Here is a 115,343-nt window from a genome sequence, read left to right as displayed (position 1 = left end):
CCACCAGCAACTATCGAGTGGGAATAATCTTTTAGAGATTTAACCAGCTTTGATTAAGATCTTAAGCCTCGAACTCAGTTCGGGGCTTTTTTCTTTTTGATTCAGGGTATTAAAGAGCCATATCTAACCTCTAGAAACCAAATGGGTTGGAAATTAGATATCAGCTCAAGAAACCATGAGACGCTTTGTTGTATGAGCTATATATCAAAAATATCACTCGCAATTTTTATAAATTCATACAGCAACGGCTATGGTATTTCGCGTGTGAAGCATACTCTTTGATGGACTTATTAAGGACAGATAAGAGAATCCATCATGTTAAAAATCAAATATTTGGCGACAGTGCTCGGCTGCACATTGGCTGCGCAAAGTCATGCGTCTTTGAATATCCAGCCTGATCCGCAAAACCCGAATGGTTACCTTGTTGAAAAATCGGCATTACAAGCTGCTGAACAAGCGAAAACATCCGATCCTATGTATGCGATCTGGTCACAGGCATTACAAACTCGTCCCAATAGTGTTGTTGAAGCTATAGAGCCGGGCTTAGCCTCTAATCCTGAAAACGTAAAACGAGTCGAACGTGTATTCCCTCAATCTGAATGGAACTTCCTCACTCAGATGGCTGCACCAGAATACACCTACACTCGTTTCTTACGTGCGATTGGTAAATTCCCCGCTTTCTGTGGAGAGTACACCGATGGTCGTGACTCCGACGCTATCTGTAAAAAATCCATTATCACGGCCTTTGCTCATTTCTCACAAGAGACGGGTGGCCACATCGCGATAGACAACACCTCTGATAACCCATTAGCGCTAGAAGAGTGGCAGCAAGCGTTGGTACATGTTCGTGAAATGGGCTGGTCTGAAGGCCAAGAGGGCTACACTACGGGTTGTGGTCAGAACGATTGGCAAAATGCTCGCTGGCCATGTGCCGCGGGGCAGGGTTACTTTGGGCGAGGTGCCAAGCAGCTTTCTTACCATTTTAATTACGGTGCGTTCTCTGAAGTGATGTTCGATGGTGATGCAACGGTGTTACTGAATAATCCGGGCTTAGTCGCTGATTCTTGGCTGAACTTTGCTTCTGCTATCTGGTTCTTCCTTACTCCTCAAGCACCTAAACCAGCAATGTTGCACGTTATCGACCGCACTTGGACGCCATCTCAGCGCGAATTAGATACGGGCATTGGTTATGGGTTTGGTACCACGATCAATGTGATTAATGGTGGTATTGAATGTGGGGAGCAGAACAAAGATAAAGGCCAACCGGTTAACCGTATTCGTTATTGGGAAGGGTTAGCAGCGCACTACGAGATCCCTGTAGAAGCGGATGAAGCCAATACATGTTGGCAGCAAACGCCTTACGGAAGCTTGAACCTTAACGGTGCGACGGATGTGCTGTATACCAACTGGGATGGCAACTGGAAATATTACGCAGACCGCCCAGAAGGCTACTCATTTGAATGTGAGTTGGTTGGATTCCAAACGGCATATTCAGCGCTGGTGGCTGGCGATTACGAGAAGTGTGTGACCAACTTTTATGGTTCTCATGCGAGCTGGCCTGAAGTGAAAGTGGTCGACAAGCTTGATCCGGTAGACCCAGGAACTGATCCCGGAGGTAATGGTTGGAGTGTGACCAAGGTTTACAATGCGGGTGACCAAGTGACTCACAATGGTGCGACTTACGAAGCGAAATGGTGGACACAAGGGGATGACCCTGCCAATGGCGGCCCTTGGAAGTTGCTTACTGGAGATCCGACACCACCCGTCGTCACAGACCCGTCGCCAGTCGATCCAGTTCCGGTAGAACCAACACCGCTTGAGCCGCCTGTCGTCGTTGACCCATCGGTATTTATTACATGGCAAGCAGGTGTCAGCCAGGTGAATAATGGTGACAAGGTGACACATAACGGCAAGTGTTTCGTAGCTAAAAACGGTCCGGGTGTTTGGGAAAGCCCCGTACAGTCGAATTGGTTCTGGGATGAAATTAGTTGTCAGTGATCTGTCATTATTAATCAACCTCTGCTTTAGGTTGGCTTACTAAGCTGACCCGTGTTGTTCAAAAGCCGAAAGTTATGACTTTCGGCTTTTTTATTGCGCCTTCTCACCATGAGAGTTGAGAAGCCACACTATCCACACTATCAAACACTGAGTTGAATAATGACTCCTACTTTCTTTCATTAAGGAAATCGTTTCAGGTAGGTTGCTCTGCACTCTCGTTAATAAGAGGATTATTTAACTAGTTATGAAATAAAGTTCTGTACAAATGACCATTGTGAATTTATATTCATTTTTTAATTATATTTATTCTTTTATTTTAGGGTTAAGGTGTACCTATGGAGCAGACAGATATCACGTCACTCATCCCCATTGTGATTACTTTGGTGTTGTCATTGGCGACAAGGAATGTAGTGATCGGCCTTTTTGCTGGCGTATTGAGTGGTGTAGCAATGCTCACCGGTATGTTTAGTGAACTTAATCCTCTTGATACGTTTGGCACTATGGTGAAAGGCTATCTGGTACCTCAACTGACCGATAGCTATAATGCAGGTGTGATTATGCTTTTGATTTTCATCGGCGGTTTTGTTGCTTTGATGGAAAAGTCCGGTGGTGGTGTCGCATTCGCAAAGCGGGTGACTCAGTGGGTAAGCAATAAATGCCAAGCTCAAGTGTCTGCTTGGTTAGGTGGAATTGTTATATTTTTCTCAGACTTAGGCACTCCTTTAATTGTCGGCCCTGTTTTTCGTCCCCTTTTCGATAAACTGAAACTTTCAAGACAGAAGCTAGCATTCATTATTGACTCAACCTCCTCTCCCGTCGCGATTCTTATCCCTTTTATTGGCTGGGGTGTTTATATCATGGGGTTGATTCAAAAAGAGTTTACCGCTTTGAATGTCAACATGTCGGATTGGGATGCTTTCATCGGCGCGATTCCTTTTCAGTTCTACGCTTTCTTAGCGATCTTTATTGTTCCTTTAGTTTCTTTTAAAGGTTTAGACTTCGGACCAATGGCAAAGGCAGAGCGTGATTGCCAAGCGGGTCTTTGTTCTGGTGCGAATAATGAGTCGTTGAATCCTTTCTCGCATAAAAATGCAAAAGCATCTTTTGTTTGGGCACCGCTACTCGTGATGGTCGTTGTATTGTTCACCATGTTGGTTCCGCAAGGCTTCCCGTTCCAAAAGGTTGCAGGTTCGTCATTCAGAGCGGCTTTATCATCGGCTTATTTTTTTGCTGCGATTACCTTGATCTCGCTAATGGCTTATTACGGTGTAAGAAAATTGTCTGATGGTGTTTCGGTGTATTTAAAGGGCATGGGAAATATGATGCCTGTAGCGATCATTCTTGTATTGGCATGGGCGTTAAGCACCGTCGGTAAAGAGTTAGGCGCCGCGGCTTATATTGCAGAACAAGCACAAAGTGGCTTTCCTTACTGGTTAGTGCCTGCCGTCGCTTTTTTGTTGTCGGCGATTATTTCATTCGCAACGGGATCGTCGTGGGGAACCTTCGCGATTATGATGCCATTGGTTATTCCAACCGCTTTTGCGATTGATGCGCCTTTACTAGTGGCAATCGGTGCTGTGTTGTCGGGAGGTTTGTTTGGGGATCACTGTTCACCGATCTCTGAAACAACCATTCTTTCTTCAACTGGCGCAGGGTGTGATCAATTTGAACACTTTAAGACTCAACTTCCTTATGCGTTGATGAATGGCTCTATCGCATTGGTGAGCTTTGTTGTGGCAGGCTTTACGGGAAGTACATGGGTTGTGCTAGGAGCTCTGATTGCTCAGCTTATCCTTGTGACTCTGTTAGCCAAGTACGATGCGAGTAAAAACACTTCTTCAGAAGTTCAACCTCAAGTGTCTGAATCTAAAACACAACAAGCGTAATTTAAGATTACAGAAGAGGGCGAGATTCCAGATATCTCGTCCCTCGATTCTGGAATGACGATCCAATGAGTAGATACGGGATGCGAGTAAACGAGTAACGAAAAGCTCGCCATCTGTTGCCTACGTTTGCTATTAAGGGTGCGCTTACTCAAATCTAAAGACTCTTTTCGCATCCCCATCTCGTTTATCGTACCTAAAAAAACCTCGTCATTCCCCACAGTAAGTAACGAACGTGACAGAGGGCTTTTGTGTGCCGCAAGTGCTCATATCGAAGAGTAGATTCCAGATATCCCGTCCCTCGATTCTAGAGTGACGTAGCACCAGGCTTTGTCTCATTGCCTCAACACTTACCTCACTCGTCATTCCTTACAGTGAGGAACGAACGTGATAGGGAATCTGTTTATTGATAGTTTCGGTGAATTGAATAGGTTCATTATGAAACCTATTTTCCATAAGATCATTTGTACAATCTTAGTTTTCGATAACTGGATTACCTAGTTGTACGGTTTATAGATTAAAATTTTCTGATAATTTTTATCGTTTTTTTTTAATCAACCACTTTAATAAGGTAAATTCGTAATGTCGACCAAACTAGCTAACCCAGCGCCACTAGGCTTAATGGGTTTCGGTATGACCACCATTCTTCTTAATATCCACAACGCAGGTTTCTTCCCAATCGATTCTATGATTCTTGCAATGGGTATTTTTTACGGTGGTTTGAGCCAAGTTATCGTGGGCACTATGTGTTTCAAACGTGGTGACACGTTCGGTACAACTGCGTTTACTTCTTACGGCCTATTCTGGTTGTCTTTGGTTGGTTTGATTGTAATGCCTTACATGGGCCTTCCAGCAAGCCCTGCTGCATTCATGGGTTGGTACCTATTACTATGGGGTATTTTCACAGGCTTCATGTTCATCGGTTCTCTATGTTACCCAGTTGCGAAGCAAGTAGTATTCGGTTCACTAACTATCTTGTTCTTCCTGCTAGCCGCTCGTGATTTCACTGGCAGCGAACTAATCGGCACTATCGCTGGTTTTGAAGGTATTTTCTGTGGCGCTTCAGCTATCTACTTTGCAATGGCACAAGTAATCAACAACGAATACGGCCGCACAGTACTGCCTATCGGTGAGAAGAAAGCACCTCAAATGGCAACACAAGAAATTGCTGCTTAATGCTCTAACTCGGGAACAGTTAGTTTGTTATAAGCTGTTTATTGGTTATGAACAAAACAAAAGGGGTTAGCCGAAATGGCTAACCCCTTTTTTATGCGTTATTAATAGAGCCAGTTAAAGAGGTCTATTTGTTAAAGCAATCTATTTGTTAAGGCGAGTTTAAGCTGAAGGTTGCTCTACAGGTTTAGTGTCTGCAGTTTCAGCTTCAGGAGATTTTCCTGTTTTACGCTTGTACTTCTCTTCCCAGTAGGTAGCACCTTTAATGCCTAGTTTTACAGGGTTGAACGTGTACTCAGTGACGCCTTGTTTCTGCTGTTCTTCGTAGTCTGCAAGAGCTTTAAGCGCAGGCTTAGACATGAAGAAGATGATCAGAATACCGACAATGTTTAACCACGCCATCAAACCAACACCAACATCACCCATTGCCCATGCAAGGTTCGCTGTTTTAACTGTGCCATAGAAAACGGCAGTAATAAGAACAAGCTTAAGTACGAACATCATGCCAGGAATTTTGATAGTACGACGTAGGTAAGCAATATTCGTTTCTGCGATGTAGTAGTAAGCAAGAATTGTTGTAAATGCGAAGAAGAACAGAGCAAATGCGATGAACGGCTTACCAATGCCTGGTAGTGCACTTTCAATAGCAAGCTGTGTAAATACAGGACCGTTGGCACCAATGTTTGCTGCTAGGTTCTGAACAAGGAACACACCTTCAGCGCCGCCGTGAACGTTGTAAGCACCAGTGATGATGATCATGAACGCTGTAGCTGAACATACTAGAAGTGTATCGATGTAGATAGAGAACGCTTGTACCAAACCTTGCTGAGCTGGGTGATCAACACTTGCAGCCGCAGCCGCGTGAGGACCTGTACCTTGACCCGCTTCGTTTGAGTAAACACCACGCTTAACACCCCAACCAATTGCAGCACCGAAGCCTGCCATAGGTGTGAATGCATCGCCAATGATCATTGCGAAAACCGTTGGCACTTGGCCGATGTTTAGCAGAATGATAACGAACGCGATGATGATGTAAGCCAGTGCCATGAATGGAACAACGATTTGTGTGAAGTTCGCAATACGTTTAACACCACCAAAGATGATGAACGCTAGGATAATAGCAACTACAGTACCAGTGAAAATTTTAGCGAAACTGAATGTACCGATAGCTGTTTCAATCATGTCACCTGAGCCAAATGCAGCTTCTACAGCATTACCAATACTGTTTGACTGAACACCTGGAAGCAAAATACCACATGCAAAAATAGTCGCGATAGCAAAGATCCAAGCGTACCATTTTTGACCCATCGCTTTTTCGATGTAGTAAGCCGGACCACCACGGAACTGGCCTTCATCTTCTTCTTTGTAGATTTGCGCTAGCGTTGATTCTGCGTAAGCTGTTGCAGCGCCAAAGAAAGCCACTACCCACATCCAGAATACTGCACCTGGGCCGCCGAAACCGATAGCGGCAGCAACACCAGCAATGTTACCTGTACCGACACGGCCAGATAGAGAAACGGCCAGAGCTTGGAAAGACGAGATGCCTTTTGACGAGCTTTTACCCGATAGTAGCAAGCGCCACATTTCAAAGAAGTGACGGATTTGAACAAATCGAGTCATGATGGAGTAGAACAAACCTGCACCTAAACATAGGTAGATAAGTACTGGACTCCAGATTATTCCATTCAAAAAATCAACGAATGACTGCATGAGTATTTTCCCTGTTAGTTTTGCTTATGATTGTTTTTCGAACAACACAATACTTCACTTGTAACCCGAGTGTTAAATTATTTAACTGCCTATTAGGATTACTGTGACATAAAGCATGTTACAGGGGGTATTTGTTAACGCTTAGTGCTAATTTGATAATCGTTCCATTAAAATTTATATGCAATTAGTTGTTTTTAGTGTCGGTTTGTAAAGTGAATAAATAGTGATTAATACAAATTTTCGAAACTCACAATATGTGTCAGAAGGGAAAATAGAAGAAAAATGAGAGGAAACGTTGTTCAGTACTAATGACTGTTAACACATTGCGACGGTAAAGACGCAAGAATATATCACCGATATAGTGAAATTAGGCAGGTTTAAGGGGAGGTATTAATTAAAATATCAGTAGTGATTTTTAGAACTTTCCGTAAGGATTACCGCAATCAGAAATCGTGAATCAATCGCCTGTTTTAAACGACTTTAAATCCTTTTCCAACCAAAGCTTGAGCGAACTCAGACTGAGTGTTTGGATCTCCGTGAATCAAATGTACCTCTTTGGGTGGCACGGTTATTTCTTCTATAAATCGATTGAGATCATCTTTATCAGCATGAGCAGAGTAGCCAGACATACTATGGATCTGAGCCTTCACCTCAACGTGTTGGTTATCGATGGAAACCTGTTTTTCTCCTTGTTGTAGCTCTCGCCCGAGCGTTCCGTGAGCTTGATAGCCTGCTAAAATTACATCGGTGCGTTTATCGGGAAGTAAAGCTGATAAGTAGTTCATTATCCTGCCGCCCTGACACATCCCAGAGGCAGCGACTACAATCGCGGGTTCACCTGTCGAACGCAGGCGATTGACGATTTTCTTGTGCATTCTATGCCCATCAACAGTAATGCATTGCTCAAAAGCGAGTGGGTGACGTTTTAGTTCAAGACGTTGCTTTGCTTCTTGTCCCCACAGCTCTTTAAAGCGTCGGTAGGATCGCGTTACTTTCTCTGCCATAGGCGAATCGAGGATAATAGGAATATCGGCGCTGAGTTGATGTTCAAAGATCAGATTTTCGATATCAAACAGCAGTTCTTGTGTTCTTCCGATACTAAATGCCGGGATCAGGATGACACCACCATCGAGTAGTGAACGGTCAATAATTGCTTTGAGACGCTCAGAGCGTGTTGCAATATCGTCGTGCGTGCTGGTGCCATAAGTGGATTCAATAAATAGGTAATCGGCTTGTTGTGGTGGTTTCGGATCCGGCAGCAGTGGCGTGTTACTTGGACCCAAGTCGCCAGAAAAGACCACCACCTCTTGGTTGGGTAACTTAATCTCAATATAGGCGGAGCCTAAGATATGCCCGGCAGGTTGAAAACGGGCATACAGAGTATTTGGCCTATGATGATCCTTTCCGTCGTTTTGCTGTTTAGAGACAATTGGAAACCACTCTCCATAAGGCTTGGGAGCAATCAACGAATGAATCTTTTTGAGTATCAGCTTCGACTGTTTATTGCTGAGTCCTTGCAGCTTTATACCATCTTCAATCATTAAAGGAGCGAGTTCAGCCGTCGCCTGAGTGCAATAAATCGGTTGGTTAAAGCCACTGGCGAGTAACCAAGGTAATCGACCAATATGATCAATGTGAGTATGAGTCAGCAGCAGAGCGTTAAGGTGGGACGTTTCAAATTCAATATCAAGAGGGCGTGCGTCTTCCCCTTGAAGCTTTTTACCTTGAAGCTCTAAACCTTGAAAAAGGCCACAATCGATGAGTACCGCTTGGCCTGAATCTCTTAATTCGTGACAAGATCCTGTGACGGTATGTTTGCCGCCATGGTGAATCACTTCCATCGTTTACTCCCATTGCTCTATAAAGCCATTAACGCCTGTTTTTATTTTGCGGATAAGCGCCGGCATGTAAAACAAGAACAATGAGAGTTGCGATCGTTGAGTGTCTTTTTAAGTCATTGAGCGATGGCTCAGTGTGTTCGTTGTGATTTAGCTCGTAGAAGAACGGTCTGAATCCAGCTCTGGGTGTTGTTGTTCCTCTAAACGAGCCACTTCGGCATCAAGTTCTGCGATTTTCTCTGCCATGAGTGCGTGACAGCGATTGGCTAACTCTCTTGCGTCGCTGAGCTTGTATCCAGACACATCGATAGGTTCCAGCATCTCGGTGATCACAATGCCATTATTAACTCGGTTGAGGTCAATCTTATTGTGCGTAGTGCTGGTACACATTGGGGTAATAGGTACGCCGGCTTCAATCGCCATCCGGAAAGCCCCTGTTTTGAATGGCAATAATCCACGCCCTTTACTGCGTGTTCCTTCTGGGTAAACCCAAACAGACAGATCTCTGTGATGGATCGCTTCTGCCACTTGCTTGATGGTATCGCGTGCTTTGGATTTATCTTCACGATTAATCAGAATGTTACCTGTGATCCAATACAGCAAGCCAAAGAAAGGCACATACAGCAAGTCGCGTTTACCCAGCGAAACAGTACGCGGCCTCAGCATCCCCGGATCGGTGACAAAATCCAATATGCTTTGGTGGTTAGAGATGTAGACGCTTTTTTCTGACGTTGGCGCATTGTCTAGGCCGCGCTGCACCAGTTTTACACCGACGATCTTTTGTAGCTGGTTGAACCAACGACAGAAAACGTACACATGCTTGGGGTTCTTGGGGCTAAACAAGCAGTAAACAAAAGCACAGAGGGTAGTGAAAATAATAAACACCGTAGCCAAAATTATACGAAGAACAGCAAGCACAATTCACTCCTTACTCACCGCAAGATTGCAGTGATTAAATAGTTTTAGATGCTTGAAGTTTTCACTCTATTTAACCGAATTGCAACAATTAACTGTTATAGGGTTCTGTTTTTAGATCTTTATATAAAACAAGGACTAACAATGGGTGTTTGACACGATCATCGAGCTTACACGTGTTCACTAGTAGCGAGGCATGTTCACCAATACTGTTTATTTGGATCCAACTTTTCTACCCATTCTGGATCTTGACGCGATTCCAAGTAGAGTTGTAGGCCGTTATAAGACATGAAAGCTGCAGGGCCACCAAGATGTTCGAAATAGTCAAAATAATCATCTTCGAGTGAACAAAGGTGAGCTAAATCTTTAACGTTATTCATCATTGCCCATTGAATAGCGAACACCGGAGCCGTCGAACCTGAAATGCTGACTTCTTCGACATTTGGGTTGAACAGTGAATTGGCTTGCTCAAGCTGTATCTCTTCTTGCTCAGACTCTTGCTGTAACACCTCTTCGATGATCTCTGAGCGTTTGGTATTAGAGACATTCTTATTCAGCTTGGCGATTCGAAGCGCGTAGCTAAAACGGTCAGTTGAAACGATGTCGACAAGTTGCGATAGCAGCTCTTTGTCTACGCCCGCAGCCTTGGTGAAGTAGTCGATACACGAATTGATTGAAGCATAACGAGTACCGTCGAATTCAAAGCCACTGGTTTCGTCGTAGGCCTCGATTACAATGTCATCAACCGACAAAGGCCAACCTTTATAGTCAATTCGCTGCTTGGCGATTTGATACATCTTCCAAGCACTGCGCCCAAACCCGCCAAGCGTCGAGCCCGAGAAATCTGAATCAATAAGCTCTTGCTCCGTCCAGTTCTCACCAACCCCTAAGTGCTTTGCATATTTATCGATGAGTGCGTGTTTTATCTGATCGCGCACAGCCCAAATTGAGGTCAGATTCTTTGAGTAGTTAATTCTCGCACACTCATTACAAGCCGGCAGTGCTATCGGTGAGTGACCAATCTTGGCAACAGCTTGCGCTGTCTTAGGAAATTCAACAACATCATTGGAAGGTTCACCACAAAACCAACAGGTGTGGCGTAGGTTGAACGGGATGTCTATGTGGGAGTATGTGTTCATTAGTCTAATTCTGCAGGGGGTGAGGTTGGGGTAGCATCAAAATAATTATCCCTGTTCACGTGTCACCTTGTACCTGGTTTGTTTCATTTTCCGTGGAGTTTAATTTTAAGTCGTAGATTACAGGAATCGTCCTATAGATATATATTGATATAAAACAGTGACTAACGATGAATGTTTATGGATGTAGCTGAAGTAACATGTGCCGCTAGTAATCCTGTATGGCCGCCATTACTATGGTGTTAATTTCCTTACTCCAATAGCGCATATGTCCTCATCGATTCCTTTTTACGATAAAAATACCCACACACTTTGTGAGCAGTACAACTCAGTGACGTTCGAGACGGTACATCAAAGTTGGCAAGCTTATTGGCCCTTAGAGGGTGATAAAGTGCTAGATGTCGGTGCTGGTAGTGGACGTGATGCGTTATGGATGCAGAAAGTTGGGGCTGACGTTATCGCAATAGAACCCAGTGACTCATTACGCGAGCAAGGCTCTGAATATACCGGGCCAAGTGTTACATGGATTGATGACTCACTTCCTTCGCTTGGCCGCACTGAAAACCTCGGAATGCGCTTTGACCTGATACTGGTGAGTGCTGTTTGGATGCACTTAGCCCCGTCCTATCGAGAGCGTGCATTTAGAAAGTTGTCTAACTTATTAGCTCCAAACGGCAAGTTGGTGATTACTCTGCGTCATGGGGAGTTTCAGGATAGTCGAGAAGGGTACCAAGTTTCAGTTGAGGAACTTGAGCGGTTATCAAAAAACAGTGCCTTGTTGGTTCGTCATGTCGATGATAGCCAAGATACTTTGAACCGCAGTGAAGTGTGGTGGCAAACCGTGGTGATGACATTACCTGATGATGGTTCCGGTGACTTGAACAAGGTGCGACACATTATTGTGAATGACAATAAGTCAGCGACATACAAGTTGGCCTTGTTAAGAACCTTACTGAGAATAGCTGATGCTCATTCTGGCGCTGTGATTGATCGAACTGATGGGAAAATCTCACTTCCAATGGGCTTGGTCGCTCTTTATTGGGTTAGACAGTTTAAGCGCTTGATTGATATCGATATAGAAGGCACTGGGATTCAGCAAAATAGCAACACAACGAAGGGACTTGGGTTTGTAAAAGAAGATGGCTGGAACAAACTCAAGCACTTAAGTGCCGATGATCTAGCTATTGGAACTATGTTTTTGGGCGAGGAAGCCAAGGCTTTACAAAAGCTATTTTCACAGACGATTAGCACCATTAAATCAGGGCCTGTGACGTTTATTTATCAAGGCTCGAAAGACAACAGACTATTCGATATATACCCTCCTCAAAAACGACGGAAGAGCCGGGAATCATTGGTCATGGATAGTGAGTTCCTAGAAAGTTTTGGCTATTTCACTCTCGATGAAAGCCTGTGGGAGTGCTTTAGAATCTACCACTCTTGGATTGAACCGCTAGTGGTGAATCAATGGGTCATGGAGATGCAGCGTTTCGAGTTAAACCGACAGCGAAATATCTCATTACAGACTTATCACGACTGCTTGGTATGGATCGATCAAAACCACGACACTCGCGATGTGCGTAAACGTGTCGAGCAACTTAGATCTAATCGTGCCGACATTGTTAGCGTCTGGAGTGGAAAGTCATTGAAAAATGAGTATCACGTTGATCACTGTTTGCCTTTTGCTTACTGGCCAAACAACGATAAGTGGAACCTCTTTCCAACTACGAGCAAAGAGAACCTAAGTAAAAGTGATAAAGTTCCCACAGCGGAAAAGCTTCGTTCGTCTAAGTCTCGGATTCTTGAATGGTGGCAATTGGCGTGGAGCGACTCTGATCATTTTGAACAGCAGTTTTTTTCTGAAGCGGCACTTTCTTTACCCAACATACCAGCACTGTGTCGAGACTTTGAAGAGGTGTTTGATGCAATGGGCTTGCAAGTACGTGGAGTAAAAAGTCGACTTCTGATCAGTGAGTGGAACTGAGCAGAAAATAAACGAGTTATTGAGGCGATTTACTATCAAGACAACAATGAAATACATCGGAATTGATGGCTGCAAGGCGGGGTGGATCGCTTGGATTGTCTCTGGCAATGAGCTACCTACGTTCAAAGTGGTAAACACGCTCGATGAGTTAGTCGATGAACTTGCAGGTTCGACGACGTTAATCGATATGCCGATTGGTTTTAGCGATTCACAGACTCCGGATAGATTATGCGACAAAGCAGCAAGGCGTTTTCTTACCAGCAAACGTGGATCTTCGGTGTTTCCGGTACCGTGTCGTGAGGCGGTTTATCAAACCGATTACATTGCGGCGTGCAGTGCAAATGTGGAGCAGCTTGATAAGAAGTTTTCTAAGCAGACTTGGGGAATTGTGCCCAAGATCCGTGAGCTTGATGAACTCATTGAAGCTCATCCAGATCTTTCTATAAGAGAATCACATCCTGAGGTCGTGTTTGCAGCTTTGAAAGGCGAACCGTTGACCTTTTCCAAACGAACACAAGAAGGCAAAGATGAACGGCTTTCTATTATTCAGCAACTAGCCCCTCAATGGTGTGACGGTTTGTTGTTGGTCATTTCAAACACAAAGCGTAAAGACGTTGCAATAGACGATATTTACGATGCGTTCGTACTTATGCTGGTTGCCTGTCACGCTCCGCAATTATCGACCTTGCCTGAGCTTTCTGATGTTGGTGGAGCTCCTGACACAGATCAGAACGGACGAGTTAGAGAGATTGTTTATTGGAATAAACCGCGCTAACAAAGCGTGCGTTTAGCTTTGTTTAATGTGTTATTTTTCAAACCCTGTTTACTTCCACTCTTATTATTTTTGAGTCTTTGATATGAAACGTTTTTTTGTCGGCTGGCTGGCCACTGTGCTTAGTGCTGCGAGTTATGCTCAAGTTGCCCCTATATCTCAATGGCAATGTGACATGATGAAAAAGAACAATGTCTTGAGTAGCGGTGCCCCCGTTGGTTGCGAGCGGTTATCCAAAGTGGATTTCGATTTCATTAACTTTAAAGGGGAAACGCAACAGGGCAATATGATCGTGCTTGATGTTGTTGCGCCGGCTGTTGAACAAATCTTTTCAGAGCTAAAACTGCGTAATTTCCCTCTTCATTCTGCACGTCTTATGCGTGAGTTTAAAGGTGACGATAATGCATCGATGGACGCTAACAACAGCAGTGCGTTTAACGCTCGGCCTATCACTGGCGGAGGTGGTTGGTCGAAGCATGCTTATGGTGTGGCGATAGACATCAACCCAGTTCAAAATCCTTTCTTAGCGTTCGATAGCAACGGAAGAATCACGGTAAAACCATCACAATCTGCGACTCGCTATGTGAACCGTACTCGCTTTCGCGCACGTGATGAAATTGAACGTCGAGGCATGGCAGAAGATGTGGTTGAGCTGTTCGCCCATCATGGCTTTATGATCTGGGGAGGGGATTGGAATAGCCCCATCGATACTCAACATTTTGAGGTTGGATCAAGAAAGTTCGTTACCCAACTGCTCGATAAACCTCTACCTGAAGCAAAGGTGTTATTTGAGCGTTACGTCGAATCTTACCGCCAATGTTTTAATAAGAACAAAAGCGAGAACGCAGAAAAAGCTCGCGCTATCTGTGCAAAGAAAACAGTCGGGACTTTTTAGTGCTATGTTTATCTAGAACCGTTTGTGTTTTAGCAAGTTAAGCCTGCTTAAGGTGTGTTTTGAATCGCTAAGGTCAACGTATGTCGTTGGCCTTTTTTATATTCATTTCTTCAATATAACACCAGGCATTAAAAAGGTTATTGGGTATCCATTAGTCAATAATCGATAAGGTATTGCTCTGCAAAGTCATCGGTTTGTCATTGAAAAACTCATAGCGTTAACGTTATGTGAGAACCTGTGCTAGTAGGGGAACTCTTCGCCGAAACGCCAGTATTATTAGTGAACTGATCACAACGGACCAACTAATGAAAAAGATACCTTTGGCTCTAACTCTTCTAAGTACGCTACTTTTTTCACAATATGCTTTGGCTACAGACACTTCGCACACGACTCAAAACCCAACTTATGAATTGGATGGCAAGGCGGTATTAGGCCGTACTGAGAATGTATACCTCTCTAGCGTTCAAGGGCTAAAAGACGTTCCTTTCATTGGCAAAATCGACACTGGTGCAGAAACTACCTCTATGCATGCGGAAGACATTCATGTGAAGAGCACGAATGCCGATTATAAGAATCTTAAAGACAAAGAGTTGATGGCGGCGTTAACCGAAGACTTGTTGAATAATTCCGATGTTGATTACGATGATTGGAATGGCAGTGCCTTTGCGAAATATGAGGCTGTGGTGTCTTTTAAAGTTCAAAACCCGCGCACGGGAGACATGGTATCAATCGAAGCGCCTTTAGAGCGTGTCAGCATGATACGCAGCCGCACCAGCAGCACGCCTTTACTTCGTCCTACCGTAAAAATGTCGCTCACCATTGCAGACCAAGAGCTAAAAACCGATGTTAACCTGACCGACAGAAGCCATTTCTCTGCGCCAGTGCTGATTGGTAAAACCTTCCTTGCGGATAACGCGCTAGTGTTCGCAGGCTATGACTACTTGCAAGAGCAGGAAAAAGCGACAGTGGTAGGTCGAAAAGAGGTGGTGTCTATTTCAGGAATGGCGATGAATGCGACCTTCTCTTTAAAGAATCGATACAGTATTTTGCATTCAAAAAATATCGATGTAGACAAGAAAAACAATGAAGTCACGTTTGATATGGTCGATAACGACGGTAAGCAAAAAGAAATGACACTGCCATTAGTTCGTATGTTGAGCGTGAGTGGTAAGAAGAGACCTTTGGTGTATGTACCTGTTCAACTCGATGAAAACATCACTAAAGATGTTCTAGTGTACTTACGTGACCGTTCAAGTAGTGAGTCACAGTTGAGGTTTGGAACCAGCACCGCTAGCGAACTTTTCATGATTGATACCAACGCTGAAAATATTCTCTCTGAAGGCTCCGAGAGTTTCAGCGATGTCGCGAAAAAAAGTGAGCCACTGATCATCTCACCGGAAGAAGATATCACTTTAGATGGGTTTCCTATGAAGGCAGTTGCTTCATTCACCGTAAATACCCCTTTACTCAAAGTCGATAGTTTTGAAATGACAGGGAAGGGCAAAGACGCGTCCGTTGAATTCTTCCTTATTGATGCGAATGGTGAGCAACAGAAAGTCATTAAGAAAATAATCAAAAAGCTTCGAGTTGGGGATGACGTTCGCCCAGTTGTAAGTGGTGAATTTTTAGGTGCTGGTAAAGTTCGCCAACAAGAATTTGCTATCGACGTACTTAATAGCAACGAGAAAGAGTCCTACTTCGTGTTAGGCAAAAAGATGGCGAAAGATGGGGTGTATGTGAATACTCGATCTGACTACCTTTTGAAATCGGAGCCTTTGTTTAAAGTGGGGCATATAGAAGTTGTTGAAGTCAACGGCATGAAGTTCCCGGCCAAGTTGGATACTGGCGCAGATGTAAGCTCAATGAATGCAGTCAACATCAAACGATTCAAGAAAGATGGCCAAGACATGGTGAGTTTTACCTACCAAAACAACCAAGGCGATAAGCAAGATTTCACTAAGCCAGTGATTGATGTGATGCGTATTAAAGCCAAGAAAGGCGAGAAGGTGAACATTCGCCCTGTCGTCGAAATGAAGGTTAAGTTAGGTGACTTAGAGAAAGAGGTAAGGGTAAACCTTCAAGATCGCTCTCGCTTTGAATACAGCATGATCCTAGGTAAGAACTTCTTAAAGCACGGCGCAGTAGTGAGCAGTAATGAAGATTACTTGCTGGGCGAGATGGATTAACGCCTGAACTTATCTAAGTTCGTAAGATAACAGTTCTAGATGGCCACACATTTCAGCAACGGGATGTGTGGTTTTTTATTGTTGACGTGCTAAAGGTAAGTCACTGTTAAAAAGAAACTTTCCTTGTTATGGCTAGTAAAATAAAGATAAAAAAAGGGCCAACTCTTTCGAGTTGGCCCTTTCCAAACGTTTGGTGGAGCTGGCGGGAGTTGAACCCGCGTCCAAAAATCATTCATCATTGGTACTACATGCTTAGTCGATCTTTAATTTCACCAGCAACCTGCGAACCGACACGCTAGTTAAAGGCTAACCTGAATTATAATTCGCGCTTTTCCTCTCAGGTGGGAGAATCCGCGCTAGCTAGTTTGGGTTTGATCTCTTATTGGTCCCCGTCTTACGAGCGGAAGCTAGGGTAAGAGAGCTCTGAGCAGGTTATTAAGCTGCTAGTGCGTAGTTTTCGTCGTTTGCGACTATTTTTTTGCGGCTTTTAACGTGGCCAACCGCCCCACGGCATGCACCTCAGACTTCAAAATTCCTGTCGAATCCTAAATCAGCCCCAAGTGTTATTTGCATAGTACCAGAAAAGCTTTGCCTGTCTAGCACTGTGCGTTTAAGTGCTTAAAATTAACGCAAATTACTCTTCATAATTCGTGCTTTATCTCTCGCCCAATCTTTTTCTTTCATATCAGTACGTTTATCGTGCAGCTTTTTACCTTTCGCTACGCCAACTTTAATCTTCGCCCAAGAGCGAGACCAGTAAAGTGCGGTTGCGACAAGTGTCATGCCTTCACGGTTAATACGACCGATAAGGTTGTCGAGCTCTTTTCTCGACATTAATAGTTTACGGATACGTGTTGGGTTCGCCACGATATGAGTACTCGCTTGAGTTAGCGGAGTAATCGTCATACCACTGATGAATGCTTCGCCATCTCGGATGTATACGTAGCTTTCTGCGATATTGGTTTTGCCTTCACGTAGGGATTTTACTTCCCAGCCTTGTAGCTCAAGCCCCGCTTCTATCTCATCATCGATGAAATATTCGTGGCGAGCTTTCTTATTAAGCGCAATGGTATTACTACCGGCTTTTGATTTTGATTTATTCTTTGCCATAATGGCCTCATTATACGGAATGCGCCCTAGATGGGGAATCCTTTTTATTTGCGCTCTGGCCCAATACAATTAAAATTGCAGTTTGTGTTAATGTAACGCTGTCTTTAACAGGAGTCTATATGCCAAAGGTTACTCGTTCAGCATTAGTGTCTTTTAGTGCCGACCAGATGTTCAGCTTGGTCAATGATGTTGCTCGTTATCCTGAGTTTTTGCCAGGATGTTCTGGTTCTCGTGTGATCGAATCTTCAGATTCCGCGATGGTGGCTTCGGTTGATGTCTCTAAAGCTGGTATCAGTAAAACATTCACTACGTCGAATCGAATGGCGGATGGTGCTGAAATTTTAATGGAGCTGGTAGATGGCCCGTTTAAGAAGCTGGAGGGGGGCTGGTATTTCACTCCTCTAGACGACCAAGCATGTAAGGTTGAACTTAAACTAGAGTTTGAATTTTCTAGTCGAATGATTGAAATGGCATTTGGCAAGATTTTCAATGAACTGACAAGCAATATGGTCAGTGCTTTTACTCAACGAGCGAAACAGGTTTACTAAGCCATGACTATTGAATCAGATATGATCCACGTAGAAGTTGTGTTTGCGCTTCCACATGAGCAGCGTGTATTTACCTTAGTGGTAAATAAGAACGCGACCGTTGAAGAGATTATTGCGCAGTCTGGTGTTTTAGAGTTGTATCCAGAAATCGACTTGGCGAAAAATAAAGTTGGCGTATATAGCCGCAACGTTAAGTTAGATGCGACGGTTCGTGATAAAGACCGTATCGAAATCTATCGAGCATTGTTAGCTGATCCCAAAGAGATTCGCCGTAAGCGTGCTGAACAAGCAAAAGCGGCTGCAGCTAAATCGTAATGCTAAACAAATTTGAGTAAGAAGAGAGCTCGCTATATTGGCGAGCTTTTTTGTGTCCGTTAGCCTGAAAATGAAGATTAATTTGTTACAGGATATTAAAAAGCCTGCTCATGTGAGCAGGCTTTTGCGATTCTTACTTTGTCGGCTGAGAGCTTTGTCGACTGATAGCTTTTGACTGGAAAGCTTTGTTGGTTGAAAGCTAGCGAAGGCTTTCGAAGAATTCATCACTGGCTTCAAAATCACCATTGATCGTCACTAAGGTGCCCGTTGCATCAAAGTTAACAACAAGATTTTTTTGAATCGAGTCTTCATGGCCTTTTGTGTGGTGGTAAATGTAGTACCACGTATCTGGGTAGCCATTTTCGATAAGCATAGGTGAGCCCATAACGTAACGAACTTGTGTTTTTGTCATGCCAAACTTCAGCTGATCGACAGCTTCTTGTTCAACATAGTTACCCTGATTGATGTCAATTCGATAAACCAACTTCTCTAGTAGAGAGCAACCGGTCAACATTGTTAGTGCAAGTGGAACTGCAACTAACCACTTTTTAATTCGCATAGTCTGAGATCTTTCTTCGCTAAAATACTGCCTGATAATAAACAAGCTCCAGCAAGAAGTAAAAAGCTCCTTGCGCTTTGAGCTTGTTATGACTGGCAATTTTGAATTAAGTTGCAAAATTGGCAAGATTTTTCGGTAAATTATCAGAAAGTTGCTGAATATGTAACCTAAGCAGCGATTAATAACTCTTTTGCGTTGGCCAGTGTCGATTCGGTAATCTGGCTGCCACCAAGCAGTCGAGCAAGCTCTGAGACGCGTTGTTGCTCATCAAGCGTGTGCATTTGGGTCTCGGTTTTACCTGATTTAGTGTTCTTCGCTACAAACAGTTGTTGGTGACCGCAACCGGCAACTTGAGGTAAGTGCGTCACACACATAACTTGTGTCGATTCACCCAGCTTACGCAGCATTTTTCCGACAACTGCTGCTGTTGGCCCACTGATACCCACATCGACTTCATCGAAAATCAGGCTTGGTGTGTCCACTTTTTGCGCTGTGATCACTTGGATCGCTAATGAAATACGTGAAAGTTCACCACCAGAGGCTACTTTAGCAATGGGCTGCATTGGTTGGCCTGGGTTGGTCGAAACAATGAAGGTCACATTATCCATACCCAATGGAGAAGGGTGTGTGTTGGTGTTGTTCACTTCAATGGCAAACTGTGCTTTTTCCATGCTCAGTTCGTGCATGCTTTGCGTGATCAGCTTGTTGAGCTCTTTTGCGTAACGAGTTCGAGATTTATGAAGCTTCTCTGATTTAGCAACGAACGATTGGTATTGGTTTTCTACCTCGTTTGCCAATTCATCCAATTTTTCATCGGAACAATCAAGCGCTTCAACTTGTTGTAATAAATCTTGGTGATGCTTGTAAAGCTCTTCTGGCAACACGTGATGCTTGCGAGACATCGACATCACTTTTGAGAAGCGTTCTTCAACGTAAACCATACGACCTGGATCGACATCAATGCTGTCTAGGTAGGTTCTTAGTTCACTGTTGGTCTCTTCAATCTGAATGATGGCTTCAGAGAGTAAGTTGGGCAGATCAACTAACCTTTCATCAAGCTCAGCTAATTGAATTAGGGAGTGATTGGCCGATTGCAGAATACTAAGCGCATTAACTTCTTCGCCTTCGTAAATAAGCTCGATAGCCTGCTGGCAGGTTGAGGCCAATTCTCCGCTATTGGAGAGGCGCTTATGCTCTTGTTCGAGGTCTTCATATTCTTCCTCCCCAATAGATAGCTCATTTAACTCTTTGATTTGATATTCTAGAAGCTGTTTTTGAGCTTGGTTTTGCTGGCTATTTTCACGTAACTCTTTTAAGTGGTTATCGGCTTGTCGCCATGCTTGGTAAGCATTACGTGTCGATTTCAATAGGTTTAAGTGGCCTGCGTATTGATCAAGCATGGCCATTTGGTGGTCGCTTTTCATCAGCTGGTGGTGCGCGTGTTGGCCATGAATGTTGATCAACAACTGCCCTAGTGATTTCAATTGTGAAAGAGGGACAGGACTACCGTTGATGAATGCACGAGAGCGACCTTCTTTGGAGATGGTTCTACGTAGGATGCATTCACCGCCATCAAGCAGTTCATTGTCTTCTAACCAGCGTGTAGCGTGCAGATTGTTCTCAAGTAAAAAAGCGGCACTGACTTCGGTTTTATCTTCTCCTTGTCTTACCATTCCTGCATCAGATCTTCCCCCAAGACATAAGCCTAAAGCATCGATAGCGATAGATTTACCCGCACCCGTTTCACCGGTGATTGTTGTCATGCCTTTAGAGAGTTCTAGCTGTAAAGACTTAACAATAGCGAAATTATTAACACTTAAATGAGCCAGCATTTTTATTTACCTGTATAACTGAACAATACTGTATATAAGTTCAGTATATACTGTTTCTTTATACAGTAAAGTCGACAGGTGAAATTTTTTTGTGACAGATCTCAGAATTGAGGTTGCCTGTAGGCTACTGAAACCGCTATAGATTCCCAACTTAGTCTGGGCGTGAAGGGATGAGGTACATTAGGGCTATGAGGACTTATAAGGTTTCGACGGGCAAAAAAAAGGCTGACGAACATCGTCAACCTTTCAAATTCTCGTCTACTGACAGAGTCGCTAATTCAATTAGAACAGCTTACTTGACCAGCCTAGTTTGTTACGTAGGACATGGTAGTAGTTGTAGTCTTTAGGGTGAATCAGCTTGAGTACATTCGGGCTTTGGTAAATGTGGATCTCATCGCCAGGAGAAACAGGCAGTGAAATTTGACCATCGCAGCTTACTTCCTGAGTGCCGCGGTTATCAGGCGATACGATAAGTTTAATACGACGTTTGCCATCAACCACTAATGGACGACTTGAAAGCGTGTGTGGGAACATTGGCACTAGCGAGATTGCATTGAGGCTTGATGACAAGATAGGGCCACCACCAGAAAGCGAGTAAGCCGTTGAACCCGTTGGAGTCGATACGATCAAACCATCAGAACGCTGTGAGAACGCAAAGCTGTCATCGATATACACTTCGAACTCGATCATGTGTGCGACTTGACCTGGGTGAAGTACGGCTTCGTTGAGCGCTGCGTTATGACTTTTTATTTGGCCATGACGATGAATTTCAGTCTCTAGTAGGAAGCGTTCTTCTTCCATGAACTCACCTTTGAGTACATCGATAAGTGCGCTTTGGAAGTTTTCAGGGTTGAGATCGGTTAGGAAGCCAAGGTTTCCTCGGTTCACACCGATGACTGAAATATCGAAACGCGACAATATTCTAGCCGCACCGAGCATATTTCCGTCACCACCCACAACAATTGCGAGATCGGCTCGTTTACCTAACTCAATCAGGCTAGAAAAATGTTCTTGTGGGATATCGTCCAAAATACTGGAGAGCCTATCATCAACAAATACTTGATAACCCTCAGTACTTAACCACTGATAGAGCTCTCTATGAGTCTGAATTGCTTGCTGATCTCGAGGTTTACCAATAATAGCGATGACTTCAAATGGCTTTTTCATAACGTTTCCAAACGAATTAGGCTTGAATCAAAATTCTTCATCCCCATAATAAAGGCAAGTTGAACGTCTATGCGAGTGTTTTATATCAATTTGAGGCGCAAACACGCCTGTCACTGGCATTGAAAACGAATTCTGGAGATATCATGAGCAACGAAGAAAACAAAGTAACCGAAGAAGAACTAGATCAGATCATTGCTGAAGCTGAGAAAGTTGAAGAAGCTGAACTGAATGAAGACGCGGCTGATGAGCAGGAATCAAAAATTGCTCAACTAGAAGCGGCACTGCTTTCTAGCGAATCTAAAGTGAAAGAGCAGCAAGATTCTGTTCTTCGCGCAAAAGCTGAAGTTGAGAACATGCGTCGTCGTAGCGAGCAAGAAATTGATAAAGCGCGTAAATTCGCTTTGAACAAATTTGCTGAAGGTCTACTTCCTGTGATCGACAACCTAGAGCGTGCAATGCAAGCTGCAGATGCAGAAAACGAAGTGGTTAAACCATTGTTTGAAGGTGTTGAGCTAACGCATAAAACATTCGTAGATACTGTTGCTAAATTTGGCCTTAAAGAGATTAATCCTGAAGGTGAAGTGTTCAATCCTGAATTCCACCAAGCGATGTCTATTCAAGAGAGCCCTGACCACGATTCAAACACGGTTATGTTCGTGATGCAAAAAGGCTACGAGCTAAACGGTCGTGTAGTTCGCCCTGCGATGGTAATGGTTGCTAAGTAATTTATCGTTAAGTGACTTTTAGCGGTCGCGAAATAATTCACTAATTAATGTGAAATGAGAAGAGAGGCTTATGCCTCTCTTTTTTTATGCCTATCACTTGAGAATCCACGTAAATAGTCATCATTGGTGCATTAAGAATGTCGTTCCTTTAATTTTACCCAGATTATTAATTTAGAGTTTTATATTATGAAACTAGTTGATATCTGTGAAATGTTTTGATGTCACATTTGTAATGTTTTTGTAAATAAATGCTTTTAATTGTTATCGTTGTATGTAAAATCCACTGCAATATAGCGATTTTGGTCGCATATATAACTATAAAAGTACAAATTTCAAACACAACAAACTGGAGAAGAACGATGGATAAATCGCTCTCAAGTAAGATTTTTGTAGGCTTGTTTGCTGGCCTACTTATTGGTACTGCTATTCAGTACCTATTCAGCGGTATTGCGGTATTCGATACTTACCTGCTTGGTTTAGCAGAAGGTGTCGGTGGGATGTTTGTCTCTTTGATCAAACTATTGGTTGTTCCGCTGGTATACGTTTCTATTGTATGTGGAATCGTTGAATTGAAAGACATCCGTTCTTTCGGTCGCCTAGGTGGTAAAACTTTTGCTCTTTACATTATCAACACCATCATCGCGATTTCTGCAGCTCTCACTGTTGGCCTTATTTTCCAACCAGGTGCAGGCGCAGACTTAGCGGGTACGATTTCAGAGACAGTTCAACTAACAACAACTGAAACTCCAGATATCTTCTCTCTAGTTGTAAATATCGTTCCTAGCAACCCTGTTCAGGCGTTTGCAAGTGGCGACATGCTACAAATTATCTTCATGGCAATTTTGACAGGCCTTGCTATTCAAGCGCTTGACTCACGTGGTGGTCCAGCGATCAAAACGTTCAAGATGGCTAATGAAATCATGATGAAGCTTATCGGCCTAGTAATGAGCCTGGCTCCGTTTGGTGTATTCGCACTGATGATTCAACTAGGTGCAACACTTGATGCAGACACGCTAATGTCGGTAGCTGGTTATGTAGCACTGGTTGTTGCAATGCTAGTGTTCTGGATTTTCTTCTTCTACCCAATGATGGTTGGCATCGCGACAGGTATTACACCTAAGCAATTCCTACGTGCAATCCGTGAGCAAATCCTTTTCTCACTATCAACAGCAAGTTCGAATGCGACAATCCCTGTAACAATGCGCACCCTAACTGAAAAGCTTGGTGTATCTAAATCAGTGGCTGGTTTCGGTGTTCCACTAGGCGCGACAATGAACATGTCTGGTGTATCTATCTACATCGCACTAGCGACAATGTTCGTAGCAAACGCATTCGGTCAACCAATCAACACTGCTGACATCTTTACTCTTGGTCTAACTATCTTGCTACTGTCTATCGGTGCTGGTGGTGTTCCGGGTGGCGGTGTTGTAATGGTCGGTGTTCTTTTGCACCAACTAGGTTTACCACCAGAAGGTCTAGCTATCATTGCTGCAGTAGACCGTATCAACGATATGTTCTGTACTTCTTCTAACGTAGTAGGTGATACAGCGGTTAACACTATCGTTGCTAAGTCTGAAGGCGCAATCGGCGTTGAAAAGAACGAAGAAACTGAACTACAGAAAGCAGAAGCTTAATACCTAATTAAGATTTGATAATTGGAAGCCTCGCTCAATGAGAGCGGGGCTTTTTTGTGTCTGTCATAAAGTGCGTCGGATCTGTTGAATTGGTTAGTCAATCGATAGGGAGTATCTGGTGTAAGTCTCATTTTTTATTTTTTCTGGCACCGTAATAGGCCATCAATTTTCAATATTTAATCTTGATCACATATAATAATACAATATTATTTTATTGTTTTGACAACCTACATTCTGACGACATAAAGGAAACCCAATAATGAAGTTGTCTTACCTTAGCTTACTGACGGCCACTCTTTTAGCTGTTCCAGCTCTCGCTTCAAATATCAATGTTGGTCAACAATTTGATCTTGACCCTGCAAAAGCACCAGCACAAAACTTTGATTTATCTAAATGGAAAATTAACTTACCTGAGTTAACGACCGAAGGATCTAGAAAAGGCAAAACGCTAGAGATCGGTAAGAAAGAACTGTCGAATGTAGACACACCTTACGTTCACCCGAAATGGTTCTACACTGATGCAGAATCTGGGGCGATGGTATTTGTGGCTCCGAATACGGCACCAACGACACCAAACAGTAAGAACACTCGTAGTGAGCTAAGAGCAATGCTGGCGGATAGTTACTCAGCTCCGAGTAACAACTTTGCTATTTCGAGCCATAAGAATGCAGAAGAGTTTGGCTCTATTGGCGGCCAAATGACGGCGACGCTTTCTGTCGATCAGGTGAGTACCAGTGGTAACTACAATAAAACAGGCGCATTTTCAGTCGTCATCGGGCAAATTCACGGCTCGGACAATGAACCTCTTAAAATTGTTTACCGTAAACTACCAGAGCATGAGCATGGTTCATTAACATGGAACTACGAGCTCAACCCGCCGAAAGAATTGAAAAACGCGAAAGATGAAAATGGAAAGAAACTTCGTAAAGACATTCGCCATGATGTATTTGGTCAATACAATTTGAAAAAGGGCAGTTCTGACCCTAGCGATGGCATTAAGTTAGGTGAAGTTTTTTCATATGATGTAAATATTAAAGATAACATCATGCACTTAACGTTTACTAAGAATCCAAACTCGTCGGATCCAATTGTGAAGACATATGATGTTGATCTGGCGAAAGGTAAATATCAAGGACACGACGTTGATCTTGGCTATGGTCAAGATTGGATGTACTTCAAAGCGGGTGCATACAATCAATGTAACACTAAGAAGTCGAGTTCGGCATGTGAGTGGCGTGGTATGGAAGCGGGTGACTACACACAAGCGAGCTTCTACCAGTTAATTCTCAATCAATAATATTGCGAATCCATAACTAACTGAACAAGCGTTATTTGAAAAAGACCTTCCTAGTGAAGGTCTTTTTTTATGTGAAATAGAATAGGGCGACTATTTTATTGCTGAAGGTGAACGCATGAATGTGTCAACTTTGGCGCCTTAAACCGTAAGGGATGAGCTACTTTTTCTTCTTAAGCAGAAAGATAGGGAAAAAATCAGATTTTTTTTACTTTTTCCCTTGAAAACCAGTTTGCAGCCCTTATCTATGGTGCATACGAAAGCAAATTACATTTGCACTTTAATTTTGTGTATTAGGGTTGATTCCCTGATTACCACCCCCACATATGTGGGTATAGCAAAAAACTAAATAATATATATTCGGAGATGGCCTGATGGGTAAAATCATTGGTATTGATTTAGGTACTACTAACTCTTGTGTTGCTGTTCTTGACGGCGACAAACCACGCGTACTAGAGAATGCTGAAGGCGAACGCACAACAGCATCGGTAATCGCATACACTGAAGGCGAGACGCTAGTTGGTCAACCTGCAAAACGTCAAGCTGTTACTAACCCTCAAAACACACTGTTCGCTATTAAGCGTCTAATCGGTCGTCGTTTTGAAGATGAAGAAGTTCAACGCGATATCGAAATCATGCCTTTCAACATTGTTAAGGCTGACAACGGTGATGCATGGGTTGAAGCGCAAGGCCAAAAAATGGCTGCTCCTCAAGTATCTGCTGAAGTTCTTAAGAAAATGAAGAAAACAGCTGAAGACTTCCTAGGTGAAGAAGTAACTGGTGCAGTTGTAACTGTTCCTGCTTACTTCAACGATGCTCAACGTCAAGCAACGAAAGATGCTGGTCGTATCGCTGGTCTAGATGTTAAACGTATTATCAACGAACCTACTGCTGCTGCTCTGGCTTACGGCCTAGACAAGCAAGGTGGTGATCGCACTATCGCTGTATACGACCTTGGTGGTGGTACATTCGATATCTCTATCATCGAAATCGATGAAGTAGAAGGCGAGAAGACTTTCGAAGTTCTTTCAACTAACGGTGATACTCACCTTGGTGGTGAAGATTTCGATAACCGCATGATCAACTACCTAGTAGATGAGTTCAAGAAAGAGCAAGGTATCGACCTTAAAGCTGATCCACTAGCAATGCAGCGTGTTAAAGAAGCAGCAGAAAAAGCGAAAATCGAGCTTTCTTCTACTACTCAAACTGACGTAAACCTACCTTACGTTACTGCTGATGCGACTGGTCCTAAGCACATGAACATCAAAGTGACTCGTGCGAAGCTTGAGTCTCTAGTTGAAGACCTAGTTCAACGTTCTCTAGAGCCACTAAAAGTAGCTCTAGCAGATGCTGACCTATCTGTCGGCGAAATCACTGACGTTATCCTAGTTGGTGGTCAGACTCGTATGCCTATGGTTCAAGCTAAAGTAACTGAATTCTTCGGTAAAGAGCCACGTAAAGACGTGAACCCTGACGAAGCTGTTGCAATGGGTGCTGCTGTTCAAGGTGGTGTACTAGCTGGTGACGTTAAAGACGTTCTACTACTAGACGTTACTCCTCTATCTTTCGGTATCGAAACGATGGGTGGCGTAATGACTAAGCTTATCGAGAAAAACACAACTATCCCTACTAAAGCGGATCAAGTGTTCTCTACAGCTGAAGACAACCAAAACGCAGTAACTATTCACGTTCTTCAAGGTGAGCGTAAACAAGCGACTTACAACAAGTCTCTTGGTCAGTTCAACCTAGAAGGTATCCAACCAGCACCACGTGGCATGCCACAAATCGAAGTAACATTCGACCTAGATGCTGATGGTATCCTGAACGTATCTGCTAAAGATAAAGCAACAGGTAAAGAGCAAAAGATCACTATCCAAGCATCAGGCGGTTTGTCTGAGGAAGAGATCGAAGCGATGGTACAAGAAGCAGAAGCTAACAAAGAAGCGGACAAAAAGTTCGAAGAGTTAGTTACTACACGTAACCAAGCTGACCAAATGATCCACGGCACTAAGAAGCAAGTAGAAGAAGCTGGTGAAGCTCTACCTGCTGACGAGAAAGAGAAGATCGAAGCGGCTATCACGGCACTAGAAGAAGTTAAGTCTGGTAACGACAAAGAAGCTATCGACGCTAAAGTTCAAGAACTTATGCAAGCTGCTCAAAAGCTAATGGAAATTGCTCAACAGAAAGCTCAAGCTGAACAAGCAGGTGCTGACGCTGGTGAACAATCTAAGCAAGACGACGATGTTGTTGACGCGGAGTTTGAAGAAGTTAAAGACGACAAAAAATAATTTTTCGTCGCTATAACACGTGATTTCTGCGTCGAAGGTACTCACTTACACTTACCTTTTGGTTGGTTAAGAAAGTCCGTGCCTTCTCCTTGAACTAACGTGTTTTAGCTTAGAAAAAGTCGTTTTTCGATTTCTAAATATACGGGCGTCAGAGGTAACTCTAACGCCCGTAAATTTGTATTTAGACTTGTCTATCTAGATAATAGCTTTATTCGGTATTTCAGCCGACAGAACTTTTATCTAGATTGATACACAGACTACTGAAGTGATCATTCGGTAGTAGCAATTATTTTGGTGACCTAGAACATGTCAAAACGTGATTTTTACGAAGTATTAGGCGTAAGCCGCGATGCATCAGAGCGCGATATTAAAAAAGCGTACAAACGCTTAGCGATGAAGTTTCACCCGGATCGTAACCAAGGTGACGATACTGCGCCAGAGAAGTTTAAAGAAGTAAAAGTAGCGTACGAGATCCTGACCGATCCACAAAAGAAAGCAGCTTATGACCAATACGGTCATGCCGCTTTTGAACAAGGCGGTATGGGCGGCGGCGGCGGTTTCGGCGGCGGTGGTCAAGGTGATTTCGGCGATATTTTCGGTGACGTATTTGGCGATATCTTCGGCGGTGGTCGTCGTGGTGGTGGTCAAGCGCGTGCACAACGTGGTTCAGATTTACGTTACAACATGGAGCTTTCTCTAGAAGAAGCGGTTCGTGGTGTTTCTAAAGAAATCGAAGTACCAACACTTGTTGAGTGTGATATTTGTGATGGTAGTGGCGCTAAAGCGGGCTCTTCAGCACAAACATGTGGCACTTGTCATGGCCATGGCCAAGTACAAATGCGTCAAGGCTTCTTTGCGGTTCAACAGACTTGTCCTACTTGTAATGGTAAAGGCAAGATCATCAAGGATCCATGTAACTCATGTCATGGCCAAGGTCGCAAACAGAAGACTAAAACGCTTAACGTTAAGATCCCTGCTGGTGTTGATACTGGCGACCGTATTCGTCTATCTGGCGAAGGTGAAGCGGGAGAGCAGGGCGCTCCAGCTGGCGACCTGTACGTACAAGTTCACGTAAAAGAGCACAACATCTTTGAGCGTGACGGCAACAACCTTTACTGCGAAGTACCAGTTAGTTTCACCATGGCAGCATTAGGTGGTGAAGTTGAAGTTCCGACATTGGATGGCCGTGTAAACCTTAAGGTGCCAGAAGAGACACAAACGGGCCGTATGTTCCGTATGCGTGGCAAAGGCGTTAAAGGCGTTCGTGGCGGCGGTGTGGGTGATCTAATCGTTAAGCTAGTGGTTGAAACACCGGTTAAGCTAAGCTCTCGTCAAAAAGAACTACTGCGTGAGTTCGAAGAAACATGCTGTGGCGAAGCAGCAAGCAAACATAAGCCAAAGTCTGAAGGTTTCTTCAGCGGTGTTAAAAACTTCTTCGATGACCTTACTAAGTAATTAGATCGTGGTTTGAAAATTTTAAAGCCTGCCTATGTGCAGGCTTTTTTGATCTTCTCGTTTAGTTAAAAAATGCAGCTATGTATATGCTTAGTCATTCATTACTCATACCAAGGATATTAACGTCTATTAGTTCCAGCAATTTACAGGGGATTCTTCACCTGAAGATTTGAGCGTCATTGTTTTGGGAGTGCCTAGGCAAGAGTCACCACTTTGCCCCTTAGTTGACTGTGCCGTGGCGGTTATTGTATATGCCATGCTACTTGAACTTGCGACAGAAAATACATAGCGGTCACTTGGTGATTCACATATAGCACAAGCCCCTCCTGAAATAATACTGCCCCAGTTATAGACACCGTTGTATGACTGCTCAAGTGTGAGTTGTATTTTTGCCATATCAGCTAATGCTGCTGTTCTATGCGATTTAATGACATGTTCGGTATAGCTTGGGTAGGCGATAGCGGTTAGCACTCCAATAATAGCCACTGCGACCAATAGTTCGATCAATGTCATCCCTTTGCAACTTAAGTTGTTGTTGTTGCATTTATTTTTTCGAATCATCACGAGTAGTTCCTTCTCTATATTCAGCCTATTTTTCTTCGGTGGTAGCATCCTTGCAAGATTAAATACGGTTACGTATCGGTTTACATAGGAATTTGGGAAATGTCTCGCGGGTTTACCTTCTTAGAGCTACTCATAACCATATCAGTGCTCTCTATATTATTGGCTGTTGCCGCTCCAAGTTTTAGTTCTGTCTCGGAAACAGTGAAGATGCAACGGTTAGCTACTGAGTTGAATGGTTTTATGATGCAGGCAAAATCTGAGGCAGTTATGAGAAATACTGATCTTTGGGCTCATTTTTTAATGAATGGTAATTCAAATGACACCGGTGATTGGAAAATTGAATTGACCGAATTCGATATTCCGAATACTGGTACGACAATTCTTACACTGGAAGGTGCCTCATTTCGAAACGTAGATTTCACCGTTAACTACAGTTCTGAACAAATTAAATTTAGTGGAGTAAACGGTAAAGCTAAAGATGGCCATCTCTTATTTGATATGAACTCTAAGCCTTTAAAGTTTATAACATATCGTACTTCAGGAAGAATGAGAATTTGTGGTGTAGAAGGAGACTTTTATGGTTATCAGATCTGCACTTAGGAGGCAGCAGTTCGGTGCAACATTAGTCGAATTTATGATCTCTTCCATTTTGGGAATTGTCGTTATTGGAAGTGTGGGGTCGGTATTTATATCCGGACAAAACATCGCATCCGAGAGAAGTAAAGAATTATTACTATTACAACAAGTTTCAGGAGCTCTTCAATACTTTAAAGAAGATATCCAGCGTGCGGGCTACGATGGAGGGACAGGTGTATCTCTAAAATTATCAGGCTCCACCGATACTTTATATATTTCTCCTGATTCAAAAACGGTTGCATATGCTTACACTCATCAATCAGAGATTCGAAATGTCGCTTTTGTATTTGATTCAGGTTTGGTCAAGGTGTGTGATAGCCCCTCCAGTATCGTAAAAACAGTATCAGCGGCGATTAGTGGGTGCTCTTCTATCTTTGAGCCGAATCAAATTAGAGTCGTTGATTTTCATGCGAATCAGTCAAGTATTGAATCTCAAGGGGTTAGTTCAGGTATTACAACCATTATGATTTCTGCTGAATTAGTAGGAGATACGTCCGTTAATTATTCATCAAGTGTGATTGTAAAAAATAGGAATTGGCGATGAATAAAAATCAACAAGGTGCGGTTGTTTTACTTACAACAAGTGTATTACTAGTTACTGCGTTAATGTTGACTTTTGGTAGTTATCGCTCTGTTTTTTATCAAATAAAAAGATCTCAGAATGAAGTAGAAGCGCGCAAGCAACATTGGGAAGCAGAGGGAGGTCTAGAGTGTGGGTTTACAGAAATCAAAGAAGATAATTCCACTCATCCGTTAGACCATATTTATAACGCATGTACTTTATCCTCCATTTCTATCTCCCCCAGTACTATAGGTGATACAACATATACGTTGACCTCAATGAGTGGCTACAATTCCCTAAAAAAGAATATAACAATAACTTCTCGTTTCATTGGAGCAATTCAAGCTCGTTCTAACCTCAAATTGATTGGTGCAAATGAATTTATTCCTGATGTAGAAGGAGTCGATCAATGCGTATCTGTAAGATATGCGAGTGGATTCATCATGAACGGTTCATTTAAAACTTTGAACCCAGCAGGAGTTACTTGTAACAGCGCATATCAAACAGATACCGCTGAATCCGATTACTCATGCCCTTCAGGCGATAGCAATTGTGTTAAGCATAGTAAATGGGATTATGATCTAACTGTCGCAGGGGATGATAGAACACATAGAGGGCCTGGTAAGCTAGTAGAAAATGATTTTGTTTATGACTCTAGTCTCGATCCATTTGAAAGCTTTTTTGGGGATACAAGAAGTAATATTGACTCAATAAAAGCTGAATATGAGATTGTACAAGGGACTGTAACTTCAGGCTTTTCGGGAAGTGATAGCTGTCAGGACCGGATTAAGAATGCCTACTCTTTGAATGATTTCGTTTGGGTTGAAGGGGACTGTGACCTAGAAAGTGGCAACTTGTTAAATACAACCTTAATTGGTGTTTCATCGAAGGTGTTAGTTGTTCAAGATGGAATTCTTACCGTGAATGGAGCTAATGATTTTCCAGGCATTATATATCACTTATTTACCTCTACGATTTCAAGCAGTGCTGATTTAAGTTCGCGTTGGACAAGTGATGTTTCTACGTATAGCAATCTATCTACAGCTGAGTTAACGACTACCCAAAAACAGAAGCTAACATTCTTTTCACGTGGTGCATTTAAACCTAAAGGAGGTTACGTTTTTGATACTCCTGGCGGCTTAACCGTTTTTGGTGTTTCACTAAGTTTGACCTTTGACTCTGGATCTGTCCCAAATAACAGCTCAAAGGCGAAGTGGCAGAAAGGTTCATGGAATGATTTATAAGCAAAAAGGTTTTAGCCTAATTGAAGTACTCATTTCATTTTTATTGATAGGAGTCGGTTCGCTAGGGCTAATTAAGTTACAAACATATGTTGAGCAAAAGTCTGACTTTGCTATTCATAGTGTAGAAGCTTTGAATTTGGCTGAAAATAAGCTGGAATGGTTTAGAACTCGAGGCGCATCTGCCGCTTTATCGAGTATAACGCCTGCGGATTTTGCTACGGATATTGTTGATGGCATGGATCACTCGCATTTTAAATATCAACTTGATTGGACAGTGACGAACAGTTTATCCGGAGCGCTGAAGACCGTTCAGATAACAAGCTCATGGGAAGACCGGTTTGGTAATAATCAAGAGATCGAATTACATACCATGATTTCTAAATACAGCGAGTTCGATTGATTGGGTTTATAACTTCAATGTCGTGATAGTTTGCTCTTCTCGGACATTCTTTATGTGCCAGTTAAAACTCTGTATATGGAATGGTATGTTTTGTGTTTTTATATTGTTGCTGTTGTATGGTATTTTTGCAAAATATGTCTCCATTTATGGAAAATAAGATGGAATCTTGTGCTTTTTAATGACGACTTTAATAGAATATGTGCTGCACCAATAGGCCATGGTCCAAACTTATATTAGGCCTAAACAAACAACATCACATATGGAGTTACCATGAGTAACCAAGCCGTAAAAAAAGCACCATCGACTGAGAAGATCAGTGGAATGGACCGCTTTCTAAACTTCATTGAACGCGCCGGCAACAAAATTCCAGATCCAGCAATTCTGTTCTTCTGGGCTCTAGTTATTGTATGGGTAGCATCTGCACTTTTGTCGAATCTTTCATTCGATCTAATCAACCCTCAAACGGGTGCTGCTCTAGAAGTTAACAACCTACTCACTGGTGAAGCGCTTGCTAGCTTCCTCGCGAATATGGTTACCACGTTCACAGGTTTCGCACCTCTAGGCATCGTACTTGTTGCTATGCTAGGTGTTGGCGTTGCTGACTCTTCAGGCTTCATTACGACTGGCCTTAAGAAGATGCTTAATTTCACGCCAGCTAAGCTATTAACGCCAATGCTAATCTTGGTTGCTATCGTGTCTCACACAGCAGCAGATGCAGGTTACGTTCTAGTCATTCCTCTTGGCGGCATCATCTTCCACGCAGCGGGTCGTCACCCTCTAGCGGGTATTGCAGCAGCGTTTGCTGGTGTATCAGGTGGTTTCTCAGCGAATTTCATTCCTTCAGGTATTGATCCGCTACTAGCAGGTTTCACTCAAACCGCGGCAAACGTTCTTGACCCTGCATACGTGGTTAACCCTCTAGCGAACATCTTCTTTACTGGCCTATCTTCAGTTCTAATCGTTGGTATCGGTTGGTACGTAACAGAGAAGGTTATTGAGCCTCGTCTTGCTAACACACCTGTTGATGAAGATGCAGAACAGGCACCTGACCTAGGTACATTCACAGCGATTGAATCTAAAGCATTCAAATTTGCTGGTTGGGCAATGGTTGCGGGTATTGGTCTACTTATCGCAGCTTTGGTTCCTGAAAACTCAGCACTTCGTTCGCCTGAAGGTGAACTAACAGCGTTCTCAGCGCCAGTAATGAAGTCTATTGTTCCTCTGATCTTCATCCTGTTTATTATTCCAGGTATCGTCTACGGCCGTGTAGCGGGTACTTTCAAGAATAGTAATGATGTTATCAAAGCAATGTCTGAGACAATGGCAACGATGGGCGCGTACATTGTAATGTCGTTCTTCTGTGCTCAGTTCCTATCTGCATTCGCTCAATCAAACATCGGTACTATGCTGGCACTTTATGGTGCAGAAGGCTTGAAAGCGATGGACCTTCCAGGTGAAGCAACGGTTGTTGGTATGATTCTACTAACGGCTGCAGTTAACCTTCTTGTGGGTTCAGCTTCAGCTAAGTGGGCTCTTATTGGTCCTATCTTAGTTCCTATGCTAATGGTTGTGGGTATCTCTCCAGAGCTATCTCAAGCGGCTTACCGTGTTGGTGATTCAGTGTCTAACATCATCTCTCCATTGATGGTGTTCTTCCCACTGGTTGTTGTTTACTGTCAACGTTACGTTAAGTCGACAGGTATCGGTACTCTAGCTTCTCTAATGATGCCATTCTCGATTGCTATGCTAATCGGTTGGTCAATCTTCTTGCTAGCTTACTGGGCTCTTGGTATCCCACTAGGTATCCAAGCTCCTTACACTTACACAATGTAAGCTAAGTAAGAAAAGCAAAAAGTTAGTAAGATAAAATCATCGAAGCCTGCACCAAAATGTGCGGGCTTTTTTTTTCGCTATTTTTGTCTATTTTTTATATCTAAGACTTTTTATATCCACAACTTTTTATATTCAAAATCAAGACACTCAGCTTATACTCCGGATTACGGCTAATTGTTGGTCGGTAAAATTAGGAAATCCAAGCCACATGAAGATTCTGCTTTTAGTGGGGTTAATTGTTTTAAATGGTCTGTTTGCCATGTCAGAGATTGCACTGGTAGCAGCAAAGAATAGTCGGTTGAAACGCTTAGCCGAAAAACATCGCTCCGCTCAGGTTGCTCTCGAGCTTAAAGAAAATCCCACTCGTTTCCTTTCAACCATTCAGATTGGTATTACAGTGATAGGCCTACTCAGCGGTATTGTGGGTGAGGCGACCCTATCTGCGCCACTGGCCGTTCAACTTGAACTCTGGGAATTCGACCCTGCACAAGCAAATATCCTGTCTACTGCGATCGTCGTTGTTGGTATTACTTATTTCGCGATTGTTGTGGGTGAGTTGGTGCCAAAGCGTTTTGCTCAATCCCAAGCTGAAAACATCGCCGTGTTAGTCGCATTGCCTATCTTCTGGTTATCTAAAATCGCGACACCATTTGTGTTTGCGTTGTCTGCTTCAACCGAAGGTATTCTCAAATTAATGGGACGTGGTGGTGAAGAAGATAGTGTCACTGAAGATGACATTCATGCCCTAGTGAAAGAAGGCTCTGAATCTGGTGTGATAGAACGTGGCGAGCAAGAGATGATTCGTAATATCTTGCAGCTTGATGATCGTCTTGTGAGCTCGTTGATGACCCCACGGCGAGATGTCGATTTTCTGGATATTGACCAACCTGTTGAGCAGTTGCTGAAGAAGCTGCGTTTATCAAAGCACAGCGTATTTCCACTTTGCCAAGACCACCTTAATCAAGTCGTCGGTACGGTGTCAGCCAAAGCTTTGCTGAATCAGGCGGGCAATTTAAGTATTCAAGTTATTATGGGGCTCTCTAAATCCCCAATCTATGTTCCAGAGTCGATGAAGGCGTTGCGCTTACTGAGCTACTTTAAAGGTTCAGGTGCTGAGATGGTCTTTATTGTTGATGAATATGGCGATGTGCAAGGCCTTGTGACGCACTATGACATTCTTGAAGCGATCGCCGGTGAGCTGTCTAATAACCCTCAAGACCTGTGGACTGAGGAAGTCGAAGACGGTTTACTGGTGGATGGATTGATCCCGCTCAGTGAACTAAAGAATCGCTTAGAGCTATCAGAGCTAGAAGTTGAGAAAGAAGGTTTCCAGACGTTGAACGGCTTAATCTCTTGGTTAATTGGTCGCTTACCTGAGGTTGGCGAGGTTGTCGAATATCAGCAATGGCAGTTTGAAATTACCTCGGTTGAAAACAATCGAATTGTCAGCGTCAAAGCGACTCCGATAACCAACGACTTTAGCGACGCTAGTCGTTAGTGACTCAATGAACAGGCCTGCCGTTAATATCTTTAATCTCGCTATTGTTCGTTGTCTCGCTATTGTTCATTATTACTAAGATTAGGTATGCTTCACGGCATACCTATTTTTTGCTTTACCTTTTTGGAGTTCCCTTTGTCAGATCATCAATTTAGCCCTCAAGATGAAATCTTCATGCGACGCGCCATCGAGGTAGCGAAGCAAGCTGAGAAAGAGGGAGAGGTTCCCGTTGGTGCGATACTGGTTAAAGGTGGAGAGATTATCGCTGAAGGGTGGAACCGTTCGATTGGCAGCCACGATGCGACAGCACATGCTGAAATCGAAACCTTACGTAAAGCGGGCCAAGCTTTGGAAAATTATCGCTTACTTGATACTACGTTATACGTCACTTTAGAACCATGCCCTATGTGCGCAGGTGCTTTGTTACACAGCCGCGTAAAACGAATTGTCTTTGGAGCGCCAGACTTAAAGGCGGGAGCTGCAGGTACAGTACTTAATTTGTTTGAAAGCCAAGCCTCATACCACTATGCCGACGTTGAACATGGCTTGCTAGAAGCTGAGTGTCGTGAGCAATTGCAGGCGTTTTTCAAGCGTCGTAGAAAAGAGATCAAAGAGAAAAGAAAGCAAGAGCGCTCAGAGGAAGAATCGAGACAGAAATAAGGCCCATCTAAATAGGCACTCTATCTTTTAGGAGTGCCTAAGTGCCTAAGTGCCTAAGCAAACTTACTTGGTCATCATGGCATTTACTCAGCAATCATCTGCATGAAAGCACGGTTGCGCCAAATGATCTTTTTCTTATTATTTGAAAGCATACGCTTACGACGGTTTGCAGCAACAGTCTTATCAAGGCGTTTCGATTTCAGCTTGTTCTTCATCATTTCAATGACTTCCTATTTGTCGTCTGACTTTTTAATTTGGACTAACGATTTAATTATAGTGTTATTCGTTTATTTGGCCTGTCGTACGCTTGGCTTACTTAGAAGAGCAGTTCTAGTCTAAAGCCAGCATCGAAGTTCAACAGAGCATAATCTTGATTGTGGTGTGCCGTTATAAGGTTCGATTGTTACTGCAATATGACATTCCTAATTTCACAACACAGTTTTATGGTGAGAATCCCCAGTTGCTTAGTTGCTTAGTTGCTTAGTTGCTAGTTACTTAGTTACTCAGTCAGAGATTCTGCTATTTTGCTTCTTATCTTGCAGACAATAAAAAAGAGCAATGCTAATTGGCATTGCTCTTTTGGATTTTACTGCAAGGATTCTGAACTGCTGACTGTCGGCTGAGCTGCGCTGATAGTCGATTCAGCACCTGAGATTTCTAGAGGTGGGATCACCACCAAATCTTCAAGGTTAGCCTCTTGTTCTTTATTTCGCTTATTTACATGACCAATAATGCTTTGGTAATAACGGCGAATGTTCTCTACGTAGTTCCTAGCTTCATCACCACGTGCATACCCGTACCGAGTTTGGCTGTAATATTTCTTTTGTCTTAGCAGAGGTAACCTATCTTTTACATCACCCCAAGCGTCAGGATCGCCACCTTGCGCTTTGGTTAAGCGACGAGCATCCATCATATGTCCGTAACCGACGTTATATGAGGCTAGGGCAAACCAGATTTTTTCGTGTTGGGTGATTGAGTCTGGAACTCGGTTAACGATACGACGCAAGTATTCAACACCACCTTGTACCGACTGTTTAGGGTCAAGACGGTTAGTCACGCCAACGCTTTTCGCTGTGGGTAGCGTCAGCATCATCATGCCACGTACACCGGTTGGTGAGCGAGCAACAGGATTCCAGTGTGACTCTTGGTATGCCAAAGCGGCAATCAAGCGCCAGTCAAACTCTTGAGAGTATTCCTGAAAGAGTGGCGACCATTTTGGCAGTTTGCTATCCAGTGCACGGATAAAGGCGCGAGTATCAACGTAATCAAAGGTACCAATGTGACCTATATACTTCTCTTCGAGTGATGCGAGCTCACCAGATTGTTTTAGGTTGCCGAAGAATTCAATCAGTAAAGCATACAGGCTTTCGTCTTCAGATTTCTGTAAGTACCAAGAGATAGGTTGGTCTTCTGTTAGCTCAAAAGCGAGAGCGACCTCTGGATACAAACGTTGCGCCAATGAAAGCTCAATTGAATCTGCAACGGTAAACAGTCGCTCTCCTGTCGAGACTTCTTTTAGTAGGTCGTTGACGTCCGCATTACCGACCGCATCGTAGGTAAAGTCATCATGTGTGTTCTGTAGCTGTTTTAGTGTTGGCTCGAAGTGTGAGTCTTTTACTACAATTAAAGAGGGGGTCAGTGTTTCGCTTGATGACGCCTCTTCTGATTCAGTTTGTGCTTTTTCAAACTCAGCCTGACGTTCATTTTCAAACTTGATCAGTTGCTCAAGGTTTCTTGGTCGCCACTGGCCTTTTTTGTACACGACTTGTTGGCTTACATAATAATAAGCTGGCGCAGCGCGATAAGCGCGTGTCAGGTTACTATTTTGCGTTAACCCAGTTGCGATAAGATCGATTTCGCCTTTCTGTAACGCTGGGAATAGGCCGGATAAACGGTAAGCGGGTTTAACCTCAAGCTTTACACCAAGCTCTTGCGCAAACTCACGAGCTAATTCGTAATCCAAGCCTGCTGGGCCATCTGGACCGATGTAATAAGAGAGTTGGTTATTCAAGGTGCCGACACGAAGAACGCCACGGTCTCGTATCTGCTCAAGAACACTTTTAGGTTCAGATTCAATCTGGCATCCCGCTAACCCAAACAGAGCGATAGCGATCAGAAGGAATTTAGACGAAAAGATGAGCGTAAATTTAGGCATCAAAATGAAATCTCAAAAAGTAGAAGCTCCTTTATACCAAACCCCGCAAGACTGGCAAAGCTGCTTTAATTAAACAGTTGTAAAAGTGCTGATAAATGCAGCAAAAGTTCCATTTGAGCAGAAAGATAAAAAAAATAACGCAAACGGTTGCTTTTGGTGTTACGTCACAAAAAGAAATGCTTTATAATGCGCTCGCATTGAAGAGGTGGGATCGGCATAGGTTTGGCAACCTTCGGGAATAGCTTCGAAGAAAACAGTTAGGTTGTTCCTATAACCCACTGAATTTATTCCAATACTACCTTAATCAACTGCATAAGAGACCTAAGCACATGAGAATTTTGCGTGGCTCCCCAGCTCTATCTGAGTTTCGTGTTAACAAGCTTTTAGAGCTTTGTCGTGAATTAAGCTTACCTGTAACAGGTATTTACGCTGAGTTTGCCCACTTTGCTGATCTAACGGCAGACCTAGACGAGTCTGAAGTTGAGAAGCTAGAAAAGCTACTGACTTACGGTCCAACGATTGAAGAGCATGAGCCTGAAGGTTTATTGCTGCTTGCAACGCCACGCCCAGGCACTATCTCGCCTTGGTCTTCAAAATCAACAGATATCGCACATAACTGCGGACTGGCTAAAGTGTCACGTCTAGAGCGCGGTACTGCTTTCTACATTGAAACCTCTTCTGAACTTTCTGAGCTTCAACTTGTTGAGCTGAAAGCAATCCTGCACGACCGTATGATGGAAGTGGTTTTCACTGACTTCGAATCAGCGGCTGCACTATTTACAGTTGCTGAGCCTGCTCCATATGCGGAAGTTGACCTATTAACTGGTGGGCGTAAAGCGCTTGAAGAAGCAAACGTTACCCTAGGTCTAGCACTTGCAGAAGATGAGATTGATTACCTTCTTGAAAGCTTTACTGAAAAGCTAGGTCGTAATCCGACTGACATCGAGCTAATGATGTTTGCACAAGCGAACTCAGAGCACTGTCGTCACAAGATCTTTAACGCTGATTGGACTATCGATGGCGTTAAGCAAGAAAAATCATTGTTCAAGATGATTAAGAACACCTTTGAAACGACACCAGAACACGTTCTGTCTGCTTATAAAGATAACGCAGCGGTAATGACCGGTTCTGAAGTGGGTCGTTTCTTCCCAGATCCAGAAACTCGCCAATACAACTACCACCAAGAAAAAACACACATCTTGATGAAAGTTGAAACGCATAACCACCCAACGGCAATCTCTCCATGGCCGGGCGCATCAACAGGTTCAGGTGGCGAAATCCGTGATGAAGGCGCAACCGGTATTGGTGGTAAGCCAAAAGCTGGCCTTGTTGCTTTCTCTGTATCTAACCTTAAGATCCCGAACTTCGTTCAACCTTGGGAAACTGACTTTGGTAAGCCGAGCCGTATCGTTACTGCTTTGGATATCATGCTTGAAGGTCCTCTTGGTGGCGCAGCATTCAACAACGAATTTGGTCGTCCAAACCTATTAGGTTACTTCCGTACATACGAAGAGAAAGTAAATTCTCACGCAGGCGAAGAAGTGCGTGGGTACCATAAACCAATCATGCTTGCTGGTGGTCTAGGCAACATTCGTGATGATCATGTTCAGAAGAAAGAGATCCCAGTAGGTGCAAGCCTAATCGTTCTTGGTGGTCCAGCAATGAACATCGGCCTTGGTGGCGGTGCTGCATCTTCAATGGATTCGGGTTCATCTTCTGAAGACCTAGATTTCGCTTCTGTACAACGTGAAAACCCAGAGATGGAACGTCGTTGTCAGGAAGTTATCGACCGTTGTTGGCAGCTTGGTGATGCGAACCCAATCGCATTCATCCACGATGTGGGCGCGGGCGGTATCTCGAATGCTCTTCCTGAGCTAGTCGACGACGGCGAGCGTGGCGGTATCTTTAATCTACGTGACGTACCAAACGATGAGCCGGGCATGAGCCCACTTGAGATCTGGTGTAACGAATCTCAAGAGCGTTACGTTATGGCGGTTGCTGATAAAGATATGGCAACGTTCGACGCGATTTGTAAACGTGAACGCGCACCATATGCAGTGGTTGGTAAGGCAACAGAAGAGCGTGATCTGAAACTAGAAGATTCACACTTCGACAACACGCCAATCGACATGCCTATGGACATCCTATTAGGTAAAACACCTAAGATGCACCGTGACGCGAAGACGCTAAAAGCAAACAATCCTGCGATTGACCGTTCTGGTATCGAACTAAACGAAGCGGTTGACCGTATTCTTCGCCTACCAACAGTGGCAGAGAAAACATTCCTAATCACTATCGGTGACCGCTCGGTAACGGGTCTTGTAGCTCGTGACCAAATGGTTGGCCCATGGCAGGTTCCAGTTGCTAACTGTGCGGTAACGGCAGCAAGTTACGACTCTTACCACGGTGAGGCGATGTCTCTTGGTGAGCGTACGCCAGTTGCACTACTTGATTTCGGCGCGTCAGCTCGTCTAGCGGTTGGTGAAGCAATCACTAACATTGCAGCGACCAACATCGGCGATATCAAACACATTAAACTGTCGGCTAACTGGATGTCTCCAGCAGGTCACCCTGGTGAAGATGCAGGCCTTTATGAAGCGGTTAAAGCCGTGGGTGAAGAGCTATGTCCGGCACTGGGTCTAACTATCCCTGTGGGTAAAGACTCAATGTCGATGAAGACTAAGTGGGAAGAGAACGGCGAGCAGAAAGAAGTCACGTCTCCGCTATCTCTTGTTATCACTGCGTTTGCACGTGTTGAAGATGTTCGTAAAACGATTACTCCTCAATTACGTACAGACAAAGGTAATACAAGCCTAGTTCTTATCGATTTAGGTAACGGCAAAAACCGCATGGGTGCAACAGCACTTGCTCAGGTTTACAAGCAACTTGGTGATAAGCCAGCAGACGTAGACAACGCGGCACAGCTAAAAGGCTTCTACGAAGGCGTTCAAGCACTTGTAGCGAACGACCAAGTTGTCGCTTACCACGATAAAGGCGATGGCGGTCTATTCGTAACGCTAGCTGAAATGGCGTTCGCAGGTCACTGTGGTGTTAATGCTGATATTGCAGCGCTAGGCGAAGATGCTCTAGCAGCACTATTCAACGAAGAACTGGGTGCGGTAATCCAAGTTCGTAACGACGACCTAGACACAGTACTTTCAACTCTTGCAACAAATGGCCTAGAAGCGTGTTCACACGTAATCGGCTCTGTTGAAGCCTCTGATGAGCTAGTGATTAAGTCTGGCGAGTCTGTAGTGATTGAACGTAACCGCACTGAATTACGTACTATCTGGGCTGAAACCACGCACAAGATGCAAGGTCTACGTGATAACCCAATCTGTGCAGACCAAGAGCACGAAGCGAAGAAAGACAACTCAGATCCAGGTCTGAACGTGAAACTAAGCTTTGACGTAAACGAAGATATTGCAGCGCCATTCATTAACACGGGCGCTAAGCCTAAGATGGCGATTCTACGTGAGCAGGGGGTTAACTCTCACGTTGAAATGGCAGCAGCATTCGACCGTGCAGGCTTCGAAGCGACGGATATTCACATGAGCGACATCCTAACGGGTCAAGCGGTATTAGAAGAGTACAACGGCCTTGTGGCTTGTGGTGGCTTCTCTTACGGTGACGTACTAGGCGCAGGTGAAGGTTGGGCTAAGTCGGTTCTATTTAACGACTCGACTCGTGATCAATTTGAAAACTTCTTCAAGCGTGAGGATACCTTCTCTCTAGGTGTGTGTAACGGTTGTCAGATGTTGTCTAACCTACGTGAGCTTATCCCTGGTGCCGAGTACTGGCCACGTTTCGTTCGTAACGAATCAGAGCGTTTTGAAGCTCGTTTCAGCCTAGTTGAAGTTCAGAAGTCTGATTCTGTATTCTTCAACGGTATGGAAGGTTCTCGTATGCCTATCGCTGTTTCTCACGGTGAAGGCCGCGTAGAAGTGCGTGACAACGACCACCTAAACGCGATTGAAAACTCAGGTACGGTTGCTCTACGCTACGTTGATAACAACGGTAACCAAACGCAGCAATACCCGAACAACCCGAATGGTTCGCCAAACGCTATCACAGGTTTAACGACTACCGATGGCCGCGTAACTATTATGATGCCTCACCCAGAGCGTGTATTCCGTACGGTTGCTAACTCTTGGTCTCCAGAAGGTTGGGGCGAGAATGGCGCTTGGATGCGTATGTTCCAAAACGCACGTAAGAATGTGGGTTAATCTGGTTCACTAAACTGAATCATTTGAAAAGCCAATAAAAGCGCAGACCGAAAGGTCTGCGCTTTTTTGTTGGCAACTCTTTAGGAACCAGAGCGAAACAATTAACGTTTGCAGTTTGCTGTTCTAAAAAACTCCACTACGCTAAATGTTATGGAATCAATTTGTTAGGCTCTGAATTTCTGTACGTGAACAGGAAGACTGCTGTTTGGCTATGCAAAAAACTGAATCAATCATTGTGGCATAAGAGGGAACTATGAAAACAACAATTACAAAAGCCGTTGCAGTAGCAGCGATTGTCATGTCGTTAGCTGGGTGTGTTGGTAGTAATGCGGTTACTGGGAAACTAATGAAGTTTAACGTTGAGGTTGTAGACAACCGTTACGCTCGTGCCGGGGTCAACTTCTTGCTTGCTCCAGTTTACGCTTTAACATTCGCAGCCGATTACATCGTATTCAACTCGATCGAATTCTGGGTAGGCAAAAACCCACTCACTGGCGCGCCTCACATCTTTGATAGCAAAGTCGACACCATGATTGATGTGAACGACAGCCTAGATGATTCGCTGAAAGAAGCCCCACTTGGTTTCAACAATCGTCATATCGAGCAAGGCGAAATGCAACAAATCGATGAAAATACGATACGTATGGACATTACCTATAATGATGGCCAAAAAGCTGTACTGATGGGTGTTCGTGATGGCGACAAGGTCAGTTACTACATGGATGGAACATTGGTTTCAGAAACTTCTATTCAGGCTCTTGAGCAGCTGGCAGCCGAAAAAGCATAATCTAGTTTGTTTATTCTTATAAAAGAAAAGCCGCTGGATTAAACCCCCAGCGGCTTTGTAGTTTTTAGTATCTAGTAATTTAGCGTCTAACGTTTAGATTAGTTGTTGCTGTGTAGCTCGCTGTTTAGTTCAACAGCAGACTTGTTCGCTAGGCACTCAATTTGACCTGTGATCGAGTTGCGACGGAACAGCAGATCAGAAACGCCAGCAAGGTCACGAGCTTTAATGATTTCTACTTCGTTGCCTTCTTTATCTAGCATGCGAACTTTAGTTCCCGCAGTCACGTAAAGACCCGATTCAACCGTACAACGGTCGCCCATTGGGAAGCCAAGACCTGCATTTGCACCTAGTAGACAGTTTTCGCCGATAGAGATAACCATAGTACCGCCACCTGACAGAGTACCCATGATAGAAGCGCCGCCGCCGATATCAGAACCGTTACCCACAACAACACCAGCAGAGATACGACCTTCAACCATGCTCACACCAGTTGTACCTGCATTGAAGTTGATGAAACCTTCGTGCATTACTGTTGTGCCTTCACCTACGTGTGCGCCAAGACGAACACGAGAAGTATCAGCGATACGAATACCCGTTGGTACCACGTAATCCACCATTTTAGGGAATTTGTCTACGCAATCTACAGTCAGAGCACGACCAGCTAGACGAGCTTCAATTTGACGCTCCGCTAGTTCAGGAAGGTCGATAGGGCCTTCGTTTGTCCATGCGATGTTGTGCAGTAAACCGAAGATACCGTCTAGTACCGTACCGTGCGGTTGTACTAAGCGGTTAGAGATAAGTTGTAGCTTTAGGAAGCCTTCAGCAACAGATGCTGGCTTCTCGTCAGTAGCAAGAATAACAAGAACAAGTGGCTGTTCAGACGCTGCAGCTTTTTCTGCGAAAGATGCGTTTGCTGCATCGTCGTTTGCTGCGAATGCTTTCGCTAGTTCTGCGCTTTGTGCAGCAGAGATTTCGATAGCTTGGTTGCCTTCAGAGTAACCTGATACTTCAGCCACTGCGGCCACAAGAGCGTCGCTTGGATTTAGAAGTGGATTAGGGAAGAACGCTTCAATAATTTTATTGTCGCGATTTGTGGTTGCCGTACCGAAGGCTAGTGAAAAGTAAGCCATGTTGAATCTCCATGTGTTGAGTCTTGATTTTGCTATTCAATAACAGAAGCTCGAATAACAAGCGCTGCCGTTAGCAAAGTTAATTTAATTGCGTTCATCATAAAGAGAGCGCCCTCGTTATGAAAGGGCGTATCGGGATAAAGTCTGTAAAATGATATTGCTTGTCTTTTTAGCGATAGTTTTCATTATCCGGATATTATACCTCGCTCTTAAACAGGGGCGTGCTTGCTTAAGTAGCGCTGTGCCATTTCATTTCCACACCTGACACTTATCTTTAGCCCATCCTCTTGTTAGCAGTATCAATAGAGTGAGTCACACTTTCTTTATAAATTCATGTTTATTATCAGAATTATTCGACTTCTGTTGATTAATCGCTTGTGCCTACAGTTAGGGTAAATACCCAATTTTCCAGAAGTGTAATTAAGAGAACGATCACTAAAACCCTGCAAGATGTCAGTATATTGCCTGCCATAACGACATTAAAACGATTAATAAAGGATCTTCTATGAATTTTACTAAGTCTTTACTGGTGCTCTCTATCGGCATAGCGATGGTTGGTTGTGGCTCGGATAGTGACGACATCACGGTAACGTGTGACACAGCTGCTTCTTGTACCAAGTTTACTGTGTTACATACTAACGATAATCACGGTCGTTTTTGGGAGAACAGTAAGGGTGAGTATGGGATGGCGGCTCGTAAGACGCTGATTGATAGTATTCGTGCAGAAGTTACTCAAAATGGTGGTGAGACGATACTATTGTCCGGTGGCGACATTAATACTGGTGTGCCAGAGTCTGATATGCAGGATGCGGTACCAGATTTTGTAGGTATGAATCTTCTTGGTTACGACGCGATGGCGTTAGGTAATCACGAGTTCGACAATAGCTTGGATGTGTTAGATATGCAGGCGGAATTGGCCGACTTCCCGATGCTAGCGGCTAATATTTATATCAAAGATGGAGACACAGTTACTGATGAACGCCTTTTCTCTCCATATAAAGTATTCACTATCAATGGCTTAAAGGTTGCGGTTATTGGCCTGACAACTAAAGATACGGCGAAATTAGTTAACCCTGACAACGTCGCGACGATTCACTTTGCCGACCCGCAAGTCGAAATCAAAAAAGCCATAAAAGAAATTGAGGCCAATGAAACGGTTGATTTGATTTTTGCTACGACTCATATGGGGCACTACGCAGATGGTCAGCATGGTAGTGAAGCGCCTGGCGATGTGTTGCTTGCTCGCTCTCTAGAAGAAGGTCAGTTAGATGCCATTATTGGCGGGCACTCTCAAAATCCTGTTTGTATGGAAGGTAATGAATATGCTGATTTCAATCCGGGAGATGACTGTAAGCCGGATCAGCAAAATGGTACCTACATCATGCAAGCTCACGAATGGGGTAAATATGTAGGTAGAGCTGATTTTGAGTTTTACGATGGAAAGCTGCATTTAGCGAAGTACGACCTGATACCCGTGAACTTAAAAGAGAAGGATGAAAATGGTGATTACCAATTTATCCAATCTGAAATTGAACCTAATTCAACAGTAATTGCTACTCTTTCCGCGTATCAGCAGCAGGGACAAGAGTTGTTAGATGTCATTATCTCTAAAACCGATGCGAAGCTTGAAGGTGACCGTAATGTGGTTCGATCTGAGCAAACTAACCTTGGTCATTTGTTAGGGGAAGCTTATCGCACTTATAAGTTAGTTAATGCTGATTTTGGTGTGATGAACTCTGGTGGTGTTCGTGACTCAATTGCGGCGGGTGATATTGCTTATCGTGATGTGCTGACGGTTCAACCTTTCGGAAACTTCGTGACTAAAGCAACGATGACAGGGGCTGAGGTTAAAGCATATTTAGACGTTGTTGCGACGATGACTGCAGGATCTGGCGCTTATGCCCAGCTCGACAATATTAGCTTAACCGTCGACTGTGATTTGAGTGATGTGACCATTCGAGATATCAATGGCAAAGGCTTTGATTTAGCGGACACCTACACGTTCTCCGTGATCAGCTTTAGTGCCGCTGGCGGTGATGACTACCCAATAATTGATGTTGATTCGACGCAGTTAACGGATGCCGCTGTGTTGCGCGAGTTCTTTGTTAATAACCCTAATGTCACTGCCGCGCAGTACGCACCAGCAGATGGTGATCTAATCTATATGAGTAATGGTTTAGAAGTGAAAGGCTGCCCAGCGAACTAATTCACAAACAAGCCTTAAAAAATAGCCAGCAAATTGCTGGCTATTTTTGTATTGGAATTTTGAGGTATTAACTAGATAAACAGCGCCTTGTAAGCCTGTTCTATCCCTTCAATCAACATCTGCATACCAATAACTGCAAGTATCAAACCCATCATTCGAGTAATTACGTTCAACGCACTTGGTCCGACAGCTTTAACAAAGCGCTCCCCGAATACAAACAGTATGTAGGTTAGGGTACATAGGAGGCCAAACGCCACAATGGTAATGATGGTCTCGTAAATCCCCTCTGTGCTGGCAAAGTTCATCGCAGTTGCAATGGTGCCGGGACCCGCTAGTATTGGCATGGCTAAAGGTGATACCGCGATACTCAATGCTGCATCTTGCTGCGCGTCTGAATTGACCTTCTCTTTTGCTTTGGCATGCGTCGAGTCACCTTGTAGCATGTGAAAACCAATCAGAAATACAAGAATACCGCCGGTTATGCGCAGTGCGTAAAGCGTGATACCAAACAGGTCAAAGATGAGCTTGCCGGAAATAGCAAAGGTACTCACGATGATAAAGGCGATGAACACTGAGCGGAAAGCGATCGACTTAACCATCTCTCTATTGCTATCAGCCGTTAAACCCAAAAATATTGGGGTATTGGCGATGGGATTCATGATGGCAAAAAAGCCCATGAATACGGTGATGGTATGAATGATCAACTCTTTCATATTATTCCTTTAAAAATATAAGGTTAAATACCTAGCGATAGGTGTATTTAATCTTATAGATAAATAACGATTAGGAATAGATAGTAGAGCAAATATGGATGAAAAACAGCCAGCTTCAAACTGGCTGTTTAGATTTAGTGATAGATGTCGAGGTTCATTTGCGCGTTATTGTCGGTTTATCAATTAACGGATTTCTTATGGAGCCTCTAATTAGATTTACTAAGTTCAGTCGTTAGGCGTTTTGAGCTTCACTAACAGCAACCGCGAGAGCGACTGTCGCGCCTACCATTGGGTTGTTACCCATACCGATGAAGCCCATCATTGCCACGTGAGCCGGAACAGAAGAGCTACCAGCGAACTGAGCGTCAGCGTGCATTCTGCCCATGGTATCTGTCATGCCGTAAGACGCAGGGCCTGCTGCCACGTTATCTGGGTGTAATGTTCGACCTGTACCGCCGCCTGAAGCAACTGAGAAGTAAGGTAAACCTTGGCGAGTACGCTCTGCTTTGTAGATACCTGCAACAGGGTGTTGGAAGCGCGTTGGGTTAGTTGAGTTACCTGTAATACTCACATCTACTTCTTCTCTGTGCATGATTGCCACGCCTTCACGTACATCATCAGCGCCGTAACACAAGATCTCTCCGCGAGGGCCTTGTGAGAAGCGGCGACGTTCTGTTTCAACAAGCTCACCCGTTTGGTAATCGTATTGAGTGCGCACGTAGGTAAAACCATTGATGCGAGAAATTAAGTAAGCCGCATCTTTACCTAGACCATTGAGTATTACCTTTAATGGGTTGTGACGTGATTTGTTGACGTTGAGTGCAATTTTAATCGCACCTTCTGCAGCAGCAAAAGATTCATGGCCCGCAAGGAAAGCAAAACAGTGGCTTTCTTCATTTAGAAGACGCGCAGCTAGCGCACCGTGGCCGATCCCCACTTGGCGTTGCTCAGCAACGCTGCCAGGTTTGGTGAATGCTTGAAGGCCTTCACCAATGATATTCGCAGCTTGTTCAGCGTTGCTTGCTTTGCGGAATAGAGCTAGTGCTGAACCAAGGATATAAGCATCGGCAGCGCTTTCAAAAGCAATAGGTTGGGTGTCCATCACCATGGCTTTTGGATCAACGTTGTGGGCTTTACAGTATTGGTTCGCTTGCTCTAAAGAGTCGAAGTTCATTTCTGCCAATACGCGAGTTACTGATTCATTAAATTGAGTGTTCATCATATCTTTCCTCTAAATTGGCAAAAATTATTGTTGGCGTGGATTAATGGTGGTTACAGCTTCATCGAAGCGACCGTAGGTTCCCATAGCAAGGTCTGCTGCTTCATTGGCTGACATACCTTGATTCATCGCCTTCATCATTTTGCCGAGGTTGAGATATTCGTAGCCAATTACTTCGCTATGGTCATCAAGTGCAAGCTTGGTCACGTAACCTTCGGCTAGCTCTAGGTAACGAACGCCTTTCGCTGAAGTTGAATAGCTAGTACCTACTTGGCTACGTTGTGTTTGACCTAGGTCTTCTAATGCCGCGCCAATTTCTAGGCCGCCTTCAGAGAATGCAGATTGAGTTCGACCGTAAACAAATTGCAGAAAGATTTCGCGCATGGCTACGTTAATCGCGTCACACACTAAGTCAGTATTCAGGGCCTCAAGAATGGTTCTTCCTGTGAGGATTTCGGCTGCCATCGCGGCTGATTGAGTCATGCCTGAACAACCAATCGTTTCGATTAGTGCTTCTTCGATGATGCCGTTTTTTACGTTGAGCGTCAGTTTGGCTGCACCTTGTTGTGGTGCACAAGTGCCTACGCCATGGCTTAAGCCAGAAATAGCGATGACATCTTTTGGGCTAACCATGGCGCCTTCAACTGGAATTGGAGCTGAAGTGTGAAGATCACCCCTTTGAATAGGGCACATTGATTGAATTTCTGAAGAGTAGTGCATAATGTTTTCTCATTGATAGAGCCATTTAAGACCTAGGGCGTTGAGAAAACAGGACGTGTTGGAAGAGGTGCGGCTAATTCACTACAGATCTTGAGTATCGATAATCCAAAGGTGTCATGAAGCTTGGTCTTAATAGACTAAGTCCATTTCAAAATGGAGGAATAGCGATACGTCCAACAGTATTACCTGTTTTCGATTCTGTAGGAGTCATTAGCACTGTTCGAAAGAACGGGCGGTTGAAGCAAAAGCTTAGGTGGAACCCCATCACCTGATGGCTATAGATTAGATCTTTATCACACTTTTGTGCAAGCGAATGTTTAGAGCGATTTCGACTATAAACAAGCTTTATTATATTTCAATAAGTATAAAAAAACGCCAATAACGGACTCTTGTTAGAGGTGTTATTGACGTTTTTTAGAAAGGGAGCAGCTAGTTATGCTGCATCTTCTTCTGCATCTTCAACAGCTTCAAGCTTCTTCGCTTTCTTTGGTACTGGTTTGCGCTTAGCGCCCAATGCGTAAAGAACTTCTTCTTTGTTCTTCGCTAGGTACATTGCAAGTTCTTCTTGCTTGCCTTCATCTTCAACTAAATCGCTTTTGCCTAACAGTTCAAAAAGCTCATCAGCCATATCCAGCATTTTGTCGTATGCGTCAGCTTCGGCTTTAGAGGTAAAAGTCATTTTCTCTTCTCCGTTGCGTTCCACCACGTACTTGACGATAACAGCCATGGTTAATCCTCTAAGTTTGATAAATTTTACTGGCTTTTTATACAGTTTCTGGTGCAAAAAGTCCAGTTGAGGGCCTAACTATGCGGCCTCAATCTTGATGTGTAGCCCAGTCTTCACAATAATCCATGAAAGATTTCAGCAGTGGGCTTTGATATTTGTCTTTATGGACCAGTATCCAAAATCGGCGTTTCATGTCGAGTGGTACATCAAGTGCTTTCACTCGGCCTGAATCAATCGCGCGTTGTGCCGCTAAACGCGATAAACAGGCAAAGCCAAGACCTGCAGAAACAGAGTTGATGATCGCTTCCGTGGTATTTAGCTCAAATGACTCATACCAATGCTCTATACGAGGAGCAACGGTACGCAGGAAGAACTCACGAGTTCCTGAACCTGATTCCCTAAGTATCCAGTGGCTGCCTTCTAAATCTCTCAAATTAACTTTGTCTTTTGCCACTAAAGAGTGTTGATTACTAACAATAATACACATTTCATCGCTACTGAATTGGCTTGAGAGCAGTTCTGGATGAAGTGTTTTTCCTTCAATTAGCGCAATATCCAGTTCATAATCCACCAACTTTTGACAGATCAGGGCACTGTTTGAAATGAACAAGCTTTGATCTTGATGCTGAGTTCGCTCACGGAAGCCTGACAAAATAAAGGGTGCCACTTGATTACCAATCGTGTCACTCGCACCGACCTTTAGATTGCCACTTAATGGTTGGTCATCACGGAACAACACATCGATGCCTGCCGCTCGGTGAAGTATTTCATCAGCTAAGGGAAGTAACTTTTGTCCTTCCTGATTGAGAATTAATCGGTTGTTGACCCGGTCAAATAGAGAGTGACCCAGTTGTTTTTCCATTTCACCTAGCGCCATGCTCACAGCTGCCTTTGATAAAAACAGGGCTTCTGACGCTGAGGTAAGCGTTGAGTGTTGGGTAATGGTGACAAACACTTTGAGTTGTTTGATTGAAATATTAGCCATCAGATTCCTATTTCTACACTGTTGGTGAAATAAATTTCGTTCAGAATTAATGAACGCTTGTTATATATAATTGGATATTGTTAAACGAAGCGCAAGCGTATTATGGCTTCAACAAGCTGATGAGTTCACAAATTGAGTGAATTAAGTTTAAGAGAGGCTGACATGATTCAACGTATTAAATATAGATTAACAGGAGCTCCAACACCCATGGCTGGGTTGGCACTAGCAATTGCAAGCTTGGGCTGGTGTTGGGATGGCGTTTTAGTCGCGCAAGGTATCTTATCCACTCCGGGTTTGGTGCAGTGGATCAGTGCTGGTATTGCTGCGGTATTACTTCTTGTTTTAGCCGTGAAATTTTTAATTCATGGTCACCTTTTGCGTGAAGATCTTGCTCATCCTGTTGTCGGCAGTGTTGTTCCTACATTCGCGATGGGTTGTATGGTGGTTTCAGCTTCGTTGGCCCCAATCTCTCAGTTTCTGCAAGAAGCAATGTGGTTAGCTTCAGTGGCTTTGCATGTTGTTTTCTTAGTGAGCTTTTTGTACCACAGAGCTAAAAACTTTGAGATACACCACATGGTACCGAGTTGGTTTGTCCCACCGATCGGTATTATCGTGGCAGACGTTTCTTTCTCTGGGAACCCTATTTTAGAACCAGTGGCACACGCAACTTTAGTGTTTGGCTTGTTGGTTTATGCTGTAATGCTACCGCTCATGATCTACCGTTTGATCTTTTCTCATGAAGTGCCAGATGCAGCAAAACCAACCATTGCAATTATGGCGGCACCAGCGAGTTTATCTTTAGCGGGTTACTTAACTGTTACTGCAACACCTTCACCAGTGATCATTGGTCTGTTATTTGGTATTGCGGTGTTAATGACGTTCATTATTTACGTGGCGTTCTTCAAACTACTTCGCCTGCCATTTAGCCCAGGTTACGCAGCGTTTACCTTCCCAATTGTAATCGGTGCAACAGCTTTGTTTAAATTGGCGGCTTGGATGCAAGTACAAGGTGTTGAAGCACAATACATTAGCCAAGTGTTCAATCTAGCGTACCTAGAACTGATTGTGGCAACCTTGGTGGTCGGTTATGTCGCTGTTCGTTACTACATGAACTACAAACCTCATCGTGTTTTAGGTGCGGTAGCGGGTAGACTGTAAGAAGCAATAGTTCAAAAGGTAAACAGAGCTTAAGCTTTCGGTATTTCATCAGCTTATATTCCTAATCCAAACTCAGCACTTATGCTAATCTGGCTTTATATTGTGGCAAGATTAGCGTGAGTGCACTTTGTTTACTGTTTACCATTCCAATAAAGTTGATACTTTAAAAATCCTTCTCGTTCACTTAATTAAAAGTGACCCTTTAGCCAATCCTTTCGAAAAAGAGCAGATCTTGGTTCAGAGCCCAGGCATGTCTCAATGGCTTAAGATGGAACTCGCCAAAGAGTTTGGCGTAGCAGCAAATATCGATTTCCCACTTCCAGCAACCTTCATTTGGGATATGTTTACCCAAGTGCTTCCTGATGTACCTAAACGCAGTGCTTTTAACAAAGAAGCGATGACGTGGAAGCTGATGAGTTTGCTACCCGCTAAGCTTGACCACCCTGGTTTTTTACCTCTACAACGCTACCTTGAAAACGACGAAGATGATTCGAAGTTGTACCAATTGGCAGAGAAAATTGCCGATATCTTCGATGGATACTTGGTGTATCGACCGGAGTGGATGGCGATGTGGGAAGCGGGAGAGCCCGTTGCCGAGTTAATTGATGATGAGGGGCAACAAGAACATCCTTGGCAGCCAACTTTGTGGAAGACACTCTATGAGCAAACCCTGTCTCAAGGCCAATCGAAGTATCACCGTGGTAACTTGTATCACGACTTTATTGAAGCGTTAGCCAATCAACAAGGTCAGCTACAACACTTACCTAAGCGTCTGTTTGTGTTTGGTATCTCTTCGCTGCCTCCTCGTTATATGGACGCGTTGAAAGCACTTGGTGAGCAGATTGATGTTCATTTGATGTTTACCAATCCTTGCCAACATTATTGGGGCGATATTCGCGATCGTAAATACTTGGCAAGAGTTGAAGCGCAGCGTCGTAAGCAGTTTGCGTTGGTTGATGGTTTACCTCAGCTAGAAGGTGAAGTATCACCTTTGAAAGATAGCATTGAAGCCAACGTTGAAGATGAACTGCATACTAGCCAAGCTGTCGGTAATAGCTTGTTGGCGTCTATGGGTAAATTGGGCAGAGATAACCTGTTTTTGCTATCTCAATCAGACAGTGAAGAGCACGAGTTCTTTATTGATGTAGAGAGAGACAGCCTGCTCCATCAATTGCAAGCCGATATTCTCCAGCTAGAAGAACATCAAGATGATCACATCTTAGATTCCAGTAATCATAAACAGGTGGTTGAGCTTGGCGATCGTTCACTGACTTTACATGCGTGTCACAGCCCAATGCGTGAGGTGGAAGTCCTCCACGACCAACTGTTGGCAATGTTTGATGCAGACCCGACACTGAAACCACGCGATATCATCGTGATGGTGTCTGACATTAATGCTTATAGCCCAGCGATTCAGGCGGTATTTGGTAATGCTCCGGGTGAGCGTTATATCCCTTACTCGATCTCTGATAGAACGGCTGACCAAGAAAGCCCAATTCTGACCGCCTTCATGCAGTTGGTCGCGCTACCGAACACGCGTTGTTTAGCTTCTGAGTTATTAGAGTTATTAGAAATTCCAGCGATGATGGCACGCTTTGGTATCGATGAATTTCAATTCGAGCAAGCTAAGCTGTGGGTTGAAGAAGCGGGTATTCGTTGGGGCGTCGACTCGTCTACCGCAACGGAGTTTGACTTGCCTGCTACTGAGCAAAACACTTGGCTATTCGGTATCCAGCGCATGCTCTTAGGCTATGCGATGTCGGATTCCGCAGGTTTGTTTGAAACCGAACACTCTCCGATTGCTGCTTATAACGAAGTTCAAGGCATTAACGCCGAACTTGCTGGTAAGTTAGCGCACTTTATCGATCGTATCGCACATTACCGTCAACGCTTAACTGAAACCCAATCTATCGATATGTGGCGTGAAACCTTGCTGCAAATGATTGATGATTTCTTTGCGGTTGAACTGGAAGGCGAGGTGGTGCTCAAATCGATTCGCGATGCACTTTCGCAACTGAATGAACAGCTTGATGATGCCTTGTATGAACAAGAACTGTCGCCAAGCATTATCTACCAGTACCTCAATAATAAGTTATCTGGCGCGCGTATTAGCCAGCGATTCTTAGCTGGCCAAGTTAACTTTTGTACCTTGATGCCGATGCGTTCTATTCCGTTCAAAACCGTCTGCTTGTTAGGCATGAACGATGGTGTTTACCCTCGCTCAATGCCGCCAGAAGGTTTTGATCTAATGAACGGACGCACACGACCTGGCGATCGTTCTCGCCGTGATGATGACCGCTACCTATTCTTAGAGGCGATGCTGTCAGCGCAAGAATGTTTATACATCAGCTATGTCGGCCGCTCGATTCAAGATAATACCGAGCGAGTGCCGTCGGTATTGGTTTCAGAGTTGATCGAGTACTGCCAGCAGAACTACTGCTTAAGTGAAGACCAAGCGTTGCCAAGCGATGATTCTGGTATCAACCTGACTCAAGCGATCAGCTTTGAACACACCATGACACCATTCAGCCCTGCGGCGTTTACTCAAGGTGACGCAAACCATGTGCTGAGTTACGCCAAAGAATGGCTTCCTGCGGCTAACCGTTCCGGTGAACGTAGTGGTGAATTCAATCGTGCCTTGGATGACTATTTGTTGGGTGCAACGTACCCGTTGGAACTCGACTTGGTTGAGTTACAGCGTTTTTGGCGTTTGCCAGTGCAGTACTTCTTTAATCGCCGTCTAAAAGTGGTGTTTGAACCGCCACTTCCTGTGATGGAAGACGATGAGCCGTTCGTACTCAATGGACTAGAGAGCTTCCAGCTTAAAGATGCGCTGCTGCAAGTGTTGCTGGACCATCCTGAAGGTGCAGATGAAGCGGTGCGCCTGTTTGTCTCTGAGCAAAAAGCACAGGGTCGATTACCGGTCGGCGCCTTTGGTGATATCGAATTTGAAACCAACCGTGTTCAAGCGGAAGACTTAGCCAAAGAAATTCGATTTGTGAGCGGATCACCGCAGCAAGATCTCGAAGTGAATATCGAATTTGATGTGTTAGGCGAAGGCAAACCTGTTCGTTTGATGGGTTGGTTAACTAAAAACTATCAATCGGGTCTAGTTCGTTTCCGTAGCGGTAAAATACGCTCTCAAGATTATTTGGCAGCGTGGATTGATCATCTATGTTGTGCAGTGATGGGACATGGAAAAACGACCCATATTATTGGCTACGACAGAAAAGAAGGCGTGGTTCACCAAACGCTACAACCTATTGGCGATGCGCTTCAGGCGAAGAGTTTGCTGGCTGAGTTAGTACGACTGTTTTATCAAGGCATGACAGCACCACTGCCTTACTTCCCGAAAACCGCGTTAGCTGGTGTTGAAGCGGGCTTTAGCCGCGGTAAATGGGTTGATGACGAAGAAAAGTCCCTAAAGAAAATGGCTGATACCTTTAATGACAGCTTCGCCTTTACTGGCGAGGGTCGAGATACTTACATCTCACGTATTTGGTCTAAGTGGGATGATGCTCTGGCTGCTGAGTCGCGAATGTATTCAACGCTTGTGCTGCAGGCCGCAAGACTCGCCGCTGCCGATCTTGAAGATCAGGAATAATCGGCAGTGATCAGCAAGATCACCAACAATATGCTTATCAAAGAGATGCGTTTGAATAAAAGCATGGGAAATAAAGAGTTAGATGTAAACTTGGTGTGCAGGGCTTATAAAATGACGAGAGGAAGTCGTTTATGAGGAATCAAGGTACAGGAAATAAAGTGGCCGCCAGTAAATCATTATTAGTGTAGGGCGTTCGCTGTACGGCCACAGGTCAGAGGGACCATTATTCAGTGGTTCAAAGTAACGCATGAGTATAAAACTCGTAGGCGCTCCTGAACTCGTGGGCGCATAGTAGCGAGGCGATCTGAATTGATCCGTGAGAGAGATCGCACTAACTATTAACAAATTGGCGTAGGACGTAAATTGAATGACATTTTCTACGCTAGGTCACATTTGTAACAACACATTTATCAGAAGGCAGTAAGGCATGACGACTACAAGCAGTGCTCAGGTAATCGTTCCACAAACACTTGATACCATGACGTTTCCACTTCATGGCGCGCGTTTAATTGAAGCATCAGCGGGTACGGGTAAAACATTTACTATTGCTGGCTTGTATTTACGTTTACTGCTCGGGCACGGTACTGCTGCGCCGCAAGGCGATCTGACGGAAGCTACTCGACACCATGAGCCGCTGACCGTAGACCAAATTCTGGTTGTGACTTTTACTGAAGCGGCAACCGCAGAGCTACGCGATCGTATTCGTGCGCGAATCCATGATGCACGTATTGCGTTTGCTCGTGGTCAAAGTGACGACCCAGTGATTGCTCCTCTCTTACAAGCCATCGATGATCATGCTGGTGCGGCGAAAACTCTGCTCAATGCTGAAAGACAAATGGATGAAGCGGCGGTATACACCATTCACGGTTTCTGTCAGAGAATGTTGACTCAGAATGCCTTCGAGTCTGGAAGCCGCTTTGATAATGAATTTGTGACCGATGAAAGCCATCTGAAAGCACAAGTGGTTGCCGACTACTGGCGTAAACAGTTTTATCCGTTACCCATTCAACTTGCAGGTGAGGTGCGAAATATTTGGGGTTCTCCCGCTTCGTTACTTGCCGATGTAAATCGCTATCTGACGGGCTCTCCGCTGAAATTGACGGTAGATGCGATGTCGGGAGACCTGCAAACTCTGCACAATCAAAACTTAGATAAAGTGAAGCAACTTAAGGCGTTGTGGTGTGAATCCGAAGCGGACTTTTTGGCTTTGATTTCTGGATCGGATGTGAATAAGCGCAGCTACACTAAGAAGTCTTTGCCGACTTGGTTAGAAGCCGTCACAGCATGGGCGCAAAGCGACACTCATGATTACCAGTTTCCAGATAAACTAGAGAAGTTCTCACAAGCAACGTTAATTGAAAAAACACCAAAAGGCACTGCACCTCAACACGCAGTTTTCGAAGCGATTGAAGACTTCTTAAATTCTCCAGCAGATCTAAAAGCTCCTTTGCTGGCACATGCGATTATTCATTGTCGAACTATGTTGGCTAAGGCTAAACAGCAGAAGCAGTGGTTATCGTTTGATGATTTGCTGACTCAGTTATCCGCGTCAATCGATGTAGATGAGCAATCACTGCTGGTGGAGAGAATTCGCACCTTATACCCAGTAGCGATGATTGATGAATTCCAAGATACCGATCCGTTGCAATACAGTATTTTTAGCCGAATCTATTTAGATAACCCGCAATGCGGTTTGTTTATGATCGGTGATCCGAAGCAGGCAATTTACGGCTTCCGTGGTGCGGATATCTTTACCTACATTAAGGCGAGAAACCAAGTTAGTGCTCACTACACGCTGGGGACTAACTGGCGTTCGAGTGCTGACATGGTCAGTGCGGTAAACCAAGTGTTTATGAATTCGGATAGCCCGTTTATCTACGATCAAGATATTCCATTCTTACCTGTCGCAGCCAGCCCATCGGCTGACAAACGCCAGTGGGTGATGAATGGTGAAACTCAGCACGCACTCACCTTTTGGCTGCAAGAGGCTGAAGACAAGCCGTTACCAAAGGGCGAATATCACAAAGCCATGGCTGAGGCGACGGCGAGTCAAATTCAAACTATTCTGACCGCTTCTCAAAATCAACAAGCCTATTTTGATAACGGCAAAAAACAACATGCTGTGAATGCGGGTGATATTGCAGTCTTGGTTCGAACTGGTAGTGAAGGTCGCCTGATTAAGAACGCGTTGTCTGAACAAGGCATTGCAAGCGTGTATTTGTCTAACCGAGATAGCGTTTTCACCAGCTTGGTCGCACAAGATATTCAGCGTTTACTACAGGCGGTGCTGACACCTGAAAATGACCGTGCATTACGCGCCAGTTTAGCGTCGGAGTTGTTTGCTCTGGATGCCGCCTCATTGGATGAACTCAACAACGATGAAGTGGTTTGGGAAAACGTCGTTAACGAATTTCGAGAATATCGTAAGTTGTGGCTGCAACGTGGTGTGTTACCAATGCTTCGCAGTGTGATCAGTAAACGACATCTCGCGGAACGTTTACTGGAAGAAGAAAATGGTGAGCGCTCACTCACTGATTTAATGCACATTGGCGAATTGCTACAGCAAGCAAGGCAGGAACTCGACAGTGATTATGGCTTGCTGCGCTGGTTAGCAGAAGCGATTTCCGATGCTCAAAATGGTTTAGGTGGCAGTGAAGACGACATTCAACGCCTTGAATCAGAAAGAAACTTAGTTCAAATTGTTACTATTCATAAGTCGAAAGGCTTGGAATATGACCTCGTATTTTTGCCGTTCGTGGCGAGCTACCGAGAAGCGAGTGAAGGTAAATTCTACGACCATGACTCAGATACCACGGTACTTGATATTACGGGCAGTGATAGTGCTTTAGCACAAGCGGATAAAGAGCGATTGGCAGAAGATCTACGTTTGATTTACGTGGCGCTTACTCGTGCGGTTTATGGCTGTTTTATTGGTATGGCTCCTTTACGTAAAGGGCGCTCAACCAAAGAGCCGACCGGTGTTCACTTAAGTGCTATGGGCTACTTGATTCAAAACGGACAAGAGCAAGGCATTGCTGAGTTGCATCAAGCTTTGTCAGCGATTGAGGGTAAGAATTCAAGCGTATTACTGTCTGAAACTCCGACAGCTCACGAGCAAGTGTTTGTACAAACAGAGCAAGTGAGTGACGAGTTACAGGCTAACGAACTCAAGGCTTCAATTGACCGAGCTTGGCGAATCACCAGTTATTCGGGCTTAGTCAAACAGGGCAGTCACGGCGCGAGCCATGATGCGACCATTGAGGTGTCTGGTTTCGATATCGACTCAGCGGATGAACAAGACGAGTCGGAATTGATTGAACCGGAACGTTCTATATTTTCGTTCCCTCGCGGTGCTCGCCCAGGTACCTTCTTACATACCTTGTTTGAGGATGTTGAATTTACCGAGCCAGCAACCAGCGAATATAACACGCAAGTAATCACTCACTTATTAGAATCAGAGCAATACGAAATAGAGTGGTTACCTGTACTTCAACAACTTGTCGATACGGTGCTGAACACCGCGTTAGATGGTAAGGACTTAAAGCTAAGCAAGAAAGACTCAACGCAACGATTGGTCGAGATGGAGTTCTTGTTGCCGATAGAAGTGTTGGCCGCATCTGAGCTGAATCAAACCATTCAGTATCATGATCCCTTGTCGGCCAAGGCGGGCGACCTAGGTTTCCAAACCGTGCAAGGCATGCTGAAAGGCTTCATCGATTTAGTGTTTGAGCATCAAGGTAAATACTATGTACTCGACTGGAAATCGAACCATCTAGGTGATGATGTTGCCGTCTATCATGGTGAGGCATTGAAATCGGCGATGGCCGACCATCGCTATGATCTGCAATATCAAATCTATGCGTTGGCATTGCATCGCTTTTTACGCAGCCGCGTTGCTGACTACAGTTATGAGCAACATTTCGGTGGGGTTTATTACTTGTTCTTAAGAGGAATGGACGGACAATCTCAACAAGGTATTTTCTCGGCTAAACCAACCTTGGCTTTGCTCGATGAAATGGATCAATTGATTGACGGTAAAGTGATAGACAGACGTTTAGCACAATTGAATGACGATGAAACTGGACAGATGGGGCTTTTATAATGACAACGACCACTAATACCAGCATAGAGACAGCGAACTCAGTTAAGCCAGTTTCACTTATCCCTGAGCAACTCATGGATGTATTAAAGTTCCTCGCTGATAAGGGCTCAATTCGTCAGTTGGATTATCAATTTGCCCGTTTTATTGCTCAGCAAGCCGCGGCTCACTCTCAAGAAGTCGGTTTTCTCGCAGGGGTGGTGAGCCATGAATTAGGCAAGGGGCATATCTGTACTCAGCTTATACAGCAGTATACGGTAGGCCCTGAACAAACGGCGGATCTTGCTCAGTTACTTGGGTTGTACGGTGAAACGGCACTGCAACTGAATCAAAAGTTATTAGGTATTGATTGGGTGGCGGTACTTCAATCGTCAAACCTAGTTGGCACAACTAATGATTGCGTTAAGCCGCTGATGTTTGATGGACAGCGAGTTTATTTACAGCGCTATTGGAACTACGAAGTTGTGTTGGCTGAAACGTTAAACCGTTTAAGTAAGCCAGTAGAGTTCAATATTGAACAGAAGAAGGCGCTGACTGAAACGCTGAATCAGTTATTCGCACGCAGTTATCACTTTTTGTTTAACGCATTAGCCAAGGCTGGTTCGAGTCAACAAACCTCTCAGGTGTTACGCCAACAGTTGGTGTGTGACCATCTCGATATCGTTGATGAACAGGCTCTAGATTGGGGCGCGATCGACCAAGTGATTGTTCAAGCCAAGCAAGTAATGGATCTAGAGGTGTTGGATAGCCTAGTGCCGTTATCCGTCTGTTTGAACTGGCAAAAGGTCGCAGCAGCAGTGGCGTTAAGTCGTCGTTTTGCTGTGATTTTTGGTGGGCCGGGTACTGGTAAAACGACCACGGTAACCAAATTACTGTCGGCTATGGTCGAGCAATCGTTAAGCCAAGGTAAAACACCGACGATCAAGCTAGTGGCACCGACAGGTAAGGCGGCGGCACGTTTAACAGAGTCGATTGGCAAAGCGATTGAGCAGCTGCCTTTAGCGCCTGAAGTAAAAGCCAACATACCAACGGAATCGAGTACTTTACACAGATTACTCGGCGCGATCCCTAATCGAGCGGAATTTAGACACAACCGACGTAATCCACTTCACCTTGATATCTTGGTGGTGGATGAAGCTTCGATGGTCGACTTATCCATGATGTATAAGCTGGTGGATGCACTCCCTGAACACGCAAGGCTTATCTTGTTGGGGGATAAAGACCAACTCGCTTCAGTTGAAGCGGGCGCGGTGTTAGGTGATATCTGCTCGTTTAATTCAACAGGCTACAGCACAGCGCAAGGTAATTTGATTGCGGAGATGACAGGCTTTGACGCGATAGCTAATACAGGGCAGGTCAAAGCTGGATCGGTTAACCCTCCTGCGATTGCAGATAGCTTGTGTATGCTGCAGAAGAGTTATCGTTTCGATGCTCGTTCAGGTATCGGGCAGTTGGCAAAAGCAATCAATAACGGCTCTGCTAATCAGGTCGATCAAGTGTTTGCTAAAGGATTTGGAGACATTGAAAATCACCCGCTGTCGAGTGATAGCTATAACTTGATGCTGCGTACCTTAGTTAATGAGTATGGTGAGTATCTCAATAGAATGAATGTTCCTTTAAACGAGCTAGAGACTCAAGAAGCGCGAGCTAAATCGGTTCTCGATTTGTTCAGCAAATGTCGATTGCTGTGCTCCGTTCGTGAAGGCGATTTTGGTGTTAAAGGTTTGAATAACAGGATCGAAAGGGCGCTAGCAGCAAGACGTTTGGTGAATCCGCACAATGACGAATTGTGGTATCACGGGCGACCAGTAATGGTAACGCGTAATGACCATGGTTTAGGTTTATATAATGGTGATATTGGTATCTGCATGCTTGAGGCCGATTCCAGTAGTGCTTCTTATGATATTTCCCATTCAATAGCTGCGAGTTCTGCGCCTAGATTGAAGGTGTATTTTGAATTGCCGGATGGCAGCGTGAAAGCGGTGCTTCCAAGCCGAGTTCCCGATCATGAAACGGCTTATGCGATGACGATTCACAAATCTCAGGGTAGCGAATTTGATTTGACCTTAATGATCCTGCCGCCAGATTTTAGCCCCATTCTAACGCGAGAGCTTATCTATACCGGTATTACGCGTGCAAAGAAACGATTGATGATGTTCAGTGATACCAATGTACTAAAACGTGGTATTAAAGTGAAAACAGAGCGAGTTAGCGGTTTAGGAAGTCGTTTAACCGGCTAATGAGTTGTTCACTTTAACTGTTAGTGGGTTCTAGTGAGGGGTAACGCAGCTAAATGGCTAAAAGGTAGTACATAAAGCAACCATCCCTGGTCGCTTTGAGCGTTATTAAGAATCTGTTCCTAAAAACGCTCGAGTAAATGATATATGGTTTATCTTGTATTTGGCTTGGCAGTTCAAGATAAACTCTTTTAGATTCTCGCTCACAGGGAAAACGCAGTGTACGTCTAAACCTTCTAAGAATTGGTTATCAGCCATATCCCAAAAACTTTGCAGCGAATTACAAACAATGGTTCTCATATCAATGTTGCTCTTTTTGCTGTTTATATTAACGCTCAACATATTGATGTCGTGCTAAACGTTAACGGGGATAGCAATCCGTGCAGTGACCTCCTCAATGTTACAGGTTCAAACATTGGGGGTATTCCAATAAAAACGTTTGTTTATATCCATAAAACGTGCAAATTCTATACAATTATTGGTGTGAGTTAAAGTGCATACTTGATAAAACTCATATAGTAAACGATTACATTTGCAATTATTTTTGGAACAAAGTGAGATTTCGATCTAAATTTTTAATTATACGTTCAATGCTAAGATTTTTGAATTTCGTTGATAGTTATAAAGCCCCTGCTTTTCCATCGGTAATTCATCAACCCCAATCTCGTAAAACCCTTGTTCGCGGAACCAATGAAGGCTGTGCGTGGTAAGAACAAATATCTGGTCGATATCTCGAGACTTGGATTGGTGACGCATGTAATCCAGTAGCAATTGACCACGGTTCCCATCTCGATAATCAGAGTGGATAGCGACGCACGCCATCTCTGCCATGTGATCTTCTGGATACGCATAAAGCGCAGCGCACCCAATAATAAGCCCGTCTTTTTCAATAATGGTAAAGCGATGGATCTCCTGTTCTAACTGCTCTCTTGAGCGACGAACTAAGATACCCTGTTCTTCCAGGGGCCGAATGAGATCAAATATGCCACCAATATCATCAATCTGAGCTTGTCTTACTTGCTCAGCACTTGCCATCACGACTTGGGTACCAATACCGTCAAAAGAGAACAGCTCTTGGATTAACGCGCCATCGACCTTGTAACTGATTAAGTGGCAACGTGGAACACCGGCTCGACAAGCGGAGATAGCACCTTTTAGGAAGCGTAGTGTTCCCGTGCTCATATCTTCGGTCGGATTCTGAGACTCCGTTAAGCGTTCTAGGATTTGTTTAGCGTCTTTAGGGAACAGTTCGGCGAGTACATTACCGCTTTCGTCGGTTACCCCTTGTTCGGAGCAAAATCCAATCAGCTTGTCTGCCTTTAAGCGAATCGCGACTTGTGTTGCGACTTCTTCAGAAAGCAGGTTAAAACTTTCTCCTGTCACGGAGCTAGCAATTGGACCTAACAGGACAATAGAGCCTTGATCAAGTGTGCGATTAATCCCTTCGATATCGATTCGACGAATACGTCCGCTGTGGCAATAATCCGTACCGTCATCTACGCCTAGCGGCTGAGCCGTAATGAAGTTACCACTCATCACATTCAGTTGAGTGCCTGCCATTGGGGTGTTATTAAGGCTCATCGAAAGACGAGCTGTAATAGCCAGCTGTAATTGACCTGCGGCTTGCATCGCTACCCCTAAAGAATATTCGTCAGTGACTCTAATGTTCTTATGGTAAGGCGTATGGCAATCTTGCTTTGCTAGCAGCTGATTTATCTGTGGTCTTGCCCCGTGAACGAGAACAATCTTGACTCCTAGGCTGTGGAGTAGGGCTATATCACTAATAATGTTGCCGAAATTTTTGTCAGCAACAGCTTCGCCTCCTAGCATAATGACCATGGTTTTGCCACGGTGAGCATTTACGTAAGGTGTTGATTGTCTGAAGCCTTTTACTAGCGCTGTACTTCTTAATTTCACAGAACAAGTCCATTTTGTTTATTTATTCGCTAATTTAGCATTTAAATTCAAATTTAAACAACATGTTTTTGGAATAAAGCGCAAACTATTCTCATCGAGACTTCATTATACAAACGGTCTCAGTGTAGAATATATACAGCATCTTTATGAGTAGTAACCGAATGCAGCAAGCGCCAGCAAGAAAGAACAAGATCGATGAGATAACGGAAAACCTTTACAGCGAAGCAGAACAACGCAATCAGTCTAAATTGAAGCGTAAGATCATCGAACGTTGCTTGATGGTATTGGCCCTAGTGGGTTCATTTGCTGTGGTTTCTTTATTCAGCGATGTGCTTTCACGAGTACAAGATGCAGCAACGCCTGACCACTTGTTGTATGGCACTTGGGTAGAGCAGGACGTTGCACATTATGTAACGGACGAATTTGTGCTCAATGCCAATGGTGTGTCAGTACGAGGATCTGTTGTGTCGACTAGTTTTGATTTCGATGGGAACTACTTCGAATATAAGACGGGAGATAGAGCCTATCGTTTTCGTATCACTAACTCTGACAACACAGAGATGGTGCTCGATTCAGACGCTCACTATAATCCTGTCTTCCGTCTTAAGGGACATATGGTTAATTCAGTTCGATAGGTTATCTTACTGTAAACTCTTACAATCTAAGATTGTGTTATCTGACCGTTTTTGTCATCCTCGATGCATAGAATTTTTAGGATGACTCTTGTGATTAAAAAATGGCTTCCCCTTGTTGCTGCCTCTTTACTATTTGGCTGTGCTCAACCCACCGATCGTGCTCAACAACACTTTGATGATGAATTTCCTCGTACCTTAAATAAGGTCGATCAGGTTGAATCCAACAAACCAAGAGACTACACCGCATTTGCAGAACAAGCTGAGATGGTGGTTTCTAAATCTCCTTCAATGGCTAAGATCTATGAACCGTTGTATCAGCAACTCAATGAGTGGGCGATGCTGAGTGGCGATCCTAGCGAATTAGCTAATTTCGGTGTTCAAACCGCTCAACTTGGTGGTGGCGATAAGCAAGGTAATGTTTTGTTTACTGGTTACTTTTCTCCAGTCATAGAATTACGCCATGAAGCGAACGAAGAATATCAATTTCCTGTCTATGGGCTCCCTGATTGCGGTAAAGAGTGTCCCACTCGCGAAGAAATCTACAATGGTGCGTTGGATGGGCAAGGCCTTGAACTTGGCTATGCAGCAAACCGTATCGACCCGTTTATGATGGAAGTGCAAGGTAGTGGCTTTGTGCATTTTGGTGACGACGACACGCTCAAGTACTTTGCTTATGCAGGAAAGAACAACAAAGCTTATGTGAGTATTGGTCGTGTATTGATCGATAGAGGCTTGGTTCCTCGTGAAAAAATGTCACTGAAAGCAATCAAAGAGTGGGTATTGGCGAATGAGCCTGAAGTGGTAAAAGAGCTACTTGAACAAAACCCTTCTTTTGTATTCTTTAGTTCTAGAGCAGATTTGTCGGTAATGGGAAGTGCTGGTATTCCATTGTTACCAATGGCTGCCGTTGCTGGAGATCGTTCGATATTACCTATGGGTACACCTATTTTGGCTGAGGTTCCATTGTTGAATGCCGATGGCACGTGGAGCGGCGCGCACCAACTAAGATTGTTACTGGTTTTGGATACGGGCGGCGCAGTTAAGCAGAACCATTTAGATCTCTACCATGGTATGGGGCCAAGAGCGGGTACTGAAGCGGGTCACTATAAGCACTTTGGTCGTGTATGGAAACTTGGCCTAGATGGCTCTGCAACCGAAGCGCCTTGGGCTTTGCCTCCTGAGAAGTTTGAGTAAACGACGATAAAATAGGGCATTGAAAGCGAATCGCTAATCCCCTAGACTTTTAATTCAAGAGTGCGTATAAAACGCACTCTTTTCTTTTTCTCAGAAATAAATTGGCGGCAATAATGCGTGAATTGACCACACCAGCTTCAGAAAACTATGACCAACGATTTGGTGGCACTCGCCGTCTGTATGGCAATAGTGAAGTCGACATACTTAGAGCGGCACATGTGTGTGTGATCGGTATTGGTGGCGTCGGTTCATGGGCGGTTGAAGCGCTTGCACGTACTGGTTTAGGTGAGCTAACGTTGATCGATATGGATGACGTGTGCGTGACTAACATTAACCGTCAGATCCACGCTATGTCGGGTACGGTTGGCAAGAGCAAAATCGAAGTGATGGCTGAGCGCGTTAAGTTGATTAACCCTGAGTGTAAAGTGAACCTGATTGATGACTTTATTGGTCCTGACAATCAGGCTGAGTATTTGTCGAAAGAGTTCGATTTTGTTCTCGATGCGATTGATAGCATGAAAGCTAAAGCTTCGCTGTTGGCGTATTGTCGTAGTAACAAAATCAAAGTGATCACCACGGGTGGTGCGGGTGGCCAAGTCGACCCAACTCAAATCAAAGTGGCTGATCTGACTAAGACGATTCAAGACCCGTTAGCGAAGAAATTGAAAGACACATTACGTCGTCATCACAATTTCCCTAAGAACCCAGCACGTAAGTTTGGCATCGATTGTGTGTTCTCGACTGAGCAACTTAAATACCCTCAAGCTGACGGCAGTGTATGTGCTGCGAAAGCGACCGCAGAAGGGCCAAAACGAATGGATTGTGCGACAGGTTTTGGCGCAGCAACGGTGGTAACGGCTACGTTTGGTTTTGTGGCGGTTTCACGTATCGTAGAAAAGATCGTTCAAAAGCATACTAAGTAACTCGTTACTTTGAGCTTACTAAGAATTTACTGGATATAAAAATGACGTCATTTCCAAGTTCTCCATTCGGCCAAGAAATTACCAGTGATGATATTGTCGCAAAGATGCAGACTTTCAGCGGTTGGGAAGACCGTTATCGTCAAGTGATTCAATGGGGAAAGAAACTGCCAACCATGCCTGACGAGCTGAAAAATGAGCAGGTTGTTGTTTCTGGTTGTGAAAGCCAAGTCTGGCTAGTTTCTCAGAACATCGACGGTGTTTGGTACTTTTGTGCTGATTCTGATGCTCGTATCGTTCGCGGCCTTATCGCATTAGTGATGTCTGCTTTTGATGGAAAAACATCAGCACAGATACAATCGTTCGATATTGATAGTTACTTTGAAAACATCGGTCTAATTACTCATCTAAGCCCATCTCGCGGTAATGGATTAAAAGCGATTGTTGCTCAAATCCAAGAGCTAAGTGCTTAGCATCTCTTAGATACACAGAAACAAAAAGGGTTGGCGCTAAACGCCAACCCTAAATAATTTCGCTACTCGTTATTCTTTACTATCTATAGCATATCAACGGCTTTTTCTATCGCCGCAACGAGCTTTTCAACATCATCCATGTTGTTGTAAATACCAAATGAAACTCGAACCGTTCCTTTTACATTAAGCGCATCCATCAATGGGTGAGCACAATGATGTCCTGCTCGAACCGCAATACCTTGTTGATCCAACAGTGTCGCAATATCTTGATGGTGAACACCGTCCATCACAAAAGTAATCACACTTGAATTGGGTTTGTAGCCAAGAACCTGGATATCATCCAATTGGTTGAGTGCTTGGTAGGTTTTCTGTTGTAGCTGGTGGATGTGAGTTTCCACATCGTGCTGCTCAAACTTATGTAACCACTCTATCGCTGTACGTAATGCGATGGCTCCCGCCACGTTTGGCGTGCCAGCTTCAAATTTACCAGGCAGTTCAGAAAATGTGGTGCCAGAGAAAGAGACGCGCTCGACCATTTTGCCACCACCATGCCAAGGTGGCATTACTTCGAGCAATTCAAGTTTGCCATAAAGGACACCGATACCTGCAGGGGCATAGAGCTTGTGCCCTGAGAAAACATAGAAATCCGCATCTAAAGAAGAAACATCAACTGGCTCATGAACGATGCCTTGTGCGCCATCGACCACAACAATCGCATTCTTCATGTGGGCTTTTTCTATGACAGCTTTAATCGGCTGACGAGAACCGGTAACGTTGGTTATCTGAGCTAATGCAACAATTTTGGTCTTATCATTAAGCAGATGATCAAAAGCTTGTAGATCAAATTCACAATCTGATGTCATCGGTACTTTAACGACTCTAGCGCCGGTTTGTTCTGCCACAATTTGCCAAGGTACAATGTTGGCGTGATGCTCCATTTCGCTAACCAAGATCTCATCGCCGGGCTGAAGCGTGCTTCTTGCGTAGGTTTGAGCAATTAGGTTGAGCGCTTCGGTGGCACCGCGAGTCCAGATGATCTCTTTTGACGATGTCGCGCCAATAAACTGAGCGACCTTATCTCTTGCTGCTTCAAACTGACTGGTCGCGTTCGCTGTTAAGCTGTGGCTACCACGATGAACATTGGCATTTTGCTTGGAGTAATACTGGCTAATGGCATCAATAACCACCTGAGGTTTTTGTGTCGTTGCCGCGCTGTCTAAGTAAATCAACGGTTGTTGGTTGATGGTTTGTGATAGCGCAGGAAACTGCTCTCGGATGTGATTGATATCAAGCATCTATTTTTACCTAAAATCTTGGAAATTGGTGCTAGCGTTATGCTGAGCGGTATCGTTATTTTATCGCGACTTGTGAACGGTTGCTGACTAATCTTGCTGATTCCAACTATTTTCTCGTTCTTTAACCTGATCGAAGAGCTTTTGGTTAACAGGAACATCTATCTGATGCTTAAGTGCCGTCTTTATTAGGTGTCCGGTAATGAAGTCGATCTCTGTCTTTCGTTGGTAAAACATATCTTGCTTCATTGAAGAGTTGTTCTTTGCTGTCGCTTGAATAACCTTGTTGACACTTGTCTCTAATTCGTCGAATGAACAAGTAATGCCTTCTGCCAGCATCACTTGTGTGATTTCTCTAATTATAGAACTCAAAACTTCGCTAAATCTTTGGTCAACAAGCTCTCCGTTTGTGATTTGTTCCAGCCCAGTCAATGGGTTGATGGCACAATTGATGGCGAGCTTAGTCCATAGCGCTGTTTTTATCTCTGGGTTCCAACTTACAGTAGGTAAGGCATGTTCCAACACATCGACTAAAAAAGTGCACTGTTGACCCTTGAGGTTAAAAGTCCCCAATTGTGTTTGGCCGATTCCTGTGTGAGATACATTATTGCGGTCGGGTTTGAATGCAGCTTGGGTGGTAGTCGCCAATACTACTGGGTGAGCATCAATTTGAGTTGCTATCTGATCGACCGCACCCATTCCGTTGTGCAGGAACATGAGAATGGTGTCGGGATCGAGGTGTTGAAGTAGCGGAGTGGTTGCTTCTTCTACTTGCCAAGCTTTGACCGTGAAGATGACTAAATCACTTTCAGATAGCTTTTCGATATTGTGATTACTGAAGGAAAGAGAAGCTTGCTCATCCAATGATAGTTCCATTGAGTTGTTAGCAGAGCGGCCCCACAAAGAGACATTATGACCCGCTTGAAGTAGTTTTATCGCCCACAAAGAGCCAATAGCCCCAGGCCCAACAATAGTAATGTTCACAGCAATACCGAGATAAGAAAGTGGTGCTGCAAGGATAGCGAGGCATTAAATGAAAGCAATAAAAAATGGCACCCGAGGGTGCCATTTAGGAAACTTTCTTAGAAGTTCGATTAGAACTTGTAAGTTACCGCTACGTAGTGACCGAAGCCTGTCGTTTTACCTGCTAGGCCGTCATCTTTAAGACCGTAAACGTCTTTGTAGCCTTTAAGGCCGTAACCAACAGCAAAGCGATCTGAGTGCCAGTAAAGGCCGTTGAACATAACGCCACCATTTGATGTATTCAACGCTTTGTTATCATCATCCATGCCGAATTGGTAATCGATGTAACCTTGGTAAGAGATGAATGAACCATTCTCGAAGAAGTAGAATGGTTTGAACCAGTTAGTCGAGATTTGGTAGCCGTTCCAATCTTTGTTGTTTGAATCGTATGTACCGTATAGGTTTAGGCCAATTTTGCCCAACCAAGGAACCATCACGTCAGAGCCAAGACCAACTTTTTGAGTGTTAACGCCAGAGTTTCCGCCCCATTCCATAAGTGTAGAAACATAAAGCTCTTGGACTGGACCGAAAGATAGATCTTTGCCAGTTAGGCCGTCAAGAGACATACGTGGCGCAAACTTCATAAAGATTTTTTCTTGGCCATCTTTATCACTGCCTGGATCAGAAGTTAGGTTGAATACATCAACGTAACCGTATAGGTCGAAGATTCCAGAGCGACCACCAAATTCCATCTCTAGGTAATCATGAGTTGATTCGCCTGGAAGTTCATCAATAGCACCCATAAGGTTGAACTGCATCCATTTGTAATCGTTCTTATGGATGTCGCCGTCAGAATAATCAGCCGCCATTACTGGAGCAGATGCTGCTGCAAGTAGGCCAAGAGTTAAAAGTGATTTACGCATAATGGAACTCTCTATGTTTGAAATAAGTAACCCGCTAATCCGTGCGTGTTTATATGTCCGAATGCCGAGCATAATAGCGATTTTGTTCTCAAATAAAAGTGAGACGGAGTGAAAACTATAATTATTATGGTGAGGTTGATCACACTAATGATCTAAATGACGGAACTTTAAGATGGCAATGCATCTTGATGCACCACTAATTCTATTGGTTTTGTGAAATTTGATTATTTTGTGGATAAATTGGCTAAATACCATCCTAAGCAAACGATTCTACTGAATAGAGTGACATGCATATCAAAATCAACAGTATTCCTTTCTAAGTTTTTTCTTCCCCAAAATGGGTTAAATCGTCTGTCTCGTTTTCTTTGCTTTGATCTATTTTTGACCGACTCCGTAATGAAGTTGGAGTTATTTAATGAAGAACTCTGGTGACGAGTAAATCGGATTACAAACCCTGTTGCTTACCACTAAAAAGAGATAACGAGACAGTTCTTTGCGCTATACACAGATTAAGTGTTGACAGACTTTTAAGAAACTTCCTTTTGTGCGTTGAGCTGTTCTAAATGTTTTGGAGAGAAGACTAATGAAATATTCACCAATTTTAGCAGTAGCAATTTCAGCGCTTTTTATTGTCGGCTGTAATGACGACGATGAGCCCACAACGCAAATTCAAGCGGTACATGCGTCACCAGATGCGCCGCTTGCGAATGTTTTGATTAACAGTCAGGCACGTTGGACGGGTGTCGATTATGCCAACGCATCAGGGTATACATCAGTGACAGCTGGGCAGACTTCCGTTCAAGTTGACGTTCAACTCCCTGGCGATGCCGTTCTAACTGTATTACCTCAAAACCAATTTGAATTGAGCAGCGATACTGATTATACAGTGATGGTAGTTGGTGATGCTGACGGTTCGAATAATCCAGTTGAAGCGTTAGTCGTGACGAGACCTGCGAGTGGTACAGCAACAAGCTCAAGTTTAGATGTGCAGGTTGTTCATGCGGCATCTGGTGTTGGGGATGTGAACTTATACGTTACAGGTCCGAGTGATCCTCTAGGCACACCTCTCGGGACGTTAGGGTATAAAGATTTCACAGACGTTCTGAATATCCCTGCTGGGCAGTATCGAGTGAGACTAGAAACAGTGAGTGGTAGTGCTATTGCTTTTGATTCTGGAGAAATTACTCTGTCTGGCGGTAGTGAGTTGACTATAGCGGCGGTACCTAGAGCTGATTCAAACAGTGCGTCTCCAGTGAAACTTATGGTGATGGATGGTAAAGGCTCATCTTTGATTTACGATATGGCAGAAACCGCAGAAGTAAGAGTGGGGCACCTTGTGGATGGTGCACCAAATGTAGATGTGTATGTGAATTCAACCCAGTTTGCTCCGCTTGATGATTTGATGTTTAAAGAAGTTCGTGGGTTCTTAGATCTAGCGGCAGGGAGCTACGATATTGACATCTATGAAACTGCGACGACGTCTCCCACATTTATTGATGTTGATGGTTTAGCTGTGTTTACTGGTATGGATTACAGTGTGTATGCAGTAGGAACAGTATCGAATCTTAATTTGGAAGCTCTGGTTGTACCGGAAAATAGACGCCCTGTTGCCACTAGTGCGGTATTGAATATTACTCATGCAGCGGCTAACCCAATCGCAGCGTTAGTTGACATTTACTTAACCGAAAACGTGGGAATTTCAGGAAGTACACCGGCATTGAGTAACGTGAAATTCAAAGATTACGCGAATGGTATTTATGTGGCAGCGGGATCTTACTACGTGACGATTACTGTAGCAGGAGACCCAACTACTGTTGCCATTGACTCTGCGCCTGCAACCTTAGCTGATGGTGTCGTTTATCAAGTTGTGGCGATTGATGATGTGGCGGGAATGGGCTTCAACTTATTAGTGAGTGATACAACAGACTAGATCTGTGATGTCAGTAATCAGAAAACAAAAGAGGGCAGCTCAATGCTATCCTCTTTTTTCTTTTGCTCTTATTCTTGGTTGGTTTTAGCTTTCTCTAATAAATCAGTGAAAAAGTGGCGTAACGAATAAAGCATGATCAAGCTTGGAATGACCATTAATGAGGTCAGTATAAAGAAGGTTGACCAATCATTGAGGAAATCAACCAACTCACCACTGAAGGAAGCCAGCGTGGTGCGACCGAAGTTACCCAAGGATGCGAGTAATGCATACTGGGTTGCAGAGAAGGCTTGCCCAGTTAATAGTGTTAAGAAAGACACGAATGCTACTGTCGAGAATGCCGTTGTAAAGTTATCGACAATAATTGTTGCCAAGAACAGAGTTTCACTTGGGCCCGCTTTAGCTATCCATGCAAACATCAGGTTACTGGCTGCCATTGCTATACCGCCAATCATCAACCCGCGCACAATACCGAACCTGACATTGAAGATACTGCCTAACAAGGTGAAGAATATTGTTGCGCCCCAGCCAATTAGCTTGGAGTAGTGACCAATTTGTTCGTTGCTAAAGCCTATCTCTTTGTAGAAGGGGATCGACATTCGCCCTAAGAAAGCTTCGCCTATCTTAAATAGGAATACAAACAGCAGAAGAGTAATCGCTACCTGAACACCATTCCGCCTAAAGAAATCATAAAACGGTTCTAATACTGTGACACTGAACCACGCCACAACTTTTGAACCCACCACTTTATTATGACGTTGCAGAGCTTCTTTTTGTAGTGCTTCACGTTTGGTAATCGGCTCACCAACAAACAGCGTGAACAACATCAGAACGACGACGACACCAGCCATACCGTAATATACACCGTTCCAACCTATAGAATCGGCATTGATAAATGCCAGATAACCCGGAAGTGAGTAACCTGTCCACCATCCGACAACGGCCATAGCAGAAGCTTGTGGCAATTTTGATGATTCTGATTTTGGAAATGAATCAATACGGAAAGCATCAATCGCGATATCTTGAGTAGCAGAAGCAATTGCAATTCCAAGCGCAAGCATGGAAGTGAACATCAGATCATTGGCTGGGTTCACTCCTGCAATTAATAATGTGCAGATCAATACAAAGCTTTGACATAAAAATATCCAGCTGCGTCGTTGACCTAGAATGGAGTGCAGGATTGGCAACTTGACTCGGTCAACCAAGGGAGCCCATAAAAAATTAATGGCGTAGACTGCAAATACGCTACCAAAATAGCCGATTGCAGCGCGAGTTAAGCCCGCATCTTTAAGCCATCCAGACATGTTGGAGCCAATAAGAACCCATGGGAAGCCACTCGAACAACCTAACATAAACACCCAAAGTAAGCGTTTATCTAGGTAGCTGCGGAAAGTCTGCATCCAAGTAAGAGAGGGAGTGCCTGATGACATAGGGCGTCCTTGTATAGAAAAACGCCCTTAAGAAATAAGGGCGTTTGATGAGGTTACTTAAGAAGGGTTACGTTGGTGATGACGATTGGGTCGGTTGGGATGTCTGACATACGTCCCATTCGTTTAGTTGGAATGGTGGCCATCTTTTGAATGACATCAAACCCCTCAGTCACTTTGCCAAATACAGCGTAACCAGGATTACCGCCTTTCGCGTTTAAGAAATCATTGTCAGCAAAGTTAATGAAGAACTGACGAGTCGCAGAATCAGGCGCATTAGTGCGAGCCATAGCGATCGTTGCTGTATCATTCTTTAGACCGTTACTGCCTTCGTTCTTGATTGGAGCATAAGTCGCTTGTTGATTCATGTCCTGATCGAAGCCACCACCTTGTGCCATAAAGCCCGGAATAACTCGGTGGAAGATAGTGCCTTCGTAGCTGCCGTCTTCAACGTATTTTAGGAAGTTCTCAGCACTAATCGGTGCTTGTTCTTGGTTTAGTTCAATAGTGAAGTCACCTAATGTTGTTTCAACGTTCACTTTAGGACCAGCCCAAACGCTCACGCTCACCAGCATTAATGCGATAGAAGTAAGAATGCGGCTCATTAGAAACGTTCCTTCATGTAGTTTTGTAGTTCAGGGTCATTCGCGATTTCAGTAAGAACCAAGTTGATCACATCGTTAAGCACCATTGAGATGTCGTCGTTTGATGCGCTTAGTGCTCCGGTACGAGTCGCTGTACCGTTGAATGTTTTAACTAGCTTACCTTCAGGTGTTTCAGCAGTTACTTCAAGCGTCACTTTACCGTCCATTTGGTTTTCCATAATGGTGTGCTTGACGGTAACAAGTGCTTCTTGAATTTCTAAAACCACAGAGTTTTCACTGTTTACGCTTGCACGAAAACCTTGTGACTCTAGCTGTTGTGCTAAAGCGTTTTCCAGAGAAATACGCATATTTTGCTTTGCGTGAATTGGTTGGATATTTGAACGTCCACTATCAACCAATGCAACATACTGAGCAGCACGTACATCTTTACTGGTTAACGTGTATGTTTTGCCTTGCACAAGGTTGCTTGAGCTTAATGAAGCTTCTGGCATTACGTTGATCTGTTCTTGCTGAGGGGCTGAACATGCTGTTAAAGCCATAATAGAGGCAGCCAAAATCAGTTTTTTCATTCCTTTATCCTTTCTAAATTCACACAAGAAGCTCGGTATTTTAAAGCGGTCTACTGCCTATTTGTTAAAGTTAGCAGGTTCTCTTGTTGCTTGTAATATCTCAAATTTTTGGTTCAATTCAAGCGTTTCAACGTTCGCTTCACCAAATAATCTCGCTAGTTTTACATCGTATCCGAGGTGACGGTTACCAATAACAATTAATTTGCCCCCATTGCTTAGAACATGCTTTGCATCACAGAACATTTGCCATGCAATGTGATCAGTAATCGCTTGTTGCTGGTGGAATGGAGGATTACACATAACCAAGTAAGTGCTGTTTTTCTTAAAGCCATCTAAACAGTTGTTAGCAATGAACTGAAAGTTGCCTTCTTCACCTAGGTTATCTATTACATTTTGTCGTGCTGATTCCACAGCCATAAAGCTCTCATCCACACAAGTGATACGAGCTTGTGGGTTTAATTGGCCTGCTTTTACACTCAATACGCCATTACCACAGCCTAAGTCGATGATATGACGTAGTTCAGGATCTTGAGGGATGTGCTCTAGCATATAACGAGCGCCTTGATCGAGTGCTTCCCCTGAGTAAACATTTGGTAAATTTTTCAGACGGATATCTTCACCGTCTACATCCCACTCAACGTAAGGTTCGACTTTTTGAATCGGCTGGCAATTTGGAGAAGATAAGACTAAGCGATGTTTTTTCTTTGCTAGCGATGTTTTTGTTTCGCCTAGATATTTTTCAAAAATGTTAAGCGTTGAAGTGTGTATCTCTTTCACTTTATTTACCCCAATGACTTGGCAGCCTTCAGGTAACGCTTGACGTAATTGGCTTAACTGCCAAATCAGGTGACGGTTTGTTTTCGGCAACTGCATAATCACAAGATCAATCCCGTGTGGGATCGCATCCATTGTGTTTAAGAAACTCACACGATTACTTTGATTACGTTGTAAGTTTTTCAGTGCGCCACGATGGGAGATAAAAGAATCACTCATCATCGTGACATCATGATCTTTGGAGAACCAAGTAGATAGAGCACCAAAGCTATCGTTCATGATTAAAATGTGTTTACCAGGTTCAAGATTCATCTCTTCAACATGGTTGATAATGTATTCGTCGCCCGCATCCCAAGCTTGAAGAGTTTCATTTGAACGTTTAGGGAAACGATGTAAGGTCAAAGTTCTATCGAGAAGGGTAAGATCGGTTTTCATACTTGAGGTGCTTATAATAAGAAATAACAGAGATATTGTCTCAAATGCAGGCTAAACAAGATAGAAAAAACTCAACCAAACCGATGCCGTCTGCAATGAAATACTCAGACAGTCGACCTGTTAGGGTTTATAATCACCTCACAGTAATGCCAATACGTTATTAAGGAATCACAATGATCCAAGAAGTTATCGAAACAAAATTGCACAATGAGTTTTCACCAAGTCATTTAAGCGTGGTGAATGAGAGCTATATGCACAATGTTCCGGCTGGTTCTGAGAGTCATTTTAAAGTGATTGTTGTCAGTGATGTGTTTGAAGGTTTGCGTCTTATTGCTCGTCATCGAGCGGTAAATAAGGCACTTTCAGAAGAGTTAGCCAATAATATCCACGCACTGTCTATTCACACTTATACAAAAGATGAATGGATGAAGCAGCTAGATAGCGTGCCAGACAGTCCAATGTGTATGGGTGGCGGAAAGTAAGAAGGCCTATATACAGAGAAAAGCGCCATGGCGCTTTTTTTGTCGTCAAACTTATGTATTTTTCGTTCTTATATCACCCAAACTGATGTCAAATTGAACGGGCTCAAATACCTACAATGAGTAATGTTTTTATTAACAGTGTTTCAACATAACTAGTAAAATATTAGTTTGTGACAGAGTATTAATCTCTTGTTTAAAACACGATTCAAAAGCCATTTTATCTGTGCGGCTCGTCAAATTTATACATATTTGAGAGGCCATATGCTTCAAATCTCACCAAATAAAGGCTGTATTCAAGTTATTGGTCATGGCATCGAGTTGTCAAAAAATGCTAGAATATCGCACCTGATAAATCTCACATGATTCGTGTGGTGATTTTATTATGAAAATGTTGCGATTTTGGTATCTCAAATTTACCAAAACCGGACACTGTAATGTCGTGTCTAAGGGCGAGTTTAAAACGTCCTGAATTTACGCAATTAAAAGAATCTTTTTCCCGATAAAGTAGTGCAAGTGCGTATGATTACAATAAATAAGGGTTTGGATCTTCCTATCGCAGGAACTCCATCCCAGGTGATTAATGATGGTAAGTCCATCACTAAAGTCGCCTTGCTTGGCGAAGAGTACGTTGGTATGCGTCCTACGATGCATGCTCGCGTTGGTGATGAAGTGAAGAAAGGCCAAGTTCTTTTTGCAGATAAAAAGAACCCAGGTGTTGTATTTACTTCTCCAGCAAGCGGTAAAGTTATTGAAGTGAACCGTGGTGCTAAGCGTGTTCTTCAATCAGTAGTGATTGAAGTAGCAGGCAATGAGCAAATCACGTTCAATAGCTATGAAGCTAGCCAACTAGCAGGTCTTGACCGTGAAACGGTTAAATCTCAGTTAGTTGAGTCTGGCGCATGGACCGCTTTGCGAACTCGTCCGTTCAGCAAGGTTCCAGCCATTGATTCTGAAACTCAGGCTATTTTCGTAACTGCTATGGATACTAATCCGTTGGCAGCTGAGCCAGAATTAATCATTAACGAGCAGTCTGATGCTTTCGTTGCTGGTTTGGATCTTCTTTCAACTCTGACTAACGGTAAAGTGTACGTTTGTAAAAAAGGTACTAGTTTACCTCGTTCAGCTCAGTCTAACGTTGAAGAACATGTTTTTGATGGCCCACACCCTGCAGGTCTTGCAGGCACGCATATGCATTACCTATACCCGGTAAATGCACAAAACGTAGCGTGGAGCATTAACTACCAAGATGTTATCGCATTCGGTAAGCTTTTCCTTACTGGTGAGATTTACTCTGAGCGTGTTGTTTCTCTGGCTGGTCCAGTAGTTAACAACCCACGTCTAGTTCGTACTCAAATTGGTGCTAGCCTTGAAGAGTTAACGGACAGCGAGTTGATGCCAGGTGAAGTTCGCCTGATCTCAGGTTCAGTGTTATCTGGTGTTCACGCTTCAGGTCCACATGCTTACCTTGGCCGTTACCATCAACAGGTTTCGGTTCTTCGTGAAGGTCGTGATAAAGAGCTGTTTGGTTGGGCAATGCCTGGTAAGAACAAGTTCTCTGTTACTCGTTCATTCCTTGGTCACGTGTTTAAAGGTCAGTTGTTCAACATGACAACGACAACAAACGGTAGTGATCGCTCTATGGTTCCAATTGGTAACTACGAGAAAGTAATGCCATTAGATATGGAGCCTACTTTGCTGCTTCGCGATCTATGCGCTGGCGACGTTGATAGTGCACAAGCACTTGGTGCGCTAGAGCTAGATGAAGAAGATTTAGCACTGTGTACCTTTGTATGTCCTGGTAAGTACGAGTACGGTCAGTTACTTCGTGAATGCCTAGATATAATTGTGAAGGAAGGGTAATTTTCATGGGCCTTAAAAAGTTTATTGAAGACATCGAGCATCATTTTGAACCAGGTGGTAAACACGAAACGTGGTTTGCGCTTTACGAAGCTGCAGCAACACTGTTCTACACACCAGGTACAGTTACAAAGAAAAGCTCACATGTCCGTGACAGCGTTGACTTAAAACGTATCATGATCATGGTTTGGCTTGCGGTATTCCCAGCAATGTTCTGGGGTATGTATAACGCAGGTGGTCAAGCTATCGCAGCACTAAACCACATGTATTCAGGTGCAGAGCTGGTTTCTATCATTGATGGTAACTGGCACTACTGGCTAACCGAAATGTTAGGCGCCTCCTTAGGGGCCGATGCAGGTTGGGGCAGTAAGATGCTCTTGGGTGCGACTTACTTCTTACCTATCTACGCAACGGTATTTATCGTTGGTGGTTTCTGGGAAGTACTGTTCTGTATGGTACGTAAACACGAAGTCAACGAAGGTTTCTTTGTTACTTCTATCTTATTTGCGCTTATCGTTCCGCCAACACTTCCTCTATGGCAAGCAGCATTAGGTATTACCTTCGGTGTTGTTGTTGCTAAAGAGATCTTTGGTGGTACGGGTCGTAACTTCCTGAACCCTGCGCTTGCTGGTCGTGCGTTCCTGTTCTTTGCATATCCTGCACAGATTTCAGGTGACGTAGTTTGGACTGCAGCTGACGGTTTCTCTGGTGCAACTGCGCTTAGCCAATGGGCTCAAGGCGGTGGTAGTGCACTAATGAATACAGTATCTGGTGAGACGATCACTTGGATGGATGCGTTCATTGGTAACATCCCAGGTTCTATCGGTGAAGTATCAACGCTTGCACTTATGATCGGTGCTGCAATGATTGTATACATGGGCATTGCTTCATGGCGCATCATTGCTGGTGTAATGATTGGTATGATTGCTGTATCAACATTGTTTAACGTGATCGGTTCTGACACTAATGCAATGTTCAGCATGCCTTGGCACTGGCATCTAGTTTTAGGTGGCTTCGCATTTGGTATGTTCTTCATGGCAACAGACCCTGTATCAGCGTCATTTACCAACGGTGGTAAATGGTGGTACGGCATCCTAATCGGCGCAATGTGTGTAATGATTCGTGTAGTTAACCCTGCATACCCAGAAGGCATGATGCTTGCGATTCTATTCGCAAACTTATTTGCTCCTCTGTTTGACCACGTTGTAATCGAGAAGAACATTAAGCGGAGACTAGCGCGCTATGGCAAGTAATAACGATAGCATTAAAAAGACGCTGTTTGTTGTTATCGCATTGAGCCTAGTGTGCTCAATCATCGTTTCAACAGCTGCAGTTGTTCTTAAACCTAAGCAACAAGCTAACGCAGTTCTGGATCAGCAAACTAAGATCCTTGAAGTTGCGGGCATTGAACTTGCAGGTGATATTCCAGCACTGTACGCAGAGAACATCGAACCTCGTTTAGTTGATTTCGCTACTGGCGATTTCGTTGACGGCGATGCTGCTGCATACGACCAACGTAAAGCGGCAAAAGATCCAGCTCAGTCAATCAAGCTTTCAGCTGAAGATGACATCGCTAAGATCATTCGTCGTGCTAACATTGGTACGGTTTACCTAGTGAAAGATGGCGCTGAAACTTCTAAAGTTATCATCCCTGTTCACGGTAACGGTCTATGGTCAATGATGTACGCATTCGTTGCGGTAGAAACTGATGGCAACACAGTTTCTGGTATCACTTACTACGAGCAAGGTGAAACTCCTGGACTTGGTGGTGAAGTTGAGAACCCAACTTGGCGTGCTCAATTCGTTGGTAAGAAGTTATTCGACGACAACCACAAGCCAGCTATCAAGGTAGTTAAAGGTGGTGCTCCTCAAGGTTCTGAGCACGGTGTTGATGGCCTTTCAGGTGCAACACTGACCAGCGTTGGCGTTCAACATACATTTGACTTCTGGTTAGGTGAAATGGGCTTTGGTCCGTTCCTAGCAAAAGTTCGTGATGGAGGTCTGAACTAATGTCTAGTGCAAAAGAAATTAAAAAGAGCATCTTAGCGCCAGTGTTGGATAACAACCCTATCGCGCTACAGGTTCTTGGTGTGTGTTCTGCTCTTGCGGTAACCACTAAGCTAGAAACAGCATTTGTTATGACTATCGCGGTAATGTTTGTTACTGCTCTGTCTAACTTCTTCGTTTCTTTGATCCGTAACCACATTCCTAACAGTGTGCGTATCATCGTTCAGATGGCAATTATCGCATCATTAGTAATCGTGGTAGACCAAGTGCTTAAAGCATACCTATACGATATCTCTAAGCAGCTATCTGTATTTGTAGGCCTAATCATTACTAACTGTATTGTAATGGGTCGTGCTGAAGCATTCGCAATGAAGTCTGCACCAATCCCATCTCTAATCGATGGTATTGGTAACGGTCTTGGTTACGGTTTCGTTCTTATCACTGTTGGTTTCTTCCGTGAGCTTCTAGGCTCTGGCAAACTATTTGGTATGGAAGTACTACCTCTAGTGAGCAACGGTGGTTGGTATCAGCCAAATGGCTTGATGCTTCTAGCACCTTCTGCGTTCTTCCTAATTGGTTTCTTGATTTGGGCAATTCGTGTGTTCAAACCAGAACAAGTAGAAGCGAAGGGGTAAGGTAGTCATGGAACATTATATTAGTCTGCTAGTTAAATCGATTTTCATCGAAAACATGGCGCTTTCTTTCTTCCTAGGTATGTGTACATTCCTAGCGGTATCTAAGAAAGTTAAAACTTCTTTTGGTCTTGGTGTTGCGGTAGTTGTAGTACTTACAATCGCTGTTCCTGTAAACAACCTTGTTTACACACACATCCTAAAAGAAAACGCGCTTGTTGAAGGTGTCGATTTAAGTTTCCTTAACTTCATCGCATTCATCGGTGTTATCGCGGCACTTGTACAAATCCTAGAGATGGTTTTAGACCGTTTCTTCCCACCTTTGTACAACGCACTAGGTATCTTCCTTCCACTGATCACAGTTAACTGTGCAATCTTTGGTGGTGTATCTTTCATGGTAACTCGTGACTACAACTTTGCTGAGTCTGTTGTTTACGGCTTCGGTTCTGGTGTGGGTTGGATGTTAGCTATCGTTGCTCTTGCGGGTATCCGTGAGAAGATGAAGTACTCTGACGTACCTCCAGGTCTACGTGGCCTTGGTATCACGTTCATTACTGTTGGTTTGATGGCGTTAGGCTTTATGTCTTTCTCTGGTGTTCAACTGTAGGGTAAGCACCCAGTAATAAGGAATAACAAATGCAAAGCATTATTCTTGGCGTAGCGATGTTTACCATTATTGTACTGGCTCTAGTTCTAGTGATTCTTTTCGCTAAGTCTAAGTTAGTACCATCAGGTGACATCACTATTTCAGTAAACGGCGACCCTGAAAAGGCGATCGTTACTCAACCTGGTAGCAAGCTACTTGGTGCCCTAGCTGGCGCTGGTATCTTCGTATCTTCTGCTTGTGGTGGCGGTGGCTCTTGTGGTCAGTGTCGTGTAAAAGTTAAGTCTGGTGGTGGCGACATCTTACCTACTGAACTTGATCACATCACAAAAGGTGAAGCTCGCGAAGGCGAACGTCTTGCATGTCAAGTTGCTATGAAAACTGACATGGAGATTGAACTAGACGAAGATATCTTTGGTGTTAAAAAGTGGGAATGTACTGTTATCTCGAATAACAATGAAGCTACTTTCATCAAAGAATTGGCTCTAGCAATCCCTGAAGGTGAAGAGGTTCCGTTCCGCGCAGGTGGTTATATTCAGATTGAAGCTGAACCACATCACGTGAAATACGCAGATTACGATATTCCTGAGGAATACCGTGGTGACTGGGATAAGTTCAACTTGTTCCGTTACGAGTCTATCGTTAAAGAGCATTCGATCCGTGCTTACTCTATGGCTTCATACCCAGAAGAGAAAGGCATCATCAAGCTTAACGTGCGTATCGCAACTCCGCCGCCAAATAACCCTGATGTAGCTCCTGGTGTGATGTCTTCATACATCTGGTCTCTTAAAGAAGGCGACAAATGTACTATTTCTGGTCCATTTGGTGAGTTCTTTGCTAAAGACACAGACAATGAAATGGTATTCATCGGTGGTGGTGCAGGTATGGCGCCAATGCGTTCACACATCTTCGACCAACTTAAGCGTCTTAACTCTACTCGTAAGATGTCTTACTGGTATGGTGCACGTTCTAAGCGTGAGATGTTCTACATTGAAGATTTCGACGGCCTAGCGGCTGCAAACGAAAACTTCGTGTGGCACTGTGCACTGTCTGATCCTCAACCAGAGGACAACTGGGACGGTTACACAGGTTTCATCCATAACGTATTGTACGAAAACTACCTGAAGGATCATGAAGCTCCTGAAGATTGTGAGTACTACATGTGTGGTCCACCAATGATGAATGCTGCTGTTATCGGCATGCTTAAAGATCTTGGTGTAGAAGATGAAAACATCCTACTAGATGACTTTGGTGGTTAATCCATTTAAGTGATTGATATTATGGCTGACTCCTACGAGTCAGCCATTTGTTTTTCTAAGATAGCTTTTGACAATACAACGGCTTATATAAGAAAGAGTAAGGTGTTAAAAATACCTATTTATTCTCTTATTTTTCCTTATATAAATCCTCAACATTAAATAGGAGTAAGCAAGTGAGAATTTGGCTTGTTGCATTAACTTCTTTGATTTTTCTTGCTGGCTGTGAGCAGCCAAGAGAGCAAGTGCATTTAAGTGGCCCAACAATGGGCACCAGTTATAACATTAAGTATATCAATGGTGATGAGTTTCCTGAGTCAAATGAAGTTCATACCGAGATCGATCGTCTGCTTGAAGAAGTGAACGATCAAATGTCGACTTACCGTGAGGACTCTGAGCTGAGCCGTTTTAATCAACATCGTGGTGCTGACGCTTTCGAAGTTTCTGAACAAACTGCTCTTGTAGTGAAAGAAGCAATTCGTTTGAACGGTCTTACTGAAGGCGCGTTGGATGTTACTGTAGGTCCTCTGGTTAATCTGTGGGGTTTTGGCCCTGAAGCTCGCCCTGAAGTAGTACCAACAGATGAAGAATTAGCGGCTCGCAAGGCAAAGGTTGGTATTCATCATCTTAGCGTTGAAGGCAATAAACTGAAAAAAGACTTACCAAACTTGTATGTTGATCTTTCAACTATTGCAAAAGGTTGGGGCGTTGATGTTGTTGCAGATTATCTGGATTCAATTGGCATTCACAACTATATGGTAGAAGTGGGCGGGGAAATCCGCTTGAAGGGTTTAAATCGCGAAAGTGTAGGCTGGCGTATCGCTATCGAAAAACCAAGCGTTGAAGAGCGTAACATCCAAGAGATTATTGAACCAGGTGATATGGCGATCGCGACATCTGGTGATTACCGTAACTATTTTGAGCGTGATGGTGTGCGTTACTCTCACATCATTAACCCAGAAACAGGAAAGCCTCTTCACCATAAAGTGGTTTCTGTGACAGTTTTAAACCCGTCTTCAATGACTGCAGACGGCTTATCTACTGGCTTAATGGTCTTAGGTGAGGTTAAAGGAATGGAAGTCGCAAACCAACATGACATCCCAGCATTCATGGTGGTAAAAACAGCAGATGGCTTTAAAGAAATTGCTTCTGAAGCATTTAAGCCATACTTAGGTAAATAAGGTAAGCGAGAGAATTATGAATACATTTCTGATTACATTTGGTGTTTTTCTTGCCGTAATCACAGCAATGTCTATTGGCTATATAGTCCAAAAGAAAGTTGTGAAAGGCAGCTGTGGTGGCTTAGGTGCTGTTGGTATCGATAAAGTATGTAACTGCCCAGAACCTTGTGATGCGCGTAAGAAACGTGAAGCGCGCGAAGCATACCGTGAAGAAAAACTGGCTGAACGCCAACAAAAAGAAGCGTCTTGGAATAAAGACCGTATTGCTTAATTTGCGATATTGATTCTGGAGCTGGTGTCACCGAGCTCCTTAAAATGCAAAGAGCTCAAGGCCAATGGTCTTGAGCTCTTTTGTTTTGGTTTAGTCAGTTTAGTTGCGATTTTTCAATTTGTTGGTTGTTGCGAGCGAATATGAGCTGGTTTCTACCTTGCTCTTTTGCGGTATACAACAATTCATCTGCGGCTTTGATTTGTTCATCCAAACTGCCAACCAAGTCAGTAACACCGATACTCATGGTTACTTTAATCGATTGTGAATCATGCATTACGTTTTGGCTTTGTATCGCAACCCTCATTAATTCTAACTTCTCGACAAAGGCCTCAAATGGGCCACATGATTGAATACAAAACTCTTCACCACCGAAACGAACCGCTACGTCATCTTTAAAGTGGTCTTTGATGATCTTTCCTACTTCAATCAGCACTGCATCGCCACCGTCATGGCCGTAGGTATCGTTCACTTTCTTGAAGAAGTCGATATCCATCATCGCGATGCTTCGTTGCTCGCAACCTTTACATGTTTGATTGAATAGGTAACGACGATTCCAAAGGCCAGTTAAGGCATCTTCGTTGGCATGTCGAAATAGCTCGTTGGTCGCTTCTTTCATATCTAGCAACTGATGGATACGACAGAAAAACTCTTCTTGGTTAAAGGGCTTATAAAGGAAGTCGTTCGCGCCAGCTTTGAGGAAGCGTGCTGTCATGGTGCGGTCATCACTGCCAGATAGACCTAGAATCGCGAGTTGATTACGGTCGTGGTGAACTCGAATATCGCGGGTCATCGAAATACCATCTTTGTTTGGCATATCGTGATCAGTAACGACAAAAGTAATATCAGGATCGTTTTGGAGAAGCTTTAGTGCTTGTTCTCCGTCTTCGGCCTGGACCGTTTGAATGTATTGATGTTCTAAAAGTTGCACGATATACCGACGAACCACAGTTGAGTCATCTACGACCAGAGCTTTGTGATGTCGATTATTCGAGATTCTTTTGACGAGAGGGAGTAAATAACTTACCGATGACATGCTGTCTTTGAGGATGTAATCAAGCACACCTTTAGCGAGCACCTGCTCTCGAAGTGTGTTGTTGAACATGCCAGTGAGCACTATGATCTTTTGTTGGTAGCCAAGTACTAAATCAATGATCTCGCCATCTTGACCGTCGGGTAAGCAGTAATCTAATACCGCACACAAGAAGTCTGTCTCTTGCTCTAAGATAGCTTTCGCTTGTGCCACTGATTCGGCTAACTTTACGTCATAGCCATCGTTCTTAAGTTGTTGGTAAAGGTAGTTTCTGAATGCACGGCTATCTTCTACCACTAGTATTTTTTCACTCAAAAGCGATCCCTACTTATAGACTAAATACTCGTTAACAATACTATCAGAATTGTAGGTGGCTATTGAAGTGAAACCTGTTGAGCTGGACTCTATATCATTTTAAATTTGAGAATAATTGATTATACTGTTCATAGATACAGTTGTAAGGTTGAGTTATTTCTAGATGCGTAGTGCGGACCAAGAGAAAGTGAGAAAAATAATCCATGTTGATATGGATTGTTTTTACGCAGCTGTAGAAATGCGAGATAACCCGTCTTATCGGAATCGACCGCTCGCAGTGGGTGGTCATGAAAAACAGCGCGGTGTTTTGAGTACGTGTAATTACGAAGCGCGAAAGTTTGGTGTTCGTTCTGCAATGCCGACAGCTAAAGCTCTACAACTGTGCCCTGGTTTGCTAGTTGTTCCAGGAAGGATGCCGGTCTATGTAGAGACCTCTAAAAAGATTCGTGAGATATTTTCTCGATATACATCCATCATTGAACCTCTGTCTTTGGATGAAGCCTTTCTTGATGTTACGGATTCGAAGCAGTGTCTTGGTTCAGCAACATTGATTGCGGAGTCGATTCGTCGTGATATTTGGAATGAACTCAACCTGACGGCTTCTGCTGGCATTGCCCCAATAAAGTTCTTGGCGAAAGTGGCTTCAGATCTGAACAAGCCCAATGGTCAGTTTGTTATTCCGCCTCAAGACGTACAAGCTGTTATTGACGAATTACCACTCGAAAAGATTCCCGGTGTTGGTAAGGTGAGTATTGAGAAGCTGCATCAATCGGGTTTCTTTACTTGTAAGGACATTAAAGAATCTGACTATCGAGACTTACTACTGAGGTTTGGCCGCCAAGGTGCATCACTTTGGAAGCGTAGCCACGGCATTGATGATCGAGAAGTTATCATTGAGCGAGAGAGAAAGTCGGTAGGCGTAGAACGTACCTTCACTCAGAACATATCAACATATGCTGAGTGTTGGCAGGTGATAGAAGATAAGCTATTTCCTGAACTTGAAACTCGTTTAGAAAAAGCCAGTCCAAGTAAAGCGATTATCAAGCAAGGAATTAAGCTCAAGTTTGCTGATTTTCAACAAACCACTATTGAACACATCCACGCCTCTTTAGATCGCGAACACTTCAAAGAACTGTTAAGTGAAATACTGAAAAGACAACAGGGGCGAGAAATACGCCTTCTTGGTTTAAGCGTAATGCTGCAACCCAAAGACCAAATGCGTCAGTTGAGTTTCTTTTAGGGGAAGGCGTTGAGAGCTTGAGTTTAGAAGTGCTGGTGTTTGAATACCGACTAGACTTCACAGCCTAATCGGTTTATCTAAATATGGAAGTTGGCTTACCTAGGAAGCTGTTTAACTCGCGCTAAGGTATCACTGAATGGCTGTTGTTCTAATTTTCCGTAACCCACCATTTTATTGGCTTTAAGCTTGGTTGAAAGCGGGGTGGCGATTCCGCATAGAAAACGAGTAATGGCTTCGTCGGTAATCAATTGTTGACTCTTAGATACGAACTCATGAATCCATGTCATCACAGTCTCATCGTCAACCGATTCAACATCGACAGTTGGTAGTATTGCAATTTCTCCTCGACATACAGAGCAGTGACCACAGTTTGTTGGCGCTTTGTCATCGGCAAAATAGCTCGCAAGACGAGAGCTTAGGCAAGTATCGCCTTCAAAGAAACTCAGCATTTGGTTAAGACGGTTGATTTCACTGTTTTCTTTCGCCTTAAATAGCTCAGTTAGACGTTCCGACAGTTGCATCATATCTTCAGAGGTATTGTGGATTGTATACACATCCGTGATCTGCTTACTTTCTAGCTCAATCCAGCCTTGTTCATTAAAGTAATCGATAGCCGCAACAACACGCTGACGATCAGCCTGGAAGTGTGTCCACAACGCATCGAAATCAACTTGGCACCAAACTCTCGCTTGAGGAGAACATTGGAAAATTGCTTCTACGAAGTGTCGACGTTCTCCTTGAAACTGCTCCGTGATCTGCTGCTTAGGGCGAATGAACTTAAACTTATAATCAGCAAAGTAGCTGTATTTAGGCTCAATCACACCTTCAATTTCGAGATACACCAGTAGTGTTTTGAGCGGTAACTGACGAATGTTGGACTCTCGCGATAGTTGGTTGAGCATGATTTCCCATTGGTTCGTGCCAGAAGCACCAATGTTCTGGTTTTCGTATATCTCTTTTAAGACCGCTTGAATGGATATGTTGTCTGGCGTGTCGCCAAAGACAAAGTTCTCTAGAGTACTTAGGCCATACTTGTTGGCGAGTAAAATACATTCAGATGGCTGACCATCTCGTCCTGCTCGTCCAATCTCTTGCGAGTAATTTTCTATCGATTTTGGTAGGTCGAAGTGAATGACTCGTCGAATATTTGATTTGTCGACACCCATTCCAAAAGCAATCGTAGCCACAATACAGTTCACTTCGTTATTCATGAATTGTTGTTGAATCGTATCTCTATTTTCTGGCTTAAGACCCGCATGATAAGCTACGGCGTTAATGCCAGCATTACGAAGCTGTTGAGCTACCATTTCTGCCGTTTGCTGAAGAGTGACATAAACAATGGTTGGCGCTTGAGATACCTGGTTAACGACATTACACAAGGTTTCTAGCTTATTAGTTTGCTCACAAGGTTGAATCGATAGGTCGAGGTTTTGACGATAGAAACCCGTGACCACAACACGCTCTTCAGCGATCTCAAACTTAGATTTCATATCTTGGATAACAGATGTTGTTGCGGTTGCTGTGAGCAGCAATACTTGAGGAATATTGAGCTGTTTTTGGTATTGAGGCAGCTTCAAGTAGTCTGGTCTGAAGTTGTGCCCCCATTCTGAAATACAGTGCGCTTCGTCGACCACGAGTAACGAGATCGGTACTTGGGAAATAAACTGACGAAAGCGTTCATTCTTCAGGCGTTCGACCGAGATCATCAGGATCTTGGTGTCTCCGTTACGTACCGACTGCATCACTTGTTGGGCGGTTTGCCTGTCTTGGCTTGATTCGATGGCGGCCGCGCTTATGCCTTTGCTGTGCAAGAAGTTGAGCTGGTCTTTCATTAAGGCTAACAGTGGAGATATCACTAAGGTTAAGTGTGGTAGCTCTAGTGCTGGTAATTGATAGCAAAGCGACTTGCCTGAGCCTGTAGGGAATATCGCGGCAGTAGAGTGTCCAGATAGAACATTATCAATGACTTGCTTTTGCCCATTACGCAGTGAGTCGAATCCGAATACTTGTTTTAACTTCTGCTCAATCATTTATGCTCTACCTGAGTTATTAAGTGTCGTATTGATGCTAAAGCGGTCACCTCTCGATGATAGCGCTGCTTTATGAATCAAATGTCTTGCACCTGATTGTACCTAATTCTATTCTGTAGCTCCTATAGAAAAGCACTTCAAAAGTATGAATAAGTCTGAGCTTCTACAAATAATCATAGAGCAACTTGAATCCCGATTACGTATCGCACAATCTGCGACTCAACGCGCCATTGACGCTGCGACAGATGAAGAGACAGTACCTGAGCATAAGTACGATACATTGGCACTAGAAGCTTCATATCTTGCCCATGGTCAAGCGATGCGAGTGCAGGAGTGTGAAGATGATATCCAGTGCTACCGAAATCTCGTCTTACGAGACAGTGAAAAGATTGCAGTAAGCAGCTATGTTGTGGTTATTGACGAAAATGATGAATGTAAACACTTTTTCATTGGGCCAAGAGTCGGAGGACTTTCTGTCGCGTGGAATGATAATGAGGTTGCTATCGTAACGGTGAACGCACCTTTTGGTCAGGCTCTAATGGGTAAAGAAATCGGTGATGAGGTTGAGTTCATGGTTGCTGATAAGCGATTTTTCTATGAAGTGGTATCGATTGACTGAATATTAGACCAATAAATATAAACGTTTCTCTGACAAAGAAGCATAAACCAAGGGTATAGTCATTAGTCAGATTAATGAGAGGATGTTATGAAAAGCAATGTATTTACGAAAAACAATGTATTAATCGCATCGTTAACAGCGGTAATCTCTTTTGTGAGCCTGCCAACTTTTGCTGCCCAGTGTCGAGTTGATTTGAAGAATGAATTACGAATTGATGATCAAAAAGTCGAAATCCATCAAGTAAACGGTGATACAGCGATTCTCGATGGCAACAACGATCTTTATATTCATGGTGAAAAGGTGGCACTTGATGCCGTTCAACAAGCGGCGATTGAAAAATACCGCGACAGCATGAATGAGTATTTGCCTCGTGCAAAACAAATGGCGAATGACAGCTTAGCCTTGGCGAATGATGTTATTGATGACATCGCTGCCAGCCTAGATTCTCCAGAGTCGTTTGATAATGTAAAAGAATCAATGAAAACGTACTTTGCTGAATTAGAGTCTCGTTACTATAAAGATGGCGAGTTAGTCCTGCCGGCTGACAGTTTCGATTCTATGGCCAATGGCTGGTCTGAAGATTTCGAAAAGGCTAAGGAGATCTTTAACCAAGAGTTTATCTCAAGTGCCTTTAATGCGATGTCTGAAAAGATGAAGCAAGACGGTGGTTTAAACCTTACCGAATTGGCTGATAGTATGGCTGAATTAAAGCTTAAAGTTGAAGAGCGGATGAAAGAGCATGCTCAACAAATGGAAGAGGAAGGCACTGAGTTCTGTGATTCTCTTGATGAGATGGCAGAACAAGAGAAAGAATTGCATGAAATCATCCCTAACCTAAAAGACTATCAAGTATTCACTATTTAATCTGAATTTAACGATGAAGAATAAGAGCACCGGTTGGTGCTCTTTTTGTATGTGTGTCTTTATGGATGTAGGTGTTTATGGAGCTATGGGTTCAGCCGCACGAGCAACTAACTCGAGATACTCTATTTTTCTTAGCCCGCATCTCGTTTTGTCGTTATCCAGTAAACGATAAGACCAGTTATTTGTTAACTATGTGGTTATAAATAGCGTATTGATTGTAAAAATTAGAGAATTATTCATTTATTAGTTGTGCCTATCATTGCTTTTTATTACTGTACTCCTCAACTAGTTCACTGATTTTTGTGCGGGCAATATGGATCAACAATCATCCTCTTCAAGAGAGCATTTCAGCTCTCGTTTAGGTTTTATTTTGGCAGCGGCGGGGGCAGCTGTTGGTTTGGGTAATATTTGGGGGTTCCCAACTCAAGTTGCCAGTAACGGTGGTGGTGCCTTTCTTCTTGTCTATTTGATCATGATCTTCGTAGTTGCCTTCCCTATGCTGGTGGTTGAGATGGCGATTGGCCGTCATGGTCAAGCAAATCCTGTCGATAGTATGCGCTCGTTGACCACTAGCCCTTTGGGTAAGAAAGTCGGTGAGTTTGTCGGTTGGGTCGGATTGAGTGTGCCAAGCGCCGTGTTGGCATTTTATAGTATTGTTGGTGGCTGGTTGATCTGCTTCCTAATTGGTGCTGTCGCTGATCTGATTGGTCTGGAGGCTGCTGCGGATTGGTTTAAAGGCTTCAGTGTTGAGCGAAATGTATTTGGCACTGTCGCATTCTATGTGCTGACTATTTTGATTGTTCAGGGCGGTGTTAAGCAAGGTATCGAGAAATGGTCGACTCGTTTGATGCCTGCGCTGTTTGTTTTGTTTGGTTTATTGTTTATTTACATCATGACGCAATCTGGCGCGATGGAAGGTCTAAAACATTACCTAGTTCCAGACTTCGAGAAAGTGTGGGATAGAAAACTGATTCTGGCGGCAATGGGACAGGGGTTCTTCTCGCTCACCATTGGTGGTTGTTCAATGTTGGTTTATGGCTCTTACTTAAGCAAGAAAGAGAATTTACCAAAAATGGCAATGAACGTTACTTTAGTTGATACAGCTGTTGCTTTTATTGCGGGTTTAGTTGTGATGCCAGCAATGTTTGTTGCGATGCAAAAAGGTGTTCAAATCTACGCTGAAGATGGCTCATTATTAAGCTCTGATACGCTAGTATTCACGGTTCTGCCTTTGATGTTTGACAGTTTAGGCGTACTTGGTCAGATCTTCGCGATTGTCTTCTTTTTGTTGCTAACGATTGCCGCGCTGACTTCATCGATTTCGATGCTGGAAGGGCCTGTAGCGCTAGTGAGTGAGCGTTTCAATACCAGACGAACACCAACGAGTTGGGTGATTGGTGGTGTTATTGCACTGTTCAGTGTGGTGATTGTTTACAACTTTGCCGCGATGTTTGGAATGGTTGCGATGATAGCGACTCAGTACCTTCAACCGGTTGCTGCACTGATGTTTTGCCTATTTGGTGGTTGGGTATGGAGCCGAGCTTCAAAAGTGAAAGAGCTTGAGCAAGGTTGCCCTGACTTCCAATTGGGTTGGTTTGGTAAGGTTTGGCCAATGTATGTGAAGTTCGTGTGCCCAATCTTAGTGGCGACGGTTATCTGGGCTTCATTTGGTTAACGCAGAGCTCATCTGAACCTAAACACTCAGAACTTGAAATGTTAAGCACAAAGCCACTCATAGGGAGTGGCTTTGTTGTTTCGATATGAAGGTATAGCTGAATTTGCAAGATAGAAAAAAGGCGCTGAACATAATAGTCAGCGCCTTTGTATTTTTAGTTAAGTAATCGTGACTACTTAATTTCCATACCTTGTGCTTGTAAGTCTGCATGGTAAGAAGAACGTACAAACGGGCCACAAGCTGCGTGAGTGAAGCCTAGTTCTAGAGCAATTTCTTTCAGCTCATCAAACTCTGAAGGTGGCACGTAACGTTCAACGGGTAAGTGGTGACGGCTTGGCGCAAGATATTGGCCAAGTGTTAGCATCGTTACACCATGTTCACGAAGGTCTTTCAGCACTTGAACGATCTCTTCTTTCGTCTCACCAAGCCCCATCATCACACCTGACTTCGTTGGAATGTCTGGGTGCTGCTCTTTGAATTTTCTCAACAGATCGAGAGACCACTTGTAGTTCGCGCCTGGACGAGCTTTACGGTATAAGCGCGGCGCTGTCTCTAGATTGTGGTTAAAAACATCTGGCGGGTTGTCTTTCATTAGATCAAGTGCAACGTCCATACGACCACGGAAATCTGGAACCAGTGTTTCAATGCGAATGTTTGGATTCTGTTCGCGAATTTCACGGTTACAGTCAGCAAAGTGCTGAGCACCACCATCACGCAGGTCATCACGGTCAACCGAGGTGATTACTACATACTTCAGTTTCATATCTTTAATCGTCTTAGCCAGTTTCTTCGGCTCTTCTGTTTCAGGAGCAACAGGACGACCATGGGCAACATCACAGAAAGGGCAGCGACGAGTACAGATAGCGCCAAGAATCATAAACGTTGCCGTACCGTGGTTAAAACACTCGGCTAGGTTAGGGCAAGACGCTTCTTCACAAACTGAGTGCAGGTTGTTTTTACGCATTGCTGATTTGATTTCTTGGATACGATGGCTGTCTGAAGGAAGTTTAATCTTCATCCATTCTGGCTTACGTAAAACTTCTTTCTGTTCAGCAGGCATATTCTTTACGGGAATTAATGCCATTTTGTCAGCGTCACGATATTTAACGCCTTTTTCCATTTGGATTGGTTTGCTCATGATTTTATGCTTCTGCTGTAATGTTACTGGTGGCCTGAATGTCTACTTGGTCATAGCCGAGTAGCTCTACGAGCTCTTGTATTAACTGTTGCTCAACGTTTTCTAGTTCACTTGGCCCGCCGAGTTGGCTTACCTGCGCCATTTCCATCCCTTGGTAACCACACGGGTTAATACGAAGAAATGGAGACAGGTCCATATCGACGTTGAGTGCTAGCCCATGGAACGAACAGCCACGTCGAATACGCAATCCAAGTGAACAGATTTTCTTGCCATCGACATAAACACCAGGAGCGTCAGGTCGGGCAGATGAATCTATATTGTAAGCTTTCAGAGTATTGATTACGAGGTTCTCGATATGAGTCACCAAATCGCGAACTCCAAATTTCTTGCGGCGGATGTTAATCAGAAAGTAAGCGACTAACTGACCTGGACCATGATAAGTCACTTGGCCACCGCGATCGCTTTGTATCACAGGGATATCACCAGCATTTAATACATGCTCAGCTTTACCTGCTTGTCCTTGAGTGAAGACAGGGTTGTGTTCAACCAACCAAATTTGGTCTACGTCTTCTTCCGTGCGTTCGTCTGTGAACTTATGCATGGCTTTCCACACAGGTTCGTAATCCTGACGGCCTAATTTTTTTACGATTAGCTTATTTTGCAAAGCAGCACTCCCTCAAGGATTAATAAAGTGAACGCATTATAAACGCGAAACATGATTCTAACTACAGACGGACTGCAAGGTTTTTCAACTTTCTTTGTATTTATTGAAAATTAAGTTGAATGTTTTGGGTGCTGATAGGTCGCTTTAAACAAAAACAGCGGCAATAAGCCGCTGTTTTCATGTGTAATCGAAGATTACAGAACCATACGAACGATTTCGATCTCGCCCAGTTCTTTATATAGCGTTTCTACTTGCTCAATTGATGTCGCTGTAATGTTGATAGAAACAGAGTGGTAGTTACCTTTTGCACTCGGTTTTAGCGTTGGGCTGTAGTCACCAGGAGCATGACGCTGAATCACTTCTAGCACTAGCTCAGTCAGTTCTGGCTTCGCGTGGCCCATAACTTTATAAGTGAATGAACAAGGGAACTCTAAGAGATCTTTTAGTTTTGCATCAGAATTGATGTTCATGATTAGCTCCAAAAGGCTAGAATCTCGCAAATAGGCGAAATGTCGATAAAAAACGTTTTCGGTCAACAGACACGAATAATAAGGCGGAATATTACGTGTAAATATCACCGAACTCAAGATCAACAAAAGCCGCACAGAGCGGCTTTTAGTTCACTAATGAGTAAATCATGAACTTACTCATTAGGTTAGCTATACAACAAGTTCGGTTTTACTTAGAACAAACCTTTAGCTTGTTTAGAATAAACCCTTGAACAGAAGAACTAGGTAGTCCCATAGACGGCTGAATAGGCTGCCTTGGTCGACATCTTCAAGTGCTAGTAGTGGGTATTCAGCTACGTCTTCACCGTCGACTTGGTAGAATAGTTTACCAACTACATCGCCTTTGCTGATTGGTGCTTCAAGTTCTTTTTCAAGAACGAAACTTGCTTTCAGGTTCTTAGCTTGGCCTCGAGGTAGAGTAACGAATGTATCTTCGTCTACACCCAGTGCCACAGTATCTTGGCTACCCATCCAGATCTTTTCTTCTACGAAGGTTTCTCCAGCTGTGTGCGGTGCCACTGTTTCGAAGAAACGGAAGCCGTAGCTTAGTAGCTTTTTGCTTTCTGTTTTACGAGCGTTAGCATTTTTAGTGCCCATAACAACAGCAACTAGGCGCATTTTGCCTTCTGTCGCTGAGCTTACTAGGCTGTAACCTGCGTTACTTGTGTGGCCCGTTTTGATGCCATCAACGTTCATACTTTTATCCCATAACAGACCATTACGGTTGTATTGGGTGATGCCGTTGTATGTAAATTTTTTCTCTGAGTAGATACGGTACTCATCAGGAACGTCACGAATGAGTGCCTGACCAAGTAGAGCCATATCGTAAGGGGTAGAGTACAGATTCGGGTTATCTAGACCGTGCACATTAGCAAAGTGCGTGTCTTTCATGCCGATAGAGCTTGCCCATGCGTTCATTAGGTCAACAAATGCATCTTCAGAACCTGCAATGTGCTCAGCCATTGCAACACAAGCATCATTACCTGATTGAATGATGATGCCACGGTTCAGCTCTTCAACCTTCACGGTTGTACCCACTTCCACGAACATCTTAGAAGAATCAGGGAAGTTTTTAGCCCAAGCATTTTCACTGATAACAACGTCATCGGTTAGATTGATGTTGCCACGATCCAGCTCTTGGCCGATCACGTAGCTCGTCATCATCTTGGTTAAACTTGCTGGAGAAAGCTGAGTGTTCATCTCTTTCTCTGCTAGTACTTTGCCTGAATGGTAATCCATCAGAACAAAACCCTTAGCGGCGATTTGAGGTGCATCAGGAACAACAATAGGAGCGGCGAATGACGATGTAGCTATCGTTGCAGAAAGAGCAACAGAAGTAGCAAAAATCGATTTAACAAGTTTATTAGATTTAATCATTTTGAATGCAATTATTTGGTGAACTATTCATATATTAACAGAATCACTCTGTCACACCAGAGCGCTGATTACCAGAAGTAACTGTTAGATTAATTAGCGGGTTAGCGTGTGTTTCTTTATATAAGCTGACGGGTAACCCATTAGCTTAACTTGTTCCAATTTCTCTTGAGTCAGAGCATAGTCATGAAATGGCCCAAGCATCAATCGGTAGTTGTCATCATTTGGCTGCAAAAACGTTGCTACTGCTAGCTTTTCGCCTAAATCTTTGGCTAACTTCTCAGTTCTATCTTTATGAGGTGATGTGGCCACTTGAATAATAAATTGCGGTAAAGCCGCCTTTTTATTTGCGTCAGTTGGCATAGCCACAGTGATGACTTCAATCTCAACATTAGCTGTGCCCGTTCTCAAAACATCGAGCTTGTAAGCCGCCGCATAACTAAGGTCAATAATTCGGCCTTCATGGAATGGACCTCGGTCATTGATACGAACAATCGTCGTTTTATTATTGTCGGTATTCGTCACTTTTACATAGCTTGGAATTGGCAAGGTTTTGTGAGCAGCAGACATCGAATACATGTCATAGATCTCACCATTTGATGTTAAATGACCATGAAATTTCTTACCGTACCAAGAGGCTTTTCCTTTCTCGGTAAACCCTTCTGTTTTCCTGACGATTTTGTAATCTTCACCACGCAGAGTGTAGTTATTATTACCGCCTAAACTGTAAGGTTCATACTGAGGGTGAGCATCTTCTAAGTGCTCGACTGATATTGGCGTATCTGGCGCAATATCCGAATCAATGTCATAGCGGCCTGTTGGTTTCTGAGAAGAACAACCGTTGATTACCATCGCTAAGCCTACTATCGAGACTATCTTTTTGATTGACAGCCTATCAACAAAGGGGGCTTTTTTGATTAACGTTGTATTGATAGACATCGATTAAGTCGCCTTTGAAAATGCTTTTCTGTGTGTATGGATTGACATTAAAATACCAAAACCAGCCATTAGGGTAACCATTGAAGTACCACCATAGCTAACCAAAGGAAGAGGAACCCCAACCACTGGAAGAATGCCACTTACCATGCCTATGTTTACAAATATATAGACAAAGAAGCTCAGTACAATGCTGCCGCCCATCATTCTACCGAATGCTGTTTGAGCCTGGCTAGCAAGTACTAAGCCACGTCCAATAATGAATAGGTAGATAGCAAGTAAGAACAAAATTCCGATCATGCCCCATTCTTCTGCAATGACAGCAAAGATGAAGTCGGTGTGTCTTTCTGGAATGAATTCCAGTTGGGACTGAGTACCTTGCAACCAACCTTTTCCTGATATCCCACCAGAACCTATCGCAATCTTACTCTGGATAATGTGGTAACCCGCACCTAATGGATCTGATTCAGGATCAAAAAGGGTTCTTACACGTACTTTTTGATATTCGCGCATCAAGAAGAACCACAAAATCGGAATAAATGCGCCCAGGGCAATCGCAGCACTCGCTATAATTTTCCAGCTGATACCAGCAAGGAATATCACAAAGATACCAGATGCTGCAATGAGTATTGAAGTGCCTAAGTCGGGCTGCTTAGCGATAAGAATCGTGGGTACAAACACCATTACCAACGAGATAGCCAAAGTTTGGAAAGTCGGTGGAAGTGAGCGCTTACCGATAAATCGAGCCAGCATTAAAGGTACTGCAAGCTTTAGCAGTTCTGAGGGCTGGAATCTGATAAAGCCAAAGTTCAACCAGCGCTGCGCACCTTTAGAGGCTTCACCAAAGAACAACACGCCTAACAACAAGATGACACCGCCTGCAAACAGTAGCGGTGCCAAGGTTTCATAGGTTCGGGGTGAAAGTTGCGCTAAGAAGATCATCACACCTAAAGACAGCACCATACGCATCGCTTGGCGGTCCATCATCGCGAGGCTTTGTCCACTGGCGCTATACATGATCAATAAGGCAAAACCCATTAAGACAAGAATGCCGAGTAATAGTGGTAGGTCGATATGCAGCCTTTCAAACAAGGCTCTATTTCGTCCGGTAGAAGGATCAAGTTTCATTATTTCGTTGCCTTACTTTCATCTTCTTTAGCGAGGATTATGTGGTCCAATATTTTTCTGACGACAGGGCCGCCATTTGATGAACCACCACCTGCGTTTTCTAATACGATAGTCACAACCGCTTCCGGATCTTCAAAAGGCGCATAACCAGTAAAGAGTGCGTGATCGCGTAAATGCTCTGCGATTTCGTCAGCGTTGTACTCTTCATCTTCTTTTAGGCCAAAGACTTGTGCGGTACCTGATTTACCAGCGGTTTGGTAAGACATATTCTGGAACGAACGCCTTGCCGTTCCTTTGCGTCCGTGGTTTACCAACCTCATGCCTTCTTGTGCGATATCCCAATATTTTTGTTTAACCCCAGTGACCGGTGGATAGGTTTCGATTTCCGATACTGTTTGTTCATCGAATGGCTGACCATTATCAATTGTTGAGCGCAACAAGTGAGGGGCGATTACTTCCCCTTCATTAACTAATACTGAGGTTGCCTTCGCGATTTGCATCGGTGTCGCTGTCCAGTAGCCTTGGCCAATACCAACAGGGATCGTATCACCTTGATACCAAGGCACACGGTGTCTTGCCATTTTCCATTCACGCGTTGGCATATTGGCTTTACTTTCTTCGTGAATATCGATGCCAGTGTAATCACCGAAGCCAAACATCATCATCCATTTAGATAGGCGATCGATGCCTAGATCAAAGGCTATTTGGTAAAAGAAGGTATCTACCGACTCTTCAATTGCTTTCTCTATATCGACGACTCCGTGACCCCAGCGAAGCCAGTCACGGAAAGGTTTTGTCTTAGAGTTTGGTATTTTCCAATAACCAGGGTCATTACGTGTTGTATTTGGCGTGATCACGCCTTCTTGTAAAGCAGCTACCGCGATGAACGGTTTGATCGTAGACGCTGGCGGATAAATCCCCAACGTGGCACGGTTAACCAAAGGTCGATCTTTGTTTTGCAATAGCGCGTTATAACCTTTAGAGGAAATACCATGCACAAATGCATTGGGATCATAGCTTGGGCTAGAGACCATCGCTAGTACGCCATTGTCTTTGGGATCGAGAACGACCGCCGAACCACGTCGACCATCGAGTAGTTTGTGTACGTATAACTGCAGCTTGATATCTAAGTTCAGCACGATATCTTTGCCTGGAACGGAAGGAACAAACTTGAGCGTGCGGATCACTCGCCCGCGACTGTTTACTTCGACTTCTTGATAACCAGCCGTGCCGTGTAACATATCTTCATAATAGCGCTCTATACCAAGCTTACCGATATCGCGTGTAGCTTGGTAATTAGCGTCTTTCTCTTCTCGAACTAAGCGTTGCATATCGCGATCATTGATACGTGATACATAGCCTATGACGTGAGTCAGCACATCACCATAAGGATAGAAACGCTTCAACGTTCCTGTCACTTCAACTCCCGGGAATTTATGTTGGTTTACAGAGAAGATCGCAACCTGTTCTTCGGTAAGCTGATTTAGAATGGGTACTGATTTGAAACGTCGTGAGTTGCGACGCTCACGGTTAAATCGTTCGATTCGTTCTGGTGGAATCTCGATTAATGTTTGCAAACGGATGATCGTATCATCCATATCTTTAATTTTTTCAGGTATGATCTCTAGGTTGAAAACAGGACGGTTTTCAGCTAGGAGTACACCGTTTCGGTCGTAAATTAGACCACGGTTAGGTGCAATTGGCACGACCTTGATGCGGTTGTCGTTAGAGCGAGTTTTATAGTCCTGATATTGGTTGACCTGAATGTTATACAGGTTAACGACCAACATCGACATCATCACTATGATCCCCATAAACGCAACAAAAGCACGGCTAGTAAATAGTCGTGCTTCTGCTTTGTAATCACGGATTTGGCTACGTTTACGTAACATTAACGCTTATTCTCGATGATAAGGATGGTTAGCAGTGATGCTCCAAGCTCGATACAAGCTTTCAGCCATGATAACGCGTACTAATGGGTGAGGGAGAGTAAGCGCAGACAGAGACCAGCTTTGATCTGCTGCCGCTTTACATGCAGGAGCTAATCCTTCAGGCCCGCCAATCAGGATAGAAACGTCACGTCCATCCAGTTTCCAACTTTCCAATTGCTCAGCCAGTTGTGGTGTATCCCATTTTTTACCTGGGATATCGAGCGTGACAATGCGATTTCCTTTTGGAACCGCTGCCAACATTGCTTCGCCTTCTTTTTGAAGAATTCGTGCAATATCAGCATTTTTACCGCGTTTCCCCGCAGTGATCTCAATGAGTTCTAATGGCATATCATGAGGGAAGCGGCGTTTATATTCTTTAAACCCTTCTTCAACCCACTTTGGCATTTTTGTACCAACTGCGATTAACTGGATCTTCAAAGCTTAGCCCCAAAGTTTTTCTAGTTGGTAAAGTTCACGATGTTCTTCTTGCATAACGTGAAGCATGCTGGTGCCCATATCTAGAACAACCCATTCACCTTCTTGCTGACCATCCATACCTAGTGGCTGCATACCTGCTTTACGGACTTCATCAGCAACATGTTGTGCAATAGAGGCAACATGGCGCTTAGAAGTACCAGTGCAAACGATCATGTAATCAGTAACACTTGATTTGCCTTCTACATCGATGGTAACAATCGATTCTGCTTTCATGTCGTCGGCTTTGTCTGCAAGAAAATCTTTTAGTTCTTCACGTAACACAGGGTGTTCCTTTAATCTGAAATTAGCTTTGTTTAGGATCTATTGACCCTAGAATATAACACGCTTTTATGCGTGAAATGGTATTGAAGCTGTAGGGAGACAAAACTCTACACTTAACTGATGAATTAGTGGCCAAGGCGACTGTTCATATTGAGTTTTTGTCATCAATTCTGCTTGTGTGAGCAGCGCAAACAAAGAGTGTAATTGAGAAATTGAAACTCTTGTTAGCGCGGCGTTATAAAGAGGCTTTTTAGATTGCCAGATACGGTGCTTTTCAAAGACTTGGCTGATCGGCATCTGTTTCATTTGTTGCTGCATTTGCAATAGCAGAGCAAGTTCACGCTGTATGCTACGCAGCAAGATAACTGGCTCGACACCTTCCGCTTCCAATTGTCTCAGAATTCGTTGTGCTCGATTGCCTTTACCTGCCAGTAATGCATCACTCCAATGGAAGGGAGTAAAGTGATTGTGGCGGCTTAGAGACTCTTCTAAGCGTACTAACGTAAGCTTTCCGTCTGGATATTGAAGCGCCAATTTTTCTAAGCTTTGTGTTAGAGCAAATAGATTACCCTCATGCCATTGTGCCAGCATTTGAATCGCTTCAGGGTCTGGAGATAAGCCTATCTGACGGCAGCGCGCTTGGACAAACTGAGGTAAGCGGCTGACATCTGGCGTTAGGCAACTGATCCAGTGACCCTGATTAGACAGTGCTTTAAACCATTTAGCACTTTCTTGAGCCTTGGTTAGCTTCGTACCAATCAAGACCAACAGAATATCGCTGTGGATATGCTCTGAGATTGCCAGTAACTCTTTGGCTATCGCCGCATTGACTCCTGATTCTGGTAGCTCAAGTTCGATGATCTGACGGCTAGAGAATAGGCTCAGCGCTTGAGTGCAGTCGTAGACTTGATTCCAGTCGAGGCTATTATCAATCGCAAAGCGATGGCGTTCATCGAAGCCTTGCTCTTTAGCTGCCTTTTGAATCGATTCTCGACTTTCTTGCAGCAACAAAGGCTCGTTGCCAAAAATCAGATAAACGTTACTTAGCTGCTTTGCAAGTTGCTCAGGTAAACGATCGGCAAAAATACGCATCAAATAAACCTATTGTTCAGCCGATTCGCTTAGTGTTGACTGCTCTTCGGAAGTCGGTACTGTTTCTGCGTCTTCAATTTCGATGTTTTTGATGTTGTATTGCTTCTCAAGTTCTTTTACTTGAACGTGCTCTAACGCTTCTAGGTCCATGTTATCTGCCGCTATGTTGGCTTTTAATCGAGCCATCTGACGAAGGATTTGGCTTGTTGCCAACTTACGCATTTCATCTTCGATCATGTCTCGTTCAACCGACTTCGCAAGTGCAGTTAACGGGTTATCTAGATAGCTACGGGTTACGCTAGTCGAGAATGTTTTATCACCAAGCTCTGGTATCGTTACGCGATACCTAGCTCTGAACGTCAGCTCTTTCTCTGCCGCACGAGTATTTTGATAAAGAGATAGAGTTCGCTCACTCACGCTTTCGCTAATAATATGCAAATTCGGTGTGTTTCCAGCTGGTGGGATAATTTCTACATCGTTCATACGCAGCTGACCTTTCATCATACGTGTAAACGTGCTGTATTGGTCGTAACTGGTCACAGAGATCTTGTTAAGTTCTTCTGGCACTGAGTAATCACCGCGTAGGTGGAAACCACAGGCACTCAATAGGCTAACGGTTAGAATAACAATAGTAACTTTCAATGAAGATAGTGAAATCAGGCGCATTATTTGATGGCTCTCATGAAGGTAGAATACTTATTTAAAGGCTTTAGCTTTTTGGCGTGGGGTTAGTCACTGAAAGTAAAGCGCTTAAATAAGTAGACAGGGTAATTAGCTACCCTGTCTAGAGACTACTAAAAACAAAATAAGTTCGCTTCAGCAGCTATAGTTGTAGACTAAAACTCGCTCGTTTTAGTCTACAACTATTAGTTAGCCAATATTAGTTAGCTACGATGTTTAGAAGCTTACCTGGTACGAAGATAACCTTACGGATCGTTAGGTCATCTAGGAACTTTTTAGCGTTCTCATCGTTTAGACCAAGTTCACGAACTTGCTCTTCGGTTGCGTCAGCAGCAACAGTCAGTTTCGCACGCAGCTTACCGTTGATCATTACAACGATAGTCTTCTCGTCTTCAACTAGCGCTTTCTCATCGAAAGTTGGCCATGTTGCTGAATCTACGTTTGATTCACCCAGTGCAATCCACATTTCGTAAGAGATGTGTGGCGTCATTGGGTAAAGCATGCGAACGACAGCTTTTAGTGCTTCATCAAGGATTGCACGATCTTGTACAGATTCTTGAGGTGCTTTCGCTAGCTTATTCATCAGTTCCATGATTGCAGCGATGGCTGTGTTGAACGTTTGGCGACGGCCGATATCGTCCGTTACTTTCGCGATAGTCTTGTGGATATCACGACGAAGTGCTTTCTGGTCGCCAGATAGCGCAGAAGCATCAACAGATTCAGCAGCACCTTTAGAAGAGTGAGCATGAACCAGTTTCCAAACACGTTTAAGGAAACGGTTTGCACCTTCAACGCCAGACTCTTGCCACTCAAGAGTCATATCTGCAGGTGATGCAAACATCATGAATAGACGTACAGTATCAGCGCCGTACTTGTCTACCATCTCTTGTGGGTCTATACCGTTGTTTTTAGACTTAGACATTTTGATCATGCCTGAGTGTTCAACTTCGCGGCCTTGAGCGTCGACTGCTTTTTCGATGCGACCTTTACCGTCACGTTCAACCGTTACGTCAGTCGGAGCAATCCACTCTTTGGTGCCTTTTTCGTTTTCGTGATAGAACGCGTCAGCCAGAACCATGCCTTGACATAGAAGTTGCTTGAACGGTTCATCAGATGTCACGTAACCAGCATCACGTAGAAGCTTGTGGAAGAAACGAGAGTAAAGCAGGTGCATACAAGCATGCTCGATACCACCAACGTATTGGTCAACCGGTAGCCAGTAGTTTGCTTTTTCTGGATCTAGAATGTCGTCAGCTTGTGGTGAACAGTAACGTGCGTAGTACCATGAAGATTCCATGAAAGTATCAAACGTATCAGTTTCACGCAGCGCAGGTTCGCCATTGAATGTTGTTTCAGCCCAAGACTTGTCTGCTTTGATTGGGCTAGTAACGCCATCCATTACCACGTCTTCAGGAAGAATAACGGGCAGTTGGTCTGCTGGTACTGGGTGAACTTCACCGTCTTCTGTCGTTACCATTGGGATTGGAGCGCCCCAGTAACGCTGACGAGAAACACCCCAGTCACGTAGACGGAAGTTTACTGTTTTCTTACCTTTGCCTTCAGCTTCAAGTTTCGCAGCTATTGCATCGAATGCTTCTTGGAACGCAAGACCATCGAATTCGCCAGAATCGAACAGTACACCTTTCTCTGTGTAAGCCGCTTCAGATACATCCAGTTCAGAACCATCTTCAGGTTTGATTACCGGAATGATATCGATACCGTACTTAGTTGCGAATTCGTAATCACGTTGATCGTGAGCTGGAACCGCCATTACCGCACCTGTGCCGTAATCCATAAGAACGAAGTTTGCTACGTAAACTGGCACAACACGACCGTTAAGAGGGTGGATAGCTGTTAGGCCAGTATCCATACCTTTCTTTTCCATTGTTGCTAATTCGGCTTCAGCCACTTTCGTGTTGCGACATTCATCAACGAATGCTGCAAGTTCAGGGTTGTTCTTCGATGCTTTCTCTGCAAGTGGGTGACCAGCAGCGATACCAACGTAAGAAACACCCATTAGCGTGTCTGGACGTGTTGTGTAAACTTCTAGCGGTGCTTCTTCGCCGTTAACAGCGAAAGATAGCTCAACACCTTCAGAGCGACCGATCCAGTTACGCTGCATGGTTTTAACCATTTCAGGCCAACCTTCAAGGTTATCTAGATCGTCTAGTAGCTCTTGAGCGTATTCAGTGATTTTAATGAACCACTGTGGAATCTTCTTTTGTTCTACTGGAGTGTCACAACGCCAGCAGCAACCGTCTTCCACTTGCTCGTTTGCAAGTACAGTTTGGTCGTTTGGACACCAGTTCACAGAAGAGGTCTTCTTGTAAACTAGGCCTTTTTCGTAAAGCTTGGTGAAGAACTCTTGCTCCCAACGGTAGTACTCAGGTGTACACGTTGCGAATTCACGGTTCCAGTCGTAACCAAAGCCTAAAAGCTTTAGTTGGTTTTTCATGTACTCAATGTTTTCGTAAGTCCATGGTGCCGGCGCCGTGTTGTTTTTTACAGCTGCATTTTCTGCAGGCAGGCCGAATGCATCCCAACCGATTGGTTGCATTACGTTTTTACCTTGTAGACGTTGGAAACGAGATACCACATCACCGATGGTGTAGTTACGCACGTGGCCCATGTGCAGTCGACCACTTGGGTATGGGAACATAGAAAGACAGTAGAATTTTTCTTTGTTTGGGTCTTCACTTACAACGAAAGTTTCGCTGTTATCCCAGTGTTGTTGAACCTTTTGTTCAATCTCTTGCGGGTTATATTGTTCTTGCATCGATGGTATCCGGTTATCTTGGAATTTGTGAGTTCGGTTAGAACAGAATCTTACAGATCGTCATAGAATACCTAAAGCAGCTGAGTACAACAATAGTTATACCCGTCATACTTGCAGTTGCTGCATGGTTGATTACGTAAATTCCACCTAATTACTCACGACAGCTATGCTTAAAGGGACGAATTGCATTTGTTTGTTAAGGATTCGTCGCTTAACTTTGCACACGTTAACTAAGATAAAAGTATGTAATCTTGAGGAGGTTTTTTATGCCGAAGAAAAAAGCACTTTATGAAGAAGTTGTCGAAGAGGTGATTGAAACGCTGAAGCATAGTCCTGAAGAACTCAACAACAAAATTGAAACATCAGGTAAGTTAGCAAAAGCGGCCAACGACATGACCAAAGATGAGCTGTCGCTGATCTCAGCTTATGTGAAGTCGGACTTGAAAGAGTTCTCAGAAAGCTATGAAGAGAGCAAAAATGGCCCATTCTATTTGATGATTACAGACTCTATTTGGCAAGGGTTACTGGACATAACTGATCGTACTAAGGTGGAGTGGGTTGAGCTGTTCCAAGATCTAGAGCATCAAGGATTATATCAAGCAGATGAAGTGATAGGGTTAGGCACATTGGTATGTGATGAATGTGGGCATCAAACCGAATATAATCACCCTACAACGATTATTCCTTGTATTAAATGCGGCTCGAAAGGGTTTAGCCGCAAGGCACTTAAGCCGTAAAAAACTGAACCATAGCGTCTTCAATTTTAAGCTGTAACAATAAGAAAGGGTTGACTGAATCAGCCAACCCTTAACAACCTTTCGTCGAATCTCGAATCTCGAATCTCGAATCTCGAATCTCGAATCTCGAATCTCGAATCTAGTCTTTTCTTCTCATAAACCAGCCAGCTACTAAACTCAGTAACGCCCAGATATACAGCGGCCAAGTACCGACCACGTGATAAGGGGTTTGACCATCCGTTGAGATTAGCTCAGCTTTCAATACTGCGGTTTCAAACTGCGGTATTTGTTTGATGATCTTGCCTTTGTGATCCGTTACTGCCGTTACGCCATTGTTGGTTGAGCGAATCAGCGGCTTCCCCAACTCCAGAGCACGCATTTGTGCGATTTCCATATGTTGTAATGGTCCAATCGAACGGCCGAACCACGCATCGTTAGAGAGCGTTAGAATAAAGTCAGTTTCATCCGTTACGTTTTGTCTCACTTGATCATTGAAGATGATCTCATAACAAAGCGCTGGTGCTAGATGACGACCATTTGCCACGATGTTTGGCTGAACGAAATCGCCACGACTGAATGATGACATTGGCAAGTTAAAGAACGGTGCTAACGGGCGTAGGATATCCTCAAACGGCACAAATTCACCAAATGGTAGAAGATGATGTTTATGATAGCGTTCGTCTGGATCATAGCTGTACTCACCGTATGGATTGACTCCCAGAGAAAGAACACTGTTGTAGTACTTCTTATCTTCAGATTGATTTAACACACCTGTGATAATTGCACTGTTGTTCATTTTCGCTGCGCTATCTAAATTACGTAGGAAAGATGGAATCTCTACTTCAAACGCAGGAATTGCAGCTTCAGGCCAGATAATGATATCAGCGTCCCAGTTTTCTCTACTTAGGTCGGTGTATTTCATCATCGTAGGCCAGCGATGACTTGGCAGCCATTTGCTGTCTTGATCTACGTTGCCTTGAATCAATACTACCGAGGTTGTTTTCTCTGGGTTTAGTGTCACCCAATCGATATTTCGAATACCGAAACCTGCACTTAAGACAACTGCAGGTATGATGCCGACACTCCACGCTTTATTTATGATCGTATAAGCGAGTGCAGAAGCTGACACAATAATCGCTAGCGTCACAAGCTCGACACCACCAATCGGTGCGAATGAACTTAGTGGAGAGTCGATTTGGCTGTAGCCTAACCAAAGCCAAGGGAATCCTGTCATTACCCAACCGCGTAACCAGTCAGAGATTAACCACAATGCTGGGGCCGCGAGGAAAAAGCGACTTAGGTTATTAGCAGGGAAGAATTTGTTTAGACTCCAGGTAAAGAGGCCTGAATATACGGCTAGATAGCCTACAAGCAATGCCATCAAAAACAGGTTGGCCGCAAGTGGCATGCCGCCAAAACCATCAATGCTGACGTATACCCAGCTAATACCTGTTGTGAACTGACCTAAACCCCATGCGTAGCCAATCCAAAGCGCACTTTTAGGAGAGCGGTTGTGGATCAATAGCAGCAACAAAGCAGGGCTGATAATAGCAAGAGGCCATATGGAATATGGAGCGAATGAAAGGGTGGTTATAGCGCCAACAAAAACGGCCGCAAGCGGCCGTAATAGGCGATGAATAAAGGTCTTAGTCATCTAATTTCTGTCATCTCTTTAGAGAGAAGTTGTTATTCTTCGATAGTCGGAAGAGGTTGCTCATCAGGTATAGTTACCTGTAGCTGAATCACACGACGATTATCTGCGGACGTTATTTTGAAATGGTAGCTTCCAATTTCTACAATTTCTCCACGAACCGGTAGATGACCGAGTGCTGTCATCACCATACCGCCAACTGTATCCACTTCATCATCACTAAAGGTGGTTCCAAATGTATCGTTGAAATCTTCAATAGTGGTTAAAGCTTTAACAGAGAAGGTATGCTTGCTCAGCTTACGAATGTCTAACTCTTCTTCATCGTCGAACTCGTCTTCAATTTCACCAACGATTTCTTCGAGGATATCTTCAATGGTTACTAGGCCAGATACACCGCCAAATTCATCCACAACGATAGACATGTGGTAACGCTCTTCTTGGAATTCCTTGAGCAGGCGATCAACGCGTTTGCTTTCAGGTACAACTACAACAGGGCGGATCACTTGTTCGATGTCAAATGGGGCGCTTTCTGAACCCAAATACTTAAGTAGGTCCTTCGCTAATAGAATGCCTTCTACATGGTCTTTATCTTCACTGATCACCGGGTAGCGAGAGTGTTGAGCATCAGTAATAAGCGCAATCAATGTATCTAAATCATCGGTGCGTTCAACTGTAACCATTTGAGAGCGAGGTAGCATGATATCGCGTACTCGCATCTCTGAAATTTCCATAACACCTTCGAGCATGTCGCGCGTGTCGTGGTCAATTAGGTCATTAATTTCTGAGTCGCGGATTACATCTACGAGCTCTTGGCGATCTTTTACTTCACCTTGAAATAGTTGGCCTAGGCGTTCAAAGAAGGACTTTCTACTCGGACCTTCAGATTTTTTACTTCCCTCAGAAGTGGGGGGGTTACCTTCGTTCATGATTTCTCAAAAAATAACGCTATCAGAAGTGTGATAGCACACGTTACAACTCAGATTCCTGCGAAAACCACAGGTTCGATGAGTTATTGTTTCTCTGCAACCTACTTTACTAGAATCAATTTACTTTTCTAGAATATACGGGTCTTCAAACCCCATAGTTTGCATGATTTCTGTCTCGAGTGACTCCATCTCTTCAGCTTCATCATCTTCGATATGATCATAACCTAGCAGATGCAGACTGCCATGTACAACCATATGAGCCCAGTGTGCTAACAGAGGCTTATTTTGCTCTTCTGCTTCTTTTTCGACGACTTGGCGACAGATAATGAGGTCGCCAAGTAGATCTAACTCTATCCCTGGAGGAGCCTCGAATGGAAAAGACAGCACGTTAGTTGGCTTATCTTTTCCACGGTATTCATGATTAAGCTGGTGGCTTTCTTGTGTATCTACGATACGAACCGTCAACTCGGCGTTCTCTTGAAACTGAGGAATAGTCTTATTTAACCAAAGCTGAATATCTTGTTCGGTTGGAAGACCTTGCTCATTTTCGACCGCTAATTGCAGGTCTAGTTCAATAGACATCTATTTATCACCTTGCTCTGCAATGACAGAACTATTTTGTGTTGCTAATTGTGTCGTAACAGCTTGCTGAGCCTCAAGAAGTTTGGCTTCTCGTTCTTCACGTTTACGGGCCTCAAACTCTTTACGCTCTTTTTGGTCTTTGGCTTCCCACTTCTCGTAGGCATTAACGATACGAGCAACGACAGGATGACGAACGACGTCTTCAGACATGAAGAAGTTAAAGCTAATGTCATCAACTTCACTAAGCACTTCAGTTGCATGGCGTAGGCCTGATTTTGCCCCTCGAGGTAAATCGATTTGAGTGATATCACCTGTGATGACAGCGCGTGAGTTAAAGCCGATACGCGTTAAGAACATTTTCATCTGTTCTACCGTAGTGTTTTGGCTCTCATCAAGAATGATGAACGCATCATTCAATGTACGACCACGCATGTAAGCCAGTGGTGCAACTTCAATTACGTTACGTTCAATCAATTTCTCAACTCGTTCAAAGCCGAGCATCTCAAACAGCGCATCGTAAAGTGGACGCAAATATGGATCGACTTTCTGGCTTAGATCTCCAGGAAGGAAACCAAGCTTCTCACCTGCTTCGACGGCTGGGCGAGTTAGTAGGATTCGGCGAACTTCTTGACGTTCAAGTGCATCAACCGCAGCCGCAACAGCTAAGTACGTTTTACCCGTACCAGCAGGTCCAATACCAAAAGTGATGTCATGAGTGACCATATTCATTAGGTATTGTGCTTGGTTCGGCGTACGAGGTTTAATGACGCCTTTTTTAGTCTTAATGGTCACTTCTTTGCCGTAGTCAATCTCAGACTCGACGTGTTGCTCCAAAATACCAGACTCCGCGATCGCTAGATGCACTTGCTCTGGTTCGATATCAATTATGTTGCCTTTAACAGGAGCCGTTTCAACATAGAGGTGCTTGATGATGTCTAAAGCTGCGGCTGTAGTGTGAGGTTTACCGACGATAGTGAAGAAGTTGCTACGGTAGTTAATCTCAACGCCAAGACGACGCTCAAGGTGCTTTATGTTGTCGTCGAATGGTCCGCATAAACTTGCCAAGCGCTTGTTATCTGCTGGTTCTAGATTTATCTCTAAGGTAACGATTTTATTGCTCAAATTAGCCTCTCATTTTGTACCATTCTCTCTTAAATAAAAAAAAAAGAGCAAGAAGCCCGATTTAGACCGGGCTTCTGATGGTGATTCCCTATTTCTAAGATGGTCACTTAGTTAGGTAATTTCAAGCTTTGTGTTTGAGCTTTGTGCTCAAACAGTTGTATTACCTATGGCGTAAACGTGGCTACACCTAGCTCATCTTCGCGTTTTGTTTTTTCCATCATTTCTGCTGGAGTCATTACAACGCGTAAGCCCATATCTTTTTCTGTGCGAACTAACTCACCACGTAGTGAGTTGGTGTACACCTCGGTGATCTTCACATCTACGAACTGGCCGATTAGGTCAGCAGAACCTTCGAAGTTCACAACACGACTGTTTTCAGTACGGCCACGCAGTTCCATTAGGTTCTTTCTTGATGGACCTTCAACAAGGATGCGCTGCTCTGTGCCTAGCATTAGGCGGGAAAAGCGCATAGCTTGTGTGTTTACTGTCTGTTGCAGTTCCCACAGGCGATCTTTTTTCTCTTGTGTTGGTACATCACATGGGTAATCTGCTGCTGGTGTGCCTGGGCGCGGAGAGAAAATAAAGCTGAAGCTCATATCGAAATCAACTTCTTTAATCAGTTTCATCGTATCTTGGAAGTCTTGTTTAGACTCTCCTGGGAAACCAACAATAAAGTCTGAACTAATTTGAATATCAGGACGAGCTTTACGCAGTTTACGGATAATAGACTTGTACTCGATAGCCGTATGTGGACGCTTCATCATTGTAAGAATACGATCACTACCACTTTGTACTGGTAAGTGTAAGAAGCTCACAAGTTCAGGTGTATCTTTGTAAACTTCGATAATGTCGTCACCAAACTCAAGTGGGTGGCTTGTCGTGAAGCGAATACGGTCGATACCATCAATTGAAGCAACAAGACGAAGAAGCTCTGCGAATGAACAGATATCGCCTTCGTGTGTTGGGCCTCGATACGCGTTTACGTTCTGACCAAGTAGGTTAACTTCACGTACGCCTTGCTCTGCAAGTTGAGCAACTTCGAATAGTACATCATCCATTGGGCGGCTAACTTCTTCACCACGTGTGTACGGCACAACACAGTAAGTACAGTACTTCGAACAGCCTTCCATAATTGAAACAAATGCAGTTGCACCGTCTGCTTTTGGCTCTGGCAGGTTATCAAATTTTTCGATCTCAGGGAACGAGATGTCCATTACAGGCTTTTCGTTAGACAGTGATGACTTAATCATTTCTGGCAGGCGGTGTAATGTTTGTGGGCCAAAGATAACGTCTACGTAGGGAGCGCGTTGACGGATATGGTCACCTTCTTGAGTGGCTACACAGCCACCCACACCGATCACTACACCTTCTTTTTTATCTTTAAGCGTTTTCCAACGACCAAGCTGGTGGAATACTTTTTCTTGCGCTTTTTCGCGGATAGAACAAGTATTCAGTAGTAGTACGTCTGCTTCCTCAGGTACTTCAGTTAGCTCATAGCCATTTGCAGCGTTAAGCAGGTCGGCCATTTTTGATGAATCGTATTCATTCATCTGACAGCCCCAAGTTTTAATTAGCAGTTTCTTACTCATTATATGTTCGCTCGATCGTTAGTTTAATTTAAGGGAGCAAATCGCCCATTATTCATCCGCTAGTCTGGTTCGTCATAAATCGGTATTCAATCTTATGACGGTCTATAGCGGCAAGCGGCGTATTGTACTGGTTTCAAAACCGACTGACTAGTAGTCTGAACAAATCTCTTTTGTAGTGGTTTTTATTATCGTTAACGCCATATACCATAAGGGATAACCCTTTTTTCAAATAAGGTTTTTGGTTACAAGTTAGTTATGAAAAAGTACAATCAAAAATAGTCAAAGAATCAAACTGATAAGTACAAAATATGAACAGTTACGATATTGTGGTAGTTGGTGGTGGCATGGTTGGTGCGGCAACAGCGATCGGCTTTGCGAAACAAGGGCTGAGTGTTGCTGTGATTGAAGGTTTTGCCCCACAAGCTTTTGATGAGTCGCAAGCGATGGACATTCGTGTGTCGGCGATTTCTCAAGCATCGGTCGATTTACTTGAAGCTCTTGGTGCATGGCAAAGTATTGCAGCGATGCGCGTTTGTTCTTACAAGCGATTGGAAACTTGGGAACATCCAGAGTGTCGTACTCGTTTTGATGCTGCATCACTGGATCTGCCCCGTCTAGGCTATATTGTCGAGAACAGACTGATTCAGTTAGGCTTATGGTCTCAATTTGATGCCCATGACAATCTCGAACTGTTATGTCCAGAAAAGTTGGATGAGATTGAGTATGGCGAAACCAATATCGTTAAGCTTCAATCAGGAACTGAGTTATCAGCGAAGTGGGTGGTTGGTGCTGATGGTGCTAACTCAGTCGTTCGTCAACATGCTGGAATTGGCATTACGGCTTGGGATTATCGACAACACTGTATGCTTATCAATGTCGAAACAGAACAACCTCAGCAAGATATTACTTGGCAACAATTTCTACCAAGTGGCCCTCGTTCATTTCTGCCTTTGTGTTCTTTAATCTCTGACGGTCAAGAAGTCGGGCAGGGATCGTTGGTTTGGTATGACTCCCCATCTCGCATTAAGCAATTATCATCGATGACCCCTGAAAAGTTACGTAATGAAGTACTTGTTAATTTCCCTACGGAATTGGGAGACATCAAAGTCCTCAACTCTGGTTCGTTCCCCCTTACTCGGCGTCATGCTCAATCATACTCGAAGAATAACTGTATTTTAGTCGGAGACTCTGCGCATACGATCAACCCTTTGGCTGGGCAGGGTGTTAACTTGGGCTTCAAAGATGTATCAGTATTGTTGGATGTCACCAAAGAAAAGGGGGAATTGAATCAGTCTGTAGCAAGACGCTACGAAGTGATAAGAAGAGGCGACAACCTTATGATGCAGAGTGGCATGGATTTTTTCTACAAGACATTCAGCAACGACATTGGTCCGCTTAAGTTTGTACGTAATGCCGCACTAAAACTAGCAGAGAACTCTGGGCCGATTAAAACTCAAGTATTGAAATACGCCTTGGGTCTTTAAGTCGCTAGTTTAATTGGTTACAAAAGAAGAGGAGAGCTGATGCTCTCCTTTTTTGTATCTGGTGATTACTATCGCTGTTGCGTCACACAAACAGGCGCATCTAGCTCTAACGAGTAGCCTGTATAAACCAAAGAACCGTCCTCATTATCTCGCTTGAATGAGGTGATGTTGTTGGAGTGTTGGTTGGCGGCGATAAGCCATTTCCCATCGTCAGTTATATGGAAGTCTCTTGGGAATTTACCTTCAGTGTCGTAGCTTTCAATGAAATTCAGTTTTTGAGTCTCAGAGTCGATTTTGAAGTTGCTGATTCTTGATTGGTGTCGACATGACACATAAAGGAATTGCTCATCAGGGGATAGCTTAATCGCAGCTGCGGCTTCTCCCTTCTCCATATTAGGCAATGCATCAATCTCTTCCACTACATTCCAAATGCCTAAAACCTTTTCCAAAATCAGTAACGTTTCAGAGAGTTCACAGACCACATAGGCTCTGTCTTCAGCTTTGTTAAAGATTAAATGACGAGGTCCATTGCCGGCGGGCACCTTAATAGACTGCATTGGCTCATCAAGGAACTCTTCTTGTTCTTCATCAAAGCAATAGAAGTTGATGCGATCGGTGCCGAGATCGACGGTCACAAACTGTGGTGAGTTTTGTAGGAACAGACATTGATGGGCGTGTGGGCTGGTTTGTCGCTCTTTGTTTGGCCCGGAACCAACCATCTTGATTGTTTTGAGTCGCTTATCGATGCTGCCATTGATACTCAAGCTAAAGATATCGAATGTGCCTGATGAGTATTGCGACGTGATAGCAAACTTATTGTGTGGATCTATCGCGATGTGACAGGGGTGATTTCCTGAGATGGGACTTGCATTGGACGTTATCTGCGAATCAACATTAGGTATATGAATGAGCTGGGGCTGTTTTTGCTGATTAACTTCAGATGCAGTATAGATCCCTGTCTTTGTTGCAGTAACAAAAGAGGGGTTAGTGCATTTTCTGAACAGCTCTAGAGATAATAGTTTTCCAGTTTCTAGATCTAACTGAGTTTGATAAACACCTTGGCTTTTACTTGGCGTATCCGTGTAGCAACCGATCGTTAAAGGGAGGGTTTTCATAGGCTAGTCATACTCAATTAGAAAATGGAGCTGACATTGTCTTATAAAATTGTATTAAAAGTGAGGTTATAGAAGAGAATACTTGGTGACTTGGCTAGCAGATTTGCATATTCCAGATAAAACAAAACCCAGCTAAAAAGCTGGGTTCTATTTAATGATGGTGCGGTCGGAGAGACTTGAACTCTCACACCTCTCGGCGCCAGAACCTAAATCTGGTGCGTCTACCAATTCCGCCACGACCGCAGCAAATCTTTA

The 115,343-nt window shown here is 43.8% G+C and carries 95 protein-coding genes, 1 tRNA gene, 1 other RNA gene and 1 riboswitch (1 of these 98 running past the window's edge); of the genes, 49 read left to right on the top strand and 48 right to left on the bottom strand.

The genetic code is table 11. From position 1 onward, the window contains the following. From guaA to IQO02_RS05295, 4 genes are all read left to right on the top strand, one after another. Positions 1–27 carry the 3' end of a glutamine-hydrolyzing GMP synthase gene (gene guaA, locus IQO02_RS05310; protein WP_010440596.1) on the top strand. The gene continues 1,527 nt to the left of window position 1, outside the view, so the window shows 27 of its 1,554 coding nt (coding positions 1,528–1,554); its start codon lies beyond the left edge, outside the window; its stop codon occupies positions 25–27. 288 nt (positions 28–315) lie between these two features. After that, positions 316–1,998, top strand: coding sequence for a chitinase (locus IQO02_RS05305; RefSeq protein ID WP_193838511.1), 1,683 nt, complete (start codon positions 316–318; stop codon positions 1,996–1,998). Between the two features lie 335 nt (positions 1,999–2,333). Further along, complete coding sequence (locus IQO02_RS05300) at positions 2,334–3,884, top strand: Na+/H+ antiporter NhaC family protein (RefSeq protein ID WP_010440609.1); 1,551 nt, start codon at positions 2,334–2,336, stop codon at positions 3,882–3,884. Between the two features lie 579 nt (positions 3,885–4,463). Continuing rightward, a complete protein-coding gene (locus IQO02_RS05295; RefSeq protein ID WP_010440610.1) occupies positions 4,464–5,057 on the top strand; it encodes an acetate uptake transporter in 594 nt (197 codons plus the stop codon). Between the two features lie 159 nt (positions 5,058–5,216). On the opposite strand, the gene IQO02_RS05290 is transcribed toward IQO02_RS05295, so the two are convergent. From IQO02_RS05290 to IQO02_RS05275, 4 genes are all read right to left on the bottom strand, one after another. After that, positions 5,217–6,764, bottom strand: coding sequence for an alanine/glycine:cation symporter family protein (locus IQO02_RS05290; RefSeq protein ID WP_016767148.1), 1,548 nt, complete (start codon positions 6,762–6,764; stop codon positions 5,217–5,219). A 470-nt stretch (positions 6,765–7,234) separates the two neighbouring features. Further along, positions 7,235–8,605 carry an MBL fold metallo-hydrolase gene (locus tag IQO02_RS05285; RefSeq protein ID WP_193838510.1) on the bottom strand — a complete coding sequence of 457 codons (1,371 nt, stop codon included), beginning with the start codon at positions 8,603–8,605 and terminating at the stop codon, positions 7,235–7,237. Positions 8,606–8,752: 147 nt separating this feature from the next. Continuing rightward, positions 8,753–9,520 (bottom strand): 1-acylglycerol-3-phosphate O-acyltransferase, encoded by a 768-nt coding sequence (locus IQO02_RS05280; RefSeq protein WP_016767150.1) that lies wholly within the window; start codon positions 9,518–9,520, stop codon positions 8,753–8,755. 197 nt (positions 9,521–9,717) lie between these two features. Next, the gene (locus IQO02_RS05275) at positions 9,718–10,656 is read right to left on the bottom strand and encodes a hypothetical protein (RefSeq protein ID WP_016767151.1); all 939 of its coding nucleotides are present in this window, start codon (positions 10,654–10,656) and stop codon (positions 9,718–9,720) included. Positions 10,657–10,921: 265 nt separating this feature from the next. Between IQO02_RS05275 and IQO02_RS05270 the strand changes: the two genes are divergently transcribed. From IQO02_RS05270 to IQO02_RS05255, 4 genes are all read left to right on the top strand, one after another. Continuing rightward, positions 10,922–12,634: a class I SAM-dependent methyltransferase gene (locus IQO02_RS05270; RefSeq protein WP_016792164.1), complete on the top strand. Its 1,713-nt coding sequence runs from the start codon at positions 10,922–10,924 to the stop codon at positions 12,632–12,634. Positions 12,635–12,680: 46 nt separating this feature from the next. Further along, on the top strand, positions 12,681–13,409 hold the full coding sequence (locus tag IQO02_RS05265; protein ID WP_193838509.1) for a DUF429 domain-containing protein: 729 nt from the start codon (positions 12,681–12,683) through the stop codon (positions 13,407–13,409). Positions 13,410–13,491: 82 nt separating this feature from the next. Next, entirely contained in the window at positions 13,492–14,301 is an 810-nt protein-coding gene (locus IQO02_RS05260) for a M15 family metallopeptidase (RefSeq protein ID WP_193838508.1), read from the top strand. A gap of 305 nt (positions 14,302–14,606) precedes the next feature. After that, positions 14,607–16,487: an ATP-dependent zinc protease gene (locus tag IQO02_RS05255; RefSeq protein WP_016784809.1), complete on the top strand. Its 1,881-nt coding sequence runs from the start codon at positions 14,607–14,609 to the stop codon at positions 16,485–16,487. 191 nt (positions 16,488–16,678) lie between these two features. Here IQO02_RS05255 and ssrA read toward each other — a convergent pair. Next, positions 16,679–17,045: a transfer-messenger RNA gene (gene ssrA, locus IQO02_RS05250) on the bottom strand. A gap of 66 nt (positions 17,046–17,111) precedes the next feature. Further along, positions 17,112–17,597 carry an SsrA-binding protein SmpB gene (smpB, locus tag IQO02_RS05245; protein ID WP_004735156.1) on the bottom strand — a complete coding sequence of 162 codons (486 nt, stop codon included), beginning with the start codon at positions 17,595–17,597 and terminating at the stop codon, positions 17,112–17,114. 119 nt (positions 17,598–17,716) lie between these two features. On the opposite strand from smpB, the gene IQO02_RS05240 reads away from it, so the two are divergent. Both IQO02_RS05240 and IQO02_RS05235 read left to right on the top strand, forming a co-directional pair. Then, positions 17,717–18,145 (top strand): SRPBCC family protein, encoded by a 429-nt coding sequence (locus tag IQO02_RS05240; protein WP_010438915.1) that lies wholly within the window; start codon positions 17,717–17,719, stop codon positions 18,143–18,145. A 3-nt stretch (positions 18,146–18,148) separates the two neighbouring features. Continuing rightward, entirely contained in the window at positions 18,149–18,460 is a 312-nt protein-coding gene (locus IQO02_RS05235) for an RnfH family protein (RefSeq protein WP_010438916.1), read from the top strand. A gap of 199 nt (positions 18,461–18,659) precedes the next feature. On the opposite strand, the gene bamE is transcribed toward IQO02_RS05235, so the two are convergent. The 3 genes from bamE to nadK form a co-directional block, all read right to left on the bottom strand. Further along, positions 18,660–19,019, bottom strand: coding sequence for an outer membrane protein assembly factor BamE (gene bamE / locus IQO02_RS05230; protein WP_010438918.1), 360 nt, complete (start codon positions 19,017–19,019; stop codon positions 18,660–18,662). A gap of 167 nt (positions 19,020–19,186) precedes the next feature. Further along, positions 19,187–20,851 (bottom strand): DNA repair protein RecN, encoded by a 1,665-nt coding sequence (recN, locus tag IQO02_RS05225; protein WP_016787626.1) that lies wholly within the window; start codon positions 20,849–20,851, stop codon positions 19,187–19,189. A gap of 282 nt (positions 20,852–21,133) precedes the next feature. Next, positions 21,134–22,018 carry an NAD(+) kinase gene (gene nadK, locus IQO02_RS05220; RefSeq protein WP_010438923.1) on the bottom strand — a complete coding sequence of 295 codons (885 nt, stop codon included), beginning with the start codon at positions 22,016–22,018 and terminating at the stop codon, positions 21,134–21,136. A 143-nt stretch (positions 22,019–22,161) separates the two neighbouring features. Here nadK and grpE point away from each other — a divergent pair, with 143 nt between their 5' ends. From grpE to dnaJ, 5 genes are all read left to right on the top strand, one after another. Beyond that, positions 22,162–22,743 carry a nucleotide exchange factor GrpE gene (gene grpE, locus IQO02_RS05215; protein ID WP_010438924.1) on the top strand — a complete coding sequence of 194 codons (582 nt, stop codon included), beginning with the start codon at positions 22,162–22,164 and terminating at the stop codon, positions 22,741–22,743. 359 nt (positions 22,744–23,102) lie between these two features. Then, positions 23,103–24,377 carry a dicarboxylate/amino acid:cation symporter gene (locus tag IQO02_RS05210; RefSeq protein ID WP_010438926.1) on the top strand — a complete coding sequence of 425 codons (1,275 nt, stop codon included), beginning with the start codon at positions 23,103–23,105 and terminating at the stop codon, positions 24,375–24,377. Between the two features lie 259 nt (positions 24,378–24,636). Beyond that, the gene (locus tag IQO02_RS05205; protein ID WP_010438927.1) at positions 24,637–25,674 is read left to right on the top strand and encodes a polysaccharide lyase family 7 protein; all 1,038 of its coding nucleotides are present in this window, start codon (positions 24,637–24,639) and stop codon (positions 25,672–25,674) included. 371 nt (positions 25,675–26,045) lie between these two features. Then, the gene (gene dnaK, locus IQO02_RS05200) at positions 26,046–27,959 is read left to right on the top strand and encodes a molecular chaperone DnaK (protein ID WP_010438931.1); all 1,914 of its coding nucleotides are present in this window, start codon (positions 26,046–26,048) and stop codon (positions 27,957–27,959) included. Positions 27,960–28,265: 306 nt separating this feature from the next. Continuing rightward, entirely contained in the window at positions 28,266–29,414 is a 1,149-nt protein-coding gene (gene dnaJ / locus IQO02_RS05195) for a molecular chaperone DnaJ (protein ID WP_010438932.1), read from the top strand. A 129-nt stretch (positions 29,415–29,543) separates the two neighbouring features. On the opposite strand, the gene IQO02_RS05190 is transcribed toward dnaJ, so the two are convergent. Continuing rightward, positions 29,544–29,975, bottom strand: a complete 432-nt coding sequence (locus IQO02_RS05190; protein WP_010438935.1) for a type IV pilin protein — start codon at positions 29,973–29,975, stop codon at positions 29,544–29,546. A 102-nt stretch (positions 29,976–30,077) separates the two neighbouring features. Here IQO02_RS05190 and IQO02_RS05185 point away from each other — a divergent pair, with 102 nt between their 5' ends. From IQO02_RS05185 to tadA, 7 genes are all read left to right on the top strand, one after another. Further along, positions 30,078–30,578 carry a GspH/FimT family pseudopilin gene (locus IQO02_RS05185; RefSeq protein WP_016794136.1) on the top strand — a complete coding sequence of 167 codons (501 nt, stop codon included), beginning with the start codon at positions 30,078–30,080 and terminating at the stop codon, positions 30,576–30,578. Then, positions 30,556–31,158 carry a PilW family protein gene (locus IQO02_RS05180; protein WP_010438939.1) on the top strand — a complete coding sequence of 201 codons (603 nt, stop codon included), beginning with the start codon at positions 30,556–30,558 and terminating at the stop codon, positions 31,156–31,158. The genes IQO02_RS05185 and IQO02_RS05180 overlap by 23 nt, the downstream gene beginning before the upstream one ends. Continuing rightward, entirely contained in the window at positions 31,155–32,420 is a 1,266-nt protein-coding gene (locus IQO02_RS05175) for a hypothetical protein (RefSeq protein ID WP_016785982.1), read from the top strand. The genes IQO02_RS05180 and IQO02_RS05175 overlap by 4 nt, the downstream gene beginning before the upstream one ends. Continuing rightward, positions 32,410–32,820, top strand: a complete 411-nt coding sequence (locus IQO02_RS05170; RefSeq protein ID WP_016768353.1) for a type IV pilus modification PilV family protein — start codon at positions 32,410–32,412, stop codon at positions 32,818–32,820. Before IQO02_RS05175 ends, IQO02_RS05170 begins: the two co-directional genes overlap by 11 nt. Positions 32,821–33,090: 270 nt before the next feature. Next, a complete protein-coding gene (locus tag IQO02_RS05165) occupies positions 33,091–34,653 on the top strand; it encodes an AbgT family transporter (RefSeq protein ID WP_010438945.1) in 1,563 nt (520 codons plus the stop codon). Between the two features lie 208 nt (positions 34,654–34,861). After that, positions 34,862–36,151 (top strand): hemolysin family protein, encoded by a 1,290-nt coding sequence (locus tag IQO02_RS05160; RefSeq protein WP_010438948.1) that lies wholly within the window; start codon positions 34,862–34,864, stop codon positions 36,149–36,151. 87 nt (positions 36,152–36,238) lie between these two features. After that, complete coding sequence (tadA, locus tag IQO02_RS05155; RefSeq protein ID WP_371956769.1) at positions 36,239–36,811, top strand: tRNA adenosine(34) deaminase TadA; 573 nt, start codon at positions 36,239–36,241, stop codon at positions 36,809–36,811. An 83-nt stretch (positions 36,812–36,894) separates the two neighbouring features. Here tadA and IQO02_RS22340 read toward each other — a convergent pair whose 3' ends face one another. After that, a complete protein-coding gene (locus IQO02_RS22340; RefSeq protein WP_010438952.1) occupies positions 36,895–37,029 on the bottom strand; it encodes a hypothetical protein in 135 nt (44 codons plus the stop codon). A gap of 368 nt (positions 37,030–37,397) precedes the next feature. After that, positions 37,398–38,966 (bottom strand): membrane-bound lytic murein transglycosylase MltF, encoded by a 1,569-nt coding sequence (mltF, locus tag IQO02_RS05150; RefSeq protein WP_102305938.1) that lies wholly within the window; start codon positions 38,964–38,966, stop codon positions 37,398–37,400. Between the two features lie 329 nt (positions 38,967–39,295). On the opposite strand from mltF, the gene purL reads away from it, so the two are divergent. Then, on the top strand, positions 39,296–43,192 hold the full coding sequence (purL, locus tag IQO02_RS05145) for a phosphoribosylformylglycinamidine synthase (protein WP_016784799.1): 3,897 nt from the start codon (positions 39,296–39,298) through the stop codon (positions 43,190–43,192). Positions 43,193–43,445: 253 nt separating this feature from the next. Beyond that, positions 43,446–43,979, top strand: coding sequence for a DUF3332 domain-containing protein (locus IQO02_RS05140; protein ID WP_010438960.1), 534 nt, complete (start codon positions 43,446–43,448; stop codon positions 43,977–43,979). Between the two features lie 98 nt (positions 43,980–44,077). On the opposite strand, the gene dapD is transcribed toward IQO02_RS05140, so the two are convergent. Further along, on the bottom strand, positions 44,078–45,109 hold the full coding sequence (gene dapD / locus IQO02_RS05135) for a 2,3,4,5-tetrahydropyridine-2,6-dicarboxylate N-succinyltransferase (protein WP_010438963.1): 1,032 nt from the start codon (positions 45,107–45,109) through the stop codon (positions 44,078–44,080). Between the two features lie 505 nt (positions 45,110–45,614). On the opposite strand from dapD, the gene ushA reads away from it, so the two are divergent. Then, entirely contained in the window at positions 45,615–47,315 is a 1,701-nt protein-coding gene (gene ushA / locus IQO02_RS05130) for a bifunctional UDP-sugar hydrolase/5'-nucleotidase UshA (RefSeq protein WP_016792172.1), read from the top strand. A 71-nt stretch (positions 47,316–47,386) separates the two neighbouring features. Here the strand turns inward: ushA and IQO02_RS05125 are convergent, their stop codons facing one another. The 5 genes from IQO02_RS05125 to IQO02_RS05105 all read right to left on the bottom strand — a co-directional run bounded on the left by IQO02_RS05125 (position 47,387) and on the right by IQO02_RS05105 (position 51,679). Beyond that, on the bottom strand, positions 47,387–48,028 hold the full coding sequence (locus IQO02_RS05125; protein ID WP_010438967.1) for a MarC family protein: 642 nt from the start codon (positions 48,026–48,028) through the stop codon (positions 47,387–47,389). A gap of 232 nt (positions 48,029–48,260) precedes the next feature. Beyond that, a complete protein-coding gene (locus IQO02_RS05120) occupies positions 48,261–49,250 on the bottom strand; it encodes a GGGtGRT protein (RefSeq protein ID WP_016790314.1) in 990 nt (329 codons plus the stop codon). A 24-nt stretch (positions 49,251–49,274) separates the two neighbouring features. Then, positions 49,275–49,967, bottom strand: coding sequence for an iron-sulfur cluster assembly scaffold protein (locus IQO02_RS05115; RefSeq protein ID WP_016768344.1), 693 nt, complete (start codon positions 49,965–49,967; stop codon positions 49,275–49,277). Positions 49,968–50,161: 194 nt separating this feature from the next. Further along, positions 50,162–50,245: riboswitch (Fluoride riboswitch) on the bottom strand. Positions 50,246–50,400: 155 nt separating this feature from the next. Then, positions 50,401–50,694, bottom strand: a complete 294-nt coding sequence (locus IQO02_RS05110; RefSeq protein ID WP_010438976.1) for a YebG family protein — start codon at positions 50,692–50,694, stop codon at positions 50,401–50,403. Positions 50,695–50,782: 88 nt separating this feature from the next. Next, positions 50,783–51,679, bottom strand: coding sequence for a LysR family transcriptional regulator (locus tag IQO02_RS05105; protein WP_016796884.1), 897 nt, complete (start codon positions 51,677–51,679; stop codon positions 50,783–50,785). Between the two features lie 207 nt (positions 51,680–51,886). Between IQO02_RS05105 and IQO02_RS05100 the strand changes: the two genes are divergently transcribed. The 4 genes from IQO02_RS05100 to recD all read left to right on the top strand — a co-directional run bounded on the left by IQO02_RS05100 (position 51,887) and on the right by recD (position 62,780). Beyond that, complete coding sequence (locus IQO02_RS05100; RefSeq protein ID WP_016796885.1) at positions 51,887–52,837, top strand: TDT family transporter; 951 nt, start codon at positions 51,887–51,889, stop codon at positions 52,835–52,837. Between the two features lie 127 nt (positions 52,838–52,964). Beyond that, positions 52,965–56,441 (top strand): exodeoxyribonuclease V subunit gamma, encoded by a 3,477-nt coding sequence (gene recC / locus IQO02_RS05095; protein WP_016796886.1) that lies wholly within the window; start codon positions 52,965–52,967, stop codon positions 56,439–56,441. Positions 56,442–56,868: 427 nt separating this feature from the next. Further along, positions 56,869–60,543 (top strand): exodeoxyribonuclease V subunit beta, encoded by a 3,675-nt coding sequence (gene recB, locus IQO02_RS05090; protein WP_016799451.1) that lies wholly within the window; start codon positions 56,869–56,871, stop codon positions 60,541–60,543. Continuing rightward, positions 60,540–62,780, top strand: coding sequence for an exodeoxyribonuclease V subunit alpha (gene recD, locus IQO02_RS05085; protein ID WP_193838513.1), 2,241 nt, complete (start codon positions 60,540–60,542; stop codon positions 62,778–62,780). The genes recB and recD overlap by 4 nt, the downstream gene beginning before the upstream one ends. Positions 62,781–62,885: 105 nt before the next feature. Here the strand turns inward: recD and IQO02_RS05080 are convergent, their stop codons facing one another. Together IQO02_RS05080 and argA are read right to left on the bottom strand one after the other, a co-directional pair. After that, positions 62,886–63,077, bottom strand: a complete 192-nt coding sequence (locus IQO02_RS05080; RefSeq protein WP_008223046.1) for a hypothetical protein — start codon at positions 63,075–63,077, stop codon at positions 62,886–62,888. Between the two features lie 279 nt (positions 63,078–63,356). Continuing rightward, a complete protein-coding gene (gene argA, locus IQO02_RS05075; RefSeq protein ID WP_010438993.1) occupies positions 63,357–64,694 on the bottom strand; it encodes an amino-acid N-acetyltransferase in 1,338 nt (445 codons plus the stop codon). A gap of 161 nt (positions 64,695–64,855) precedes the next feature. Between argA and IQO02_RS05070 the strand changes: the two genes are divergently transcribed. The 4 genes from IQO02_RS05070 to csdE all read left to right on the top strand — a co-directional run bounded on the left by IQO02_RS05070 (position 64,856) and on the right by csdE (position 67,916). Further along, positions 64,856–65,329 carry a DUF2850 domain-containing protein gene (locus IQO02_RS05070; RefSeq protein WP_010438996.1) on the top strand — a complete coding sequence of 158 codons (474 nt, stop codon included), beginning with the start codon at positions 64,856–64,858 and terminating at the stop codon, positions 65,327–65,329. A gap of 81 nt (positions 65,330–65,410) precedes the next feature. Continuing rightward, positions 65,411–66,523 carry a murein transglycosylase A gene (mltA, locus tag IQO02_RS05065; protein WP_016784792.1) on the top strand — a complete coding sequence of 371 codons (1,113 nt, stop codon included), beginning with the start codon at positions 65,411–65,413 and terminating at the stop codon, positions 66,521–66,523. A gap of 113 nt (positions 66,524–66,636) precedes the next feature. Next, on the top strand, positions 66,637–67,446 hold the full coding sequence (tcdA, locus tag IQO02_RS05060; protein ID WP_016768337.1) for a tRNA cyclic N6-threonylcarbamoyladenosine(37) synthase TcdA: 810 nt from the start codon (positions 66,637–66,639) through the stop codon (positions 67,444–67,446). Between the two features lie 41 nt (positions 67,447–67,487). Then, on the top strand, positions 67,488–67,916 hold the full coding sequence (gene csdE, locus IQO02_RS05055) for a cysteine desulfurase sulfur acceptor subunit CsdE (protein WP_016768336.1): 429 nt from the start codon (positions 67,488–67,490) through the stop codon (positions 67,914–67,916). Positions 67,917–67,999: 83 nt separating this feature from the next. Here the strand turns inward: csdE and csdA are convergent, their stop codons facing one another. From csdA to IQO02_RS05040, 3 genes are all read right to left on the bottom strand, one after another. Beyond that, positions 68,000–69,211 (bottom strand): cysteine desulfurase CsdA, encoded by a 1,212-nt coding sequence (gene csdA, locus IQO02_RS05050; RefSeq protein WP_010439023.1) that lies wholly within the window; start codon positions 69,209–69,211, stop codon positions 68,000–68,002. Positions 69,212–69,298: 87 nt separating this feature from the next. After that, complete coding sequence (gene panE / locus IQO02_RS05045; protein ID WP_016768334.1) at positions 69,299–70,192, bottom strand: 2-dehydropantoate 2-reductase; 894 nt, start codon at positions 70,190–70,192, stop codon at positions 69,299–69,301. Between the two features lie 110 nt (positions 70,193–70,302). Further along, complete coding sequence (locus tag IQO02_RS05040; RefSeq protein WP_010439030.1) at positions 70,303–71,094, bottom strand: outer membrane protein OmpK; 792 nt, start codon at positions 71,092–71,094, stop codon at positions 70,303–70,305. Positions 71,095–71,677: 583 nt separating this feature from the next. Between IQO02_RS05040 and IQO02_RS05035 the strand changes: the two genes are divergently transcribed. After that, on the top strand, positions 71,678–73,024 hold the full coding sequence (locus IQO02_RS05035) for a DUF4397 domain-containing protein (RefSeq protein WP_010439033.1): 1,347 nt from the start codon (positions 71,678–71,680) through the stop codon (positions 73,022–73,024). Positions 73,025–73,092: 68 nt separating this feature from the next. Here the strand turns inward: IQO02_RS05035 and IQO02_RS05030 are convergent, their stop codons facing one another. Genes IQO02_RS05030 through IQO02_RS05015 form a run of 4 tightly spaced genes read right to left on the bottom strand, consistent with a single transcriptional unit; the run spans position 73,093 to position 76,831 of the window. Continuing rightward, positions 73,093–74,451: an AmpG family muropeptide MFS transporter gene (locus IQO02_RS05030; RefSeq protein ID WP_010439036.1), complete on the bottom strand. Its 1,359-nt coding sequence runs from the start codon at positions 74,449–74,451 to the stop codon at positions 73,093–73,095. 53 nt (positions 74,452–74,504) lie between these two features. Then, on the bottom strand, positions 74,505–75,053 hold the full coding sequence (locus IQO02_RS05025; RefSeq protein ID WP_010439038.1) for a peptidylprolyl isomerase: 549 nt from the start codon (positions 75,051–75,053) through the stop codon (positions 74,505–74,507). Next, the gene (locus tag IQO02_RS05020; RefSeq protein ID WP_010439040.1) at positions 75,053–75,622 is read right to left on the bottom strand and encodes a YajG family lipoprotein; all 570 of its coding nucleotides are present in this window, start codon (positions 75,620–75,622) and stop codon (positions 75,053–75,055) included. The genes IQO02_RS05025 and IQO02_RS05020 overlap by 1 nt, the downstream gene beginning before the upstream one ends. Before the next feature lie 57 nt (positions 75,623–75,679). Next, complete coding sequence (locus IQO02_RS05015) at positions 75,680–76,831, bottom strand: methyltransferase (protein ID WP_010439042.1); 1,152 nt, start codon at positions 76,829–76,831, stop codon at positions 75,680–75,682. A gap of 173 nt (positions 76,832–77,004) precedes the next feature. Between IQO02_RS05015 and bolA the strand changes: the two genes are divergently transcribed. The 9 genes from bolA (at position 77,005) to nqrM (ending at position 85,121) form a co-directional block, all read left to right on the top strand. Then, on the top strand, positions 77,005–77,313 hold the full coding sequence (gene bolA, locus IQO02_RS05010) for a transcriptional regulator BolA (protein ID WP_010439043.1): 309 nt from the start codon (positions 77,005–77,007) through the stop codon (positions 77,311–77,313). 519 nt (positions 77,314–77,832) lie between these two features. Next, positions 77,833–79,173 carry a Na(+)-translocating NADH-quinone reductase subunit A gene (locus IQO02_RS05005; protein ID WP_010439044.1) on the top strand — a complete coding sequence of 447 codons (1,341 nt, stop codon included), beginning with the start codon at positions 77,833–77,835 and terminating at the stop codon, positions 79,171–79,173. 5 nt (positions 79,174–79,178) lie between these two features. Further along, positions 79,179–80,423 (top strand): NADH:ubiquinone reductase (Na(+)-transporting) subunit B, encoded by a 1,245-nt coding sequence (locus IQO02_RS05000; protein WP_010439046.1) that lies wholly within the window; start codon positions 79,179–79,181, stop codon positions 80,421–80,423. Further along, on the top strand, positions 80,413–81,180 hold the full coding sequence (locus tag IQO02_RS04995; RefSeq protein WP_010439050.1) for a Na(+)-translocating NADH-quinone reductase subunit C: 768 nt from the start codon (positions 80,413–80,415) through the stop codon (positions 81,178–81,180). Before IQO02_RS05000 ends, IQO02_RS04995 begins: the two co-directional genes overlap by 11 nt. Next, positions 81,180–81,812 (top strand): NADH:ubiquinone reductase (Na(+)-transporting) subunit D, encoded by a 633-nt coding sequence (locus IQO02_RS04990; RefSeq protein WP_010439052.1) that lies wholly within the window; start codon positions 81,180–81,182, stop codon positions 81,810–81,812. The genes IQO02_RS04995 and IQO02_RS04990 overlap by 1 nt, the downstream gene beginning before the upstream one ends. 7 nt (positions 81,813–81,819) lie before the next feature. Continuing rightward, entirely contained in the window at positions 81,820–82,416 is a 597-nt protein-coding gene (gene nqrE, locus IQO02_RS04985) for an NADH:ubiquinone reductase (Na(+)-transporting) subunit E (protein ID WP_009848375.1), read from the top strand. Positions 82,417–82,445: 29 nt separating this feature from the next. After that, complete coding sequence (gene nqrF / locus IQO02_RS04980; RefSeq protein ID WP_010439056.1) at positions 82,446–83,672, top strand: NADH:ubiquinone reductase (Na(+)-transporting) subunit F; 1,227 nt, start codon at positions 82,446–82,448, stop codon at positions 83,670–83,672. A gap of 173 nt (positions 83,673–83,845) precedes the next feature. Next, positions 83,846–84,850, top strand: coding sequence for an FAD:protein FMN transferase (locus IQO02_RS04975; RefSeq protein WP_010439058.1), 1,005 nt, complete (start codon positions 83,846–83,848; stop codon positions 84,848–84,850). 16 nt (positions 84,851–84,866) lie between these two features. Further along, positions 84,867–85,121: a (Na+)-NQR maturation NqrM gene (gene nqrM / locus IQO02_RS04970; protein ID WP_010439061.1), complete on the top strand. Its 255-nt coding sequence runs from the start codon at positions 84,867–84,869 to the stop codon at positions 85,119–85,121. Between the two features lie 94 nt (positions 85,122–85,215). Here the strand turns inward: nqrM and IQO02_RS04965 are convergent, their stop codons facing one another. Further along, positions 85,216–86,466 (bottom strand): response regulator, encoded by a 1,251-nt coding sequence (locus tag IQO02_RS04965; protein ID WP_016793092.1) that lies wholly within the window; start codon positions 86,464–86,466, stop codon positions 85,216–85,218. 163 nt (positions 86,467–86,629) lie between these two features. Here IQO02_RS04965 and dinB point away from each other — a divergent pair, with 163 nt between their 5' ends. Next, complete coding sequence (gene dinB, locus IQO02_RS04960) at positions 86,630–87,706, top strand: DNA polymerase IV (protein WP_010439064.1); 1,077 nt, start codon at positions 86,630–86,632, stop codon at positions 87,704–87,706. Positions 87,707–87,801: 95 nt separating this feature from the next. Here dinB and IQO02_RS04955 read toward each other — a convergent pair whose 3' ends face one another. Beyond that, positions 87,802–89,736, bottom strand: a complete 1,935-nt coding sequence (locus IQO02_RS04955) for a RecQ family ATP-dependent DNA helicase (RefSeq protein ID WP_010439066.1) — start codon at positions 89,734–89,736, stop codon at positions 87,802–87,804. 145 nt (positions 89,737–89,881) lie between these two features. On the opposite strand from IQO02_RS04955, the gene IQO02_RS04950 reads away from it, so the two are divergent. The 3 genes from IQO02_RS04950 (at position 89,882) to IQO02_RS04940 (ending at position 92,894) form a co-directional block, all read left to right on the top strand. Beyond that, complete coding sequence (locus tag IQO02_RS04950; RefSeq protein WP_016784781.1) at positions 89,882–90,355, top strand: GreA/GreB family elongation factor; 474 nt, start codon at positions 89,882–89,884, stop codon at positions 90,353–90,355. Between the two features lie 87 nt (positions 90,356–90,442). Beyond that, on the top strand, positions 90,443–91,219 hold the full coding sequence (locus IQO02_RS04945) for a YggN family protein (protein ID WP_016793090.1): 777 nt from the start codon (positions 90,443–90,445) through the stop codon (positions 91,217–91,219). Between the two features lie 313 nt (positions 91,220–91,532). After that, a complete protein-coding gene (locus tag IQO02_RS04940; protein ID WP_016768331.1) occupies positions 91,533–92,894 on the top strand; it encodes a sodium-dependent transporter in 1,362 nt (453 codons plus the stop codon). A gap of 172 nt (positions 92,895–93,066) precedes the next feature. On the opposite strand, the gene lipA is transcribed toward IQO02_RS04940, so the two are convergent. From lipA to leuS, 12 genes are all read right to left on the bottom strand, one after another. Continuing rightward, positions 93,067–94,032: a lipoyl synthase gene (gene lipA, locus IQO02_RS04935; RefSeq protein WP_010439078.1), complete on the bottom strand. Its 966-nt coding sequence runs from the start codon at positions 94,030–94,032 to the stop codon at positions 93,067–93,069. A 4-nt stretch (positions 94,033–94,036) separates the two neighbouring features. Further along, on the bottom strand, positions 94,037–94,696 hold the full coding sequence (gene lipB / locus IQO02_RS04930; protein WP_010439081.1) for a lipoyl(octanoyl) transferase LipB: 660 nt from the start codon (positions 94,694–94,696) through the stop codon (positions 94,037–94,039). Between the two features lie 194 nt (positions 94,697–94,890). After that, positions 94,891–95,169, bottom strand: coding sequence for a DUF493 family protein YbeD (ybeD, locus tag IQO02_RS04925; RefSeq protein WP_026084358.1), 279 nt, complete (start codon positions 95,167–95,169; stop codon positions 94,891–94,893). 231 nt (positions 95,170–95,400) lie between these two features. Continuing rightward, a complete protein-coding gene (locus tag IQO02_RS04920) occupies positions 95,401–96,582 on the bottom strand; it encodes a serine hydrolase (RefSeq protein WP_010439089.1) in 1,182 nt (393 codons plus the stop codon). Between the two features lie 93 nt (positions 96,583–96,675). Next, entirely contained in the window at positions 96,676–97,518 is an 843-nt protein-coding gene (locus IQO02_RS04915) for a septal ring lytic transglycosylase RlpA family protein (protein WP_010439092.1), read from the bottom strand. Positions 97,519–97,521: 3 nt separating this feature from the next. Continuing rightward, complete coding sequence (gene rodA, locus IQO02_RS04910; RefSeq protein WP_010439095.1) at positions 97,522–98,643, bottom strand: rod shape-determining protein RodA; 1,122 nt, start codon at positions 98,641–98,643, stop codon at positions 97,522–97,524. Continuing rightward, the gene (gene mrdA, locus IQO02_RS04905; protein ID WP_016785975.1) at positions 98,643–100,535 is read right to left on the bottom strand and encodes a penicillin-binding protein 2; all 1,893 of its coding nucleotides are present in this window, start codon (positions 100,533–100,535) and stop codon (positions 98,643–98,645) included. Before mrdA ends, rodA begins: the two co-directional genes overlap by 1 nt. A gap of 6 nt (positions 100,536–100,541) precedes the next feature. Then, on the bottom strand, positions 100,542–101,012 hold the full coding sequence (gene rlmH / locus IQO02_RS04900) for a 23S rRNA (pseudouridine(1915)-N(3))-methyltransferase RlmH (protein WP_004735246.1): 471 nt from the start codon (positions 101,010–101,012) through the stop codon (positions 100,542–100,544). Between the two features lie 3 nt (positions 101,013–101,015). After that, positions 101,016–101,333 (bottom strand): ribosome silencing factor, encoded by a 318-nt coding sequence (rsfS, locus tag IQO02_RS04895; protein ID WP_004735247.1) that lies wholly within the window; start codon positions 101,331–101,333, stop codon positions 101,016–101,018. Between the two features lie 66 nt (positions 101,334–101,399). Then, positions 101,400–102,425 carry a DNA polymerase III subunit delta gene (gene holA / locus IQO02_RS04890; RefSeq protein ID WP_016793089.1) on the bottom strand — a complete coding sequence of 342 codons (1,026 nt, stop codon included), beginning with the start codon at positions 102,423–102,425 and terminating at the stop codon, positions 101,400–101,402. 9 nt (positions 102,426–102,434) lie between these two features. After that, entirely contained in the window at positions 102,435–103,091 is a 657-nt protein-coding gene (gene lptE, locus IQO02_RS04885; RefSeq protein WP_010439119.1) for an LPS assembly lipoprotein LptE, read from the bottom strand. Positions 103,092–103,305: 214 nt separating this feature from the next. Beyond that, positions 103,306–105,882: a leucine--tRNA ligase gene (gene leuS, locus IQO02_RS04880; protein ID WP_010439121.1), complete on the bottom strand. Its 2,577-nt coding sequence runs from the start codon at positions 105,880–105,882 to the stop codon at positions 103,306–103,308. 266 nt (positions 105,883–106,148) lie between these two features. Here leuS and IQO02_RS04875 point away from each other — a divergent pair, with 266 nt between their 5' ends. Continuing rightward, positions 106,149–106,619: a zinc ribbon-containing protein gene (locus IQO02_RS04875; protein WP_010439124.1), complete on the top strand. Its 471-nt coding sequence runs from the start codon at positions 106,149–106,151 to the stop codon at positions 106,617–106,619. Between the two features lie 139 nt (positions 106,620–106,758). On the opposite strand, the gene lnt is transcribed toward IQO02_RS04875, so the two are convergent. The 5 genes from lnt to miaB all read right to left on the bottom strand — a co-directional run bounded on the left by lnt (position 106,759) and on the right by miaB (position 112,489). Continuing rightward, positions 106,759–108,273, bottom strand: coding sequence for an apolipoprotein N-acyltransferase (lnt, locus tag IQO02_RS04870; protein ID WP_016793088.1), 1,515 nt, complete (start codon positions 108,271–108,273; stop codon positions 106,759–106,761). A 32-nt stretch (positions 108,274–108,305) separates the two neighbouring features. Next, positions 108,306–109,196: a CNNM family magnesium/cobalt transport protein CorC gene (gene corC / locus IQO02_RS04865; RefSeq protein WP_010439130.1), complete on the bottom strand. Its 891-nt coding sequence runs from the start codon at positions 109,194–109,196 to the stop codon at positions 108,306–108,308. A 120-nt stretch (positions 109,197–109,316) separates the two neighbouring features. After that, a complete protein-coding gene (ybeY, locus tag IQO02_RS04860) occupies positions 109,317–109,778 on the bottom strand; it encodes an rRNA maturation RNase YbeY (RefSeq protein ID WP_016768321.1) in 462 nt (153 codons plus the stop codon). Further along, a complete protein-coding gene (locus IQO02_RS04855) occupies positions 109,779–110,900 on the bottom strand; it encodes a PhoH family protein (RefSeq protein ID WP_010439135.1) in 1,122 nt (373 codons plus the stop codon). Between the two features lie 164 nt (positions 110,901–111,064). Then, on the bottom strand, positions 111,065–112,489 hold the full coding sequence (gene miaB / locus IQO02_RS04850) for a tRNA (N6-isopentenyl adenosine(37)-C2)-methylthiotransferase MiaB (RefSeq protein ID WP_010439137.1): 1,425 nt from the start codon (positions 112,487–112,489) through the stop codon (positions 111,065–111,067). Between the two features lie 308 nt (positions 112,490–112,797). Here miaB and IQO02_RS04845 point away from each other — a divergent pair, with 308 nt between their 5' ends. Continuing rightward, on the top strand, positions 112,798–113,973 hold the full coding sequence (locus IQO02_RS04845) for a 2-octaprenyl-3-methyl-6-methoxy-1,4-benzoquinol hydroxylase (protein WP_010439139.1): 1,176 nt from the start codon (positions 112,798–112,800) through the stop codon (positions 113,971–113,973). A gap of 68 nt (positions 113,974–114,041) precedes the next feature. Here the strand turns inward: IQO02_RS04845 and IQO02_RS04840 are convergent, their stop codons facing one another. Both IQO02_RS04840 and IQO02_RS04835 read right to left on the bottom strand, forming a co-directional pair. Beyond that, positions 114,042–115,088, bottom strand: coding sequence for a lactonase family protein (locus IQO02_RS04840; RefSeq protein WP_016793087.1), 1,047 nt, complete (start codon positions 115,086–115,088; stop codon positions 114,042–114,044). 158 nt (positions 115,089–115,246) lie between these two features. Further along, a tRNA-Leu gene (locus IQO02_RS04835) sits at positions 115,247–115,331 on the bottom strand. Positions 115,332–115,343: the final 12 nt, after the last annotated feature.

The organism is Vibrio sp. OPT24 (genome assembly GCF_015163545.1).
Classification (GTDB): Bacteria; Pseudomonadota; Gammaproteobacteria; order Enterobacterales; family Vibrionaceae; genus Vibrio; species Vibrio cyclitrophicus.
Note: the sequence above shows the minus strand (reverse complement) of the source record. Positions and strands in the feature narration are given on the sequence as shown.

Coding starts and splice junctions, on each gene's coding strand:
- IQO02_RS05305 (WP_193838511.1), top strand. CDS start 316: ATGTTAAAAATCAAATATTTGGCGACAGTGCTCGGCTGCACATTGGCT.
- IQO02_RS05300 (WP_010440609.1), top strand. CDS start 2,334: ATGGAGCAGACAGATATCACGTCACTCATCCCCATTGTGATTACTTTG.
- IQO02_RS05295 (WP_010440610.1), top strand. CDS start 4,464: ATGTCGACCAAACTAGCTAACCCAGCGCCACTAGGCTTAATGGGTTTC.
- IQO02_RS05290 (WP_016767148.1), bottom strand. CDS start 6,764: ATGCAGTCATTCGTTGATTTTTTGAATGGAATAATCTGGAGTCCAGTA.
- IQO02_RS05285 (WP_193838510.1), bottom strand. CDS start 8,605: ATGGAAGTGATTCACCATGGCGGCAAACATACCGTCACAGGATCTTGT.
- IQO02_RS05275 (WP_016767151.1), bottom strand. CDS start 10,656: ATGAACACATACTCCCACATAGACATCCCGTTCAACCTACGCCACACC.
- IQO02_RS05270 (WP_016792164.1), top strand. CDS start 10,922: ATGTCCTCATCGATTCCTTTTTACGATAAAAATACCCACACACTTTGT.
- IQO02_RS05265 (WP_193838509.1), top strand. CDS start 12,681: ATGAAATACATCGGAATTGATGGCTGCAAGGCGGGGTGGATCGCTTGG.
- IQO02_RS05260 (WP_193838508.1), top strand. CDS start 13,492: ATGAAACGTTTTTTTGTCGGCTGGCTGGCCACTGTGCTTAGTGCTGCG.
- IQO02_RS05255 (WP_016784809.1), top strand. CDS start 14,607: ATGAAAAAGATACCTTTGGCTCTAACTCTTCTAAGTACGCTACTTTTT.
- smpB (WP_004735156.1), bottom strand. CDS start 17,597: ATGGCAAAGAATAAATCAAAATCAAAAGCCGGTAGTAATACCATTGCG.
- IQO02_RS05240 (WP_010438915.1), top strand. CDS start 17,717: ATGCCAAAGGTTACTCGTTCAGCATTAGTGTCTTTTAGTGCCGACCAG.
- IQO02_RS05235 (WP_010438916.1), top strand. CDS start 18,149: ATGACTATTGAATCAGATATGATCCACGTAGAAGTTGTGTTTGCGCTT.
- bamE (WP_010438918.1), bottom strand. CDS start 19,019: ATGCGAATTAAAAAGTGGTTAGTTGCAGTTCCACTTGCACTAACAATG.
- recN (WP_016787626.1), bottom strand. CDS start 20,851: ATGCTGGCTCATTTAAGTGTTAATAATTTCGCTATTGTTAAGTCTTTA.
- nadK (WP_010438923.1), bottom strand. CDS start 22,018: ATGAAAAAGCCATTTGAAGTCATCGCTATTATTGGTAAACCTCGAGAT.
- grpE (WP_010438924.1), top strand. CDS start 22,162: ATGAGCAACGAAGAAAACAAAGTAACCGAAGAAGAACTAGATCAGATC.
- IQO02_RS05210 (WP_010438926.1), top strand. CDS start 23,103: ATGGATAAATCGCTCTCAAGTAAGATTTTTGTAGGCTTGTTTGCTGGC.
- IQO02_RS05205 (WP_010438927.1), top strand. CDS start 24,637: ATGAAGTTGTCTTACCTTAGCTTACTGACGGCCACTCTTTTAGCTGTT.
- dnaK (WP_010438931.1), top strand. CDS start 26,046: ATGGGTAAAATCATTGGTATTGATTTAGGTACTACTAACTCTTGTGTT.
- dnaJ (WP_010438932.1), top strand. CDS start 28,266: ATGTCAAAACGTGATTTTTACGAAGTATTAGGCGTAAGCCGCGATGCA.
- IQO02_RS05190 (WP_010438935.1), bottom strand. CDS start 29,975: ATGATTCGAAAAAATAAATGCAACAACAACAACTTAAGTTGCAAAGGG.
- IQO02_RS05185 (WP_016794136.1), top strand. CDS start 30,078: ATGTCTCGCGGGTTTACCTTCTTAGAGCTACTCATAACCATATCAGTG.
- IQO02_RS05180 (WP_010438939.1), top strand. CDS start 30,556: ATGGTTATCAGATCTGCACTTAGGAGGCAGCAGTTCGGTGCAACATTA.
- IQO02_RS05175 (WP_016785982.1), top strand. CDS start 31,155: ATGAATAAAAATCAACAAGGTGCGGTTGTTTTACTTACAACAAGTGTA.
- IQO02_RS05170 (WP_016768353.1), top strand. CDS start 32,410: ATGATTTATAAGCAAAAAGGTTTTAGCCTAATTGAAGTACTCATTTCA.
- IQO02_RS05165 (WP_010438945.1), top strand. CDS start 33,091: ATGAGTAACCAAGCCGTAAAAAAAGCACCATCGACTGAGAAGATCAGT.
- IQO02_RS05160 (WP_010438948.1), top strand. CDS start 34,862: ATGAAGATTCTGCTTTTAGTGGGGTTAATTGTTTTAAATGGTCTGTTT.
- tadA (WP_371956769.1), top strand. CDS start 36,239: ATGCTTCACGGCATACCTATTTTTTGCTTTACCTTTTTGGAGTTCCCT.
- IQO02_RS22340 (WP_010438952.1), bottom strand. CDS start 37,029: ATGATGAAGAACAAGCTGAAATCGAAACGCCTTGATAAGACTGTTGCT.
- mltF (WP_102305938.1), bottom strand. CDS start 38,966: ATGCCTAAATTTACGCTCATCTTTTCGTCTAAATTCCTTCTGATCGCT.
- purL (WP_016784799.1), top strand. CDS start 39,296: ATGAGAATTTTGCGTGGCTCCCCAGCTCTATCTGAGTTTCGTGTTAAC.
- IQO02_RS05140 (WP_010438960.1), top strand. CDS start 43,446: ATGAAAACAACAATTACAAAAGCCGTTGCAGTAGCAGCGATTGTCATG.
- dapD (WP_010438963.1), bottom strand. CDS start 45,109: ATGGCTTACTTTTCACTAGCCTTCGGTACGGCAACCACAAATCGCGAC.
- ushA (WP_016792172.1), top strand. CDS start 45,615: ATGAATTTTACTAAGTCTTTACTGGTGCTCTCTATCGGCATAGCGATG.
- IQO02_RS05125 (WP_010438967.1), bottom strand. CDS start 48,028: ATGAAAGAGTTGATCATTCATACCATCACCGTATTCATGGGCTTTTTT.
- IQO02_RS05120 (WP_016790314.1), bottom strand. CDS start 49,250: ATGATGAACACTCAATTTAATGAATCAGTAACTCGCGTATTGGCAGAA.
- IQO02_RS05115 (WP_016768344.1), bottom strand. CDS start 49,967: ATGCACTACTCTTCAGAAATTCAATCAATGTGCCCTATTCAAAGGGGT.
- IQO02_RS05110 (WP_010438976.1), bottom strand. CDS start 50,694: ATGGCTGTTATCGTCAAGTACGTGGTGGAACGCAACGGAGAAGAGAAA.
- IQO02_RS05105 (WP_016796884.1), bottom strand. CDS start 51,679: ATGGCTAATATTTCAATCAAACAACTCAAAGTGTTTGTCACCATTACC.
- IQO02_RS05100 (WP_016796885.1), top strand. CDS start 51,887: ATGGCTGGGTTGGCACTAGCAATTGCAAGCTTGGGCTGGTGTTGGGAT.
- recB (WP_016799451.1), top strand. CDS start 56,869: ATGACGACTACAAGCAGTGCTCAGGTAATCGTTCCACAAACACTTGAT.
- IQO02_RS05080 (WP_008223046.1), bottom strand. CDS start 63,077: ATGAGAACCATTGTTTGTAATTCGCTGCAAAGTTTTTGGGATATGGCT.
- IQO02_RS05070 (WP_010438996.1), top strand. CDS start 64,856: ATGCAGCAAGCGCCAGCAAGAAAGAACAAGATCGATGAGATAACGGAA.
- mltA (WP_016784792.1), top strand. CDS start 65,411: ATGACTCTTGTGATTAAAAAATGGCTTCCCCTTGTTGCTGCCTCTTTA.
- tcdA (WP_016768337.1), top strand. CDS start 66,637: ATGCGTGAATTGACCACACCAGCTTCAGAAAACTATGACCAACGATTT.
- csdE (WP_016768336.1), top strand. CDS start 67,488: ATGACGTCATTTCCAAGTTCTCCATTCGGCCAAGAAATTACCAGTGAT.
- csdA (WP_010439023.1), bottom strand. CDS start 69,211: ATGCTTGATATCAATCACATCCGAGAGCAGTTTCCTGCGCTATCACAA.
- IQO02_RS05040 (WP_010439030.1), bottom strand. CDS start 71,094: ATGCGTAAATCACTTTTAACTCTTGGCCTACTTGCAGCAGCATCTGCT.
- IQO02_RS05035 (WP_010439033.1), top strand. CDS start 71,678: ATGAAATATTCACCAATTTTAGCAGTAGCAATTTCAGCGCTTTTTATT.
- IQO02_RS05030 (WP_010439036.1), bottom strand. CDS start 74,451: ATGTCATCAGGCACTCCCTCTCTTACTTGGATGCAGACTTTCCGCAGC.
- IQO02_RS05025 (WP_010439038.1), bottom strand. CDS start 75,053: ATGAGCCGCATTCTTACTTCTATCGCATTAATGCTGGTGAGCGTGAGC.
- IQO02_RS05020 (WP_010439040.1), bottom strand. CDS start 75,622: ATGAAAAAACTGATTTTGGCTGCCTCTATTATGGCTTTAACAGCATGT.
- IQO02_RS05015 (WP_010439042.1), bottom strand. CDS start 76,831: ATGAAAACCGATCTTACCCTTCTCGATAGAACTTTGACCTTACATCGT.
- bolA (WP_010439043.1), top strand. CDS start 77,005: ATGATCCAAGAAGTTATCGAAACAAAATTGCACAATGAGTTTTCACCA.
- IQO02_RS05005 (WP_010439044.1), top strand. CDS start 77,833: ATGATTACAATAAATAAGGGTTTGGATCTTCCTATCGCAGGAACTCCA.
- IQO02_RS05000 (WP_010439046.1), top strand. CDS start 79,179: ATGGGCCTTAAAAAGTTTATTGAAGACATCGAGCATCATTTTGAACCA.
- IQO02_RS04995 (WP_010439050.1), top strand. CDS start 80,413: ATGGCAAGTAATAACGATAGCATTAAAAAGACGCTGTTTGTTGTTATC.
- IQO02_RS04990 (WP_010439052.1), top strand. CDS start 81,180: ATGTCTAGTGCAAAAGAAATTAAAAAGAGCATCTTAGCGCCAGTGTTG.
- nqrE (WP_009848375.1), top strand. CDS start 81,820: ATGGAACATTATATTAGTCTGCTAGTTAAATCGATTTTCATCGAAAAC.
- nqrF (WP_010439056.1), top strand. CDS start 82,446: ATGCAAAGCATTATTCTTGGCGTAGCGATGTTTACCATTATTGTACTG.
- nqrM (WP_010439061.1), top strand. CDS start 84,867: ATGAATACATTTCTGATTACATTTGGTGTTTTTCTTGCCGTAATCACA.
- dinB (WP_010439064.1), top strand. CDS start 86,630: ATGCGTAGTGCGGACCAAGAGAAAGTGAGAAAAATAATCCATGTTGAT.
- IQO02_RS04955 (WP_010439066.1), bottom strand. CDS start 89,736: ATGATTGAGCAGAAGTTAAAACAAGTATTCGGATTCGACTCACTGCGT.
- IQO02_RS04950 (WP_016784781.1), top strand. CDS start 89,882: ATGAATAAGTCTGAGCTTCTACAAATAATCATAGAGCAACTTGAATCC.
- IQO02_RS04945 (WP_016793090.1), top strand. CDS start 90,443: ATGAAAAGCAATGTATTTACGAAAAACAATGTATTAATCGCATCGTTA.
- IQO02_RS04940 (WP_016768331.1), top strand. CDS start 91,533: ATGGATCAACAATCATCCTCTTCAAGAGAGCATTTCAGCTCTCGTTTA.
- lipA (WP_010439078.1), bottom strand. CDS start 94,032: ATGAGCAAACCAATCCAAATGGAAAAAGGCGTTAAATATCGTGACGCT.
- IQO02_RS04920 (WP_010439089.1), bottom strand. CDS start 96,582: ATGATTAAATCTAATAAACTTGTTAAATCGATTTTTGCTACTTCTGTT.
- IQO02_RS04915 (WP_010439092.1), bottom strand. CDS start 97,518: ATGTCTATCAATACAACGTTAATCAAAAAAGCCCCCTTTGTTGATAGG.
- rodA (WP_010439095.1), bottom strand. CDS start 98,643: ATGAAACTTGATCCTTCTACCGGACGAAATAGAGCCTTGTTTGAAAGG.
- mrdA (WP_016785975.1), bottom strand. CDS start 100,535: ATGTTACGTAAACGTAGCCAAATCCGTGATTACAAAGCAGAAGCACGA.
- holA (WP_016793089.1), bottom strand. CDS start 102,425: ATGCGTATTTTTGCCGATCGTTTACCTGAGCAACTTGCAAAGCAGCTA.
- lptE (WP_010439119.1), bottom strand. CDS start 103,091: ATGCGCCTGATTTCACTATCTTCATTGAAAGTTACTATTGTTATTCTA.
- leuS (WP_010439121.1), bottom strand. CDS start 105,882: ATGCAAGAACAATATAACCCGCAAGAGATTGAACAAAAGGTTCAACAA.
- IQO02_RS04875 (WP_010439124.1), top strand. CDS start 106,149: ATGCCGAAGAAAAAAGCACTTTATGAAGAAGTTGTCGAAGAGGTGATT.
- lnt (WP_016793088.1), bottom strand. CDS start 108,273: ATGACTAAGACCTTTATTCATCGCCTATTACGGCCGCTTGCGGCCGTT.
- corC (WP_010439130.1), bottom strand. CDS start 109,196: ATGAACGAAGGTAACCCCCCCACTTCTGAGGGAAGTAAAAAATCTGAA.
- ybeY (WP_016768321.1), bottom strand. CDS start 109,778: ATGTCTATTGAACTAGACCTGCAATTAGCGGTCGAAAATGAGCAAGGT.
- miaB (WP_010439137.1), bottom strand. CDS start 112,489: ATGAGTAAGAAACTGCTAATTAAAACTTGGGGCTGTCAGATGAATGAA.
- IQO02_RS04845 (WP_010439139.1), top strand. CDS start 112,798: ATGAACAGTTACGATATTGTGGTAGTTGGTGGTGGCATGGTTGGTGCG.
- IQO02_RS04840 (WP_016793087.1), bottom strand. CDS start 115,088: ATGAAAACCCTCCCTTTAACGATCGGTTGCTACACGGATACGCCAAGT.